This is a genomic window from Thermoplasmata archaeon, from assembly GCA_038874435.1.
Lineage (GTDB): Archaea > Thermoplasmatota > Thermoplasmata > Lutacidiplasmatales > SKW197 > SKW197.
This window is the reverse complement of record JAVZCK010000003.1, coordinates 1-115,343: the sequence shown is the minus strand read 5'-3', so window position 1 is coordinate 115,343 and position 115,343 is coordinate 1. Positions and strand designations below refer to the sequence as shown.

Below are 115,343 nucleotides of genomic sequence, written 5' to 3'. Positions count from 1 at the left end.
GAAAAAGATGAGAAGCTTGAGGAACTACGAGCAAAAGTGCTCTCTGAAAAGGCGGAGCTGGCTGAGGTATGGAAGAGGTTGCAGGAGGAGATGCAGAAACTTGCTGATGCAGATGCAGAGATTAAGAAGAGAGTTGACGAAGCCCTAAGAAAGGAGAAAAATGAACTGGCTAAGAAGGAGAGGGAGCTCACAAAGAAGGAGGAAGAACTTGCAGAAAAAGAGGAGCAACTGGAAAAGGAGATAAAGAAAAAAATAGCGGAGGAAATGGAGAGTTTGAAGGAACGGGAAAAACAGATTGAGCTTCTTGAAATGAAGTTGAAGAAGCAGGAAAAGGAGGGAATGGCTTCTGTTGAAGCGATGCTACGGTCTGAACGAGAAAAAATTGCGAAGCGGGAAAAGGAACTGGAGGAAGCGAGTGCTCAATTGACTAACAGGGAAAAGGAACTTGAAAAAATTGAAAAGGAGATTAAACAGCGGGAAAAGCAGATTGCAAAGCGAGAGGCAGAAGTAGAGGCAATGATAGAAGATGTGAAGAGAAAAGAGAAGATGCTAGAAGAAAGGAGAGAATATGTGGAGAAGATGAAAAAGAGCATCGAGGAATTGCTTAAGTAGGACAGGGGAGATGGTGGAAACATGAAAGTCACTGTAAAATATTTTGCGGGGTTGCGAGATATTGCTGGAAAGGAAAACGAAAAAATTGAAGTAAAGGAAAAAATAAGGATTAGAGAACTTCTGGGTATAATTTACAAAAAGTACCCTGACATGAAACAGGCGGAGATAATTGTGGCTAAAAATAGAGCTTATGCTGATGAGAATGAGGTAGTAGAAGAGGGTGACGAAATTGCCCTTCTACCTCCAGTCAGTGGTGGTTGAATGGCAATTGTCAAGGTGAGTATCGGTAGAAAAAAATTTTCTCTGGAAAGGATTTTATCAAATGTGCCAGAAACAAGTGGTGCTTGTGTTGTATTCATTGGGGTGGTCAGGGGAAGAGACGACGGAAAAAAGGTGGACAAACTGGAGTACACTGCCTACGACAAAATGGCACGAAAGGAATTAAAGGAAATTTGCAATGCAGTCGCCAAAGAACAAAAAGTTGACGCGATCTATATCCATCACAGAATTGGAACCCTTAAACCAGGTGAACCTACACTCTATATAGTTGTCTTTGCTCCACATAGAAGTGAAGGGTTCGCAGCCTGCAGAGATGTGCTGGAATTAGTGAAACAGAAAGTTCCCATATGGAAAAAAGAGTTTGTTGAGGGCAAAAGCAAGTGGAAGTAATGCCTAAAATCGATAGGAAAGGTTAAATTCAGTGAGAGTATATCTGATGGTGCGGGAAACAGGTGGAAATATGGCGAAGCTCCTATTAACTGTAGTGTCAGTTTTTATTGCGAAACAGCATCAGGAAGATAAGGAGAATGAGAAAGCTGCAGAAGCAAAGGAGATGATGGAAAAATTGGAGGCTCAGGTAAACTCTGTCAGAGAAAAAGGGATAAAAAATATTGAAAAAATCGAAAAAATTTATTCCACAATCATTAAACTGTATGAGAAAGGTTCCTATGAAAAGGTGATGTCCGAGGGAAAAAAGCTTCTTAGCGTGGTGGAAAAACTTACCAGCAAAGAAGAAAAAGAAGAAAAGAAAGATAGAGAAATGCTGGAAAAAATTGCAAAGGAAAAGCTAGAAGAATGCAGAAAGAAATGGGAGGAAATTAAAGAGAGAGGGGTGAAAACCCATCCCAAGGTTGAGGAAATGCTCTCTGAGATTGAGAACAATATAAGTTTCGAGAAGTATGCAGAAGCAGAGCGGCTTGCTGATAAACTTCTAAAGATAGAAAGTATTCTAATGGAAGAGTATGAGAAGGCCGTGAATTTCGTAAATGAAATTTCAAAGTTACTTGAAGAACAGGAAGTGTTGAGAACAGTATTTGATGGGGAAATGGCTGGTGTAAAATCGCTTATTGCAGAGGGAAATTACAGGGATGCAGTTAAACGGTGCACAGAAATCATAGACAGAGTCAGGGCTGCAAAGTATTACCTCACTGCTGTTGAAAGTGAAGAGAAAAAAATAGAAGCAACAGCAGAACTTTATTATGAGAGAAGGGAAGAAGTGCCATACTTAGATGCGAGAAAAAACATCGCAATCCTTACTGAGAGCGGTAGATATGAGGAGGCACTTGCACTCGCATCTGCATATTCATTCATGCTCCAGTCCTACCTTACCGAGGGAAGCCAGGCACTCGTAGAATTTGACAACCTTTTCGGAAATAGTGAAAACTATGTCCAAAGTGCAGCCGTTTATTACAAAACCCAGGTTGCATATGTACAGGAAAAAATGGAGGAGGGAAAGAAATTTGATATAAATACAAGTGATGCAGAAAACTTACTAGTTGATGCCGAGAAGTTCTGGGAAGAGCGAAAGTACGGTGAAGCTCTGGATAACATTTTGCTTGCAAAGAGCTACATTTACAGCGCTACGGAAAACAAACTGAATAGCATAATCTCAAATGTAGAATCATTTTTATCTAGCGAAACTGCAATCCCTCAAGAAGTCGTGGAAAAATTCAGGGCAAGAGTCGAAGAGGCAAAGAAACTCGTAGAAAGGAAAAAGTATAGTGAAGCGAATGCAATTCTCACAGAGATTAAGGACAATTTTGTGAAGATTAGGGACGAGGTTCTTACTTCAATGAAGACTGTACTTGAAAAGAAAATTGAAGATGCTGAAAAGTATGGGATAGAAGTGCCTGGAGTGAAACGCTTAGTGTCCATTGCAGAGAAAGAGATTGCAAAGGAAAATTTTGCAACAGCGGTTTCACATTACAAAAATGCAATCGATGGAATTAATGCTGTGGTGATTGTAGAAGTTGAGAAGAAACTAGCAGATGCCGAAAAACTTGCTGCTTACCTCAGCGAGTTGCCAGAAAGCAAATTCGTTGCAAAATTAGAAGACATCAAACGCAGAAAAGATTCAAGCGACGCTTTTGAGTTACTCCACGAAACTCTGGACCTCGAAAAGGTCTTTGCTGAGGACATGAACATTGTTATAGAAAAAAAACTTAGCTCGTTTAGTCGGTTGGTAAACTTCAAGGCAATGCTCAATTTGGAGTTTCAGATTCCAAAAATAAACTGCACAGGGTATTCCGATGCAGAGGACTGTATCAAGGAGATTGAGCATTTCCTCAAAGATACGAACGAAAAGTTGCGAATGGCATTTGAGAAAATAGTAGAAGAAGGAAACAGAAAAATCGACATGGCAATACCTGAGATGGACCTATCAGTTGAAAAAGAACAGTTCAAAGAGGTAATGAAAGCAATTAGTGACTCAAAATGGGAACAGGCAATGGAGTATTATAATCAGTTCAGCAAGAATCTGGAAAAGAGTGTTATTGATTTTGTCAAAAAGAGAGTGCGAGAAAATCTGCGCCCGATAAACACAGCTGCCCAGGAGATGGGCTTAAGGGGATTGTCATCTAAGGAAATTGGAGCCCTAATAAAGAATGTTACACTTGAAAATGCAAAGGAAATTTACACATCTATAACTGAAATTGAGGGAAATATTGAAAAAGAAATAATCACGCTCTTAAACGAGAAACTTTCTAAAATTAATGCAAGTGTGGAGATTGCAGAAAGTATTGGATTTAATGTGGGGGAGATAAAGAGCCAGATTGAGTGGGTGAAGGGTGCGATTCAGGAAAAAAAATACGGTGAGGCAAATCTTAAAATTGAAGAGATAAAAAAGGTGATGGCTACCTCACTCACGGACTTTGTGAGCAAAGAACTTGCTAACTTGAAAAATCTGATCAACTCTGCAATCGATAAAAAAATAGATGTAGGAGAAGTGCAAACATATGTAAATGATGCTGAGAGTTTACTGCGACGAAACAATGTGGTAAAAGCCCATGAAAAAATTGTCTTTGCAAATAACCTAATCATTAAAGTAGTATTTGCAGACGCATCAGTCAAGATGGAGAACACACTGCATAAGTGCATTGCTACGATGAAAACACTAGGAATGGAGTGTAAGGATGTTGAGGAAGAAATCAATGTTCTAGATTCACTCAAGTCCGAAGGAAAATCTTTTGAAATAGTGGAAACGCTCTATAAGTTGATTGAGGAGGTGACCGACCGCCTGGCATCTCAGTGGTTGAATTTGTACAAAGTCACAGAGGCACGTGTCCTTTCTATGGAAAGATTTGGACTTGGGTATGGCTACAGGGAAAGATTGGAAAATGCAAGGATGCTCGCTAGCACAAACAGAATGTATGAAGCTTTGATAGAAATCGTAAACATGCTGGCTGAAACAGATGAACGCACACGTGAAGAGGCACACAAGATATTAGAAAAACTCTCTTTCCTATCAGAAACAGGTGGCAAATACGGAATTGATGTGACATTTGACGCTACAGCATTAGAAAATATAAAAAGACTCATCGAAGGAAAAAGGTATTTCGAAGCAATAGAATCTTCCTATCCTGTTTACAGAAATTACGTGAGAATTTTTGAAAAATATCTTTCAGATATGCTAACTGGAATCCATGAAGGGTTAAAAACGCTCAGGAGTTTCAATATAGATACCACGCCTTATGCTGAGCGAGTAGACATATACCAGAGTTACATGAGTGCTAATGACTGGAAAAATGGCCTTGAATATGGTACAGAACTTCGCAACGATATCCAGAATGCAATAAAGAAGGAAGTTGAAGAGCTTATTGAAGAAACCAATGAGAAACTTAAAGTGCTAGAGAAACAGGGCGAAGATATTTCCAAAATAAGGTTTATGGTTGATGTTGCATCTGAAAAGTTAAAACAGGGAGACATACAGAAAGCAATGAGTGCAACACTCTCTGCGAGGGAAGGCACTGAAAAAGCGCTTGGTGAAAAAGTTGGGACTTTAATAGAATACTGGGAGAAAATAATCTCTGCACTTGAGAAGTATAATCCTCAACCAGACCTCATAGAAAAACTTGCAACACTCAGAGAAAGAGCGAGAGTGAATCTTGTTTCTGCACTCGAAACCGACCTGGAATTGCGAAAGATACTGAAAGAGAAAATGGTTGCAAAAAATCGCGAAAATGAAAAGATACTGGAGAACGCAAAAAAGGAGTTTGTCAATCTCAAGATGGACTGGGGAAAGATGGAAAACCACCTAAGAATGTTATCTGCCAAGGAAAATTTTGAGGTAATAGATATACAAAACATTATGACATTTGGTGAAAATTTGAATCAGGAATTGAAGATAAAACTTGCAAAAACAATAGTGGAATTTGAAAGTCAATTGTCGTTGATTGGAGATGCTAGAAAAAGGGAAGAGATCAAAGACACAATTACAAAATCAAAGGAAATTCTCAATGCAGGAAGAATAGAGGAGGCAAATAAAGAACTAGGGAAAATCGCGACAGATGTGAGAAATGTTATCGAGGAAAACATAGATGCTAAGACGAGTGATGCAGTTAAAATCATCGCTGCATTGAAAGCCCTAGGTCTAAATTTCCATATTTATGAAAATCGCTACTTAGATGCAAAAGAGCATTTAACAAGGGAAGAGTATTCAAGAGTAATAGAAATTCTCGACAATGTTATTGAGCAAGGAAACAAGGAAATCCAAGAGCACATGATGACAATAGAAAAAGAAATTACTGATGCTATTGAGATAATGAAAAAGCTAGAAATAGACCCAACTGAAATAAATCAAAAACATGAGGTCATAAAGGAAAATGCCGCCAATAGAGATTTTGAGACAGTAGCAAAAGTCCACCAAGAATTGAAAGCGAAAATTACGAAAACGATGGAAGAAAATCTTCTTTCTGCAATCAACCAGTGTGACTTACTAATTGAGTTTGCAGTCGGTATTGGAATTGATGTCTCCCATCCAAAGGAGTTGTTGAATAAAGGTAAAATCAGGTTTGCTTCTAAAATGTATGTCCAGGCAAAGAACCTGATAACAAAAGCACTCTCTACTACAGAGGATACAGTGAGAAGATACATAGCAAATGAGATCAACATGATTGCACCCCAGATTGAGATGCTTGCACTATTGGGAATTCCTGCTGAAGAGCATCGAAACATGCTCGAGGAAGCGAAACGAAAGCTGGATGTGAAAGATTACATGGGTGCTCAATCAATTTCTGTGAAACTTAAAAAGCAAGTGGAAGATATTCTTGAAGAGAACAGTTCTAAGTTACTGGGTGAGATCAGAGCGTGTATCGAAAAAGGCACCCAGATCGGTGCTGACACAACTCTATTTGAAAGAATGTATCTTACCGCTCAGGCATTCATTAATGGAAGAAACTATGAAGGACTTGTGAGTCTTGCCAAGGATGCAAAAAATAAATTTATTGAAGTTGCAAACGAAGTTTTCAAAACCCACATTGAAACATTCGGAAGATGGTTAGACATCCTTGCCCTTCATGGAATAAGCAACGATAACTATGTTGAAATAAAAAACATGGCTATGAATACATTTGAAGCTGGAAATACTACAGAAGCAGCAAAAATCATAAAAAATGCTCTGAACGATATGGAGATTACTGTAAGAGATAATATCCTTAAAACAAAGGAAGATATTGACGCAAAAACTCATTTCCTCAAAAGATATGGTGTTCAGGTGTCGCCTATCGAAGTTGCTGTAAAAAATATTATTGGTGATATCGAAAAGAGAGATTACATTGAGGCAAGAAATCACATTGAACAGGCAAACAAGGCCATCTCTCAGGTTGCAGAGACCAAGGCCAGAGAATTACTCTCTTCGCTGAAAGAATACACTGAGAGATTAAAAAAGTCAGGTGTTCCCGTGATTGATAGAAGCAGTGAAATCCAGATACTCATAACCGCTGGAAAGCATTTCGAGGCCATCACGAGATTTGAGGAAATTCTTACAGAAGTAAACAATAATTACTCCAAACACATTCTTGAAGTGGTTGAAGAAACTGAGAGTTACATAAACACTTCAGGAAAACTTCTTGCTTCAACCGAAAATTTTATTGATACTTTAAATCAGGTTAGGTATCTAGTTAACACAAATGCCTATGACGATGCCCACAAAATAGCCATTCAAGTGAGACAGCATGTCACATCCCAGATAGAAGGAAAGATTAACGGAACAATCAACGAAGGACTTGGATATATAGAGAGATTCAAGACACTTGGTCCAGAAATACTATCGGCAGCTATTGTATTGAACAATGCCTCTCTCTCCCTTTCTCAGAAAAAATACAATGAAGCATACAATCTTGCTTTAGAAGCAATAAATAAAATAATGACTAGTGTGCGCGAATATACAACACATGAGATAGAGGACTACAAGAGCTTTATTGCTGACTGCGAACGGATTGGAATCGATGTGACCAAGTTTAGAGAAGGTGTTGTGCGTGCGGAGAGATTGTTGAAAGATAACAGGGTTGTGGAAACGTATTACACGATAAAAGAAACAAAGAAACTTGGCGACGAAAGCATGTCTACATATCTTGCCTCAAGAGTAAATGACACAATCGCAAAAATAGATGAGGCAGAACGCTTAGGTGTAGATACGGTAAAAGTTATCCAGTTGAAAAATAGGGTAGTTGCCGTACAGAAATCACCCAATGTACTAGATGCTCTTAGGGAGCTAAAAAATATAGAGCAGGACACAACAAACGCTGCTGAGGAAAAAGTTAAAGAGGTTTATGAAGGGATTAATGAAATCTACTCTTACTTCACGAATGTAGGACTTGAGCTTTCTGAAGCTAGAAGATTACTTACAACAGGTTCACAGAATATTGCTTCAAAGAATCTCGTAGAAGCGATGGCTGTCCTGATTGAGTGCGAAAGTTTAGTAGTTGAGAGCGTTGAAAAACACATTAATTCAGAACTTGCAAAATGGCAGAAATTCCTTGTATTTTTGATGAAAGTTATACCGGAATTCTCTTCACTGGTAGAGCAAATCAAAAAAGTTCAGGACCTTCTTGTCGTAAAGGAGTACAAAAAGGCACATGCTACCCTAAATGAGCTGAGCAACGCAATTCTGAAAAATGTAAATGAGAAACTCCTACCAGCAATCGATGCAAAGCTGAGAGATGTAGGAGATGTGAGAAAAATCGGAGTTGACACCGCAAAAGTGGAGGTCATGATGAGAGACGCAAGGGATGCTTTCAGCGCAGGGGAATATCTCAAAGGAAAGGACATATTTGAAAATGCTTCCATCCAATTTGATTCTCTTCTTGCTGCTCACTCTAACAATGAGATTGAAATTCTTTCCAAGAATCTAGAAGTTGCACGAATGCTAGGAATGGACACAACTCAGTATACTTCCATCTTGCCGCAGCTCAAAAGTATGATAAGTAGTGGGAGGTATAAAGAGGCTTTGTTCCAGATTTCCTCACTTCAGAATGAACTTTATGGAAAGTTGAAATCTGTGATTGAGAAGAACATTGCAAAATGCATCGAAGAAATAGAAGCAGCTTCAGAGTTGAACATAGATTTCAGTGAAGTCAATGCCCTACTAGAATCCGCAGCAATGAAGATGAAGTATATGGATATGATGTCTGCATATCAGATGGTCACAAAAGCGAAGGAACTTATTCCCCAAATTGTAAGAAGCCAGATTGCAAAAGAGATTGAAATGCAGCTTGAGAGAGGTAGTCGGTTACGAGAAAGAGGCATTGATATTTCTAAACATGAACATCTTCTCCATAAAGCAAAGGACAGATTAGACGCTGGGAAATACTCTGAAGCTAAATTCCTAGTGGTAAGATATATGAATAGTATTCTTCCAGTTCTAGAAGAAAACTTTGACAAGAGCATTGACTACTTAAGGGCGACAATAAATACTGCAAAAGAGATAGGAATAAAGGTGGAAGGAGAAGATGTGCTCTGGACTGAGATAAAGAGCCACATCGCTTCTGGTGATTATATAGGCGCCAATGAGCTCATAGAAGTTTACCAGAGTAATCTTATCGAGCGAATTGAGAATACTATAAAAGCAGAATTGCAAAAATTCTCGACCCTTCTTGAAATTGCCACTGCCTACAAATGTCCCGTGAGTACCATTTCTGAAGCATATGCACGCATTCAGATGGAATTTCAGAATAAGAAGTATGTGAATACGCTCAAGCAATCAAAGGAAAACATTGAATATCTTGAAGAGATATTGAAAGAGCGCGCTAGTATCGAATTTAAAAATTTAGAAGGAGAAATCAAGGAATATGCAAGCCACAATGTGGATACAAGTGTTGCAGAAAAAGTTCTGGAAGAGGCAAAAAAACGGCTTGCTGAAAAGAACTACTCGCTTGCATTTGAATCCATAACCCATGCTAGACATAACCTAGAGCAGAATGCAATTGAATTTGAAAAGAAAATTATAGATGATGTCCAGCGTCTTGTAGAGAACGCTGCAGAAATGAGAATAAACATTGACCAAGGGATTGTAATTTTCAACAATGGGAGAGAACTTTACAACACTGGGAAACTCCTTGAAGCTCTGAATCCACTCGTCACAGCCCGTGAGAAGATAACCCAGACGATAAAAACTGAACTTCGTAGTAGAATCGAAACAATGCAATCCACACTTGAACTTGGAAGAGAGATGAAAATTGATATATCTGAGATTGAAAGAAATCTCCAGAGCGCACAGAAGTCACTCCTGATAAACAGCTTTGATGAAACACACAAGTTTATAACTGCAGCCACCTCAAAATTCGTCACAATTGCCACTGCAACCCTTGGCACAGAGATTTCAAAGGTAGAGGCAATAATCAATGTTGGTGAGGCCATAGGATGTAATCTATCCCTCAACAGAAAAGAGATATTGAAAGCGAAAGAAATGGTGGTAAATAAAGAATTCGCAGGTGCGAAAAACCACATTGATGACCTCTCTGCAAAAACAAAGAAAACTGTTTCAGCTAGGGTATTGGAAGAAATTAACGGTGCTAGGGCAATCTTGAATCTAGCTAAGCGGTTTGGCTTAGAGGTGGGAAAGCAGGAGGAAGTGCTCAAAAGTGCTGAAGACCTTGTAAGAAAAGAGAGGTACCAGGAGGCATATAATCATGCAATTGAAACAAAGGCATATCTTGTGAATAGCGTGGTCAAATTCCTTAACGCTGAGATATCTACAGTAAATGGACTTCTGAATGTCTCTGTTTCAATTGGGGTCCCTGAGCTTTCTCGTGCAAGAGAAAACATAGATGAGGGTTTGAGGAAACTTCATGAAATGGACTTTGAAGGTGCGTACGCTAAACTCGATGCTGCGCGAACTCACATTATCACGAACGCAACAGAATACCTGAATGCACTTCTGAAAGATGCTGAAAACATTCTAGCAGATGCAAAGGCAATTGAAGCGGTTGTGAGTGAGGAACTCTATGCCGAAATTGAGACCGCAAAGACGCACATAAATCAACAGCGTTTTAGAGAGGCAAGGGATATTGCTCTTGGTGTTTATGAAAAAGGTTTGAACATTGCAAGAGAGAAATTACAAGAGAGGATTAACACGCTTAATTCGCTACTAGAACTAACAAAGAACTTTGGGATTCCAGTTGAAACTGCTCCTGAAACGATGAAAACGATTGCAGAACTTACATCTACAAAAAACTTCAAAGGTGCAAACAAGAAATGTCTTGAATTGACGAAGAAGGTAAGCGATTTACTCCAGAACTATTGTGAAACCCAGATTCTCAACACCGCAAAGCTAGTGGACCTTGGAGAATCGATTGGAATTAAGATGCTAGAGTTAAAACGCTCAGTTGAAGGCACATGGGGACTTCTGAGAAACAAGCAATACCTTGAGGTTGTGAAGCTCACAAATGATGTACAGTCAAAGATTCATGGAATGCTTGACAGATTTGTGACGGACGAAGTCCAGAGAATCCAGAACGATATAAAGTACGCAGAAAGCATCGGTGCAAATGCTGCCAAAGTGAAAGAATTACTAGAGAGTGCACAAATAAAACATAGAGAAAAGGATTATACAGCTGCCCACCGTACCCTGCAAGACACGGAGGCAGCACTTGGAAAGGTACTTGTCCGTCATATCAGTGATTCAATGAGTGTTGCACGGCTCACATACGATATTGGTTTGAGAATTGGTGTAGATCTAGCAGACATCAACGAAAAGTTCAAGGAGATTGAGAATCTTACGAATGAGAAGAAGTTCAAGGATGCATATTTCACGGTTGTGGAAACAAGAAAGAATATAATCTTAAGAATTGAGAATTATATGAATGATGCCTTAAACGAAGTAAATCAGAAGATTGATACTGCAAGTGAACTGGGAGTGGACGTGACCAATGCTAGGGCGATGTTTGAAATTGCGAAGAACACAATCCGTGGAAAGGACTATCTAGAGGCGAAGAAGATTCTAGGAAAGATAGAGGAAAATGTGGATACACTTTGCAGAAATAACCTACTCGAGGAATATGATAGAATAATGAAAGCAGTCGAGGAATTTAGGGCAAAAAATGTGGATGTAAGCGATGTCGTTTCTGGGCTTGAGAGAGTTAAGTCCAGAATAGACAAAAAGCTGTATGTAGAGGCTAAGCTTGCTCTTGAAACCGTAAGAGCAAAGATGAGAACTATAGAACGCATTGTGAAACTTGGGGTCTGAATTTGAATTGAAAGATTATATATAGTAGGATGCTTTTTTCGTTCATATGTTCCCTGTAATACCGGCAAGCGTGCTTCTGATAATTCTGATACTCATTGTAATATTTGCAATCTACAAGATAATAAAATTCATAATAACGCTAATTATTATTGCTGCAGTATTCCTCCTGCTCTGGTACTTTGGTTTTCTCTCGTATCTTGGAATCTAGATGGATTTTCCTACCTTCTTTCTCTCCGTAATCAATCTGTCCTTTTCTTTCTTAGCTCGTTTTTCGAGTTCACGCATGCAAGTATCTATGCACTCAAGAATGTCCCAACTGGAATGCCTGGCGTAAAACACGCCTCTAGGCGTTGTCAATCTCGCTGCAGTAGTATAATGCTTCACTTCCCCTGTTTTGTGTATCACGCTGACATGTACATTCAACATCCTTGGAGTAATAAATCTCCCTATTCTCTTTAGACCTTTACTCACAATATGGTCAAATGCATCCATTGTGTCGTGGTCTTCCTCGAGCCCAGTAATTTGTACATATGTGCTTGGCCTAGAAATCGAACTTGCAACATATTCCACTACATCCGCAGCAGTAAGGATTCCGACTGGCTTTGAATTTTCTGTGACAAGTACACTTGAAATCCTGTTCTTTTTCATGAGCTGAATTGCCTCTCTGAGATTACTTTCTGGGTCTACCGTAATTGGTGGATTCATTATACTTTTTACTTCTATTGTAGTTGCTGGTGCCTGTTTTAACCAGTCCCTTTTTCCCTTCTGCCTATCCCTACTAAGGGCACTGGCGATGTCTTTCAACCCGATTACACCCACTGCTTTTCCCTTTTTATCCACCACGGGAATATTTGTCTCGTCTAAGCTCTTTATTAGTTGTCTTGCTCTATCCAGTGTATCACTTTCTGAAATACAAATTGGCTCTTGGGACATAATATTTGAAACCGGAAGTTCAGCGTAATTTTTCATTTCAGACACCGCAGCCACAAGGTCTCTTCTGGACACAATTCCCTTTAGGGTATTGCCCTCTACCACAAGAATGGCTCTGTGCCCTGTGGTATGCATCATCTCTGCCACTTCCTCGATACTAGCATCTGGAGAAACCTTAGGTGCGGGCAGCATTATAGATTCTACCTTGGTCGTCATGGGCCACTGGCGTCTCTTTATGAATTCCTCATAGGTAACCACTCCTACTGGCTTACTCTTTCTCATCACGGGCAACACATGAACGTTGTATTTTTTCATGGTACCCAGTGCGGCTTCAAGCGTAGCATCTTTCTCAACTGTAATCACCTTCGTGGTCATTATATCCTTTGCTTTCAGAACTTCTTTTGACTTCTGCGGCATAGTAATCTCCAATGTGGTGGAACAACTCAGGTAATTAAAAACTTTCGTTTTGGTTACCTTGAGTTAGGAACAGTGTTCCAACACATGCAGTGCATTTAAATACCCCTACACTGTTATGGGTGTGGGATGAGAAAATATGAGAGGCATGCTTCCAAAAGAAATAAGAAACTTTTTTCGCCAGAACTCAGGAAGGTCTTTGCTAATAAAGGGAGCACCCGGGAGCGGTAAGACTACACTGGCTCTTCAAATCCTTGAGGAAACTGTTGATATCAACAGAGGTTTTTACATTTCGACGAGAGTTTCTGACGAAGCAATCTTTTCCCAGTTTAAGTGGCTGAAGGAAAAGGAGTGGAGGGACCGACTGATTGATATCACAAAGGACTTTCTAAGAGAGATTGTTCCAGAGAAGCGTGAGATCCCAGAGAAAAAAGTAGTCAAGGCAAAAGAGATTCTCAGCACGCTAACTGGAGAAACCGAGAAAAGGGGAGTAGAATATCGAACTAAACTTTTGAGTTTGATTCAGGAAGTAGAGGTGCCAGAAATCGAAAATCTATATGATCGCATTCAATCACATCTTCCAAGTAGATGTATGGTCGTGATAGATAGCATTGATGGGCTGGGTGAGAAGTATGGAATTCCGTATCTGAAAATTGTTGAAGCCCTGCAGAAGGACCTTGTAGAGCAAACAGATGTGAACCTCGTGGTCGTTGTTGAAAGCGAAGGTCAGACCCCAATAGATTATCTGGTTGACGGGATTATCTCCCTAGGGATGGAGAGATATGGAATGTCACAAATAAGAGAAATGAGTGTGCAGAAGATGCGTGGCGTAAAAATCGAGAAGCCATACTATCTTTTTACACTTCTAGATGGGAGATTCCATACTCTAGAAGAAGGCGATAAAAAAGAAAAAGCTCATAAATGGACACCAATTATGCACACAGTTGAGAAATATTCTACAGGGATGAAAGAAGTGGACCATTTCATCGATGAGATACTTCCAGGTGAAATAATTTTCATTGAAGGAGAACCCACAGTTCCTGAGACCAGCATGGTTCCGTTTATCCTCTCACCTGTTGCTAATTTCCTTTCTCAAGGACATGGGGTTATGCTCATACCTCCCGTATCAATGACATTGAAACACTTATCACCAGTAATCCAGGCCGCTAACGAGAATGTTTCAAATCTAAGAGTTTTTCTCAAAGTTCATGAAAGTTCCTCAGAAAAACATGTTGTTAGGTTACCTTACAAAAACAGTATGGAGGACTATCAGATTTGGCTCGAAAATTATAATGAACTTCTTAAACAATCAAAGAAGCCATTTCTTCTTGCAGTTGGTCTTGATACACAAGAATCCGCTTATAGAAAGGAGGAGCTGATGGAGGTACTGATGCAAGTGGTAGAGCACGCGAGGACCAAACACGACATACTATTGCTTGCTACCAAACTGAAGGGGGCATTGAACACACCTGCATCTGCAATCTGCAAAACTCATCTGCGACTCCAAGAACGTAATGGCCTCGCATTCCTTACAGGCCAAAAGAAGAGAACTGGTACATACTGGGTCCGAAGAGTTCCAAGAGAATATGTTGATGATATAGAGTTACTCCCAATCCTTTGAGTTCGCTGGTAAAAATTTTATATTCAGATAACTTTGGAGTTCTAATGCTCATTATGAGACAGTTCAAAAACAGTGATGTAGATAGAATCCAGGAGATTGCATTAAACTCGCTCAGGGAAATTTATGACCCTTCTCTCTATTACTCAATTGCGGCCAGTTGGCCAGAAGGGTTCATTGTGGTTGAAAATAATGGTTTTGTAATTGGTTTTATAGCAGGTACAATTGTATCGCCAGAAGAAACGAGGGTTTTGATGTTTGCGGTCTCAGAAGGATATCGAGATAGAGGTATAGGCACGATGCTGTTTACTGAGTTTATCCGAAGATCAGCAATGATTGGTGCTAGAAGAATTTCACTAGAGGTGCGTGTTTCAAACAGGAGAGCAATCGATTTCTACACTAGATTTTCTTTCGTAATCGTGGGTTTACTACCAGTTTACTATTCCGATGGAGAGGATGGCTACAAAATGATTAAGGTTCTCTGACAAATCTGTTGTTTATCCATTCTACCAATGGAAGCGCAGCACCAAGATACATCAACAAGCCAGCACATATGAACCCGCCAAGAAAGACCCTCATGAATTCATCAATATGGGTAACGAAATCTGTGAAGACAAAACCGTAGGCAATCCCATTGACTGAGATAAACAATGTGAAAAATACAAGTATCAGACCATACATGCCCACACCTAATGTTTTTACTCCTAAATGCCCCTGTTGCCTTCTTGTGAAGTACCCGTAGAGAGTGACTGAGACAAATAAAAGCAATCCTGGCACGAAGAAAGAAATTAAAATGGCTTTCAACACATCACTCGTTTCATTGAATACGGAAAACGAAAAATCCATCCCAATCATAAAGAAAATTGAGAAATAGACGGATAGAATAGCTCCCGCAAGTAGTGTTGGTACCAATAACTCCCTTATATTAAGGTGTTCTCTTCGAAACATCATGAATACAAACCATACAGAGAGGAGTAAACCTAAAAATGAAAACAGACCAACGTTCATCTGCTGATCAATAATCCGACTCTCTCTCGACATCTCAATCATTGAATTGTATTCTTCAACCCCCTTGTTTGAAAGTGCCTCTGCGTTAGTAAAATTTCCTACGAGAATTTCAGCGTATGCATTCTCCATATAACTTGAATTTAATTGGATTTCAGCACCTGTCGAATTAAGATATGCTTTTGAGAAAAAATACCGCTGCTTCAGCAAAAGATAGGCATAAACTGCCCTATTTTCCTGGCTCTGATCGAGGCATTCGAAAAGTATCCTACCCTGAGCTGATGAAGGAATTTTCAACCCTAGGAGATTTGAAATTGTTGGACATATATCTATCTGGTCAATCTCTCCACGCACCTTTCTTATCCCCTTCCCATAAAACACTGCAAAGGATTTCCTAGAAGATGCCTCCTCACCACCATGCCCTCCAACATCCCTATGCCCATGGTCAGATGTAACAATCAACGTTGTAGTGTTCCAATCGAGCATCCCAGCAATCTCTTTTATGTAACTATCAATCTCCCTAGCACGCGAGAGATATCCCTCTGATGCACCCCCATACAAATGACCCGCAACATCAACACTTAGAAAGTGAATAAGAGTCAAAGAGGGAGGGTTTCGTAAAATTCGCAACGCTGCATTTTTCACCTCGAGGTCAGCAGCAACGAAATCGCCAGTGCCCTCAATTTTTTCTCCACCAGTAATGTTGTCCCCCAACAGCAACCACCAATCCGGGCAACCTATCAGTGAATTTCCGACTCCCATCTCATAAGTTACTGAAAACAAATTCTCGGTACGGAGTGCGACATCACCCCAATTCAGAATCTTCCCTGTAACTTCTGGTCTTGCTCCTGTAAGTAATGCACTCCACCCAGGGTATGAGAGGGATGGAATGTTTGTCCAAGAAACAAGGTCGCTGCCATTCTCTCGAAGAGTATTTAGAAAGCTCATTTTGCAGGATATGTCGTATCTCAGTCCATCTACTACCACAAACACAACCTTTTCAGTAATTGGGCTTCCATGTTCCATAGTATCATTTTTATAGGACGACAGAGGCGATTTATATCCCTGGATGGAGAGCCCAGTCCAAACTGAAAGCAGAATGAAAAGACACCCAGTTGAAAACGCAACTATTGAAAGAAAAAGTGAGGTTTTTTTCATTTTTACCACTACTTTTCCTCTTTTTCATGCCACTCTTTAGGAGGTTCTTTGAACTTCGGTTTGGCATCAGTTCTCCATTCTTCTTTTTTCTTTTTTTCCTTTTCGTGCACTTCTGTTTCCCCGTCACCTTTCTTTGTCATGTAGAAAAAGTAGTAGGTAAGAAGTAAAACGACGATAATTATAATTATTATTCCAGCTACCAGCCACATATTCCCTTGAGTTGGTTCCTCCGGAACTTCCATTACGAAGCTAATCTCCGCTGTATCGTTCATAATTGCTGACTGTGTTTCTGGTGATGGTCTCAAATCCTGATAAACTACTTTTACAGTATACCAACCCTGGAATACATCTGAGTTCGTGCCGTTCACGCATGTAATTCGTTCCGAATACAATAAGAAAATTACATGACCAGTTGTATTTGTTTCACCCCTTGCAACCTCATTTTTCCCAGTAGAATCTATCACGATTACAGTGGCACCAGCAATTGGAGTTTCATTTTTGTTAGTAACACATACCGTAAGCCACCTGTAGATTCGCACACTTGCATTTTCTTGTACAATAATGTTCTGGGCTTCAAACTTGTCCTTATCAACTTCCCTAGAAGGATACCATCCATAAATCTCAATCGTTGCGCTGCCTGTCGCTTTTAGAAGCGGAATTGTGCTATTTACCAAGAGAACGGTAGAATTACCACCGAATGTGAGACCTTTGTCAAATGTGCAGTTTGACATCTGGAAGGAGAGCGCTTCCGTGAGCGTGCTGAGCTCTCCCTCATTTCCCCTTATCTTGGCATTCTTAAGAACGACTTCGGATGCATGCACCGTTAGATTGGTAGCATTATATCCCTCAATTACAAATTTGTTGAGATGAGAGATGGTCAATTTCGTCATTTTTGTAGAAAACAAACTTTTAGCTGTAAAGTTTCCGCAGTTATCGATTGTGGCTAAATCTATGTTAACATCGTCAAGGGATACATTTTGGACATTTTTCAGGACCATATTTGAAATTGATTTATCTGATAGAGTATTAGATGCAGTAAAAGTATCAATCGTAGATATCTCGAAATTGGTAATCTGGGAGTCCTCTGCATTGAATTGGAAACAAGTAGAGATATTAAAATCCCCAAATTCAGCTGACCTTAAAATTACTTGATTAACACGGTCTACATAAAGGCCATAAATCTGGGCATTTCTCACCGAGATTGTATCACAGGAGATAGAATAATTTCCGTAGAGCTGTAGCTTACCAGAATCATTTATCACAACTTTCGCATTTTCCTTTATAATTAAAGTAGCATTCTCTGAAACATTCAGCACACCGCCGTTTAGAATGAGAGTAGAGTTCCCTTCGAAAATCATGGTCACATTGTTTCTGAGGTCTAGTGAACCAGTTGTGTTGATCTGGAAAAATGCATTATCCTTCACATCTATCAAAAGATACGAATCATCATCCATTCGCGCAGAGATATTGTGGTTTATGTAAGCTCCCGCGGATTCTTCCAGAGACATGCTGAAGTTTATTGGAATTTTCGATTGGGAAGTATATAGTTCGTGGTCTTTAAATATAACCGTGCTCTGTGTCCCTATGCCATGTTCTGCAAGGGCAATTGGAGCTAATGCTACTATTATTATAAACCCCGCGATGAGGGGAACGGGAATAACTCTATCTTTTATCATTTTATCACACCTGCCCTGACTGCTTTGGCTGTAATAAAGGTTGCAATATATTAACCTTTTGATTTCAACAAAGATGCCTTCTGGCTCGCGTTTATTTGAAAGACAATTAACATCTAGTTTACTTTGACGCATAAGCTTCCTAAATCTTTTTATATCCTTCCATCTATCTCTTCATCATGGACAAGGCCCGCTGGTTAGCTCTTACTTTCATTCTTGTGATTACATTTGTGATGTTAGGAAACTACGATGTCGTGTGTGGAGAAGAAAATCTGAATGTATTTAACCGCTCTTCACTCTCAGTAGATGCTCATTACCCAGACGCATCCAATTTTGAGTTCGTAATTGTAAATAACAACACAATGAATTACTATATTGTGAACATATCTTCCAGTGTCACGGATGCCACCTTTTCATCATCCGAAAATCATTTCGTAGTAGAGCCAAAAAGCGTTAAAGAAGTAAAGGTGGAAATAAAGCCATATAAAAGAGTTTCAAAAAAGAACTTTAATATAACTTTTGAGATTAGGAACGCTGTAAATCTCAGCCAAGTTCAAATTTTTGAGTTTAATGTTGAGATAAATTATGTCGGCGTAGTTTCCACAGAAAAGGTGCTTGGAGTCCTTGAAAATTTTCTACCCTATCCATTTAACAATGTATATGGCGTTTTCATTCTAGATGTAATTCTGTGGAGTATCCTTATAATATTTCTCTACTATGTTACAGAAACTATCATCGCGCGGTTAGTAAAATATACCAAAACAGACCTGGACGACAGAATACTAGCAATAGTAAGAAAACCATTGCTTGTTTTCTTCGTGACCTATGCAATTGTATCGTCAACTGAAATTCTCGACATGCCTGATATATTCTACTTTTATCTTTACAATTTTTACTGGTCGGTGGTAATTTTACTTTTCGGTTACATGGCTTATCGGCTCTGGAAAGATGTGGTAATTTACTTCTTCAGTAAGGTAGCTCAAAAAACAGAAACTGAAATTGATGACATCCTCGTGCCTGTATTTGACAAAGTGGGAGGAACCGTAATCGTGGTCTTAATTCTGATCTATTTTGTAAACAAGGTATTCTCTGTAGATGTGACGCTACTTGTCGCTAGTATGGGTGTACTTGGTCTAATCATCGGTTTTGCAGCTCAGGATTCACTCTCCAACTTTTTCTCCGGTGTTCTTCTTCTACTGGACAGACCATTTGTTGAAGGAGACATTGTGATTCTTGGAGATAGTGATAAGTGGTATAGAGTAGAAAGGATCGGGCTGAGAAGCACAAGATTCTATTCAATATTTGAGGATGTTACTGTAGTAATTCCAAACAATAAACTTTCTTCTGAAAGAATAGTGAATGTGGTAGAGCCGGGAGAAACCCTAAGAGGTAGAGTAGATTTCTCTGTTTCATATGGTTCAGACCCAAAGAAAGTCCTTAAAGTAGCAGAAGAAGTAGCCCTTGCTCATCCAGATGTGCTCAAAGAGAAGGATAAGGCCCCTGTAGTAAGATTCAGAGATTTTGGAGATTCTTCTTTAAACTTTGCAATCTTTTTTGTAGTTAGAGATTACAATCTAAAATACAAAGTGGAATCTGAAATTCGCACGAATTTGTTTGAGAGATTCAAGAAAGAGGGAATAGAGATTCCATTCCCACAACTAGATGTCCACATAAAGGATGGAAAGGGTGGTTAAGTTGCTGAGAACACCGGTGCTTGTGGTAAATTATAAAATTTACGATGTGAGCTTCGGACAGAAAGCGCTCGAGTTGACTAAAGTATTGGAAAAAGTGTCTCTAGAGTATGGTGTTGAAATTGGAGCTGCTGTAACATTACCTGATATAAGGTTAATCGCTCCCCAGACAAAAATTCCTGTTTTAAGTCAACATGCAGATGCAATTGATTTTGGTAGCCATACTGGTTTCACACACCTTGAAAACCTGAAGGATGCTGGAGCGGTGGGTACTCTCATAAATCACTCTGAGCACAGATTGAAGCTTGCAGATATAGAATTTCTAGTCGAAAAATGCAGGAAGCTTGGCTTAATCTCGATTGTATGCACAAACAATGTAGCAACTAGTTGTGCTGCAGCTGCCCTTGAGCCCGACTTTGTGGCTGTTGAACCACCTGAACTGATTGGGGGAGATATTGCGGTCTCTACAGCTAAACCAGAGGTGATTTCAGGCACTGTAGATAAAGTGAAACGAGTTTCCAGCAAAGTGAAGGTGCTCTGCGGAGCTGGCGTGAAAACAGGGAAGGATGTGGCAAAAGCAATTGAACTCGGTTCTGAGGGCATTCTCCTAGCAAGTGGAATAGTGAAAGCAAAGGATTGGGAGAAAGCGACTAGAGACATCGTATCTGGAATGTTAAGATGAAACTGAAGGATTTCGATTTTGAGCTTCCAAAAGAACTCATCGCACAGGAGCCCGTAGAACCGAGGGATAGTGCAAGGTTGCTCTGTGTCTGGAAAAAATCAGGTAAGATTGAACACAGGATTTTTCGCGACCTGGTAGAATATTTCGAAAGCGGGGATGTGCTAGTTCTCAACGACACAAAAGTGATCCCTGCAACAGTTACAGCAATGAAAAGCACTGGTGGTAAAGTAAAACTTCTTTTTCTGAGAAAGGTTAGAGAGGATGCATGGGAAGTGCTTGCATCTGGAAAACTCAAAGGCGAACAGTTCGTGCTGAGTGCTGGTGAACGTAAAATGGAACTTATAAAGGATGGCAATCGATGGATATGCATCGCTCCTGAGATCAATGCAATATTAAGAGAACATGGGAAAATGCCTCTTCCTCCTTACATTAAAAAGGAAATTAAACAACCAGACGATTATCAGACCGTCTATGCCAAAAAAGAGGGTTCAATTGCTGCACCCACTGCGGGACTGCACTTCACAGAAGGACTTTTGGAGCAGTTAAAAAGATTAGGGGTGAAAATTGTTTTTCTCACACTGCATGTTGGGTATGGCACATTCCACATTCCACAAAGTGAAGAAGTTGAAGAGCATAAAATGGAAGAGGAGTGGTATGAAATTCCCAGAAAAGTTGCCTCCGAGATAAATTTAGCAAGTCAAAAAAATAAAAAAGTTTGCTGTGTCGGCACCACAACTATGCGTGCCCTCGAGAGTGCCTCCAGAAATGGAGTAGTTTATGAATCCTCTGGGGAAACAAACTTATTTATTTATCCGGGCTACAAATTCCAGAGTCCAGTAAATGCATTCATTACGAACTTTCATCTTCCAAAATCTACACCAATACTCCTGACTTCAGCAATCCTTGGAAGAGAGAAATTAATGGAAGTTTACAGAATTGCAATAGAGCAAAGATACAGATTTTTCAGCTTCGGAGATGCCATGGCTGTGTGGGAAATCTAATTTGAATCGACCGTTATGTTTATCTATGCATAACGATTTTGGTTCTATGTGATTGAAAAAAAGGCAAAGATTGCAGTCATCATGTCTTGTGTATTCATCTGTATCACATCCATTATAGCATTCTGGCAGATAAACAGCAGTAATGCAAAACTGATACTCGCAACCACAACCTCTCTTTATGATTCTGGTCTACTCTCAGAAATTCTTCCCGAGTTTGAAGAGGCACATGATGCAAAGGTGTATGTGATTGCGGTAGGCACTGGGCAAGCACTAGAATATGGAAAGCGCGGAGATGCAGATGTGCTTCTAGTTCATGCTCCAGAGTTAGAGAAAGAGTATATAGATGCTGGCTTTGGAACAGAACGTAGGGAACTTTTCCAGAACTACTTTGTGCTCATAGGTCCGAAAACCAACCCTGCGGGGATTTCTAGCATTCACAATATCACCCAGGCATTCGAGAAGATTTACAGTTCTAGTTCAAAATTTGTATCAAGGGGTGACTTATCTGGCACCCATCTTCGTGAACGACAAATCTGGCAACAACTAGGAATCTCTTTAGATGACCTAAAAACCAAGTCATGGTATTTAAATGGTAGTGGAAGTATGAGTACTGCGCTTATGCTTGCGAACGAAAAGGGTGCGTATGTTCTATGCGATCCAGCAACCTGGGCATTTTTGAAACCGAAACTTGGAAATCTAGAAAAATTTGAAATTCAGAAAAACGCTGACCTTGTTAATATTTATTCCTTACTCATTACAAAATCGGGTTCAGAAAAGAATGGTGCACTGATAAAAAAATTTGAAACCTGGCTCCAAAGCCCAGAAACCCTTTCAAAGATTGAAAATTATACGATAAATTCTGAGCAACTATTTTGGACAAGGTGGTAAAAAATGTGGGAAAGTGTTTGGGGAGACACGCTTCGTTCCATCCTCGTTTCTGGTTGTGCTACTCTCCTTGCCTCTGCAGGTGGCATTCCTCTTGGTGTGTATTTAGGAATTAAAAAGATCCGTGGAAAATCCGCACTTAAAACTGTGATCTACACCTTTTACGGTTTTCCACCAGTAGTTATGGGTTTGCTTGTGTATCTCCTACTCTCTTCCTCTGGACCACTTGGCTTCCTCCACATGCTCTTCACACTTCCCGCAATGATTTTAGCGGAGTTTTTGCTTGCATTTCCATTGATTTTAGGTATAACAATGATGACAGTGGCTTCAATACCTGTTGAAATATCTGATGCAATCAATGTGCTTGGCGGTAGCAAATGGCAGAACCTCTATTTGCACTTGCGAGAGGCAAGAAATGGAATTCTAGCTGCAGTAATGGTAGGATTTGGTTCAGCAATAAGTGAAGTTGGTGCAGCAATGATTGTCGGAGGAAATATTGAGGGCTACACAAGTGTACTCACCACATCTGTAATGGTCTCGACTAGAACTGGAAATTTTGAGCTTGCCATCTGGCTTTCGCTCGTACTCCTACTTGTCTGTCTTACAATTTATGCGATACTTGCAAAGCTGGAGGGAGACAGATGATTCTTGATTGCAAAAGGGTCTCCAAAAAGTATGAGGAAAAACTAGTGCTTTCATCAATCTCACTATGTCTAAAGAAAGGAGAGATTCTCTCTGTAATTGGTCCCAGCGGCTCGGGTAAAACTACATTAGTAAGGATTCTCGCCACACTTGAAAAGCCAGATACAGGAGAAGTAAGACTATTGGAAAAGGTTATCAAATCCGAAAACGATTTGTATGCTGTACGAAAAAATATAGGATATGTGCAGCAGAAGCCAGTTTTGCTAACAGGCACAGTTTACGATAATATCGCAATACCTCTGTTAATCAGAAATTTTGAAAAGGAAGAGATTAAAAAAAAGGTCTTTGACGTGGCAAAAATGCTGGGCATAACTGATATCCTGAATAAGAATGTGCGAAAAATTTCTGGGGGTGAAGCCCAACGGGTGGCCTTTGCAAGGGCTGTTATCGGAGAGCCACAAATTCTTTTCCTTGATGAATTCACTGCTAATCTGGACTACAAAAATGTAGCTCTGCTGGAACAACAAGTGAGAGAGTTTGTCAAACGTGGCGGGAGTGTACTGATGGTTTCCCATAATCTCTTGCAAGTAAGACGACTAGCAAATAGAGTAGCAATTCTCATCGATGGAAAAATCGAAGAGCAGGGAGATACAAAAAAGGTTATTGAAAACCCAGAGACGGAACTAGCAAAACAATTTGTTTCTGGAGAGATGCCATGGTAGGCCTTTTGGAAAAACTTAAGTCACACAAATTATAGTAGGATTAGATAACAGAGGCCATGACAGTTTTCGGCAGGAGAGAAAAAAATAAATCTCAGGGTTACATTTGGAAACAAAATGAATGTGAATAGGATGGTTGCAATTGGAAAAAAGCAAAAAAAGTTTATAACAGTGGCAATCTTTCTCATCATTATACTTTCATTGTTAATCACTGTAGGAATTTATCAATATTCAAAACTGACAAAAGAGGGCAATTTAACAGCATTAGAAGCGAAAAAAATAGGAGAGCCAGAAGTGAAAAAATTATTCCCTCATTCCATTCTTACGAAGATTGCTGCAGATAAGTCCACTGGAGGCAAGGGCAAGTTTGATGTGTGGTTTCTATATTTTGTTGATAGAGAAATTAACTCTACAGTGAGATGTGAGGTGAAGCGTGACGCCAAAATCTCTATCTCCACAAGCCCATTTGCAATAGAGAATATAACGCCCCTGTCTGGAGCCAATATAGACAGTGATGAAGCATATAACATTGCAATGGAAGACGTTACAATCAGAAAATGGTTGGTAGATCATCCAGATTCAGAAATTTATTCATTTTCTCTTATCATGAGCGACACAGATTCACACATTCCAAGTTCTCAACCAATTCCTGTCTATGTAATTGAGTTGTGGTATTGGGTAATAACAGAACATCCTCCATGCATAGTATACATCAGTGCCATTAATGGGAGTATCCTGTTGAAATCTTCAGATTTTAATTACGACAGGGTCCCAATAATTCCAGACATCTATATTGAAATTCTCTACTCAATATTCTTCTATTCTACGCTCTGCTGTGCGTGGCCTCTGATAGTTATAATTATCGCAATTACAGTAATTAAATCTCTAAAAATTAATAAACTTTATTAATATTATTATGTATAAGAAAAATGATGCATCGCCAGATATTCGAGAATATGCTCTAATCATCTATTGCTAACTTTTTTATCCCTGATTGCTATATTGTTTATTGGGAAATCCCATGGGAAAGAAAATTGTGTTGTTTGGTGAGGACACAACAGAGGAAAAGGCAGAGGAGAAACAAGAAGTGCCAGAGGCAGCAAAAGTACTCATAGAAGATATCTACTTGATTCACAGGGGTTCCGGGAAGCTAATCCAAAGAAAAACTTGGAGGGTTGAAGGAGAAACTGACCCGGACATGGTTGCGGGAATGTTTGAGGCCGTCCTCAACTTTATTACTGACTCCTTTGCGAGGGGCACCGACACCAATTTCAGCAGATTTGATATAAAGGGTTACACAGTCCTTCTATGCACTGGTAAATTTGTGAATCTCGCAGTGGTGCTTTCAATCGCAAATGATTATTTAATATCAGAAGAAACGCTCGGTAATCTACGAGAATTGCTGGAGATGTACACATCTGATATTGAAAAAATGTATGCTAAAGTGCTTGAAAACTGGGATGGTGAAATAGACACTGTAAAGGACACCAGAATCTTGCTTGAGGAATTGAGCATAAAAATGAACAACCTGCTTTCTCCTAAAACCAGAAAAATGGAAATAGGTGACAGAATATTCCAAGAGGCAATTTTTGAACTTCAGCGCAAGGCAGACCTTGCCCTAAAGAAAAGAAAGTACAGCAGTGCCCTTTCAATGTTGAACAAATCTATCTCAATGGGATATGCTCCACCTGAAATTCTGTTTAAAAAGGCAAAAGCCCTGTTTCACTGCAGAAGATATGCAGAGACCCTAGAAGCTCTCAACACGGTAGAGCCCAGCATGGGCAAGACAGAGGACTTCTGTATATTGAAAGTGAAGACACTCTACAAGCTTGGAAAAAAATCTGAAGCAATCTCAGCACTCAATGCTTACCTCGGGGAAAGGCCAGAAAGTAAGAAAGTCCTGAAACTGAAAAAAGAAATTACTGGTGAGTAAATGCTTCTCCTCCACATCTGCTGTGCTCCCTGCTTTACCTATGTGCGAAAAGTACTCAGGGAAAAGAACATTGAGTTTACAGGGTACTTTTACAATCCCAACATCAATCCTCTAGAAGAATTTTTGTTGAGGGCTGAAACTTTGAAAAAATTTGCTTCTCAGATGGGAGATAAAGTAATTTTTAATTTCAGCTATCCCTACAGGGACTACATTGCCAGATTCCTTGCCCTTGAGAATGAGGGGAAGATTAGATGCAGTGCCTGTTATGAAGGAAGATTGAGAACAGCTGCAAAATTTGCGAAAAAACATGATTACAGAGCGTTTAGCACCACTCTATTACTCTCGCCTTATCAAAAACATGAGTTGCTAGTTGAGACTGGAAAACGAATTGCAGACGAAGAGGGCTTAGACTTTTACTATGAGGATTTTCGCCCCGGCTTTAAGGAAAGCATCGAGCTTGCTAAGAACTATAATTTATATCGCCAGAACTACTGCGGGTGCATTTTCAGCGAGTATGAAAGACATGAGAAAAAGCTGAAGAGGTTAGAGAATGCTCCCTGATTTGAGTCGCGATTTTCCAGTTTTGAAGAGAAAAATTAACGGAAAGAGAATAATCTACCTGGATAGTGCTTGCATGGCTCTGAAACCAAAGCAGGTAATCGAGGCATTGTTGAACTATTATCAAAATTTTCCTGCTTGTGGTGGAAGAAGTGTACATACACTTTCCTTGGAGGTCGGAGCACTCGTGGAAGAATCAAGAAAGAAAATTGCTAATTTTTTAGGTGTCACTCCAGAGGAAATAGTTTTCACAAAAAATGCCACCGAGGGAATAAACCTTATTGCCCATGCCCTCGAGCTTAGAAAGGGAGATGTAGTTCTCACTACGGACAAGGAGCACAATTCAAATCTTGTGCCATGGCTCACGTTGAAAAAGAGGAAAGGCATAAAGCATATGGTGGTCAAAAGTAAGCCAGACAATACATTTGACCTGGATGCCTATTCTGAAGTGCTAGACAAACAAAATGTCAAGCTTGTAAGTTCTGTGCACACTTCAAATCTGGATGGTGTGACAACTCCTGCAGAAAAGATTGTAGCAGAGGCCCATAAACATGGTGCATTAGTGCTGCTCGACGCCGCCCAGAGTGCTCCACACAGGGAACTCAACCTCAAGAGAATTGGTGCGGATTTTGCAGTTTGTTCTCTCCATAAGATGCTTGGCCCAACTGGTGTAGGTGTGCTTTATGTGAATTCAAGGCAGTTTGAAAAACTCGAACCCTTTATTACAGGTGGAGAAACGGTTGCGAACACCACATACAACAACGTTGAGTTTCTGCCTCCTCCAGCTAGATTCGAGGCGGGACTGCAGAACTATGCTGGGATTATAGGAAGTGGGGCTGCAATTGATTACCTTAATAAGATTGGAATGAGAAAAATCGAAAAACATGAGATTGAGTTGAACAAAATTGTGAGTGATGAACTCTTAAAATTGAAGGAAATCTCTGTGATTGGCCCTGAATCTGCAGAATTGAGAGGTGGTATCTTTTCATTTAACATCAGGGGCTGGTATCCACATGATGTGGGGATTTTACTGGATGAGGTTGAGAACATCATGGTGAGAACCGGAAAATTATGCGTTCATTCTTGGTTTAATGCAAGAAAAATTGATGGTTGCATCAGAGCTTCGTTTTACCTCTATAATACAGAGGAAGATGCAAAGAAGTTCGTTGAGTGTGTAAGTGAAATTGCCAGAAAGTAAGTTATTCCTATTTTTCTATTTTATATCTTAAGAAGGCCCCAATTCCCCCAACTGCACTGAATCTCCTACCTGCCTCATGCTCTGGACTTACTGCTACAATTTTGCATCTCGTTGCTTGGGCATCCTTTAAAATCTTTTCAAATTCCTTTTTACGAAGTAAGGTTGTAATAATTAGCAGCACTTCCGCAGCACCAATTTCCACAGCATAGCCAACTTCGTTGACACCATATGCTACATTACCGTTTTTCGCAATCTCTGCAAAAAATTTTTCCACATACTCTGTTTCCAACTTAACCTTTGCCTCACTCAATCCCTTTATGTTTACTTCCTTCTTCAAAACCTCATTTATGCCAGCAATCCCTGCATTTGAGGCATTGAGCACCGTGGTTCTTGCTCCCAAATCTCTTGCTTTCTCCTTTAAAAACGCATAAAATTCTTCTTTCCAGAATCCAGGCCCTAAAAGCGCTATTACCGTGCTTGGCTCTACAACTCTACTCAGGGCTTCAAGCACTTCCTCGTAAAAACTCCCTTTCTCTTGTTCCTTTTTTCCTTCGTAATCCTTACCGGAAATCTGCGAACCAATCTCTGCAATTGGTCTGATGCCTCGTTCAGTAAGTGTAGCAATTAGCGCACTCGCATCATCCATGGCCACAAAAACAACCTCAACACGCTTGGCACTCAGTGCCTCCTGCAGAAGCTTTTTAGTTCCCTCACTCCACTCTTTTTTAACAATTAAAATGTCTTTGCCTGGCTCAACATTTATTGTGTGGTGACTCCCGAGTCCCTGCTCGCCTGTTTCAATTATACCTGTAACACGCAGAACATCACCGAACTCCTTCAATTCTACATTTTTCACGCGAATGCCAAGCACAACTGGCTTTTTCTCTCCACTCTCTGCTCTTAACGCATCGTCCCTTACTTCCATCCTCCTGAAGGTCAGTCCTTTAACAAAATCCTCCTCTTCAATGATTTGAGAAAGATACCAGAGGTCATCTTCTGTTTCTGGTATTAGTTTTATTGCCCCTTCCTTCAGGTTTTGCGATAACACTTTCAAAAACATCACCAAACATGAAGTTCTTGTTTCTTCCTAGCACGGAAAGGTATTCATTCTCTCTAAGCTTGTTCATTTCACTAAACTGGAAATAACCATAATTTACGATGCTAACTGCGTGCCTCCTGTAGGTTCTTGCGCTGATTGAAACACTCGTCTCAAAAATCTCATCTGGTTGAGTGTATGGAACCAGCAAAAATGCGTTACTACCATCCGAAATTACAAAAATAGCTGGTAACTGTGTATCCTGAAGAAACTCCTCCATCCTTTCTTTATGTGAGAACTCCAAATGATAGAACGCAAGTCCAGTGTAGCCCAGCATCTCTAAATCCACATTTACAGAATGCACGCAGTATCCATTGGTTCTCAGAAAGCTTAACTTTCGCTTTATAACCCTCAAACTTGTTCCCAGTTTTTTGCTCAATGTATTTTCATCCATTGCTGGATTACCTACAAGTTGATATAGAATTTTGCGAGATAGAATGTCCAATCCTTTATGCCGAGTGCTTCCTTGCTCTGATGTACCTGTATCCCGATTTCCAGTAATTCTACTAATTGCATGCTGATAGTCAAAAAATCTTAGGAATTCCGTAAATTCGTGGGCGAAAATGACTAGCTTCAAGTGCTCTTGTGATACCTTGAGCCCAAGGCAGAGCTTTTCATAAATGCGAACCAGTTCGCTATAGTTCTGTGCGAACCCAATTGCAAGAAAATACTCTGAAGAGCAATAAACATGGGTGCAGCCATCCAATGCACCTTGAGACGGGATTTCCTTCACAGGCAGTGTGGAATACGCCACAAAGATTAACTCCCAGCCCAGTAATCCGTAATTTGGGAAAACTACCGATTCTAGAACCTTCGAGAGTTTTCGCCGAATTTTTTTTGCTTCGTTTTCTCGAATGTGAAGATAATGTGCAAGCAATCTATCGTCAACCCCGGGTATCTTAGCAAGGTATTCAACTGCCCTCATCTCAAGTTTTGAAAATTTATAGGCAGGCATATGGCCCGAGAGAATAAATCAAAATATTTAAGGTTGTTGAACCAATACGAGCTCAAACACTTTTTTTATATTCTCCCAGTCACCCTTCCCAGCATAAACACCAAAAACCAGCTTAATTTCTTCTCTTGGCTTCAGCTCCAATTCGTAATAGGGCGAAAACGCAATACCCTCACTTACCATCTCCTTTATAACCTTCTTGATTTTACCTGGTGCCCAGGCAGCTCCGCAAACAATCTCATTCTGGTGGTCATAACAGCATGCCCAAGAAACGCCTTCTCCATCTTCACCATTGCACACTTCCTGCTCTATAATTTTACCAGCAAAATCAAAAATGTAGCGGTGGTCCTTTGTGATGCTGCGCTCCACAGAATCAGTTGGCAGAGTGAAACAGAATTCTTCCCTGAAACTGAATTTTTGTTTCTTCCTAGTTAAGTTTTTTAACGCCACCCTTACATACAAGACTTCATCCTTTAAAGTGTACTCCTTCTCTATTCCCAATCCCTCATGGTTCCTCACAAATTTTACTGTGCCTGCATCAGAGCAAACAATTTCCGCCTCCTCCAGCAGAGCATTCATATTTATCCAGTCCGTGCAGCAATTCCTCTTTTTCCTCTTGAATATGCCCTCATCTGGCATATATTGTTTCTCCTCTTCAAATGCATCAAAGAATCCAGTGTTAACAATGTTCCAGCCCTCTGCAAGATCCCACTCATAGATCCTACCACTTGCATCGATGTAGATTCTCTGGCTCATTGTAGAAAATAATACTTCTCTGGCACCATCTCCATTTCTATCCTTAACCTCAACGGCTTCTCTCCACACTTCTCTATCGAAGAGAATTAGATTTCTATAGATGAGTTGTCTATGATATGTCATCCTTCTTGCGTACCAGTAGGGGTCGTTGCACTCAGCTCGCAAGATGTAGTCATTGATTGGTAGGTTTGTCTCAATTGCCTCCTGGAGACGTGCATACATGTCTCTGACGAGTGGGTGTTTTGTCCAGTTGTGTATGCTCCCGAAACACCATTTCTCCATTTCCACATAAGTGACTGACGGAAAGTTTGCTTTCCCACTTGTACCAACTTCGGCAATGTAATCCTCAAGCCACACTGGTCTGACTTTTTTATCCTTCTCTAGCACTGCGAGAAACTCGTCCAGCCACTCACAGGCATTCTCTGTGTGCGGCCACTCGCCCATCTTCTCTCCATCGTCGCCGAATGTAATTACTGCCTTTCCATCTGTTTTTTTCTCAACACCATGAATGTAATCAACAACCTTTTTTACTGGTTCCCACGGCACAAGATACCTCATTTCTTTATCAATCAGAAACACATTCACATTCTTCTTGTTGTGTTCCGCCTGATGAACGTAGTATTTTGCAGTTTCTGGTAGTTCTGGATTACCACGTTGGAGCACATGGTCGTCTATCAATACATTTTCTACTCCTGCATCCGCCCACACTTCTGCCTCCCATGGTTCCCACGCGCGCTCTGGCACCCATGCTGACTTTGGTTCCTGCCCAAAAATTCGTCTAAGGGTTTCCGTGTTCTTTCTAATGTGAGCAATTGCATGAGCACTTGGAATCAAGGGAATCAGAGGTTGGTAATAACCCGTCGTAATAAGCCGTAACTGCCCTCTCGCTATTCCTGCTCTCACCCTTTCAATCGTCTCAGGATGATATTTCTCAAGATTCTCGAGCAATGATCCAGTTATGTTTAAGTTAAATTTTATGGTAGGATGCTTTCCATAGGTATCCAGTAGTTTGTTGTACGCTTTCTCAGTGGCTACATCTATCCATCGCTTCTCCTGCGTTACTGGTTGATGCAAATGCCATACCTGTACTAGATAAACAGCCATGTTTCCACAATACTGAATTACAATGTGGGAATAAAAAATTTTGGTTTTATAGGTTCATTTCTGATGCTACTTCAATTCCATTTTCACCTATGAGAAATGGATGGGTTGCTGTATCGTGCCTTGTGTGTCTCATCTTCACAACCGTAATTGTCCTCCTGTACTCGCCCTCAAATTTCTCCAGTCCCATAGCAATGATAGAATCTCCAATGAACGTCTCTATCCCTGATTTCGTGTCCTCACCACTCCTCACAAGGGATTCTGACACTATCACAGAGGTCACACCTTTTGCTCTCAAAAACCGCATGAACCTGAAAATCTCCGCACGAAGTTGTTCACTTGTTTTGTAGTAAATTGCCACACCATTCAGAGAATCTAGCACCACTCGCTTTATTCCAGCTGCTCCTATAAAATTTGTAAGAAAGTTTTTGATTGTGTCAAAATTTATCATTTCCCGCTTTTCCATTTCTTCCAAACCGGCTTCGTTTCCTTCCTTAAGCTGTCCAAGGTCAATGATAAACACTCTTTTCTCCTCAATGAGACGATCAATTGGAAAGCCAAAGATCCTAGCTGTTTTTATCAAACTGTCTGCTGATTCCTCCACTGTGAAATATACACCGTTCTCATTGTACCTTTCGGCACCATTGATTATGAAGTGGAGAGCAAACAAACTTTTTGCCGCACCTGCAGGCCCGGAAATTATGTTGATACTGCCTTCTGGAAAACCTCCACTTATGAGTTCGTCAAATCCCTGAATGCCAGTTTGGACTCGGTTCATTTAAATTTCACGCTCCAGTTAGAATACAGTGTATTCTCCTCTGTAAATCTTTTCAGTCATCCTACTGATGTTCTTCAGCTTCTCGTCAGCAATGTTCCTCGCTTCCTTCTCCACACTTGCAAACTTCTTAGCATCTTTCATAACTAGAGAAACAGTAGCAATCTGGGGCTCGTCAATTGGCTTTCCTATCTGCGAGAGAATTCGCACATATGCGTCTGCCACTGTGTCTTGATTCGCCTTCACAATCTCCTTCGCAATGTCTGTGGCAAGAAGGTTGTAGAGCTTTCCAACATGAGTAACAGGATTCTTGCCTGCGCTCGCTTCTAAGCTCATAAACCTACATGGAGTGATTAAACCATTTGCTCTATTACCCCTACCCACAGAGCCGTCATCACCATTTTCCATTGAAAGCCCTGTCACTGTTAAGTAGAAAATGTTTTCATCGTAGTTATCTGCAGTATTAACTGAGATGTTCACCTCACGTTTTGTAAATCTTGAGGCGTATTTCTTCAGTACTTCGCGCAGCTCTGCTATCGTGTTGATGTAATGCTCCTTGTTTGGGATTTCAGAATCAACCATTGCCACAGCAACAGTCACATTGATTTTGTCTCCTTGTCGGTAACTCATTACCTTTATGTCTTCTCCTATCTCTGGCATCGTCCGTTTTAACTTACCATTCATGTATTTCTCAATCTCCAGTGTTATCTTCTCAGTTTCGCTGAGGGGTGCAAAACCAACACCAAAAGACGTATCATTTGCAAGCTGTCGTTGTGTATCATAAACTGCACGAAGGTCAACAGAGCCCTTTCCAATCCTGCAATCGAATGTGATATCTGCTTCAACATCCAAATGCCTGCACACTTTCTTTAGATACTCCGCTGCCGCCTTTATTGCCACTGTGCGATAGGGCAGTCGTTCCCCATTCACTTCCGTCGTTGCCCGACCGACTAAGAGAATGTAAACTGGCTCCAGAATTACACCACCACCGAATTTAGGCGCGCTTTGACCTCCTACCACCTCACATTCATCCGTATTATGATGAAGGATTCTGCCATACCTCTCTATATACATTTTGCAGAGGGCTCGGCTTACACTCTCTGCAATTCCATCTGCAATACTGTCTGGATGTCCTAAACCTTTTCGTTCTACAATCTCAAATTCCTGCTGCTCTATCGGAAGAAGTTCTGACTTGTTTACCAGGATGTTTCTTGCCATTGCGTTCACCAAAATCTATGAAAATAAATTGGTAGTTAAAGTTTTGGGTAGTAATCCTGCTGCGGGAAAAAGCAGCGTAAACACTTAACCTTATATTCCATGAATGCTTATCTATCCATGTGAAACAAGATGGAGAATAGCTTTGAGCTCCAGCCCTATGAGACCCTCCTTGGAAATGTGAAGATGCACCGCATCGCATTGCTGAAACTCTTTGTCAGCACCGGCATTGCAATCATAATGGTCATTCTCTTCGTTTTTGCCTCTGGTCTGATGCTTAAGGACATAAGACACGATGCCACTGCATTGTTGCAACTTGAAATCATGACGATTATCACACTGTGCCTGGGTCTTACTGTCTATTTTCTCTCCTTCTCCTTTTTGAAAAAGTACTTTGCGCTGAGGATTTTTGGTTACCTCTGGGTGATTGTGCTGTCTTTTGTTGTAGCCACCTGTGCTGTTGCAGCACTTTATGAGGAGTTTCTTCGCTCATTTCCAGAGCCCTGGTGGTCTGAAATTCTCGGCTCCCAATTCAAGCTCTCCTCAATTTTCTTCGTTATTTTGCTCATGATTTTAAGCAGCATTCTGTACAAAATCTCGCATCTTGTAAGCCCTGACCACAAACTTCCCCTTGTTACCGCTTCGATAACAATGGCACTGGTTTCCCTCATCACACTCCTACCCTCACTTGAATTTATCTATAGCTCTGACACAAGGAACAAGGCATTCCTTATTCTCACTGGCTTAACAATCGCCCATGCTGCAATTTCCGTCTTTTATCTTGCCTATGGGGGAAAAATGCGTGCTCTAATCACAAACCAGAGAGTGATCATAGAAGAGACATTTCTCACCACAAAATACACAGAACAGCCCTATGACCAGATTCTGAAAGTGATGTATTCTCAATCCTGGCTTGGAAGAAAATACAACTTCGGAAACATTGTGATTGAGACAGGGAAATGGGCAAAGGTGGAGGGAAGAACCTTGCTTCTGAAGAACACCGTGGTGCTTCCTGCTGTAGAAAATCCTCTGCTTGTGAAAAACACGCTCATTGCATTGGCAAATGCCAGGGCTGCAATGTCCGCTGCATTCCAGCATGTGCAACAGAAAACCGAGGCAAAGCCGCAGGCAACTGCTGTGTTTCGTGAAGTGGAAAAAAAGCCACCTGTCTTCTGAGGAGGAGAAAAATGCTCCAAATTCTGGTCGCAGTCATTCTGTTTTCCTCATCCTGTCTCCAGAGCCCACTTTTGCATTCTTCATCAGTAACTGCACCAACTGGCGAAGACATAAGAATTGGCCTCTGGATAGACATGTATAACTTCACAGAATTCAGAATAGTCTGTTCCATGGAAATGAGAGCAATTAACCTTCATGAATTGAATCCGTCTCTGCCTGAAAAATACCTCCTTGCAGATGACATAAGGGAAAACCTCTCACTCGGGTTATTTTCAGTTGCTGAGATTGAAAAAGCCTACATAAACGAATTTGTAGAAAATTTAACTGGCTATTTATCAGACAGGTTTGGAACAAACTACACTGTTTCCAAGGAATGGGACAAGGTATCGCTAAAAGCGCCTTCCGCACCGCCTGTTGAGGAACCCCCTTTGGTCTACTACATCAACTATACTCTGAAGGTCTGGCTCGGATATGGAATTGACGAGGAACTCATTCTTGGAATTCTGAACGATGGAGCAGTTTATCATAGGGTCTTTACTCCAATGCCAACGAAATATCCTTCCACACTAAACCTCACGCTGCCGAGAGGTGCAGCAATTCCCAATTTCCCATTCTCCACGAATGGAAGCTGGAATGGACGGAATTACTATGTGTGGAATGGAAACACTGAAGTAAAGCTAGGAATTACTGGTTCTGCAGGTAAAACTTACAGGCAGAGCAATGTAAATGTTTCAGTGGTGATAGATATGCACACTCTCGCAAATGTGGCTGGAAACGAGTACCTCTACACCTCAATCAACATCTCTGCAGATGTGCATGTGCTGGCCATTCCAGATGAAGTGAAAAAAGAACTTCCAGAAAGCATTGAGATGTCCTTCATTGGTGCAGATGCCATTCGACTCATAATTGCAAAGAATGTGGTAAACCTGACTTACATCTACGATACACTCAATGCGACCCTTCAAGCGGGGAAGGAAAAACTGGCTGTAATGTTCAACAACCGTGTGGACTTTTGGGCACAGCCAATAGAGAACCTTACATGGGCGGGAAATTGCTATGCTATGGATGAAAATCCACCTGTGCATCTTTCGGTTAAAGGTAACAGCACGCTTGATTTCGGAGAATATGTGAAAAATTATCGCCAGAGTTTAGCTCTCACCTACACCTATTCCCTGACTCTACTGGCAATTGAAGGGTTCAACATCACCTACACCGTGATTTTTCCGAAAAACATAGAAATTGTGCAGGTAGAATGCAATGCTCCACATGAGAAGCATTATGTAAATGGAAGAGATGCGGTGAGCGTGCATATCACAAATTCAAGCGAGATGCTGAAGATTCTCATCAGAATAAGTTTTGAAATTGATTTTGAGCGAGTGTATCCTTTCATTGTTTTACTGGCAATTTTCATCGGTGTCTGGATTGCAGTTTCAATAATGGCTTATCAAAAGAAGAGGGTGTCAAGATGAAAGGAAAATTTATCACAATAGAGGGAATTGATGGCACTGGCAAAAGCACACTGATTCCGGCCCTCAAGTCATTTATTGAGGAGCTTGGCTTGGAAGTTACTGTGACCACAGAACCAACTGATACCTGGCTTGGAAAGAATGTGAAGCGTGGCTTTACTGAAGAGATTTCTCCTTTTACTGAAACATTTCTCTTTCTTGCAGATAGATGTGAGCATACAAAGTGGGTAAGGGAAGAAGTGAGAAAGGGAAAAATTGTGCTCTGCGACAGGTATGCTGACTCCACTTATGCTTACCAGGGTGCTGCACTTGAAAACATAATTGAAAAGCCAATGGATTGGTTAATTGAAATTAGCAGGCATGTGGTGATAGAGCCAGACCTCACAATTTTGCTCGTGGCAAAGCCAGAAACAGTGATTCAAAGAATTGCACCCAGAGGAGAGTGGACCAAATTCGAACGCCTTGAGTATCTAAGAAAGGTGAACGAGAATTATCTGAACCTTGCAAAAAAGTTTGAAAGAATAAGAGTGGTGGATGCAGAACAGAGCCCTGCAGCAGTGCTGGAAACTGCAAAAACTCTAGTTCATAAATGTGTTGGAGGTGAAAAAAATGAGTGAGTTCAAAACCATCCATGACTGTGTTCATAGCGAGGGGAGTGCCTCCCCCTACGGTACCCCCTCTCCATTTAAAACCATCCATGACTGTGTTCATAGAAGCATAAGGCTGGATGGTGTGAGAAAAGAACTGCTGGAACTTCCAGAACTCCAGCGCCTTGCCAACATCAAACAACTTGGCCTGGCCTACCTTGTCTTTCCAGGTGCTAACCACACTCGACTGGAGCACTCTATTGGCACTTCGTATGTGGCAGAGCGAATCGCTAAAGCAATTGGTTTGCCAGATGAAGAAATAAAACTTGTGAGTGTTGCTGCGATGCTCCACGATGTCGGGCATGGACCATTTTCACACACGCTTGAAGGTGTGCTTTACCGCTCCAAAGGTGTAGAACACATGGATATCACAAAGGGAATCATCACTGGGGATTACGATGTTATTGGTGATGAAAGAAGAAAGATACTGGGGGAAGAGAGAAAAATTCCTGATGTGCTTGAAAAATACGGTTTGAAACCAGAGGATGTAGCAGAGCTTGTGAAGGAAACGAGGCATGTGTTCAACTGGGAATTGATGAGTTATAGCAAAGAAAAAAACAAGTATCTCAAGCAATTAATTCATGGTCCTTTTGATGCCGACCAGGTGGATTATCTTTTGAGGGATGCCTATTATACTGGTGTAGCCCATGGTACTATTGATTTTGACAGGTTGCTGAACACTGTTGCCTTGGAAAACGGAGAACTCTGCTTTCACAGGAAGGGAATCACAGCGATAGAGGGAATGCTGGTAGCAAGGGCATTGATGTATTCCTCTGTTTACTTCCACAAAACAGTGAGGATTGCAGAGACAATGCTTGCCAGGAGTGTTGAAGATCTTGAGAAAATTGAGGAAAACATCCAGAACTTTGTGGATGCAGAGTTGATGGAGTATCTGATGCGGAAAAATGAGAGAACAAGGAATACAATGGTCTCAATAAGATACAGAAAACTTTTCAAAAAGGTTTATTCGAGAAATGCAAGGGAGCTGGATGATGCAGAACGGGAGATTCTCTACGAAATCAGCAAGGACTGGCGAAAGCGAAAAGAGGCAGAGGAACGAATTGCGAGAATGAGCAATGCAGGAAATGGAAATGTAATCATTGATATTCCAATCCCAGAACTCCTGCTGTCAGAACCAAGAATTGACAAGACAGAGGTGAAAGTGGTTGCAGAGAACGGTGCAACAATGCTTTCTAAACTCAGCCCACTCGCCGAGGCATTGAGAATAAGGAATGTGGTGGATTGGGTCGTGATGGTCTCCTGCCATCCGAAATACCGCAAAGATGTGGAAAAGGTTGTTGAACGCGGATTATTCGGGTAAATTAATATAGTTCTTAAAGATAAAGAGGTTTGTGAGAGCTATGAGCGAGAGAGGTAAAGCAAGCAGATTGGGAATTAAGAAGCATAGCGAAATGCCTGCATTTTTTCTGTTCGCTGTGTTGCTTTTGGGTGGGATTGTTGGGATGGCCGAGAAGGTCAGCATTGTTGGTGTTCCCGAAACGCAGGAAGAGGCGAAAATGCGGGGCATATCTCATCCACCTATCCACATAAACGGAAATGCAGATTTTGCAAACCAGGCAGCAAGTGAGGGCTGGGCAGGAAATGGCACAGCAGAAAATCCGTACATAATTGAGGAGTATGAGATAGATGCCAATGAAGGTAGTTATTGCATCTGGATAAGGAATACAGATGTATATTTTGTGATAAGGAATTGTGTGCTGTGGAATGCAACTGGTTTTTCAGCACCATATGGATGTGGAATAGTTCTGGCCAATGTGATGAATGGCATTATTGAAAACAACACTGTAAGAGAGTTTTCATACAAGGGGATATATCTGGATTCTTCGGAAAAGATTGTAATCACATCCAACAATGTGTCAGTCTCAAGGGGCACCTATGGCATTGACTTCTGGAAGTCGCACAACAGCACTATCTCATGGAATAATATTTCCACAGGTCAGTGTGGTATCTCTCTTTATTCCAATTCAAGCAACAACATAATTGCTTTCAACGAAATTTCTTATTCGGAAGATGGCATATATCTGGCGGAAGCAATAAACACGACTTTATTCAATAATAAGATGATAAACTGCGGGATTGTATTTGGTGGAAGTGATATTGCAAACTGGAATACTCATGAGATTGACATGACAAACACCGTTAATGGAAAAGCGATATATTATTACAAAAATCTGGATGATGGCACTATGCCTTTGGAGGCTGGCCAGATAATTCTTGCTAATTGCACAAATCTCACTGTGGCCCACTTGAATATTACGAATGCAACCGCAGGCATTCAACTTTGTTTTTGTAGAAACTGCACAATAATGGAAAACAATTTATCTGGCCACGCTGAAGGAGGAATCCTCCTGATACACTCTAATAGCAATACAATAATAAGGAATAATGTGTACGAGAACGGCTATGGTGGAATTCTTCTATCGTTCTCTACAGATAACAATCTGACCGAGAATATTATCTCAAATTCCACTATGTGGTGCGGGATTGATTTATATTTCTCAACAAACAATAGCATAACCAATAACGATGTTTCAAACAATTCCAATTACGGAATTTCTGTGGAGTTTTCTTCATTCAACATCATCGCATCCAATCTGTTTTACGGCAATGTAAAATACGCTGTGCGCATCGCCTACAGTTCCACATCCAACTCCATCTACCACAACACCTTCATAGCCAACGGAGCTACCGCCCTACGATACCTGAGCCAAGGGGTATCTAACGACACCCCGAACGGTGCAAAGGGTGTTAACGGGAACTCTCAGGCCTACGATAGCGTTGGCGGCAACTACTGGTATGATACCACAACCAATGAAGGCAATTACTGGAGCAACTGGGATGGTAATGGCTGGGGTACACCAGATGCCTACCCAATAGATGGAAATGCTGGTGCAAGCGACTGGTATCCACTTGGGAGTCCAGTGAGCGAATTTTCCGAGATTACTCTGTGGGTATTTGCCGCAATCATTCTCCTGTGCCTCCGTCGGTTCAGAAGAAAGTAATTCTCTTTCTATTTTTCCCTTTTTCTCTCTCAACCACGCTTTTCACTGCCTCCAATGCATTTCTTCCATGAACTGAGTTCGGGTGTTTTTTGATGTGTTCTTCAAGCAATTGGATTGAGCTTCGTTCAGCAACTCCAAGCATCGCAAGTGAGTGAAGCGCAAAAGCAGCCATTTCGGCTAAATTCTCATCTTCCTCCTGAAGACACTGGTTGAGCAAGGGAATTGTTGAAGCATCACCAAACCTTAGCTCACATGCAATCCAGCCAATCCTCATGCAGGCATCTGCCTTCATACTTCCCTCACTGTTTCTGAGCCATCTTCCTAGGGTTTCAATCACCTCTGTCATATCCCCTATCTTAAGACGAATCGCAAGAGCAGCAAGAGCCACAATTGCATTTCCCCGCACTAGCGGGTTCCTGTCTACCAGGCATTTTCGCAATGGGAGCATAGAGGTGCCGCTTCCAATTCCAATCACAGCTAACCTTCCCAATGCATAGGCAGAAGTGGCTCTCACATGTTCTGAACTGTCATAGAGACATTTAGTGAGGAGGGGCACAGAGGAGGCATCGCCTACCTTATAAACAGCCAATCTGGCAAGTGCGTCTGCTGCAGCGAGCCGCACCTCCCAGCCCTGATGTGATAGCATCACATTTATTCCATTGATATCTTTTTTCTTCTCCATTTCCATAAGTGCAGCCCGCAGATGCTCATCCACTATCTCTCCTCCTCCCTTTTTTTCTTGTCTCCTTCCTTATCTTCAGCCCTAAGTAGAACAGAACCATTGCAGGAAGAAGTGTGAGCACACTGCAGATTGTGAGCGAGAAAAATCCTGCCTCCCAGAATTCAAAGTTAAATGCATACTGTGCGCTCAGGTTCAGAACCATGCCCGACACCCAGAGAGTAAAGAGGAGTGCACCCGCACCAATAAACACCACTGCCTTATTTTCCTGACTTATCAGCGGAATCCTCTTCATTTGCAAGCTTGGCAACCGCTATCACCTTCTCTCCTTCATCAAGCCGCATCACCCTGGCACCCATCGTGTTTCTCCCTTGTTTCGGAATTTCAGAGACCCTAGTTCTTATCACCTTTGAGGCATGGCTCGTCACAATTATTTCATCAGTTTCCTTAACACCCAGCACACGAACAACTCTGCCATTTCGCTCGTTTGTCACTATGGTGATTACACCCTTTCCTCCCCGCCTCGTTTTCCTGTAGTCCTCAAGCGGCGTCCTCTTCCCAAAGCCATTCTCAGTGATTGAGAGTATGTCCTCACCTGGCTCAACTGTAGCCATGCTCACCACATAATCACCTTCGTTCAAACGGATACCAATAACTCCATATGTGGCTCTGCCAGTTGCTCTCACATCGCTCTCGTTAAAGCGAACTGCGAGCCCATCAGCTGTAGCCAGAATCACTTCCTGATTACCTTCAGAAATTCTCACATCTATCAACTCATCGTTTTCCTCAAGATTGAGAGCAATGATTCCACTGCTTCTTATGTTTGCATACTCCTGCAAGAGCGTTTTCTTTATCAGCCCTTTCTTCGTTGCAAAAACCAGGTAATGGGCATCATCAAATTCTCGCACACCGACTGCTGTAAGCACCCTCTCTCCCTGCTCAAGTTTGGGCAGCAGATTCACAATTGCCTTTCCTTTTGCGTAACGCTCGCCCTGGGGAATCTCATACGCTTTCAACTCATACACTTTGCCCTTCGTGGTGAAGAACAGAATGTTGTCATGGGTCATCGCATGAATTATTCTGGTTATGTAGTCCTCCTCCTTCGTCTCCATTCCAATCAAGCCCTTACCACCTCTTCTTTGCATTCTATAGGAATCAACTGGCATCCGCTTTATGTAGCCTGTATTTGTGAACAGAATCACAGTGGGCTCATCGGGGATGAGGTCTTCTACTGTCACTTCTCTTGTGGAAACCTCAATCTGGGTTCTTCTTTCATCACCATACTTTTCTTTGAGTTCAAGCAGTTCCTTCTTAATCACAGCCAAAATTTTTTCACGAGAAGAAAGCAAATCTTTGAGTTCTGTAATTTTTTGATTAAGCATGGCAAGCTCATTCCGAACTCCTTCCACTTCCATCCCTGTGAGTTTCTGCAACCGCATGTCCAGAATGGCTTTTGCCTGCTCCTCACTAAGCAAAAATCTTGCCATGAGCGTTTTCTTTGCATCTTCGACTGTTCTCGCCTTTCGGATTATCCTGATTGTCTCGTCAATATTTTCAAGGGCAATAATCAAGCCATTCAAGATGTGGGCTCTTTCCTCCGCCTTTCGCAGCTCATACTGGCTCCGTTTAGTCACCACATCCACTCTGTGCTCCACAAAATAGTGTATTAGTTCCTTGAGATTGAGAAGCTTTGGCACATTGTTCACAAGGGCTAAATTTATTATCCCGAACGAAAGTTCCATCTGGGTGTGGACAAACAGTTGATTAAGCACGATCTCCTCCATTGCATCCTTCCTCAGCTCAATCACTACCCTCATTCCCTCCCGGTCTGACTCATCTCTTAAATCCACAATCCCGTCAATTTTCCTATCCTTAACAAGCTCCGCAATCTTCTCCAGCATCTGGGCTTTGTTCACAGTGTATGGAATTTCTGTGACGATTATTGCCTTCTTTCCTCTCACCTCCTCAATTTTTGTCTTTGCCCTTATTGTGATGATGCCTTTGCCAGTCGTGTATGCTTCCCTGATTCCCGCGGTCCCGTAAATTATGCCTCCCGTGGGAAAATCAGGCCCTTTTATAATTTCCATCAGCTCCTCAATTGTAACCTCTGGCTTCTCAATGTACTTCACAATTCCATCCACAACCTCTGAAAGGTTATGTGGAGGAATGTTCGTAGCCATTCCCACAGCAATACCTGAAGAGCCATTTATAAGCAAATTTGGAAGTTTTGAAGGCAAAACAACTGGCTCTTTCAAGCTTGCATCAAAATTATCAACCCAGGGCACTGTTTCCTTATCTATGTCTTCCAGCAATTCTCCAGCAATCTTTGAAAGGCGTGCTTCAGTATAACGCATTGCTGCAGGTACATCGCCATCAACGCTTCCAAAATTACCCTGGCCATCGATTAGCATGTAACGCATTGAGAAGTCCTGTGCCATTCTTACAAGAGCATCGTAGATTGCGCTTTCGCCGTGAGGATGATACTTGCCCAGCACATCACCAACAGTTCTTGCGGATTTTTTGTAGGGTTTGTCATGCGTTGTGCCTGACTCATACATTGCATAGAGAATTCTGCGTTGCACTGGCTTCAATCCATCCTTTACATCGGGCAGAGCTCTTCCCACAATAACGCTCATTGCATAATCAATGTAGGACTTCTTCATCTCCTGCTCTACAGCCCTCTCAATCACCTGTTTTGCTGCTTCCTTTACCGCGGCCCCTGCTTCCTCACCCATCTAGTTTACCCCCTAAATATCCAGATTCGTTACCTCTTTGGCATGTTCTTCAATATACTTTCTTCTTGGCTCTACTTCCTCGCCCATCAAAACCGTGAATAACTGGTCTGCTTCAACCGCATCCTCGATTGTCACTTTAACCAGTGTCCTTTTATCAGGGTTCATTGTGGTCTCCCAGAGCTGCTGAGGTGTCATCTCACCCAGACCCTTATAACGCTGCACCACTGCATTTCCTCCAATTTTAGCTAGGATTTCGTCTCTCTCTTTATCGCTGTAGGCATAGTATTCTTCCTTTCCTTTCTTTATTTTGTAAAGTGGGGGCTGGGCAATGTAAACATGCCCGTTTTCTATGAGTTGCTTCATGTGGCGGAAGAAGAAGGTGAGCAAGAGTGTGCGAATGTGGGAGCCATCCACATCTGCATCTGTCATTATTATTATTTTGTGATAGCGGAGCTTTGAAATGTCAAAATCGGAATTTATGTGGGTGCCAATTGCTGTAATAAGCGTGCAAATCTCCTCGTTCTGGTAAATTTTTTCTGCTCTTGCCTTCTCCACATTCAGGATTTTACCTCTCAGGGGCAAAATTGCCTGAAATTCCCTGTTCCTGCCTTGCTTTGCGGAGCCACCTGCTGACTCTCCTTCCACTATGAACAGTTCACATTTTGCAGGTTCTTCATTTGAGCAATCCGCAAGTTTGCCTGGCAGTGTTGATGTCTCAAGCAACCCCTTTCTCCTTGTCAATTCTCTTGCCTTTCTCGCAGCTTCTCTAGCCAGCGCTGCCTGGATTGTCTTCTCTACAATTGATTTTGCTTCGTTTGGATGCTCCTCAAAATACTCCTTCAGCTTGTCGTAAAGCACACTTTCCACAATACCCTTAACCTCACTGTTGCCCAGCTTTGCTTTCGTCTGTCCCTCAAACTGTGGCTCCATCACCTTAACACTTATTACTGCAGTCAGACCCTCTCGCACATCTTCGCCTGTGAGCGTGAAATCGCCTTTAAGCATTTCGTTACTCTTTGCATAGTCGTTGATCACTCTCGTGAGAGCAGAACGAAAGCCAACGACATGGGTGCCTCCATCCACCGTAGAAATGTTGTTCACAAACGAGAGCAGATTTTCTACATAAGTATCATTATACTGGAGTGCAATCTCCACCTCTGTTGTATCCCTGTAACCACTTATGTAGATGGGCGGTTTGTGTAGTACATTCTTGTTCGTATTCAGGAATTCCACGAAAGAGATTATGCCTCCTTCATATCTGAACTCGTTTGTTTTGCCTGTTCGCTTGTCTTCAAGAAGGATTCGCACCCCTTTGTTGAGGAAGGCAAGGTCTCTCAAACGCCTGGCAATCACATCGTAATCAAATTCTGTAGTTTCAAAGATTTCCTTGTCTGGCTTGAAAGTGACAATTGTGCCTGTATTTTGTGCCTCTCCAATTGTTTTCAGGCCAGTCACTGGTACGCCTCTCTCATACCTCTGGAAATAAATCTTACCATCTCTTTTTACCTTTACCTCAAGCCATTCCGAGAGTGCGTTGACCACATGCACACCTACACCATGCAAGCCACCAGAGACCTTGTATGTGGTTCTGTCAAATTTGCTGCCTGCATGCAACACGGTCATTGCGATTTCCACGGCTGGCTTTCCATACTTTGGATGAATGTCAACTGGAATCCCACGGCCATTGTCCTCCACAGTCACACTTCCATCCTCGTTTATTGTTACATAAATTTCTGTGCAGAAACCTGCCATTGCCTCATCTATGCTGTTGTCTACAACCTCGTTCACGAGATGGTGAAGTCCACGGCTGTCCGTGCTGCCTATGTACATACCTGGCCGTTTTCTGACTGCCGTGAGACCTTCCAGAACTTGGATGCTTGACGCATCATATCTAACTGCATTTTCTGCCACGGTTACCACCATCTCAAATCTATTTGGAACCAATTTTCCAAATACTCTGTGGGTATATATAGGTTCAGATTAGAGGTTTAGAATTGCTGGCTAAACTAATACTTCCTCACTTCCCTTCTCCTTTTCTTCCATACCACAAACGCAGCGATTGCTCCAGCAACCGCAATGCCCGCAGCAATCCCAAATACCAGGTTTGTTGGCTCTTGCCTTACTTCAAATTCCAGCACTGTTCTCACGGTGATGCTTGCATTCACATACCCTGCTTTCTTCGCTACAATCTCTACCTCCACCTCAAATCCTGGCTCACCCTGGCTAAAACTAAGTTCAAAACAAACCTTTCCCTGCCCATCTGTGGTTTTTTCCACAACTATCCCATACCTGTCTATTCGCAACTCCACCGTTGCATTGGGAATTCCAACACCGTTCTCCGCATCCAGAACTTGCACGCAAGATTTCCATTTTCCTTCCTTTACATTTCCATCTGCCTCCAACACTATACTCATATGTCTCTCCTTCGGGGCTGGCAACAGAGTGATTCTAGTACTGTTGCTAACTACACTGTAGTTCGCACAAAAAACTGTGGCTTTGAGCACTCCTTCCTCTCTGTTTATCACGGTTCCTGCAACAAATGTAGTTGTGAAAATACCGCTCTCATTTGTATAACCCTCTGTTTTCTCTAACATGCCAGTAAGATTTACCATGCTTAAGACAACATATGCGTTAGCCATTGGCTCATGCGTTCCATTCCGCTCAACATAAACCGTAATTGTGGTGTTCTCTCCATTGCCCAATACTCCTTTACCTGCTACAAGACTCACATTCAATCTGGTTGTAGTTGCTTGCACCACTCCACTCTGTGCTCCGCTCCCCTTCTCGTTCACTGCTGCAATTCTGTAATAGTATGTGGTGTTCTCTGCCACATCCATATCCACAAACTCTGTAACATTTCCTACTCTCACATAATCCGCTTGCCAGTTCGGAAAAGTGCTTCGAGATATCTCATACCCAGTTATGGGCAAGCCGCCACTTTCTCCAGGTGGTTGCCATCGCAACACTATCTTATTCTCATATCCAATTGCGAAAACATTCTCAGGCACACCAGGATACTCACCAGGTGTCGCATTAACGATGTTCGATTTTCTGCTCTCGCCATTGCTGTTCATGGCTGTAACATAATAGTAGTAGGTGATACCATTGCTCACATTTCTATCCGTGTAGTTTAGGGCTGAGGAGTTCCCGATGTGCTCCCAGGCCTCTGGCTCCGTTGCCCTGTAGATGTTGTAGTGGGTTATGTCTGAGGCACCAGAATAAAATGGCTCTTTCCAGTCAAGATACACGAAGCCATTGCTTGCAGAGGCATTCAGTTCAAGTGGTGCTGTTGGCTCACCACGGGGAATGTATGTGAGCGGATAATAGTCCTTTGCTCCTGCATCGCCTCCAATCTCATAAGGCAAGTCAACAATCCCATCATGGTTGTTGTCTGGGCTCTGCCAGTCACTCCAGTAGTTGCCTTCGCATGAAATTGACCAATCTATTTCTTTCCCATTGTATTGGGCACTTTGGTGAACATTTCCCCAAAAGGCGTTAAGTGCCACAGTTATTTTATATGTTCCATACGACCTGAAATCTTCTAATTCAATTCCATATTCTCTATTTGAAGTTATTCTGTTATTGAAAATGCAGAGACGGGAACAGTTAACGATTTTTAGTCCATAACTGTTATTATTCAGCGTATTTCCCCAGATGATTCTTTCTAGTGGATTTTCTGAGAATGGCCATGAAAGGTTCTCAATTTGGATACCACATCCACTGTTATTTTCAATGACGTTGCTCCATATCCTCAACTTGTATGGAGTAAGTGCACCACCTTCTAAAAATGGCAGATATACCCCACAACCGCCATTACCACTTATTCTGTTATTGCCTATCTCGGAAAAACCTGTTGGTAGGGACATGTTCTCAGAAATTTGCACTCCATGGCCTGTGTTGTTTGAGATTTCATTTCCAATTACAGTGGCGCCATAATAAACAAATACCCCCTTTCCATTATTGCATACAATTCTGTTGTGATATACTTCTCCTCCACCTAACCACAGCCCAGTTCCATCATTATACGCTATTGTGTTATTTTCTATTTTTCCTCCATCTACGGAGATACCATGACTATTCTCAACGACGGTGTTATTGGCTATATATACCTCCCCTGTTTCTTCAGTAAAATTTCTATGTTTTTTATCTCTTCCATCCGCAGACACTGTGATACTTATCCCCACAGAACAATTTGAGATTGTGCAATCCACAACATTTACTCTTTGGTCTATTCCAACATCAATATAAATTCCTGTGTGTTGTCTGTTTCCTATGATTGTTACATTTGCTAGCATGAAATGTTTTGAAACATTATAGATTGCGACACCAGTAGTGTTATTGGCATAAATCAGCCAATTCGCAATCACATATGGGGCTTCTCTACTTCCATTCCCATCAATTACCCCATTCTCGGGTGTAAAATCGTCATCCGAGTTTATTTCAATTGGTACATGTAGAAATTTTATAACCGCACTACCCTTGGAAGGGAAAGAGATGGATGTAAAAGAAATTGGTAAAAGTAGCATCAAAAATATAAAGACCGATAGAGAGAATATGCTTGACTTCATGTGTCTCCCCGCAATAGGTTTAGAGGATATGGGGAATTGTCTAAGGTTACACCAAGGGCTTTGGCACCAACTGCCCATGTGCCATCTATGTATGGAAATGGAAGGTCTGGAAATGTTCCGCTGCCATCCCATTTTTCAAGTACATCGTGCAACATTGGTTGTTGACAGTAGTCTCCTGTAATCCTATCAATGAGGTCTGGGTTGTACCGATTTATTCCGTAATCATTGTCGCATATGAGGTAATATGCCCAATTCCATGCTTCTGCAAGTGAAACGCAGTTGTCTTTATCGGTGGTATTTTCTGAGTTTACTGGGAAGCCGTTTGTTGCGTTAGTCACTACTGTTCCATTTCCTCTCAAACCTGAGATAAGATAGTAGAAAAAGGTAGTATAGTTTGTATCAGACGGTGCATACCATGATTGCCCGTAAGAGGTAGGCTCACCGTTATCATTATAACCACCTTCGTTAATTGTAGAAGTAACAATTATTGTGCGACCCCTCATTGTCTGGTTCCAATTAAGAATTGGATCGCGAAAATCTTTGCTGTAACAACTTCCGATAAGAATAACCAATCTTTTGAATGGATTTGCAATTCTTCCGATGTAGTTTGGTCCCATGAATTCTGATGACCACTCCCAGTATGCATTTGGGTCAGTAATATTATCTTCTGGGGTATTTGGGTTCAGTAGCCTAAATGCTCGTGTATAATTATCTGGATATGGGTCCAGCGAGCCATGGGATGTAACTGCAATAACTATCAAAGCGTTCGGTTTGCCTTGAATTGCATTATTTATTTGAGAGAAATTATTTTGAATGGACGAGGGCGTTGCAGGGCCATCGATAATTGCACCATTCCAGTTAGTGGCATTTTGGTGTGTTCCATTGTAATAGAGAAAGTAAATATCGCTATCAGTAAATCCTTTGCTTTTCAGGGTAATGTATGTGAGATATGCATCATTCCAGAAGCTCCATTTCGGTGCACCTGTTCCAGTATACTGATTCCTTCCCCAGCCCCCAATTATCAGGGCAATTCTCTTGTCATACACCTCTGGATTATGCACCTTTGCATCCTTCGTCGCAATCCCTCCATACTGGTAATCAAATGCTCGGATTCTTATATTTGTGAAATTCCCAACCGGCAAATTAGTGATTGTATATTGATAAGAGTAACTGAAACCAAGATATCCGCTGCTTCCAGGCCATTGTGTGGGTGCTGTTTTATTCCATGTGGAGTTCCAGTACACAATTGCATCTCCATCCGTTGAACCTCCCCAGCTAACCGTAAAATTTACCACCCTTCTGTTGTCATTATATGGCTGGTTCCAGTCATTTGTAAATGTTGCGGCTGTAATTTGCGGGTAATTTGATGCCAGAATTCCCAAATTGCCACTCCCACCCTGACTTACATCCAATGTTCCATAATATGCCTCAGTCATTCTTTCCAGCACCTCTCTTGCCATGCCATCAATAATGTAATTATCAAACCATGCATAAACATTTCTGTTGTATTCCTCCAGGGCTTTCCCTCTCTCGCCATTCTCTGCAAATTTTATCGCAATGCTTAGATGTTCCAGAAGAGACCCTTTTGCATTTTCAGATGCAAATACACTTGATTCCTGTGCCTCGATATATTCCTTGATTTCTATCAAGGCTTGCAGGCTTTCACTCTGGCTTTCTTCCCCACTCCCAACAACGCTCAGCCCTCCCAACAACAAAAACACTATGCTCATGCACACAAATCCCTTTATCATATATTATCACCTCAAAAATGGTAATATTATAGAGATATTTATAGTTTTTTTTACCTATTTATTTGGTATCTCGTATAATAGTTGTCCGACACCTTCCCAACTCTCAGTATCTCCTTATCCCCTTCATTCTCCTCTTCCAGAAATAAACCAGTAAGAAGCTCTCCCAAACCTAAAACAACCCAAATGTGAAATTCCTATATATGAGGAGATAAGCAAGCACATAGCTTGCAATTGCCCCAGTGTTCAGAAATGGGAGACCTGCCTGGGGCTTGCCCTTACTCACAAAGTACATCAAGAAAAGGAAGGATACATAGATTCCAACAATCACACAAATGGCTGTAAGTAGGTTTGCTGGAATGCCAAATCTTGTCGGATAATCAGGAAGAAACACATAACTGCTAACTGCAAGAACTGCAGGAATAACCACATCTCCAACACCCATGAACATTGCCTCTCGCTCCTCGCTTTCAATCTGTTTCAGAATTCCTTCTTGCTTCATAAAGGAGTAGTTTGACTTCTGGGGCACTACGAGAAGCACTGGAAGTTTCATTTTTGTAACAGAATCTGCAAGCGTAATCATGTGCTTTGTTCTGTACACCGAGATTGCATCGTAAATTGCCAGGGCAAGCAAGATGATGAAAGTGGGAAGGATTCCCAGCGAGATGCCAAGAATTGCAGCAATGCCCGCTGCACTCACAAGCCCTATGCCGTTAATCACATACCATTCGGGATACCATAAAAGAAACGCAATGCAAATAATTGTGAGATAGGAGGCAATTGAAAACGGAAAATCAATTACGCTATCCCCCTCGTAATAAGCAAAGGGTATTCCAAACCAGAGTAATGGATATACCACAAATAAGAAAGAAACAGAGATTGCAAAGAGGAGCAGATAACGGAGCATCTTTTCAAGTCCGATCTTGACAAGCAGGAGAATTATTGCAGTAATCCCGAGTAGCATAATTATGTAAAAGATCGGATTGACTGGATTGTTCGGGTCTGCAAACGCCTGCATTCCGAGTGCCCTGTAAAACGGAGAAAGAAAAATTGCAACAATTTGAGGTACAACAAGAAAAATACTCAGCCAGATGAATGATTTGCTTCGCATGCTGATTTACACACGGGTGGCAAAAACCACAGTTCCTGCAATCTTTGTCACTCTAGCCCGCACGATTTCGCCTGGCGATTTTGCCCCATAAATGTAAATGATGTAGGGCGGAATTCTAGCCACTCCGTCACCCTTCTTTCCCATCTCCTCAATCTTAAATTCGTATAGTTCTCCCTGCTTCAACTCAAACTTTTCCTGCTTTGGCTTGGCACTCTTGCCAGTGGTGACAGGTGCCCTTGCACCGCATGCCTCACATTCCAGCATCCAGATTCTATCCTCTTTCACAAGCTTAGTGTCTGGCCTGCCACATTCAGAGCAAATAACATAGGTGTTTACATAATTTTCAATTCTCTCATTCAGCATTTGGGGCGAGATTTTTGACTTGAAAATCACCCTTTTCTCTTTTATCTCTCCTGGCGTGCCAAGTTCCCTCAGAAGATAGGCAAGGAAATGCTCTGGTGTTCTTCGTATTACCTCAACAATTTCAAAAAAGTTTCTGAAGATTGTGTTTTTGCCTTCAACCATCACATCTGCCTTTGGGACCACGAAACGCTCGCCTGTGCCCTTCGTCTGGGGCATGTTCTTATAGGCACGCTCAAGCAATGCTTCATATTCCTCTTCAGTCATGATATTACCTCTTCCATCCATATTGTAGGAAGTTTTAAAGGTTACGGTGAACATAACACTTATGAAATAGGTAAAACAACAGCTTACTTTCTGAATTTCATCTTAAACAGATACTTCAAGTTCTTCGTACCATCCTTCCAGGAACTCAGCTTCACCTCACCCTTTCTAACGCGATATTCTATTGGAATTTCAATGCATCTGTTACACTTTCTAAATGCCTCAATCTTAATTTCCTCAGAAAAGGGCATCCCATCACTCTCAACTTTCAACTTCTTCAGAATTGCCTTCTTAAAAATCCACATTCCAGATTGGGAATCTCTTATTTTCACACCAAACAGAAGATTGCAGGTTAATGTAAGAATTTTATTTCCTATGCGGTGTTTGAAAGACATCACTCCTGGCTTTAAGGTGCTCAACCTGTCGCATGTGATAAAGTCAAGGTCCTCTTTGATGAGAAAGTCAACAAACTCGGGGATTTTTTCAGCAGGATATGTGGAATCGCCATCAAGTGTGGCAATTATTTCTCCAGTTGCTTTTTCAAATCCAGTTTTGTAAGCCCTTCCATAACCCCTTCTAGGTTCATCAATGACAATCGCACCCTTCTCCTTTGCAATCTCCCTTGTTCTATCCTTTGAATTAGTATCTACTATAAGAATTTCATATTCCAGTGGATTTTTCACAAAGAGGGAGACATTGGCTGCTGCAAAGGCATCCTTAATTGTCTGGATTACGCCGCCAATCGACGCCTCCTCGTTCATTGTGGGAATGATCACAGAGACCTTCATGGTTTTCCAAAAACCCTTCAGCATGATAAACATTTTCTTTCATCCAAATTCCATCCTCCACATCGCTTATATACCTTTTCCATTTTCTATCACACCATGCGAGATTATCCAATAAAGCCAGGTAACTACAAGAACATTGAAGGCGAGAAACTACTATCCCTTGTAAAGGAGATTTTCGGAAATGCCACACAAGAGGGAAACCTGATAAAAGCCAGTTATGGTGCTTTGAAGGAACTACGGGTGTTTGCAAAGGACAAAAAGACACTTGCTGTTGAAACACTGATGGATAAAAATGTGCCTAACGAGGTCGCAGAAGACACAGTTAAAAAATACAACCTGTTTCTTGAAAGAGCAACTGGCTATACTGCAAAGGAGAGAGTGAAAAAACTCCAGAAGGAAGTTGCAAAAGACACTGAGTAAAAACAAAAAATAGAAAAAAAGTTTTGAGATGCTAAGCTACTGCTTTCACTGATTCGGGTTCAGAGAATTCCACAATGTCTTCCTCGCTCAGCCCCAGATACTCCTTCGCCTCGTCCTCCATTTCCTCGAGCTGGTAAATGAGGGGCTGGAGCTCTGTGGTATCTTCACCAAGTTCACTGAGTTCTCGTACCAGAAGCTTAGCATCGCTTATCGTATGGCTTTTCATCCAATCCTTCACGGATTTTGGGATTGAATTCAGAACCCTTCCGTTAATGTGTTTCTGGTTCATTTTCCCACCCCTTTGTCTGCTTTTTGTCTGCTAATTAAGATATAGCGTCGGACATATATAAGACTTTCGGTGAGAGATTTTTACACACCATGAGGAGGAAGCTGGGAATAACCATTATATATCCTCCTGTAATTCTATTTTTGGTGAGGCAAATGCACCTACGAAAAGCGATTATAGTGGTATCATGCTGTGTACTTATTTTGGGAACAATTTTGACCGTATCCTGTAATTCTGTAGCTGAGAAATTTACGGTTCGCACACCCATCCGTATCAACGGAGACAATGGTTTCACTACCACCAATGGCGTGGTTGCTGGTAATGGCTCAGAGACAAACCCTTACATCATTGAGGGCTGGGAAATTGACGGCTCTGGCTATGGTTTTGGAATTTACATCGGAAACACAACTGCGTATTTCATCATAAGGAACTGCTATCTTCATCATGCCTCTGGGAATTCTGGTGATTTTACGAAAAACTCAGGCATCTTTCTCTACAATGTAATCAACGGAAAAATTGAGAGTAACACAATCTCAAGCAATGGGATTGGCATTTATGCTGTCTTCTCAAGTGGATGCACAATTACTGGCAACACAATAATCCAGTGCACTGACACAGGACTTCAGATTTATCTCACAGACACATTTACCGTGAGTGCAAACACAATTTCAAACAACCCATGTGGTGTACTACTCGACGCTTCCACCGGCTGCACCCTCACTGGAAACACATTCTCCAATGATGGGGTTGTAATCAGAGGAGAGAGCTTAGAGTACTGGAATTCGCACACAATTTCCACAACCAACACTGTGAATGGAAAGGCACTATATTATTACAAAAACACGAATGGCATCACTGTGCCTTCTGCAGGACAGATAATTCTTGCAAACTGCACCGGGTTTTCTGTCAAGAACCTTGTGATTTCTGGTACCACAACTGCCCTCCTTGCAGGTTTCACCTCCTCCACGAAAATTGAGAGCTGCAATTTTTCAGGCAATTATTATGGAATTGAATTCTATTCTTGTGATGGAAACACCATAAACACCACAACCACTAGCCAGAATGGCATTTCTGGAATTGCATTCACAAATTCAAACTGGAACAGGTTGAACACCCTCACTGCTGACACAAATCAGGGTACTGGCATCCTTCTCACAAACTCAAACAATAACACACTGCATGGAATAAAAACTAATGGGAACCAGAACACTGGAATTAAACTGGATGCAAGTAATAGCAATTACATTATTAACAGCCAGGGGAGCCAGAACGGAGAAGATGGAATTCAGTGTGTTTACTCGCAATGGAATGTAATCTCTGGCTGCAACGCAAATGGCAACGCAAGGTATGGCATTGCTCTCACAAACTCAGATGAGAACAGTGTAGCAGGTTGTAATGTCTCTGACAACACTGCTGGCATCCGTCTCTACAGAGCAAATTCCAATAAAATTTCTGGCAACACGGCAATGAACTGCAATGCTGGAATCAACCTCAACTACTCCTGCGATTCCAACCAGATTTTTGGCAACAACTTGCTCAGCAACAACCATGGGCTCTTTCTGTTATATTCAAATGGCAATAACATTTCAGCCAACACACTCAAAAACAACAACATCGGTGTGCAGGTGCAATCCTCAAACACGAATCTGATAACTGCTAACGACTTTTCGTTCAACTTAATATTTGGCGTGAACATCACCTCAAGTTCAACTGGCAACCGCATCCATACAAACAACTTTATTTCCAATGGCAACATCAACAAACAGAGTGCAGACAATGGCACCGCAAATTACTGGAATACAAGCATTGCAGGAAACTTCTGGGATGACTGGACTTCGCCTGATGCCAACCATGATGGAATTGTGGATAACCCGTACACAATAAACGGGAGCGCACTTGCAAAGGACTACTATCCCCTTGCTGCAAAGGCACCTGCAATTCAAATAGTGCATACACCACCTGGTACAGCATATCTCAATCAGCCCATCATCATCGTTGCTGAAATAAAGAGCATCTACAATCTCACAGATGCGAAGCTTTACTATCGCCCAGTGGGCAGCAGCACCTGGTATGCCCTTACAATGACGCGCACCTCTGGAAACGCAACAGATGGTATTTACCAGGCAACAATTCCAGCGCAAAGTGCTTCTGGCACAGTAGATTATTATATTACCGCAACAGATGAAAAGAGCGGTGTTGCCCAGACACCAGTGTATTCAGTGCAGGTAACCTCACCAACACCAGAACTGACTAGCATTCTGGTTTTACTGCTGTGTGCTGCAATCCTGCTGTTCCGCAAAAAATCAGAATTCTAATTCCCCACAGAGACCAACAATCTCTCTGTAAAGAGTCATCACTCGCTCCGCAGCACTATGCAATCCCTTTTCCTCCAGCTTCTTTACTTCCTCCTCAATTCCTGCAATTCTATCATGGGCAATAAGCTTATCTGCGAGGCACACAATCTTCTCCTCCAGTGTTTCTGGAACAAGAGGCTCATTTCCAAGCCCTAATTTAATTGCTTCCTCCCTGGTGATGCCACCACCCACATGCCTCTCAATAATTCTCACAATCCTTTCATCAAGCCCGAACCTCCTTGCAATTTCTCCGCCTTTCACACCATGGGCAACACCATGGGTGATTGCTCGCCCAATGTCATGGAGAATCGCACCTGCAACCAAGAGTTCGATGTTGACTGGCTGCTTGCATTTGCTCGCAATTTTTAAAGCCACTTCCTTCACAAATAAAGTGTGGGCAATCACTTCCTGCGAGCATCCCGCCTTTCTGAGAATTTCAAGGCATGCCTTCTCGTCCGGAATTGTTTCACTCGACAATTTCCACAGTCCCCTTCGCCCCATCTAGTTTCAGCTGCGCACCATCACTAATTTTAGAAATGTCCACAGAATCCACTGCAGGGATTCCCGCAAGGATTACACCAGTTGCAACAATGGTCTCCATCTTCTGGTTTATTATTGCAAGAGGGGCTTTGTCATACTTTTTCAATCCGTAAATCACATACGAGCCAACTGTTGAACCCTTGCCGTTTGGAAACACAAGGACTTTACCTGCTACACATTTGCCCTCAAGCTCATGACCCTTCTCAATCACAATTCCTGTCTTCGGGTCAACACCACCATAAAAGCTGAGCGGCGTTTTTGAAACTATCGCAGTGCCTTCAACAATTCCCGGGCTTATGCCCCTTCCTTGCAACATCATTCCAGCACCCTCCTGATTAAGCTTTCTGTATCTCCGAAAATTACCTTTGCTTTGCAGAAGCCAGGCAGATAATTCGCTGCCTTTCCTGAATTCACAGCAATTGTTTTGAAACCCATTTCTTCAACAGGAGCAACAACAGTGCATGTATCCGCCACAATTTTTCCACCAGCAGCTCTGATTTTCTCATCATAGCCCATTCTTATCGCCAATTCTTTCACTCCTCTAGAGGTACAAACCCACAGCGGTTTCTTCAGTCGCTTGCCCTCGACAAGCATCGCAACAGTCCTTATCTCATTCAGCGAGGAATGGGGACAACCGAGAATAACGATGTCTGGCTCTTCGCCAGAATTTAAATTTTGGTAGGTTTCTTTCAACTCTTTCTCACCAAATGAAATTTTCTCAAGTCCTTCTGGAGAATAATTTTTTGCCTCTGGTGTCAAGCCATCAACATGGTATAGAGCAACTGCCCCTGAAGCAGCCATTGCAGCACCCAAAGCTTTCAGCGCATCCACACTTGGATGTGTTATGCCTGTAAAATACGGCACTCTGTCTTTCACAATTTTGCCCACAAAATAGCCCAGTGCCCCAAAATCCGCATCTGTTTTCAATTCCACATTCACAACCACATGCATATCTGGCTTTCTGTTCTCATCAAGATGAAAACCATAGTTTGGTGTTCTGCCCAGAATTGCAGCTGCAAGTGCAGAGGGCCCACCTTCCCTGTTGGTTCTTGCACCAATGACTGAATTTGCAAATGAAACCGCAGATGATTCAGACCAGGCAACATGCTCTTTAAACCTCGGTAGATTCCCGCTCAGATAGGGCGTGCAGGTAGCCGAAATTACAATTCCCATTTTTCTGAAGGCATCAATAATTCTCAACTGCTTCCCAACGAAATGCTCTGGAAAACCAAGCTCCTTCCAACTTTCTATGTCCATTCCTGCAGGATTAAGAAATGTGAGCACAGATACCTTTGCACCTTTACCAGCAATGTCCTCGAGAAATTCCAGTCCAGGATCTCCAATTGACTTGTAGGAAACTCCTGCCACCTGTGCTGAAGCAATTGGAATCATCTTATCTGCATTGTAGATTTCACCAAGGCGAACGAGCAAGCGAAGCATCCGCTCTGCTACTTCTCCATGTTCTCCAGCCAAAATTCGCTCTTCTTCTTTGGTTAAAAACACAGTTACCACTCTCCTGACGAAAAAAAAGGTTTGAGTTTGACTGGCTTAATCTGTAACTATCTCAAAGTTCCCATGCTCAAAAATCAGCGGGAAATAACCTCTTCTGTGATTTGTTCTTCGCATCTTCATTATACTCAGGAACAGGTTCACTGCGTTCATTTCCCTGCGCAAATCCAGATGGATTATGCCATCTGCAAGAAAGTCCTCACCATAGCTCATTGAGCCACCTGTTTCCTCATGTATCAGGAAAGTTGTTACCTTGAGGTCACGCAGCCATTCAAACAACTGGAAGAGTTCATCTCTTGGCTCCTTGAATTTTGCCAGCATTTCAAGCACAGGCAGCGAGTCAATCACGAGCAAATCAAAATTGAAGTTGCTCTTCAGATTGAGAATGTACATTCTAAATATCTCAATCCATGCTTGCTGTGTCAGCTGGGTCATCTTTTTTCGCAGCAATCCGAGGTCAAGCACACTCAGGTTTGAATCCACACCAGGAGGTGCAAATCCCATGCCACCCATGTTCTCAATCAAACTTGAGGCACTCTGTTCCAGGCTCACATAAAGTGCTTTCCTCCCTGCCTCCTCCACATTTTTGTAGATTATGGAGTAGGCAATTGAGGATTTCATTGTGCCCGGCTTTCCGAGCAAAAGCACTACACTACCCTCGGGAATGCCGCCATCCATTATTTCGTCCAGTCCCCTTACAAATGTCTTCACTCTTGGTATCATGGTAATCCCGCTTCATATATAGGATGGTAGTATATATATTCTTTGAGAGTTAGACGCCATGCTCTTATCAGTTTACTCATTTATCAATTTTTAGACCCTCCCGTATCCATTTCACCTCTTCCTCAAAGCCCTTAACCATGGGAAGCAAGGCCTCAATCCTCTCCCTTATACTTGTTTTTGCCTCAACACTGGCCTCAAAATATTTTGTAGCGAGCACAGCACACTCAAGAATGGGAATAAACTTTTCCCTTGTAATCACACCTCTCATCTTACCGAACCTCTGAATTTCGCTCGCCTCAATCAAAAGACATCCTGTTTTTCCAACCCAGTCCTCAACAATCTCAAACTTTCTCTGCTCAACATTTGCAATCACACTGAATGTTTCTTTGAGATAAGGCACACCTTCCCAGAAAAGGAATTTACTCTCCTCCAGTTCCTGCACATTATTGTTATGCCCCACCAATGCACATCTGATTAAAAGGGCAAGCTGCTCTGGCGATACAAAGTTTATTGAAAATTTTTGATTTTTAATAAGATTAGCATAGGTGTTAGAATTCTCAAAAACCCTCAGGTGGTAGTGTTCCTCCTCTTTCCAGACACCAATTGCAGCAGCGTTTATGTGCGAATTTCTCGTAACAACAACTGTCTCAATTACCTTCATCTGGCTTTATCTCCTTTACCTGTTTTTCCTCCTCAATCAAATACTTAATTCTGTTCTCAACTCTTGTCAGTTCTTCCCTGCATTCGCTCAGAAGTTTTGTGCCCTCCTCAAAGTAAGCCAGCATCTCATCTAGCGACACTTCCCTTTTCTGTATCTTTGCGATTATCTCCTCTACACGCTTCAATTTTTCTTCAAAATTTTTTCCAGTTTCCATTGTTCCACCTCTTTTCCAAGCACAACCGCATCCACAACTGCATCAATGAAATGAATTCTAACATGTTCATCAATCCCGAGTTCTGTACCACGCACAACAATCTTGCCCTCCTTTGTGATGTAAGCATACCCCTGCCTCAAAATCTCCTCAGGGTTCAGGGAGACAAGCAATGCCTCCGCCTTCTCCACCTGCATTTTTCTGTGCTGGAGGTAATCCCCCACAGCATTTTTCAGTCCCTGAGAAAGCATCCCCACTCTCATTCCATAAACCTGCACAACTCTGTGAAACTCCTCCTTTGAAATTTTAGAGGCAAGTAAATCAAGGGATACATGCAACTCTTGCAGGCAGGACTGGACTTCACTCACAAGTTCTTTTCTAGCTTCCTCAACTTCCTCGCAGGCCTTTTTCCACTGTTCGTAAATGAACTTACCAGCATACGAAGGCGTTGGAAACTCTCTGTCTGCAGCCATATCCGCCAGTGTTCTATCTGTTTCATGCCCGATACCAGTTACCACAGGCACCCTTGAATTCCTTATCGCTCTCACCACAATTTCCTCGTTGAATGCCCACAAGTCCTCAATACTTCCACCACCTCTTGCCAGCACAATCACATCCACATTGAGTGTGTTCAGAAGTTCAATCGAACGCACAATGCTCTCCTTTGCTCCCTCTCCCTGCACCAGCGTATTAATAATGTAAATCTCAAGTCCCCTTGCATCCTGGAGTGCGTGAAGAATATCATGCACAACCGCCCCTTTCAGAGAAGTCGCAATTCCCACCTTGAAAATGTATCTTGGGATTTTTTTCTTTACTTCTGGTGCAAAAAGGCCTTCAGTTCTTAAACGCTCCTTGAGGCGTTCCAGCTTCAGATAAACCTCGCCAACGCCTCCAACAAAAAAATTGTCCGCAATCAAGTTCAATTTTCCCTCTCGCTGATAAAACTCAAGGTTCCCATGGACAACTACACTTACTCCATTTTTCAGCTGAGAAACTGATTCTGGTGGATTGAACATCACCACATGAATTATTGAAAACTCATCTTTAATATCAAAGTAAACCTGGGTGCCACGGATACGGAAATTGCTTACCTCCCCTCTCACATAGACATCCAGAAAACTTTTCTCTGCCTTAATGTGGTTTCTTATTTTGGAGGCAAGTTCTGTAACTGAATATATCTTTATTTCCTCAGCTGTTTGCATTCGCACCCCTCATTTTGACTTTTGTCCCATTGCTGGTTTGCATCACTTCATACACAGTATCTGCAGCCCCTTCCAGTTCCTGCTCATGGGAAACCACAAAAATCTGGCCATCTCCATAGCTCTCCTTGATTCTGCCAAGCAACTCTCGCAGAGAGTTTATCTGCTCACTGGAGAATCCGTCAGTGGGCTCGTCTAGAATAAGCAATGCATTCTCCCCAAAGAAATCCCTTGTGAGCACCTTATTCAGTGCAAGGCGGTAAGCAAGCGAAAGAGCTGTGCCCTCGCCACCACTCAAATTTTCAAATGGGCGTGTGTAACCATCTCCCACCATGATTTCTGGTGTGAAATCCTCGTCAAGCGTGATTTCCATCTCGGAGTTTTCAACCAATTGCTGGAAGAAAGTTCTGAGTTCTGCCTCAATCCTGTACTTTGCCTCTCTAAGCACATTTTTCTCAATCTCCTCGTAACATTTTATCAATTTTTCAAGCCAGCCCAGATACCCACTCATCTTTTCTATCCTGCCTCTGATAGCCCGCAACTCCTCCACTTCTTTTTCAATCTCTGCAATTCTCTTTCTTTTCTCCTCAACCTGTTTCCGTATCTCAGCAATCTTTGCCTCCTTTCCTTTCAGCTCGCCAAACTTTTCATTCAGCATTTGCTGGGTTTTTCCATGTTCCTGCTCATCATATCCAATTTCCGCCAGCTCCTTCTCAAGCTCAATTAGATGCTGGCTAACCAGCAGAGAATTCTTTTCCATCTCCTCTATGCTCCCTCTGAGTTTTTCCAGCTGCTTTTCTCCTTCCTCAAGCACCACAACCAGCTTCTTCCATTTCTCCTCATACTGGTTAAGTTCAGAAAGCTTTTTTTCATTCTCGGCATAGCGCTGTGGGTCAAACCCGATAGATTCAACCTCTCTCCTTAACCCTTCTATCTCTCCTTCAACACATTCGCGCCTCTTTTTCTTATCCACCAATTCCTTTCTCTTTTGCTCAATCTCCCTAAGCATCTGGAGAAGCTTCTCCCTTTCCTTCACCAGTTTCCGCTTCTCCTTAATCTGGCTCTCCAGAAAAACCTGTCTTGCATTCACTTTCTTTACCATATTCTCCTTTTCGCTCATCGCTTTCCTTTTCTCCCCCACTTTTTCCTCAATCTCATTTACAATCCGCTCGATATGCTCTTTTGTGAGTGGCTGTTTGCACTTTGGACACGCCTGCATTTTTGTAAGCCCAGTCATCTCTTTTTTTTCTTTCTCAGCTGTCTCAATCTCTTCCTTCAGCATTCCAATTTCAGTTCTCAACCTCGAAATCTTTGCTGTATTCTCCTCCTTCTCTGCCTCAAGCTTCTCCAACTCAATTTCTAGATTCCCATACTCCTCAATCTTCTTTTCTAATTCCTCAGAACCTGCAACAACAGTTTCCAGATTGGAAATCTGCTCTTTCAATGCCTCCAGCTTACCCAACCGTTCTCCAATCTGCACCTCAATTCTATCCACCCTCTTCTTTTTCTCTTTCTCCTTTTCAATGGATTTAGCAATCTGGAGATAGTTCTCGTGAATTGGCTGCAGCACTTCAACCTGTCTTCTTCCCTCCTCAAGTTCCTTCCCCAGCTTCTCAATATCCCTCTTGGCTCTTTCAATTTCCCGTCCAATCTGGTCTCTCCTAGCAACTAAACCACTTTTTTCCTTCTCCAAACCTTCCTTCTTTCTCCGCAATTCCTCAAAGTTTTTCAGCTTTCCCCTCAACTCCGCAACTTCATGCTTTAAAACTTCAATTTCCTGCTCAATCTTTCCTGCTTCACTCATCATCGTTTCCAGTTGAACACTTTCAACATTCAGTTCTTGCTCCCTTCGCTCGATTTCAACAAAATTCTCCCCCAATCTCGCCATTCCGACCTCTATCTCCCTCTCCAGCATTTTCCTTACCTCATTCGCATTCACTCTTGCCATCCCATAAACCTCACAGCCAAAAAGCTGGGAAATGGTTTTCTTCTTTGCTTCTCTCTCCTGTTTCAAATTGGCGAGAATTTCCTTCATTTGCTCTTGCGGGACATAGAGCGCAAATTCATACATCTTTGAAAATGCCTTTTTTTCTACTCTCCCTCTAGGACTCACTATTTTCAGGATTAGCTCATCCGCTTCAGTTGGTGAGAGTTCTTGCCTGCTGTGCTCATCTTCAATTACAACTTTCTCCTGCTCAATTCCCTCAACCACCTCTCCCTTTTTCCTGCCAGTCTTCCTCCGCAATCTCCTTGCTATTGTGTATTCTTTGCCATTTGCAACAAAGGTCAATTTGACAGAACCTTCTCTTGCACCTTCCCTCAAAAGTTGTGTGTAGTCAAGGCCACGGCTCTTGCCAAACAACGCAAATTTCACAGCCATCAGAATTGTGCTTTTTCCAGCCCCAATGTCGCCCTGAAGAAAATTGAGTCCGTTAGGAAACTCTATCTCCTCCTGAACATAGCTCCTTATGTTTTCAAGCAGAATCTTTCTTATCTGCACTTACTCACCTCCCAGCCCTAGTTCTTTCCAGACCTCACTCTTGATTCTTCCAAAATAATCCTTATCACTTTCACCCTCAAGTTTCTCAGCACCAAGAATGTGTAAGAACTTTAGCGCTTGCCTCGCTGCCTCCTTATCCTGAAAAACTTCTTCTGCCACCTTCCATTCAATCTCCGCAACACTCTCTCCATGGACTACATGCTCAATCTCATCTATTGGCTCTCTAAGCCCTTCTCTGTTTACAAGCACATCAATTGCTCCCCTTTCGATACCAGCTTTCGCAATTGCTTCAAATGGAATCTGTGAGCGTTTGCCCTCAGAAAGCTTTCCCTCCACCTTCAAATACACAATTGTGTTGCTCAATTCCTTCTTCTCAATCCAGTTTTTAAGTTGCTCCTCCACCTCGCCAGGAGTCGTGGTTCCGAAAGAAAATTGAGCAAACATTATGTCGGGAATTTCACCTGGATGCCCAGTGAGTTCTGCAAGAGAATAAACATCCACAAATGTAAGATTTTCTTCACCAATTTTGTCGTCAAAGTCCAGAAGATAGATGCCAGGCAATCTCTCAGTGTTTTCTTCAAGGTCTTTCGTGCTTGAGCCGAAAAGAGCACCAGGATATACTATTGGTCCATACCCCTTTACAAGGTTCACACTTCTCCTGTGCACATGCCCACATGCATAGTAATCAAAGTTTTTAGGAATTAGAGAAAGAGGAACGCCTTCATCTTCCCGCAAAAAATCTGGGCGATACTCTGCAACTGCGGAATGCAAGAGAAAAATCCTTGGTTTCGGGATTTTTTCAAGTGCCTCAAAATCCAGTGCTGCTAGATACGCCGCCTCAATCTCTCGCTTTCGTCCATGCACGCCAACAATCGCAACACCAGTTTTATCAATCACTGGCTGAAGTTGGATTTTTTCATTCTCCCCATATTCCATTCTCTCCACAGAAGTGATTCTCTTTGCAGCAGCAAGCACATCCACGGAAGAGCTGTGCGTCGGACTGGCATCATGGGAACCATAAACCACATAAACCCTTATCCCGTGCTCATCCGCATCCGTCAGAATTGATGCAGCCTCCTTTTGCACCTCTATTTTCACCACATTTCCATGGAAGAGGTCACCAGCAATTAAAATGAAATCCACATCGTATTCTTTGCAGAACTCCACAACCATTTTCAGAAGTTTTGCAGGTGCATCTCTCAATGCCTCATGCTGGGCTTTGAATGCCCCGAGGTGGACATCCGCAAGATGGACAAACCTTATCTTTTTTTTGGCTGGAATTTTTACCTGGTTATCTCTCAGGTTTTTCGTGCTTCTTTCGATAATCTGGTTTGTATTCTGAGATTCCGTCTTTTTCTCAGATGCTTCTTCCCGCACATAGTCCAACAAACTCATGGTTAAAAGGATGCTTGAGGAGTATTTAAAGATAGAAGGGAGGGGTGAGTGAAAGTGCTCGACTTTACTTCTTCCCTGTAAGATGAGCCATAAATGATAGTCCTCAAGTGCAGGTGCCAATTGGAGTTCGTTTGCATCCCATCTATACCTTCCCAATCTCCGCTCTCGCCTTCTCCTCCCATTCCTTGTTCCCAATCTTCTCAAAGAAAGCCAGTGCTTTGTCCAGCAACCCCTTGTCCTTCCGAAGCTTCGCGAGTTCAAACAAAGCCTTGTAGTAATCTATATCCAGTTTGCCAATACTTTCGTAAATCTCAACTGCCTTTGCTAGGGCTTCGTTCCCCTCAGTCACATTACCCTCTGCAGCAAGAAGTTTACCTGATACAGCAAGGAAAACACCTTCCAGTTCTTTCAAACCGAGCTCGCTAACAATTCCCTTTGCCTCCTCCAGAGTTTTTCTGCAGCTCTCAAAATCTTTTAATGCAAGAAAACACTCCACCATCGCCAGCATCCCCTTGCACAATGTTGATTTATCCCCAATTTTTCCAGCAAGCTCAATGCCTTTTGTGTGATACTCTAGTGCCTTATCGTACTCTCCCTCGTCGTAATAGAGAAGTCCTATGGTGTTGTAAGAAATCGCAATCCCCCTTAGATTTCCGATTTTCTCCATCAATTCCAGGCTCTTTGTGTAAAATACTAGTGCATTCTCGTATTCTCCTTTCTCGTGATAGATAAGGCCTATATTGTTATAGGAACTTGCAATTCCCCTCACGTCACCAATTTTCTCTCTCAATTCCATACTCTTTGTGTAAAAACACAGTGCCTTCTCGTATTCTCCTTTGTCCTGATAGAGAATTCCAATGTTGTTGTAGGAAGTTGCAATGCCCCACACATCCCCGATTTTCTCCATCAATTCTTGGCTCTTTGTGTAGAACCACAGTGCCTTCTCATAGTCGCCCTTGTCGTGATAGAGAACTCCCATGCCATTGTAAGTTCCTGCTAGTTCACGCAAATCCCCTCTTCTCTCACGTATTGTCAGGGCTTTTGAATAAAACTCCATTGCTTTTTCGTACTCTCCGAGATACCAGTAACATGTTCCAATTCTATGGATTGTACTTGCCATCTCTTTCTCTACATTTGCCTTTTCAAACACTTCATAGGCTTTCTCCTGCCACTCTATTGCCTTTTCGTACTCCCCTTTTCGCTCGTAAACCAAGCCTTTTACACCCCATACCCTTGCAAGTTCAATCCTTCCTTTTTCTACACCAGTAAGCAGTTGCTCCCCTCGCTCTACTTCAGCCATTGCTTTCTCGTATTCTCCTTTTTGAATGTAAATCTCGCACCGCTTTCTGGAGATTACTCCCGCCTCAACAGGTTTTTCTGTTATCAGCTCTGCTATCCAAATTTTAAGAACAACCAATGCCTCATCATAGTTTCCAGTCAGCTCTAGCACCTCTCCAAGCTCCTCCAGCACCTGCATCCTCAGTTCTTTGTAGCCAGCTTCATCTCCCATTGCTTCTAGCACTGCCTTGTAGAACTTGATTGCATCTTCATTTGCAAATCTTTCCTTTGCAAGTTTCCCTGCAGGCAGTCCATACTCTATCACTTTCTCCCGATTTCCCGCCTTGCTGTAGTGGTAAACAATGTCCCCTGCCACCTCCGCCTTCCCTTCCCTGTATTCCTCCTCAAGCATTTTCCCGGCAATCTCATGATAGAGGGTTTTTAGCTCCTCGCCAAGCTCTGCATAAAGCACTTCTCGAATTTTTGCATGCTCAAAGCGGTATTTTTCTCTCAGTGCCTTGATTAACTTGTGAATCCTCTCTATGTTCAGAAGTAATTTCACAACCCGCACACGGTTCATCTCTGTAATTCTGGCAAGAATATTTGAGGTGAATTCCTCACCAAGCACACTTGCTGCATCCAGCAATTCTCTCTCCTCCCTTGCCAGTCGCTGCAAGCGTCTAAGCACGACCTCGTAGATTCTCTTCGGAATCTGCATTGTTGCTAAGTTGTAATGCCACTCGCCCCTGTCAAAATACAGTTGTTTCTCCTCGTATAGGTTCTTCAGAATTTCAATCACAAAAAAGGTGTTGCCCTCTGTCTCGGTGTAAATCTTTTCTGTGAATTCTGGGTTTATTTCAGTGCCGAGAACTCTGCAGATGAGCGTATGGCATCCTTCCTTGTCCAGCCGTTTCAACTCAATCTTCTCGAGCAACTCTTCCTTCTCCATTTTCTCCATTGCCTCAACGAGCTGGTGAACCTTACCATCATACCTTGTCACAATTTCCTCGCTTCTGTATGCCCCAAGAACGAGCACCGCATTTTTCCTCGTGTTTCTTGCTATATAGTGCAGCATTGCTAAACTTGAGGGGTCGCTCCATTGCAAATCATCAATGAATATCAGCACTGGCTTCTGCTTAGATATTCGCTGCAATCCTCTTGTTACATTCTCAAGCAAATTTGCCTGCCTTATCCTTACATCATCTTCAGCATAATCAATGCCCTCGTACTTTCCTGTGAGAAACAATCCCTTGAGCCGCTCTTCAATCCCAGCAATCTGTGTCCCTTGGCTGCTTGAAATTGCACTAGCAAACTCCTTCTCAATTCTCTCCAGCAACTCCCGCATCTCTGAAATCAGATACTCGTTCTCTCTACCTGTGGTTACTGCAACAAGGTTCAGCAACTTGCCAGGTACATTCGTGATGAAAAAATTCCCATAACCCATGTGGCCAATCTCCTCTCTCGCTTCTTTTTTCTGCATCTGGGAAACAGAGTCCTTCACAAAGGTTTCAACTGCTGTCACCATCCCCATGAAAATGTCAGCATCAAGGGCTTCAAGCCTTTCATGTTTGGCCACAATCACACCGCCCTTGTTCACAGCATAGAGTGCCTCAAGTCTTAGCGGTTTTGTTTCTGTGAGCAGATGGTCCAGCCCTGCATCTCTCAGCACCGCGGAAATAGGTGTGTAGGGTGCCAGGGACTCAAGAAAGCATTGGCCTCTGAACACCTGGAAGCCCTGTTTTTCAGCAACAGAAATCAATTCCTCAACGAGCCGTGTCTTGCCCACTCCACTCTCGCCAGCAATAAAAATGGTTGAGCCAGTTTTCTGCCCTGCCTTCTCAAGCTTCTGCTTCAGAAACGCAAACTCTTGATCCCTTGCAACAAATTCTGGTGGTAAATGTAGCATGGACACTCATCTCACTATATTGAAATTAGATATTTATCAATTTGCATGCTTATGCTCCAATCTCAAGTTAATTCCGACTAAATTGTATTTGTTCCACAAACCACTACCTTGCGAATAATTTGGAAAACTTCCTTGAGGTTACGATTATCCCACCACCAATTGCAGCACAGAGCAGCAGCAACTCAAATCCAGGTGTGGTCTTTGCCTCCGCTTTCTTCTTAACCGAGATTGTTACGGATTTCTCAGCATCAGCGTAGCCCGTCTTCGTTGCCTTTGCCTTCAGCGTCACCATCGTATCTTTTTCCACATTAGAGTTTGCAGTGAAGGAAAAAGTGGCACGGCCAGCATCATCTGTGGTCTTTGCAACATTGTCTATTGTCCCGAGTAGAGGCAACAATTCAAGCGTCACATTTGCACCAGAAATGGGCTGGCTGTTCTCGTCTTGTACCGTCACAGTGATTGCAATGGTTTCTCCTGCCTTCAGCTCTGCACTGCTCACCTCAATGCTCACGCTCATTGTGTGAAGAGAAGTTCCAGCCGGATAAACTGTGATGGATTTTTGAACATTTGCTGGATTATACCCGCTAGCACTCACATCTGCAAGGATTTTGCCTGTTGTATTCTCAGAAACATCTCCTGCGGTAAATTTCGTTGTGAACTCTCCATTACTGTTTGTGTAGCCGCTCTGCTGTTCGAATGTTCCTGGCACATCCACAGTACTCAAACTCACATATGCATTTGCCACTGGTTCTCCACTCGTAGCATTTTCCACCAGAATCGTGACCATGGAGAAATTCCCTGCAATTATTTGGGTCTGGGAAAGAGAGATACTCACAGTTAAGTTGTAGAGTTGTTGTGCACCACCTGATGGTGTCGCACTCACCTCTGTGCTTTTCGGACCTTCACCCACTGAATTTATTGCACTCACCGCAAAGTAATAGGTCTGTCCATTTGTTAACCCCGTGACTGTGTATGTTAACACATTTCCCACATTCTGGCTGTTTGTGTAAGAACCACTTGTTGTACCCCAGTAAACTTTGTAGGCAGTGATTGGAGAGCCGCCATCGTTCGAGGGTTGTTGCCAGGTGAGAGTAACTTGCTGGTCTCCAGCGGTTGCAAGAAGATTTGTGGGTGCTGAAGGAGTGCCAGAAGTAGAGAAGATTGTGAGAGAGACCTCGGCACTGCCGGGCTTGTAGCCACTGGCACTTACACTTGCAGTAATTTTTCCTGTGCTGCCTGGTGCACCACTATCTGCTGTGAAATTTGCAACAAAGATTCCGTTACCGTCTGTGTAACCAGTTTGTTTGTCGAAACTTCCAGCCAGATTTGCACTTCCAAGCGTCACCTCTGCTCCAGCCAGCACTGCCTGGGTGCTTGCATCTTTCACGCTAACCATTACCGTGGTTGTTCCACCAGGATTAATCTGGGTTTGTGAGAGTGAGATACTCACATTCATAACAAGCTCTCCAACAATGCAGATATATGTGGGTGTTCGCATTGATGAACTTGAAACACTGGCCGTGATATAGTATTTCAGATAACCTGTGCCACTCTGTGCTGGGATTGTGGCTTCGTAGATGCCGTCGGTTGACACAAGGTTCATCTGGATGCTGAGATACTGGCTACCTTGGAGAGGAAGATACTTCAATTCCACACCTGAAACAGGCGAAACTGTATGAAGCAGAGCATCCACCTTGATCTCTGAATTTTCTTCAACATACTTAATTGGTGTGTGGTATATCCAGATGAAGTTGTGCTGGCTCATTAGCGGAAATTCGTCTTTCACACCAGCAACGCCATCCAACTGGTATGGAGCATCCACTACAAAGTTGTTATCCGCATCAGGAGAATGCCAATCATTCCAGTAATTGCCGTAATTGTCAGGGCACCAGGAGTTTCCGCCTGTGCTGTCATAAGCTTGAGTATGGTTTGCATCATAACTTGCAGTTGCTCCATTGTTCCCTATGAAATCATTATGATGAATTTCATTTGAAGTTGAGCCAAAAGTGATGTAAACTCCATACTGGGTATTACTCACAATCTGGTTCTCTGCGATTTGCGAATCCTGTGTCTCCATAAAATGAATTCCGTTTTCACCATTTTGAGCAATGTAACACTGATGGATTGCGAGGGCAGTAGAACCATCTGCGAATAAGCCATGCTTTCCATTTGCAGTGATTGTGCAGTTCATTATATCTATATTCGTAGATTTGTAAGCAGATATTCCACACAATTTGTTTTCACTGAATTTTGATGTAGTGATTTTAACATCGCTGGAAAAGCCAATTTGCAGGCCAATGGATGCATTTTTGATTGTAATGCTGTTGATGTTTATTGCAGTGCTGTTTGCAATAATTAGCTGGCCATAATCCGCATTCAGTGTTTGCCCGCTCTGGGATTTTATGTAAATTGCTGGTTTTCCGTTAACAAGGTTATTATCAATTGAATGGGCAACCCAGTAATTTACTGCATCTCCATTAATCTGGATATCATTCTTGGTGAGTGTATTGCTCTGGACAGTTGTGTTCAGGGTATTCTGGAGCAAAATTCCCGCCTCTCCATTATCTGCCACATTGTTTCCTGCCACAACCACATTATCAGAATTTGCAACCATGATGCCATTCTGGGCATTGTTGTAAAGATGATTTCCAGAGAGGTGCACAAGCGTTGAGCTCCTTACCCAGATACCATTGTATTTATTTGCGTAAATTGTGCAGTTTTCCACTGTTCCATTGCTCACAAAGTTGAGGGCAATGCCGCAGCCATAGGGAGAAATCACGCACTTCGTAGCATTGTAAACAGTGCAATTCACAATCCTGAAATAAACATTGGTAAATTCTATGTAAATTCCAAATGCACCACCCTGGGCATCAATTTCAAGGTCTGAAATGATGTATGGGTCTGCTGCTGTGCCACTGCCAGCACTCACACCATTGGAGGCGTTAAATTCGGTATTGTCTGAAATGTGGATGGGTGGATGCAATGTCAAATCCCTCACAGAACTATAGCCATCGCCAGAAGCCCTGACAATCCCGAAAACCAGCAGGATTGTGATGAAAGCCAACAATGCTTTTTTCATCTCAATCACCGATGCTGAAATGGGCTCATGGGAAATAAAGGTATCGGTGGAAACTGGTGCTTATGTAGTTAAAACAATTTTTGCATCTAATGCGACCGGCTCAGAATCACAAATTATGAAAGGATTTATTTCTAGCTGGGCAACATCGTCGCCCTTTTCATCAAATAATTTCTGGATTCCATTGACTGCTTTTTCAATTGCTACATAGTCATAGTGGATGCCCCTAAAGCCCTTAAAAACAGCTGAAATTTTTGTAGAATTAACCATTCTTACAATCTCTTTTTTGGTAAGTGGAAGCTTGCTGAAAGCAATGTCCCCATAAATTTCAGTTAAAAAACCACCCGCACCGAAGCAAACCACAAGCTCAAAGTTTTCATCCTTTTTTACACCTAGAATAAACTCAACGGCATGCGGAATGTATTCTTCTATGAGGATTGCTCTCTGCGGAAATTTATGCCAGAAATTCATTATTACTACCCCAAGTTCATCTTTTGTGAGGTCTACATGAACTGCCCCCACTTCACTCTTATGTTTTATTTCTCCATCTAAAACTTTTGCTACAAATCGCTTTCCGCGAGGAAGTGAGGACAATATCTCAGAAAAATCAGAGGGCGGCACAATCCAGTATTCTGGTCTCTTTATTCCATAACTCTCAAGAAGGCGTTTTATTTCATGTTCGTTTCCCGACATCCCCCCATGCCCCCTTAAAGTGCCAGTCCACATATGTGCCCATTGCATTTACCGCACGCGCAACACTAGGATAGACAGGAATGTTCATCTGAGCAAATTTTTTTATCAAGCCCATTTGCAAACCCGGACATTTTACATACCCAAAAGCTGGAAGCTTATATTTACTGCATACCTCAGCAATCCCCGATACAATATCTGCATTCAACCGTTCGTTTGGTGTGATGCCAAATAACAGAATGTCAGAGCAACCTTCTGCAGCTAACATTTCAATTACTGACAGATAATGTTCATTTGTGCTCTCTGAAGTTAAATCCACAGGATTGTTCGGAGAAATATAGGATGGAAGAAGAGCACTCAATTTTTTCTTCAAACTCATTGAAAGCTCCGTGACCTCTATGTTTTCGGACCATCTTTCTTCTATGAGGTCAGCTGCGAGTATTCCATTTCCACCACCATTGGTGACAATCATAACCCTTCTGCCGATAGGTGGATATGGACAAATAAATGCCCGACTATAGTCGAGAAGCTCCACCTCATCTGATGCAAGAATCAGGTTCAATTGCTCCGTCACATCTTTAAAAATTCTATAGTTTCCACCCATCCTACCAGTGTGCAGCATCGCAGCCTTTGAGCCCTTATTGCCTCGCCCGCCTTTCAACAGAACGATGGGCTTTGGATACTCCTTGCATGTTCTAAAAAATTCTACGCCATTCGCAAGGTTTTCAAGGTAAAGGGCGACTACCCTAGTTTTTTGTAAATTGCACAAATCACGAATATTGCTCCCGCAATAAACACAATCATTCCACTTGTAGCAACTCCAACCAGTGCTGAAGTTATAATTCCCGTAATTACACTCACTATTGCAATTGCTACACTTGCAACCATCGTTCTCCTGAATGAAAGATTAAGCTGCAGGGCAGAAAGAGCTGGTATCACAACGAGGGCTGAGACCAAAATTACGCCCACAATCTTTATTGAAATCACGATTGTGATTGCTACTAGAACATCAAAAACAAGGTTGAATGTTGTCACTGGGATGCCTGAAAGTTTCGCAAAATTCTCGTCGAAACATAGAGCCACAATTTCTTTATAGAAAACGAGCATGAAGATTATAATGGTTAAACCGAGCAAACCGATGACCATAAGGTCCATGGCATTGATTGTGAGAATAGAGCCAAAAAGATATGAGAAGAGGTCTACACTGAAACCACCACTTAAACTGATAAGCACTAAGCCAGTTGCAAAACCAAGTGCAAGAAACACTGCAATTGATGCATCTGAAGGCGCAATCCCATGTCTTCTCATGTAGGAGATTGCCAGCACAGTTAGTATGGAAACAAGTAATGCAGTCAGGAGTGGAAGAAGCCCAAGGAAAAGCCCGATTGCAATGCCTCCAAACGAAGCATGTGCCAGGCCATCACCTAACATTGACTGTTTTTTGAGAACTATGAAAACTCCAACCATAGCACAAGCACTCCCTGCAAGAATCCCTCCTAGAACTGCAAACTGGAAAAATTGGTAGGAAAATAAGCTGGCAAGTACTGAAAAATCACTCATTTCCAAAGACACCCCTACACTCATGCCTGTGAAACACAAAGTGGAAATGCTCTCCATACACCTGTCTTAAAACTTTTTCTGGGTCCATTCTCTCATCTATGTGGCATGAATAAGTGCGCTGATTTACACAGATCACTCTCGACATCCTGCAGAACACCACAGAGAGGTCATGGGAGACCGAAATTATTGTCGTGCCTTTTTTCAGGTTTAAATCACTGAGCAATTTGTAAAATTTTTCTTGAACGCTGGGATCAACACCTGCAACTGGCTCATCAAGGAATAGAACTTCTGGTTCTCTCGCAATCGCCCTTGCAATGAAAGCGCGCTGCTTCTGCCCTCCTGAAAGCTTACCAATTCGTTTGTCTGCAAGGTGAGAAATTTCAAGAAACTCCATTGCCTCCTTAACTTTGTTCCAGTCCTCTCTACCTAGCTTCCTCCCCATATTTGTTCTTCCAATTCTACCCTGGGCTACAAGTTCCTTTACAGTTAGTGGAAACATCTCATCAAAATTTGTAGCATGCTGGGGCACATACGCAATCCTCTCCCATTCATCAAAATCATCAACTGATTTTCCAAAAATTCGGATTTGTCCTTTCGTTTTTGGCAGGAGACCAAGCACTGCCTCCACAAGCGTAGTTTTACCGCCACCGTTCGGGCCAACAATTCCAACATACTCCCCTCTAGAAATTGTAAACGAAGCATCAGTTATCACTGTAGTTGCACCGCGCCGCACTTCCAAATTTTCCACTTCAATCACTACATCCTTCCTCAATCCACTACCTCCAAGCCAGTTCTCAGGTTTTTCAGATTCTCATACATTATCTGAAAATAGTCCAAATTTGCATGTTCCCCTGTTCTTCCATGTACTGCATCCAAAACAAGGATTCCCGCACCCGTCTGATTTGCAAGGGTTTGCATGTATCTATCTGAATAACCTGGCTCTACAAACACATAGTGAAGTTGAAGTGTATTTATCAGGTCTACAAGCTTAGCCAGTTCAGTTGGGGATGGTTCTCGGTCAGCAGTGATACCAATTGCTGCATGAACATTAAACCCATATCTCTTACCCATGTAGTTGAAGGCAAGATGAGAGCAAATTATGGCATTTTTTGTCCTGTTTTTAAGTCCATTGGTAAAATCTGAGTGAAGTTTGTCTAGTTTCTTGAGAAGTGTTTCTGCGTTTGTCTGATAGAAATGAGCATTTTCTGGATCCGCAGCTTTGAAACCTTCAAGGATGTTTCTTACTTGAATTTTCGCTAACAATGGGTCAAGCCAAATGTGAGGGTCATAAATTCCATGCCCATGCTCTTCCTCTTCCTCACCTTCTGTCACTTCGAATGGAAAAACGGTGAAATAAATTTCGTTCTGGTTACTCGCGTTGAAAACCATTTCATAAATCCCAGGGTCTAGATGGAAAATATGGACAAAGCTGAGTGAGTAGCTTGCGAGAAGAGTATAGTTTAGAGATAGTGCAGGAGAAAGCACAGTTGTATTTCTCAGTTCAAAGCTAAAAGTTTTATTGAAAGCAAGAAGAATTTTTGATTCATGTGATATATTTAGCTGCAGAGTAACTATGTTCTGGTTTAGGTGAAGAGAGTATGCAGTGGTGTTGCTTGGTTGTATCGGCATGCTCTGCGGAAAAGATATCTGTGTGCAATTTTGTGCGAGTAGGTTTGTAGCCGATTCAAGGACTTCCTGAAGATGTGGCGAGAGTTGAATAGGGATGTTCTGGCTTGTGTCAACAATTACTGGTTTATTTTTTACTGCACCAAGAAAATCCTCCACCCAGGGCTCGAGTCCTGCACCATTGTAAACGAAAATTTTTGCCTTCTCCACCTTCAACATGTCTGAAATTGCCGGCTGCCATGAATGAACCTCTGCATTGTCAGGGATAAGCATGCTTACCTCTACTCTTTCTTTCCCTATTTCGGATGCAAAGAAGTAGAGTGGATAAAATGTGACCACTACCTGCAGATTTTCCGAGCTTTTCTGGTAGGTGGTAATAATAGTTCCCGCTATGATAAGAGAAGCCACTGCAACGGATATCACTCCTAGAAATATTTTCTGCCGCCTATTCATTGCTTCACTTATGGGATGGATATAGCAGCATAGCATTAATTTTTTGGTATTGGCGTATAGAGGGATACCATAAGCAAAAATAGCTTGGCAACCCATAACCCTAAATATCTCCTTTTTCCTTATTATCTTTGGACGCCGTCGAAGGGTCCCTCCATGAGTTATGGTGTGTCATCAATCAATGAGTTGAGGACAACCCCGGTGTCTGACACCCTCGAATGGGTCAGGGTAAGGAGCACTGGCATTGCCAGCGATGAAATTCCCTGTTACTTTCGAGGGACATTTACTATGGGATTAACCAGTTAATTTCATTGGGACAAATCACTACATCCACTGAATCTGGAGTGAAAAAACAGTTATATATTTTGTGCCTTTCCACTTCCTGTGGAAACAAAAAAATTTCCTCCAATTTTTGCGGACAGAGAAAAGGAAATTGCCATTCTCAGAAAAGCAATGAATGATTGCAAGGAAGGAAGAGGAAGCACTATTTTAATTACTGGCGAAGCAGGAATTGGAAAAACACGGCTTGCTGAAGAGTTTACGGAGATTTGTGCACAAGAGGACTTTGTTGTACTTTACTCGAGCTGTGTTGGAAACAACGAACCCGCTTATTTGCCAGTGCTTTCAGCCCTTGAAAAATATGCCAAAAAAGTTTCAGAGCAAACAGAAACATACATTCCAATCGGACTTGCGGGCTTTCAGAGTTTTGAGGTGGAGGAGAGAAATCCAAATGGGCTTTCAAAAGAGCGAACAAGAGCCCTTGAGCATCTGTTTAAGCAGTTTCTTGAAATTTCAAAAAGGCAACCAGTGCTTTTTGTCATTGATGACCTGCATTATGCTGACTCTGCAACTCTTGCATTCTTTCACTATCTTGCAAGAAACATAAAGAAGGAGAGAATCATTGCCCTTGCTGCTTATGTGGAGGATTATGCTAGTGGAGACACTTCGCTTGCCAAAACACTGAAAAATATGAATATTGAACGCCTGTACACTCTTTTGAAACCGGAGAGTTTGGGTAAAGAAGAGATACAGTTGATTGTCGAGCAATTGGGATTTGAAGAATCTGAGGAAATAGCAAAGTACATTCACGAAAGAACTTCAGGGCATTTGTTTTTTACAGTTGAATTTCTGGCTGCAATGAAGAGTATGGGAGTTAAGGACATAGAAAACATAAAAAAGATGGCCTTGCCTCCAAGCATTAAGGAAATCGTAAAGTTCCGTATCTCAAAACTGAGTGAAAAATCAAGGAAGGTTTTGGTTACCGGAGCAATCCTGGGAAGGGTTTTTGAGTACAGGGTATTGAAAGAGCTCGTGGACATAGCCGAGGAAGAACTCTTGGATTGTATAGATGAACTGATTCTCCAACACTTTCTTTTTGAGACAGATGAGGTTGAGGAGGGCTATAGATTTGCAAGCAACACTTCTCATGAAGTTGTCTATGGAGAGTTAAGTGCTTCACGAAAAAGAATCATGCACCAGAAGGCGGGTGAAGTGATAGAGAAGTATCATGGTGGCGATGAAAAATTCTGGAGTGCACTAGCATATCATTACAGGGCGTGCCACAATAAAGATAAATTTGTGGAGTACGCCGTGAAAGCAGGGAAAAGTGCTGCAAAAAGATTTGCAAATGATGAGGCAATCGAGTTTCTGCAGGGTGCCATAGAAGTACTAGGTGATGCTCCAGAAGAAGCTTCCCAGAAAGTCGAACTCCTCTGGGACCTTGCAGAGGTTCTTGAGATTGCTGGCAGGTATGACGATGCACTTGAAACTCTTAAAATTAGAATTACACACCTAACCCCAGAACAACCTGTAGAGATAGGTAAGAGTTACAGGAGCAGATGTGAGATTTACATCCAGAAAGGAGATTACGACAATGCACTGGAAGAAGTGGAGAAGGCAGAGCAAGTTCTTTCTGGCGTGGTAGGTGGAGAACTTGAGCTTGCAAGAGCCTGGAGTGAAAAAGGGGTTGTATATACCCGCAAGGGTGAATACAAGAAAGCAATTGAACTGGAGGAGAAGGCAAATGCTGTGTTCGAGCGTTTGAATGCGGAGTGGGAGCAAGGAAACGCAGTTCATAGAATTGGAACATGTTACTGGTATCTCGGAGAGTTTGACAAAGCCCTTGAGATGTACAGGAGGGCACTCGAATTTCGTGAAAAAACTGGTGATTTGCGTGGGATGGCTGGGGCATACAACAACATAGGGAATGTCTTGGGCGATAAAGGAGATTACGAGAAGGCACTGGAATTCTTGAGAAAAAGCTTGGAATTGTACAGAAAAATAGGCGACCTTTCTGGCATCGCCAGAACATATAACAACATTGGAGTTACTTGCCAAGACAAAGGGGACTATGAGAAGGCACTGGAGTTTTTGACGAAAAGCTTGGAATTGAAGGAAAAATTAGGGGACCTCTCAGGGATTTCAACTTCGTGCAACAACATTGGACTTCTTTACCATCACAAGGGTAACTACGAGAAGGCACTGGAGTTCTATAGAAGAAGCATAGAATTGTTTGAGAAAATCGGAGAGGTCTGGGGCACATCCTCAACATATTTTAACATTGGAGCTATCTATGTTGTGAAAGGCGACTATGAGAAGGCACTGGACCTGTTCACAAAAAGCTTGGAATTGAAAGAAAAAATCTGGGATGTGGATGGGATTGGATGGGCATACTATGGACTCGGTGAAGTTTACCGGAATAAGGAAGAATACGAAAAGGCACTTGAGTTTTACAAAAAAAGCTGCGAGATACGAAAAGAAATTGGGGAAAAAGGAGAGATGTGCAAGAGTTTGCTTGGTGTCGTAGAGTGTTATTTAGGATTGAATGATACCATTGCCAGTAAAAAGTACCTTGAAGAGGCAAGAACAATACTGGATGAGATTTCAATGAAAGAACATGAGGCCCTGTTTTACCAGATTTTGGGCGAACTGCTTGTTGCGGAAGGAGAGGCAGCAAAAGCAGAGGTAGAACTGAAAAAGTCAATTGAAATTTACGAAAGAACTGGAATCTTAGATATGGAGTATCATAAAACATTATTCGAGCTCGGAAAAATAAGAAAAGACAAGGCGTTGCTTGAGAAGGCACTGGCATTTTTTGAAAAAATTGGGAATAAGAACTGGGTGGAAAGGGTTAGGAAAGAAATTGAGACATTGTAATCAAATTGAGAGCATCACATTGTGCTCCCCTCCTCTGGCCACAACCTGATACGCCGGCTCAGTAAATGGAAGTTTCAGAACAATCAGTTCAGCTCTTGTGCCCCTCTCAAAAAACTCCTTCTTGCCAAGGAAAAATTTCCTTGGGGTGTCTATCGCCATTCTCAAAATCCTTTCTGGCTCTATGTATCCCTTCAGCCTGCACTTGTAAAGAAATTCCATTTCCCTAAAAATGCTTGGAACATTGAACATTGCATTGTCAGTACCGAGCATGAGCTCAACACCCTCATCCAGCATTTTTCTGACATCAGGGAAACTTCCAAACAGGAGATTACTTCTTGGACAAACCACAACTGACACATTTTTTTCAGCACAGGCAGCAAAGTCATCTGGCTCAGCTCTGCACATATGCACAATGAAGTCAGGCTTCAGGGAAAGTACCTTTTCAATGTCCTCCCTTATCCGCTCGGAAGCATGCAATGCAAACATTTTGCCTTTCTCCTTGGCCATTGAACTTAGGGTTGCAAGATAACTGTAATCCCAGTCAGAAATTGAACTCATTGCAAACCCATCGCATTCCGTAAGCAAGGTTGAGATTTCCTTTCTGGCGGAATTATCAGGTCTTCCTAAAATTTTGGCTTGAATTTTAAGCCCCTTAATTGCCTTTCTCAGATTGGCCACACCTTCGACTCCTTCCTCCCTGAAATCCACGAAACAAGCGGTGGTTTTTCCCATCTCTTCTGCACACTTCCGCATCGCTGCGATTTTTTCAGTGCGGGTCTTCTCTCTTAACATCCTAAATTTCAGCCCATTAGGGGGCGCAACTAGTGCCTCCAGTGTCCCTTTTGGCTCCTGCTCCACAATTGCATCCCCTATGTGTGTATGGGCATTCACAAACTTTGGAATCACGACGCCTGTGTAATCCTCAGATGGAGATGAGCCAGTGTTCACCTCCACAATCTCATTCTCCTTCATCTTAATGTAACCTCTGAAAAATTTCCCATTACCTTCGTAAATCATTCCACCAATGCACAGCGTTTTTCTCCTTCTTCCTGCAGTCATTTGTGGTTGACAAACAACCACAACATAAAAATATTTCCCCCTTTATTGCCCAGCATGGAAAATCCCGATTATGATGTGGTGATTATCGGTGGCGGACCCGCAGGGCTGACGCTCGGTAAAGCACTTGGAAAAAAACACAGGGTTCTGGTTGTTGAGGAACATGAGAAAATTGGAAAGCCGTTGCAGTGTGCAGGGCTTGTTTCTTCCCGAGTTCTGGAACTTACAAAACTCTGGGATTGTGTAGTGGCAAAGTTTAATGGGGCAACACTCTATTCTCCATCATGGAAGGATTTCCGTTTCTCTGCAAATACAATCAAGGCCTATGCAATAGACAGGGAAAAATTTGACGAAAAACTTGGTGAGAGGTATAGACGATATGGAGAACTTTCGCTCAATACCAAACTCATAGGTGCAAAGGTAAATGAGGGAAAGGTTGAAGTGGTTTTGAGGAACAAACATGGAGAGAAAAAGCTCACAGCAAAGGTGGTTGTGGGCGCCGATGGTGTTGTGAGTACCACACGAAAGTTATTCAAATTCAATGAACCAGAGGAATACATTGCCACCTATGGCGCAGAAGTGAAGAACTTTGGAGTAAAAGAGGTCGAGATTTACACTGGAAGAAACTTTGCACCCGGGTTTTTCGGCTGGGCGGTTCCATGCGGCGACTATGTGCGGCTGGGCATTGGTTCTGCAGAGGGGCATCCCAAACGCTACTTCGACGCACTCGTTGAAGAAATCCAGAAAAGAAGAAATGTGAAAATTGAGAAAGTTAGAACAATAACTGGAGCGATTCCACTTGGGCTCTATGATGAATTTGTAAAGGATAATGTTGTGCTTGTGGGTGATGCCGCCTGCCATGTCAAACCTATTAGCGGTGGTGGACTCTACCTCGGAATTTCTGCTGCCTTAATTTGTGCAGATGTGCTTGAGCGTGCACTCCTGGAGAATAACTTCTCCAAAAAGAGAATGGGAGAGTATCCACGGCGTTTCCTCCAGACCTTCAAGAAAGAAATTAAGTTTGGAATGAGAGCCAGGAAAGTGCTGAGAAACATCTCTGACGAGACAGTTGAAACTGCAGTTGAAATTTTGTGCTCATGTGCGGAAGCAAAAAATGTGATTGCGAAGTATGGCGACATTGACTACCCATCACTTCTTCTTAAGCCGCTTCTTAAACATTGCCCGAAACTGGTTAAACTTGCCCTTCCATCTATAAGTGATATGCTGTAGCCATGGAAACATCCCCTTGGTTTCATTGAGATAAAACATCACAGTAAGGCAGGCAAAGAAAATTGTGAGGCCAACAAGGAAGAAGAAAAGCACGAGGTTGGGTCCTGAAGAGACAGTGAATGATGTGTCTGGCAAAATCCCGTCCACGCCTAGTTTTGAAATGTTCACGCCTCCATGGTAGTTCATGTCATAGTCGGAGACATTGGTTGTTGCCTCCTTCCATTCTTCATTTGTAAAACAGCCCCTGGATTTGAGAATGTGCTGGTTTCCGTTTGGGTCATAGAAGGTGAGTATAAACCTAACAAAATAGGTTCCTTCTGGTGTCTCCCTTGCAGTGGAGATTCCAAACACGGTGTTGTACTGGTTGTAGGGCTGTCCAGCATAAACTCTCCACTCACTCCATTCCTGCCTTATTATCTGGTTTCCAGTGATTCTGAATTTTGGTGGATTTGAAATACCATCACTAAGTTTCTTGCCAGTTTCAATTGTCGCATAAAAATAAATTTCTGCAACGAGGACAATGTTATACACAGGTGTGGAATAATAATTCCTTATTGTAAAGTTGAGAATCCCATTTTCACCAGGTTTTATCACTGGCGTGGTGAAATTACCAAAAAGCTTGTTTACCTTGCCAGGTGCTGTGTAGTCCTCACCGTAAGCAATCTGGCTCGTCTGAAAGGAAATTATGGCAACAGAAAGAAGTAAAGTGGCTATGAACAACACTCTTAGCCGATGCATTGTGGCGTGATTAGGGAAGGAGTATTTTAATCCTTTTCCTAACGGTTTGGTTTGTTTCTCCCCTTCAGATGGAATTTTATATAAGAACTGCTTACCCCGAAATGAAAGAAGGTGGTTTAATGGAAAAACTCAAGATAGCCATACCTCTTGGCTCTACATGCTCAGGCTGCGATGTGGCAATTCTTGATACAAACGAAAAAATTCTGGAGCTTGCTGAAAACGCTGAGATTGTGTTCTGGCCCACTGCAATGGATTTCAAACTCGAGGATTTTGAAAAGTTTGGAAGCAAGGAAGTTGATATAAGCATCTTTCATGGGCCAATAAGAACTTCTGAACATCTGCATGTTGCAAAGCTGGCAAGGGAGAAATCCAAGCTGGTTGTTGCCTTTGGTGCCTGCGCCTGCTTTGGAGGTGTTTTCGGGCTGATTAATCTCTTCAACAAGGAGGAGATGTTTGAAGAAGTTTATAAAAATACTGTGACAACGGAGAATCCAGATGGTACAAAACCTCAGGAAAAAATTGTGCTGGATGGAATGGAACTTACAATGCCCGAATGGTTTGATAGTTCAAGACCGCTCAACGCTGTTATTGATGTGGACTATTATTTGCCAGGTTGTCCACCATCTCCAACACTAATCTCTCAACTCATTGATATTGCAATTGCTTATAGAAAGACTGGTGAGTTGCCAAAGAAGGGCACGGTAATTGGAAGCCAGAAATCGCTATGTGATGAATGCCCGAGAAAGCGAGATAACAAGGCAATATTTGACATTTACAGGGTGCATGAAAAAACGCCTGAACCAGAAAAATGTTTGCTTGAGCAGGGCATAATTTGTCTTGGACCGGCAACCAGAGGTGGCTGTGGAGTGCAATGCATCACTGCAAACATGCCCTGCAGGGGATGTATGGGCCCATTGCCCAATGTTACTGACCAGGGCGCTAAAATGCTCTCTGCTCTTGCCTCAATCGTAGGCGTTGGTAAGGAGAAAGAACTGGGTGAAGCTAATCTGCAGAAAATCCTTGATAAAATTGTGGACCCAGTAGGAACATTCTACCGCTATACACTACCCTCCGGTATTGTTAATAGAAATATAAAGAAGCAAGGGGGTGACTAAATGAAGTCAAAGAAAATCACAATTGAACCCATAACAAGGCTTGAAGGCGAGGCAAAAATCTCAATCTTTCTGAATGAGAAGGGAAATGTGGAGAATGCTTTCTTCCAGGTTGTTGAACTTCGTGGTTTTGAAAAATTCTGTCAGGGGAGGCCAGTTGAGGAAATGCCCAGAATTGTGCCAATGATTTGCGGTGTTTGCCCTGGCCCTCATCACATTGCCTCTGGTAAAGCAGTTGATGCTGTGTTCAACGCAGAGGTGCCGGAAACGGCGAAGAAGCTGCGAGAGCTTTATCTCTGTGCTCATACCGCCCACAGCCACATTCTTCATTTCTATGCGCTTGCCGCTCCTGATTTTGTTGTCGGTCCTGATGCACCGAAGGAGAAAAGAAACATCCTTGGCCTGATTGAAAAGGTTGGACTGGATGCAGGAAAGATTGTGATTAAATATCGTGCCCATGCCCAGAAAATCCAGCAGATGCTTTCTGGTAGGGCGACACATTCTGTCTTTGCAATTCCAGGTGGTGTTTCCAAGCCCCTTGATGAAACCGAGCGAATTCAGATTGAAGAAATGGGTAAGGAAATGGTGGAATATGGGAAAAAGTCGCTGGAGATTTTTGAGAATGTGGTGCTGAAGAACAAGGACTATGTGGACTTGATAATGGGCGATGTTTACAAGCTTAAAACCAATTTTCAAGGTCTCGTAGACAAAGATGGAAAGGTTGCGTTTTACGATGGCATTTTCCGTGCGATAGATACCAAGGGAAATGAGATAGTCAAGTATGATGGCAAAGAATACTATAAGCATCTGGGTGAACATGTGGAACCATGGTCATCTTTGAAATTTACCTATCTGAAGGCGATTGGCTGGAAGGGGTTTGTGGATGGGGATGGAACAGGGATTTACCGCGTAGGGCCACTGGCAAGAATAAATGTTGCAAATGGCTTTACAACGCCTCTGGCAAATGAAGAATACAAGAAATTCTTCGAGGTCTTCAAAACAAGGCCAGTGCAGAACACACTTGCATATCACTGGGCGAGATTGATTGAAACCCTCTATGTGAGCGAAAGGATTCTGGAACTTGCATCAGACAAGAGCATTACTGCAAAGGATGTTAGAGGCAAACTCGGAAAGCCAGGTGAAGGAGTTGGGTTTGTGGAAGCCCCAAGAGGTTCGCTCTTCCACCATTACTGGGCTGATGAAAATGGAATAATTAAGAAGGTTAACTTGCTTGTGGCAACAGGTCATAACAACGCAAGTATGAATTTGGGCATCGCAAGAACTGCGAAAGCCCTAATAAAGAACGGAGAGGTAAGTGATAAACTGCTGAACATGGTGGAGATGAACTTCCGAGCTTACGACCCCTGCCTTGCCTGTGCAACTCACACATTGCCTGGCACACTGCCAATAACAATCACAATCTACGATAGCCAGGGAAAAGTTTTGAGGGAGATGGGCAATCTCCCCTAGTTTGTATTGCTCCTATCTTGCGTTCCCTTCTGTTTCTTTCTCTCTTTGAGCAGCATATAGCTAAGGAGAATGATTACTAAGAGAAGCACTGTGATAATAGCAACCACCGCAGCAAGGTTTGTGGCATAGAAAGGTGGTGGAATTGATAGGAGAGCGACTGTGTAATCCCTGTCTTCGTGAATGTCAAGCTCTATTTTATAGTGGTCCTCCACAGGCGTGAATTCTTCTGTACCTCTGTAGCCTACATAAAGGGAGTAGTTGCCAGATGGCACTCTAAGAATGCACTTCCCGTCAATATCAGTAGTGTTTAGACCAAAAATTGTGTCACCTGTGTAGAGTGTGCACACTGCACCAGAAAGAGCCTTTCCATTTGCATCACATACAAAGAGAGAAAGATAATAAACACTGCAGTTGAGCGCTGTTACATTCGTTAGAATGTCCTTAACTACATGGTTATCTGAATAAACCAACACTCCATGCCAGTAAACCTGTATCTTAGCAGTAATAAGTGGTAATCTGAGAGTAACATTCCCATTTGGATCTGTAAATCCATAGTCAATCACAAAACCAGTCGCATCGTCCATTGCAATTACTTGCGCCTGAGACAACCCAATTCCATGGTTGTCGGAAGCAATAAATTTCACATTAAATACCTCTGCGACCAGTGTGTAGGGTGGTGGAGAGTTGTGGTCTATCCGCAAAAGAGTACGCCCGACTTCCAAACCTTTCCACATTATTCTAACAGAATAGTTTCCAATCGGCATCTGGGCAAGCAAAGGGTTGTTAAGAATCATTCCTGCCATATCTGTTTTAAGCTCAATAATCTCTGCATTTAGCTTGGTAAGAAATACCAGAGCATTTTCTAGAGGTGTTCCATCTCCCGTCAAAACCTTCAGATCTACTCTGTAGACCTTGCAATAAATCACAATCGTACCTGAGAAATTTTCTGGTATCTCTGTAGAATTTGTTGCCACAAGTTGTGATTCAAAATAAACGAGGATTGTGTAGTTGCTTGGAAAGAGGAATAGGGTAGTATTCCCTTGCTCATCCGTTTGGTTTTGTGCTACAGGTTTTGATGTGTAGATTGCAACTATAGTAGCATTTTTCAACGGCTTGCTATTAGCATCAAGACAGGTGAAATTCACATTAACAGGAAATCCACCGATGAAGAAATATGTCACACCAGTATCTGGGTATGGACCATAATCAAATTGCTGGAGATGCGTGTACCAGTAATACCCATTTAAGTCCAACGCCCAGACAATTATCTGATATTTTCCAGATGATAAAGATGAATAGTTGAAACTGTAGGCATAAACAGAGAGAAAACTTTTATTGTTTCCGCTTACTCTTTCCATTGTGCAATTGTTCAACCAAGGAATCACATTCCCAGCCGCATCCTTCACAGTGATTGTCACATAGTATATGTCATACCCGCCATAGGGGTCTGTTATGTTCGCCTCAACAATAATCGTGGTATTGTTTGATAGTGGACTGAACCAGTTTGTTGGATGTCTTTCTGCATCATAGGTGGTTATTACCTCGACACGGATTGACTGGCAAGTTTGTATAATAATTCTAGAATCATAGTTGCCTGTGCCAAACCAAAGAAAATAGTAGTTACTGGCACCGCCGCTGAGCGAGATTCTTGCCCTCAGAGAATGGCCTTTTTCAACTGTCCAGTTTATGTCTGTAATTGTGACACCGTAGGCAGCACGATTAGTGGTGAGAACCAAGGCAACCTGGGCACTGCCAATCTGCGTGCTTGTCTCTGTTCCATCTGCAGCAATGTAGGACACATCGTACAGTGTGACCGCAAAATTTCCATTGAAGTTGTTGCTCGTTGCGCTCATGTTCATGTAGAAAATTACTGATACATTACCAGTTATCGTGATGTTGTCTGCAAGCTGGGGATAAAGGTAGAAGTCGACAACAACACTGCCCCATCTTGCTATGCTTTCCTGCTTGCTCCCCAGAATGGTGTTATAAATATAGGTTGTGGAATAGTCAAACACATACTGGCTTACAGTTTCATTGTGGAAGTAAAAGGTCATGTTTTTCAACTCACCATATCCCGCTGGCGTTATAATAGAACTTCCCATACTCCCAGGGAGAGCGGGAACAACTAGCATTCCAACCACAAACCAAAGTAGCACATTCATTATTGTTATTGTTTTCATTTTGAGCACCTCCTACATTAGATTTCTGCGATTTTATTAAGTAATTTTTGGTGCAAAAACCGAACTGTTTGGTACAAAAACAGAACTAACTTAAGGATTTTGTAGTGTCCTTCTGCTCAATGTCCAATCAGAAAGTTTTAAAACCATCCGTGTTATCCTAAGAGGCGGTGTAACTCATGGACATGAAAATAAATCTAATCTCAAAAGAGAAGCAGAGCATTAGATTCGAAATTCTAGGTGTAGATGAGACAATTGTGATGCCGCTCATAGAAGAGATTCTTAATGACCCACATGTAGAAGAGGCAAGAGCAATAAGACCCCACCCTTACATTTCAAACTACGAAATATATGTGAAGGTAAAGGATATAAAGGAGAGTAAGCCCCAGACAATAATAAAGAAGGCGGCGAAAAACCTGGAGACAAAATTTTCTGAACTGCACGATTCAATTAAGGATGCGAAAATCTAAGGGCATGTGAATGTATCTACATGTAGGATACCATTTGCACGGTTATCAGCCAGGCGATGTAATTCTGCTAGAGGATAACTCCCCTTTTGAACCAATCAGATACATAGAAAGAAAATCTCCACTTACTCTAGAAGTTGCTGGGAATGTGGTTTATGGAAATAACTGGACTGATGCAGTTCTTAACGGGTACCGATTATTTCCAGAAGCATTCAATAAACTCGGTGGAAAAGATGAAAAGGTGGTTTCGGTAGACATTGAGCCCTTCACCCTCGTGTGTTATGCAAATAAATTTGGAATTGCTGCATTACTCGAGTTGCTTTCGATTTTCAACAAAAATGTGGATTTCGTGGCTACGCCACCATTCCATCCTCCACTTTCGCTCATGCATAGGTTTGATCAAACGATAGTTGCGAGAGCAATGTGGGACCTCACCCTCACCGTTTTTGAAAAATACAGAAAGGAAACAGACGGAGTTCAACCCTATGGGGTCTGGCTCCCTGAAAACCTCTACACACTCGAGACCGCACACATAGTAACTGAGAGCTTTGCTTCGCTTTTCTATCATCACCCGCATCTCAGAGGAAAAAAACCGAAGTTATTTTTTATTCTGGACAAACGCCAGTTTATTGAGCCAAAGTTTGAGCACTATCTCTACTCACTCAATTACATAGAAGTGGCAGATACAAAGGTGTTCGTGTTCGGAAGAAATCCAGAAATAAGTGATGTATTCGCATTCAGTAGGACAGATACTACAACAGATGAATTTGTGAAAGATATGATTAGCAAAATTAAGATGAAAAGGGACGAAATCAAAGAAACAGAACAAATTCCATATCTTATTACCCTTTCTAGCGACCTGGAAAGTTTAGTTTCGAATGGAAAACAGATTGAGAAGTTCAGAACATTGATGCCCTCACTCAAACATGAGGGTATTACTCCTACAGCAATATCTGAATATATTCGCCTCAAACTGAATAACGGACTTAAAAGATGGGAAGGAGAAGGTGAGACAAGGGATTTTTATGCAAAGATCAAGGAAAATTCCAGTTGGTCAGATTATGCGGACACGCTGATTGATGGAAAAACCTCGGACACACGATGGATTGGAATGAGAAGGGCAGATGGCAAGGTGATCTCAAGACGTGTGGGAAAATACAAAATAAGCCAGATCTGGAAGCAAGGATATAACCAGTTTCTTTACATAATCACCAGAGCAGTACGAAACAAGGCCTTTGAGATAATCTCTTCTGAGACGGGCGTAAAAAACCAGGATTTGATCAGTAACTTTCTTGTTCTTTATAATCGCATCTATTTCAGGCCTATATATCTAGCTGCAGGTGTTGACAAATCCAATTTAAGATATGAAGAGATTGCTGCCCAAACAATTGGCTTATCTGGAAATCACGAAAGAATCGCAAGGGCTGCAAGGGCCTACTACAACGTTCTAGCTGCAAATCGCTCATGCTCTAGGTTCTGGGACATAATTGATACACGTGTGACATTCCAGAGCACCGTATATGCAGCCCATGCTATAATTGAGCTCATGAAATTATGCTGGGACGCAGAACAAGAAAGGGAGAAACTGTTCAATCTTTTTACGCTAGAATTTCTTAATTTCAGATCAAATTTTGGAAAGTTCGGACTTGGCTCCCTTTATGGGGCAGAGGGTTGGGAAGTTACTGAACCTTCCTGGCTCGCTGCGACACAGAGTATGATTCCAGATTTAACACCATATGATGTAGTTCGACGAGCTGGGCTTTTCACCGCAATGCATGCATTACCACAAGAATTGCTTTGTAGAATTAGATACGAAAAAGAGTTTGTGCGCGCCGATACTGCTCACATCCCTGGTGAAATGCACGGGAAGTGGGAGAACCCCAAATACTGTGAACACAGGAGTTGATGGCCCCAATAAATCGACCCTTTTATAACTGCGTAATGCTCCTACTAGCTCTTTTCACCCTCTCATTATCAGGGTCATTCTGCATGGCAATTTTCATGTATTTTTTTGCTTCCTCAAAATTTCCCAACTCATGCAAAGACATTGCATGCTCTGCAATCAATTCTGCTGGTGGATTTTCACGTTTAGATATGTAGTTCTCAACCAAGCTTACCGCTTCCTTTGCCTTACCACTTTTTCGAAGGATTTCTGCAAGTGCGGTTACGAAATTTGGATTGTCTGCATCTTTCTCAACGGCACTTCGAAGCAATTCTTCTGCCTTCCCGTATTTTTTCATAGTCCCATAGATAACAGCGGCAAAATAGCATACATTTTCATCGTCTCCCTTGACCTTTAACACGAAGCTCAAAAATCGAATTGCTTCCTCAAATTTCTTTCTATGAGCAAGTTCAGCTGCATATCTAAGATAGTCCTTCAACGACTTCTTTCTTTCTGGTAGTTTTGAAAAAATTTCTGTAAAGTATATGGAAACCGCGTTTGCCTGGGAAAAACATGCCGCAGCCTCACTTTCCAAGCCGAGCTTCATAAGAGCAAGGCCTTTACCATACAATGCATCCTTGTTCTCAGGCTGGAAAGCAAGGGCATACTCAAAGCATTCTATGCTGGACAATGGCACATCTAGAAAATAGAGCAGCAAACCCTTTATGACCCACGCCTCTGCATTCTCACGCTCTTTCTCAAGAAGGGCATCTATGGATTCAACTGCTTCAAGCCAATAGCCCGCCATCGCCGCAGTAATCGTAGCTTTGATGTATGTTTCTGGTCTTTTTGAATGTTCTGCAGCTTTTCTATAGGCAGTACTAGCATCTCCGTAATTCCCTGTAGCTTCAAGTGCGTTGGCAAGAATCAGAAGTGCATCAAGATTATCTGGCTCTTGCTCAAGAACTTTTTTAGCGAGTTTAACAGCAGGTTCCCACTTCTTTTCCAAAAAGGCCTTTCTCGCTTGTTCAACTGTTTCTGTAATCTCCACCGTTCCTTTAAATTCTGTAGAGGGCTCTGGAAATATTGTGTTAGCAAATTTCTGATATTCCTCCAGTGTAGAAAAAATTCTAAGGCGAAGAAGGTTAAGCACCGTGGTTTTTCTTGAAGCACTAGGTACTGGTTTTGGCTCAATTTCGATCTTTCCATGTCTCATTCGTTCTATCAAGGCACCTCTACCAATCCAGGCATCACTGAATGTGGGTTTAAGCATAATTGCTGTATCTACTTCTTCAATGCTCTTTACATACTCGCCCATCTCCATGTATATCTTGCTCATCTGATAATGTGCCTCGGCAGAATTTGGGTTCTGTTTAAGGAGCGTGTTAATAAGTGCTATTGCTTCCTCAAATCGTTTGGCTCTGGTAAGCACATTTGCTGCATTTAAATATGCGGTCTCATAGTTTTTATCAAGCTCAATTGCCTTCTTGTAATAATCTAATGCCTCTTCAATTCTCCCCATGTTGAAGAGCACATTGCCCATGTTGTTGTATAGTCCTGCGGTTTTCTGGATACTTTCTGCCCTATGAAAATGTTCCAACGCAGTGCTATGTCTCCCGAGTTTAGTAGCTGCGATGCCTGCACCAATCAAAATCTCCATGCTGCTAGGAAAATCATTTGACGCACTAGAAAAGAGCCGATAGGCATTTTCATTCAACCCCATTCTCAGAAGAGTCATTCCTTTCCTCACGATCAGGTACTCATTTTTTGGGTCAAGTTTTAAGCCAGTTTCATAATGCTCTATTGCCTCATCAAACTTGCCTGAAACATACTTCGCATCTCCAAGAATGATTGCACTATCCAACTCTCGGCCATAGCTTGTTATGAGAATGTGCTGGAAGACCCCAAGAAGCGAAATGAGGGCTCCACCGAAAAGGACTATGCTGTCACGTACGGAAAAGGTGATGTTCTCATACCAGTGTTTTGAAACCGCAAAGATGAGTAGAATGTTCCCGATTACCCATAGCATCAGAACAGCAGTGTGCTTGTTCTCAAATTCTGTGAGTTTGGCTACTAGGTAAGCACCTGCAGCAAGCAGGATGACACCCATAAAAAAGAATGCACTGTGAGGAAAGATAAGGACATCGGTACCGAAGCTGTGGAACAGGGCTTCAGCAGACAAAAGACAGAGTCCGCTGACGAAAACAATGTTTGCGGGTGCAGCAATCCCACGCAGTGAGAGGGCTTTCCTTAGGGCAAGAAGGGTGAACAGAAAGGCGAGAATGCAGAGCAAAAGCATTGTGAGAGCATAGCCAAAGAAGATTGTTGTGAAAAAATCACGGAAAAGGTAGTAAGTAAGGAGCGAAACCAAAATTGTGAGCTGAAACACGAGGGCAGTGCTGTTTAGCCATTCTTTCTTTGTGAAAAAGTGTCCGATAACATTCTGCCAGACCACAACCACAGAATTACGACTGCGTAGATAAAGGTGTCGGAAAAGGAAAAAAGGGTGTTGGAAAAAGATTTAGAGTTTGCGTTTTCTAACTACAAAAACTAAGGCGACTATACCAACAAATATGGGATAGAACACGCTCATTCTATGGTAATCTAATTCAGAGATGTACGTGTTTGGAGAAACACCACTTGGCAGTCCGTTTGCATAATATGCACTTGTAAAGGTTTGAGACCCTGAACCTGTTGGATTACCCTCTGGAAATGAATTCCAAACATTGCCTGCTTCTTCCCATTGTGCGAAAACCATGATTTTAATTTGGGAAGACGATGTAGCATCTATATCGCTCAAAGGAATGGCGATCTCAGTGTTCTTGTTTCCACTCCAGCCAATGAAATTGCTGCCACTATAGGTGGTCCCACTCCATTGGGTTGTGTACGCATCTAACCCATTGTTACCCGGGGCTCCATTTTCAACCCAGAACACGAAATCAGCTTCAAATGGCAGTGTGTGTGTCAGATACCAATCCTTACTTGTGGTTGTGCCTCCTGTCTTAGTGTCCAAATAGATAAACAAATCTCCTTCTGAAGTCCAGTCTGTTCCAGTCCATCCAATATAAATATTATTCTCATCCCAAGTAATATATAGGTTCTTACCGTTTCTTGTTGCGATAAGTTCATCAGATTCCCAGTCACTCATATCCCCGTTTACATTGATTGTGTTGTATGTTGTTCTCCCATGACCATTCATTCTGAATATCACACTTGTCGTGTCCTCCCCAATCCAGTCGCTCATTGTCACTGTGTATGTGGTAATCTGTCCATCTGCAAATGGTATGCCAAGCTCAAGTTCCCCTGCTGCACAAGCAACTGTCAAGCTTGCTGTTAAGCCCGTGCTCTCTGTCCAAACCATTGCCTGTATATCTTTCTCCAACACCTTCTTGCTAAGAACTACACCATCTTTACCCACAACTTGGATCGAATACTCCTTCCCCACTGCACTCACTGTAAAGTTGATGTAAAGGTAATCGTAAATGTCCACCTCTTCAATTGGTGTAGGTGTGCCACTCTGACCTCCACCTGCTACTCCTCGATACACCTGTGTCAACCCTGCCATTATTTTATCACCATAGACCTTTGCATAGAAGTACACATTGTTTGTGTCGTTCGTGTACTTTGTTGCATTTATGTCTATGTTTGAATTCGCTGGTAGAGTCGTTGGAATCATAGCCACATCTCCCGCAGGGTCATCATCTCCCTGAATTCCTGCCCAATCTCCAAATGCTCCATCGATTATTATTCCTGTGGGTGCACCAACATACACCACTTTACTTTCCCCATAAACCTTTACAGTGCCTTCAACTGTGGCACCAGCAACCTTCAATCCAATTGAATTGTTAGCAATTCCACTCACATCTGCAACGACCTTAAAAGTAAGGTCTCCAGTCGTACCCACTGCACGATTCAGCGTGGCTGTTGTCTCTATTGCTCCATCACTGAAGCTCGCAGTGCCAAGCTCCGCATTGTTTGCATCAACCACTCTCACATTTAGCACTCCGTTGTAGCCACCTGCCCTTTTCAGCGTCAATGTCTTCAGCTCAACATCTTTCCCATATGCTCTTGCATTAACTGTAAGAAGCGTGGTGCTGGCATCTGGCTGTACTATCTCGTCCGCAATGCCAACCTGTGTGAGTGCCACACCTTTCATTTCTTTGTTGAATGGTATGATACTCTTCCCCGTCTTGCCATCCGCATGCTGTGCTAGAATGTAAACTGTCGGCTCAGCATTTCCAATATCGCTCTTCTTTATCCTACCTTCAAGTGTTCCAATACTTGCCTTTGCTTCAATTGAACCCTTTGGTGCCCATTTCCAGCTTGTGCCATCGCCCTGATATTCGGAAAGCGATGTAGAAACCACATTTCCCTCACTACCAGAAATCTCAACCTTGTACTTTGCATTTATTCCATCAAATCTATAGCCAGCTTGTCCTGTATCTAGAAACAGCACAACGGTGTCCCTTTGATTCCCACTGCTCTCAAACACTGCACGAGGGCTTTGCACTTCCAGATAGAAATACACATACTTTTCATCTACATCGATCGCATACTTCGTTATTGGCACATCCATTCCAGTTGGCACCTGCTCTATTGATGCCTTACCAGCCCAATCATCTAGATTTCCATCTATCTTTCGCTGCTCTGAAGGTCCAAGTAAAATCATTATTGGAGGGATGAGTAGAACTATGAAGACGAGAATTGCAAGTCCTGCTTTCATGTTTGTGCCGTTGGTACCCCTATTTCTACCGTTAGTTCTTCTCTGTCCATTACCATTAGTCATACCAGAACCATTTGTAAGCCCGTTTACAGCGCCTACCCTTCTAGACCCGCGCTCACCATTTCTATGGTTCATTTGCCCATTATTTGCGCTCATCAATACTGCCATATCATTTTCCTCCTGTAAATTGTGCTCTCATAAAGGTTAGATATATATAAAACTATCATGCATGCAGACACTAGTGCGGAATACCATAAGTAATCTAATGATTAGCATGTTCCATCTATAACCCTTTCCCAGTCCTTCATAAGAACTTCTGGTGTTCTGTTCGTGAGGAAGAACTCTCGTCCATTTCTTGAAAGGTTCTCCAGCATTTCTGAGCTGCATTGCCGTATCTTTTCTGGATAATCCTCCCTATCTGCCAAAATAACTAAGTTTATAGGGATCCCTAATCCTCTGAATGCAAGGGGAGTACATACAACTGGCAGTCCGTACGCCATATACTCAATTATCTTTCCACAAATCCCACTCCCATGAAATATTGGTGCAATTGCAATTCCACATTTTTCTAGAATTGTTTGTTTAACTGTTTTTGGAACAAAGCCATGGACTTGCACATTTTTTCTTGGCTTCTTTATGTGTTTTCCTGCCTCCCCAATCAAATGAAATTGATACTCCGGCATTTCTACTGCAAGAACATTATTAATGAACTCAACTGCCTCAATGTTTGCAAAGTAAGTGCTCCCCATAAATACAATATTTTTCGGATCTGCATATTTTCTTGTGTAATTTTTATCAGGTATGTCAACCGCAAATGTAAAATTTACCAATATTTTTGTTGGATTTGTTTTATAGAACCGTACGAATTCTTCTGCATCTACAGGAGATAACGCAAAAATATACCTCGCCCTATTGACCATATTTCTTTCGATATCATATATATTTTCAAGAAGGTATTTTTTAGTAAAAAAATCAGTATATACCTGTCGTTTTAAAAAATATTCTAGATTGTGTGCATTATATATTATGAGTTTATTTTCTGAAATATATGGTAAAACTCCGGCATGCCAACATCCTTCAAACACAACGACATCAGACTCTTCTATTTTTCTCAATGCAATTTTCCTGAATATGGCTCTTTTTTTCGCACTAACACTTAAAAAGTAGTCAAGTGTAGGTTTTTTGAAAAGTTTATATGTAATTGCACCAATAAAAAGCGAGAAATAATCAGGTATTTCAACAATAGTAACATGCTTTGCAATTTTTATGGTTCTACTCTCGGTAATCATGCCACCAAAGGATATAACTTCCACACTGTATTTTCTTCCCAGTTCTTTTGCTAGATTGTGCACATGAAGTGCAAATCCAATTTTAGGATTAGCTGTTAAGTCCTTTGTGATTATGCACACCTTTTTCATACTAATGCTCAGATAAATCACTTGTTCCTAATAAATGTTTGGCACTGCATAAAAGTTAAATATTGGAAGGGTATAATATTGTACAACATTTAATGGAGTTGAGATTATGAAGAACTTGGCAATGTTCGTGCTTGTATTCATGGTTGCAGTGTCTACAATCCCTTTTAAAGGGCTATGTTCTGCAGATTTCAAAACTGAAGACATCGTGGGCATCTGGGATTTCAATGAAGCATCTTCGTCTATTGTACATGATCTGAGTGGAAATAATAACAACGGAACAATATCAGGGGCCACATGGACGGAGGGAGTTTTTGGAAGTGCTCTCGAATTCGACGGAACTGATGACATTGTGAGTGTGCCGAAGAGTGCCTCTCTGTCAATTACCTCTCAAATTACTCTCGAATGTTGGATTAAACCGGTTATCCCATATTACTCTTACTATCCTTCTATTATTACTTCTCAATATGACTGGGACAGACCTGAACTGGTTGGTGGTTCGCCCGGGAGTAAGCACTACACGTTTGAAGGCGAATTGGCTAATGGTAATCGTTTTAGTATTGCTGGTCCTGATCTCCAAAACGGCGTTTGGTACCATATCGTAGGCACATATGATGGCCTTTCGGCAAAGCTCTATATTAACGGTTCACTTGTTGGCATTCATAATGTCACTGGTGTATTGAAAACCCCAACAGGGGACCTTAGATTTGGAGATAGAGATTCCGGATACATGCACGCATATCCCGGCATCATCGACGAAGTGGCGATTTATTCCCGTGCATTGAACGGAAGTGAAATAATGGAGCATTATCTTGCTAAGTTTCCCTCAGCACCCCAAAATCTAAGCGCAACAATTGAAGGCAGTGCAATTCGGCTTTCATGGGAAGTCCCAGCCAACCTTCTTGGAAGCAAAGTGCTTAACTATAAAGTTTACAGAGGCACAGTATCTGGTGGAGAGACACTTCTTACTACAATAGGGAATACAACTACATATCTAGATACAAATGTACTGCCAGAAGAAGTGTATTACTATCGTGTTTCTGCAGTGAATGTGCTGGGTGAAGGTGCCCTCTCAGATGAAGTGTCTATAGCGCTGGTGAAGCCAAGTGAACCCCAAAATCTCAGTGGCTACTGTTACAACTCCAAGGTATATCTAAACTGGCAAGCACCGATAACAGGTGCTGTCACGAACTACAGAATCTACAGAGGCTCCTCTTCTGGAAACGAAAGCTTATATGCAGAAATAGGCAATGTTCTCTCTTTTGTAGACACAAATGTATCCCTAAGTAACACCTACTTCTACAAAGTCACCGCCATAAACCCGCAAGGAGAGAGTAACTTTTCAAATGAAATAAATGTGACAGTTAAGCCCCCCCAACCACCCACAAAACCCCTTAACCTCCGGATAACTGCTACATATGCCAAAGTATCCCTCGTTTGGGATCCACCAGCAGATGATGGAGGCACTCCGATCACAAACTACAAAATTTACAAGGGCAACACATCTGGGAACGAAACTTTGCTTGCCACTATTGCAAACATAACGCACTATACAGATAACACGGTAGCCATCTGGACTGAGTATTTCTATCAGGTTTCAGCAATAAATTCTGCTGGTGAAGGTGTCCGCTCTGATGAACTTAAAGTTCTGGTTACTGGCCCCACACCCCCATCTGAACCGCAGAATCTCCTTGTGACGCAGCAAAATGGTTCTCTCGTGCTAACATGGTTGCCTCCACTTAACGATGGTGGCAGTGCAATTACAAACTATAGGATTTACAGGAGCACAGCATCTGGTGCAGAAACCCCATTTGCAGTGATAGGCAACATAACAACTTACACAGATACAAATGTAACAGCTGGCACAACATACTACTATCAGGTCTCAGCAATAAATGCAATTGGAGAAGGAAACAAATCGAATGAGGCAAACGCAACTGCAGCAACCACACCAGCACCACCAAAGAATTTAACTGGGTACTTTGACGCAGCAGGAAGTGTGGTGAGAATTGCCTGGCAACCTCCTTCAGATACAGGCGGAATTCAAATATCTGGCTACAAGGTTTATCGTGGGCTTGTAAGTGGAGCTGAGACATATCTAGACAGCGTAAGTGCCCTTGCTTATGTAGATGCAACTGTGCAGTTCGGTAGAACATACTATTATGTGGTGAGGGCCTATAACACAGTGGGCGAAAGCCCTGCCTCCAACGAAATTTCTGTGCTTACTGGCTATCTTCCCTCCCAGCCCCGTTTCCTGACTGCATCAGTTCTGGATAAGAATGTTACTCTTACCTGGGTGATGCCGTTAGATACTGGCTATTTCCCAATCACAAACTACAGAATTTACAGAGGCACTGAACCAGGTAATCTTTCTCTGATTGCAGTCAATGCTAACATAACCTCCTACACCGACACGCTCTCAACTGGTGGAACTTATTACTATGCTGTAAGTGCTGTGAATGCAGTGGGAGAAGGTGCAAAATCCGATGTTGTGAGTGCAAGTGTGATTGGTGCACCAGGTAAGGTAAGAAATCTCACTGCTGAAGGAAAAGCTGGAAAAATAGTGCTTAGCTGGGAGGCCCCACTGAGTGATGGTGGAAGCCAAATAACTAATTATAAAGTTTATAGGGGCATGAGTCCAGATAACCTCTCGCTTCTTGCCACACTAGGAGTCCAGTATTCGTACACAGACACAAACATTATCTCTGGCACAGATTACTTCTATGCGGTGAGTGCGGTAAATGGTTATGGAGAAGGACTTCTTTCCGATGTGGTGAGTGCAAAAGCGATTGGTGTGCCAGGCAAAGCCCAGTATTTGGAAGCAGTTGCAGGCAATGGAACTGTGAATTTAAGCTGGTATCCTCCATTGAGCGATGGTGGGAGCCAGATAATCAAATACAACATTTACAGGGGTCTAAATGAGACCAACCTGACGAAGATTGCAGAGGTCAATACTACAACATACATGGACAAAAATCTGAAGAACGGTGTCAGATACTACTATGCAGTGAGTGCTGAAAATGCTGCTGGAGAAAGCGAGAAGGCAATTGTGAGTGCGGTGCCTTTCACAGTGCCAGGCAAGGTGCTGAATCTTCGTGTGGTGAGCAAATTGCTCTGGATAACGCTAGAATGGAGCAAGCCCACAGACGATGGCGGTTCAAACATCACTGCATACAGAATTTACAGATGGGTGGATGGTGAAAACGAGACCTTGCTTGAGGAAGTGAGTGCTGGCAACACAACATACATTGACATTAGTGTGGAGCCGGGAAAGAGTTATCACTACAGGGTCTCTGCAGTAAATGGAGCAGGAGAAGGTGAAAAATCAAATGAAATCACGGCAACAGTTGAGACAAGCGAAGCAATCGTCAACACCTGCATTCTTGGTATTCTGCTGGTTGTGATTGCTGGAATTGTAGTCGTGGTCCTTCTTATCTACTTCCTATTCCTCAGAAAGAAAAAGAAACAATCTTAATCTCTAAAACCACTGGGACGCCGAGGGGGAGATTTGAACTCCCGAGGGTACAAGACCCACAAGCTTGCTGGCCAGTGTCTCCAGGCTTGCGCCGTCCCGGGCTGGGCCACCTCGGCATGCCATTTCTGCATAAGAGTTATTGGCCCCATAACCACAGTAGATATTTAATTTTAGCTTTAAACCTTCGCAACAATTTTAATTATATCCCCATCTCTTAGCACATAGTCGGAGCCAAGCACCATCTTTGTTCTGGCGTTAATCGCTCTTATGAAATTTTTCCCAAGGTCAGTATGCACTTTGTAAGCTAAATCTCTTGCAGTGCTCTCCTTGGGCATTAGAAATGCATCAGGAAGCACCCTTCCTTCCTTATCCCTGAAATGATTTTCATCCTCAACTGGATATACCACAATTCTGTCCAGTAACTTGAATACGGCAGTTTCAATGCACTTCTGCACACCTGTACCTCCAAATTTTTTTAGTGCAATGCTGATTTTTTCAAGTCCCTTTTTCTGGGCTTCATTCAAGCTTTCCGGCTTCAAAATCTCAAATTCCATATCACCAGGCGTGTATCTTATCACTCCCGCCTTCGCAGCCCTTCGTAATGCCAACTCATAGTCCGCCATAGTAGGAATAACAATGTAATCTTTTAAAGAGAGAAGTTTTTTCAGATGTTCCTCTGGAGCTATGTCCGCCTTATTTGCAGCAATGATTATTGGCTTCGAAATTTTAATCAGAACTTTTGAAAATGCAACAAATTCCTCTTCCCTCCACTTGCTGGGCTTTGAAACATCGACTGGTGCTGTATGCAGGGCAGCAATGATGTGTTTCTGGGTTATTCCGAGACCTGCAAGTTTCTCTGAAAGCATGTCTTCCAGCTTTCCACCAGAAATTTCAATTCCTCTTGCCCTCCTCTCCCAGTCCTTCATCAGAATTCCAGCAAGCCAGTAATAAATTTCCTTTTCCAGAAATTGCACATCCTCTATAGGGTTATGCTCACCTACATTGCAGAGGTTCCCATCGCATGTTGTGGAACCACTGGCATCAACTATATGTATCAGACAATCTGCCTGTCGAAGGTCATCCAGGAACTTGTTTCCCAGCCCCTTGCCCTTGTGGGCATCAGGGACAAGCCCAGCAACATCAATCATTTTTACTGGCACAAGCCGTGTGCCATCCACGCAGAGCGAATTTTTAGGATTGCACTGAACATTGAGCTCAACATGGGGGCATTTGGCACGCACATACGCAACCCCCATGTTTGGCTCGATTGTGGTGAAAGGGTAGCTTGCAATCTGTGCACTTGCAAGTGTGGCCGCAGCAAAGAATGTGCTCTTCCCGACATTGGGCTTACCCACTATTCCGAGCTCCACCCATACTCCCCCTTATCCTGCTTTTTATGTCGTCTGTGAGTTCAATTGCAATTGTGTACTGGCCCCGCTCATACGCACTTTTCGCTGACCTCAGTTTCTCGTAGCACTCCCTTTTCACATCGTATTTGACATTACTGGCTTCAATAATTTTCTCAGTAAATTTAAGGGCATTGTAGGCCTTATCTTTAGTGTACGATTCCGTTTCTACTGGTTCTTTTCTTCTTCCCAGCATAATTTTAGTGAGCCAAAACAGGAGCAAGAGCACAAAAGCCAGTACGACCATCACCGTGAGGATGAGGAATGTAGTATCTGTCATCAGGAAGAGAATGCAAAAAATGAATAAATACTTTGTGTTTCATATCATCTGACTGAATTCGTATTAGATGTTTGTTACTAAACTATACTTACTATTAAATAAAATACAAAAATAATAAAATAATTTAAAGATTATTAAAAAATTTACAATCTTGGCTGGTTTTGTTGGGAAGAGCTCGGAGGCTGGCGTTGGATATTCTGTGCAGATTGTGAGTTTTGGGTTTGTTGCTGGCTCTGTGCATTTTGTGTTGGATACTGCTCCCGCTTGAAAGTTGTTGTTGTAAGACGTCTATAAAGCAATACAAAGAACAGAATTGTAAGTACCAGTGTGATAATGACAAGAATGAGCAGTATCAAGTCCATTGCCCTTAAGCCACCGATATTGAGGTCCGCGGCAGATGGCTCTTTGACAATTGACACTGTGCTCCAACTGTAAAATGTCCCAGAATATGTAGAATTCACTTGGCATGTAACTAAAAGCATGTATGTCCCTCTTTCAAGATTTGAAGGTATTGTGTAAGCAATTGTTCCACTCATTTCCTTTGTTTCAATTATCTTTGCATCGGATTGGGTTGAGTATATGCTCACAGAAATTTTGATTGATTGAGGTAGCGGTGAGTTATCTCGTGGCCTCAGTGTGTATGTGAGATATATTGTTTCCCCTGGCTTGTAAACATTTGTGGTGTACGCAGAAGGAGAAATAGAGACCGTAAATTCATAGCCGGAATATCTAGTAATTGTAAGGTAATCCGTAGCAGCAAATCCATCTTCTTGAGCTACAATTGTGATTGTATACTGGTCAGCAGGCCTTTGAGGTATCTGGATTTCAAAGCTTCCGTTTCCTACGCGTTTGTTTTCTATGGTTTTACCCTGGTTATCTGTCAGAGTTACAAAACATTCTGGATTTTTCATCATGTTAGAGAGAATTTCATAGGAGAAGTAGAGAGTTTCACCAGGCAGGTACATTGTTCTATCAGCAGAGAGCAGGATGGTGGCGTAGTCAACACTCACTCCCTTGGTAATCTGGGTAGAGTTCCCCAGATTATCTGCAATCCGTACATAGTACCATAGAGTGCCGTAGAAGTTAGCAGGAGGTGTGTATGTGTAATCTGGAGAATTTGATGTGCTCATTGCCATGAGGTTTGTTCCAGCTGCATCCCTATATACACAATAGACATACGAAAAATTGCCGGAACTTCCGTCCTTGTATGTTGCTGTCACATGAAGGGAGATATTGTCCCCAGTAAGATAACTCTGTTTGTTAAATTCTAGCACTGCAAGAATTCCCTGGGTAACCGATCTCGTAACTGTGAGAACTACAGATTTTGAAACCATTGCATCCTCTTTAGATGCAGTGATGTTAAACTCCAGAATTGTACCTTCTGGCATTGTCTCTGGTATCTGCCAGTTGTAAGTCATGTATCCACTATAGTCAGTAACAAAATTCTTTGTAATGATTGTTTCATCGCCCTTCTTTATACTTAATTTAATGCTAACCTCTGGAAGATTACCCATATCTGTTCCTGTAGTGCTTCTTGCTACATAGGTTTTTAAACTGATTGTGATAATCTCTCCAGCTTGGGCAAAATTACCATTGAAAGGTGAGTAAATATAAACTCCGAGATTACCACAATAAATTGAGGTTGTGTCCATATCCCATCTATCTGGCTCAGTGGCCGTAGCAGAATCGTTGTAATAAGTTACAATGTTATAATAACCGAGGTCCGCAGCATTACCAAGGCTAAACGAAAACTCACCAATTGATTTTCTAAATGTGCTGGGCTGTTGTAGTGTGGTGCCAGATGGAGTGAGCACATACCATGTTCCAAAGAGGTCGTCAGCAACAGGCGTGGAATTCTTAAGATAGAGAACTGCATATTTAATTACCACAACCTCGCCTGGAATGTAAACGTTTCTTTGTGAGGCTGCGTAAATTTCGTACAGTTTGACATCGTACCTTATTCTATCTATACGTGTGGTTCCATTGTAAAGTTCTACGCTGTATCTCGTGCCGTCTGGCCTCGGAGAATCCGGTGCATTTTCAGGTATTGTGTAGTTCAAAAAGTAATTCCCATTTGCATCCACCGTAAGGTTTCTTTCATATTTCAGAGTGGTTCCAAGCATGATTTTTAGTGTGTAATTCCCAAACGGCGTGCAATCATGGATTGAAATGTGGAGGGTCTCTCCAGGTACAAATGTTAGCGATTTCGTGTAAATACTCTGCTGGAGAGTGAGACGCCCACTTACCACACCTCCACCAGTAACAGAGAATGTCTTGAATCCTAGCATATTTGAGGTGTTCGTATCAAGCACATAGATGTAGCCAGTACCATTTGCATGGGATGGAATCTCTATGTTCTGGTTCCATGTATGAGATACTCGAATTCCTGTATCTGCAAAAATTTCTATGTAACTTGTAGAATTTATTACATAGATATAGACATCAATGTAATTATCATTTGGATTCGTATCACTGTCGGTGCCGACCACGGTAAGATGCATTATCTCACCTGCAAAATAACTACTCTTGTCCGTTGTAATCGCTACGCTTGAAAAACCACTCCCAGACACTGTGTTTGTGGGCACTGATATCACTGCACAAACTAACATGACCATACATACTACCATAGATTTTTTCATTGTCTCACAGCATGGTATAATCCATTAGAAATATATAAACATTGTTTATCTCATTCTCCCAATTACACACTTCTTCTCTGCTTTTTCACAATCTCAATTGCATCGCTAACAATCTTTTGATGATCTGAGGCGAGAGGGGGTAACTTTTCAAGCTCAAAAATTTTTACAGCTGCAGCATCATCGCCTGCTCTTGCATTTTCGAGCCGTGGTGTATCAAGAAGATAAGCAACAGTGATTATGTGTCCTCTTGGGTCTCGATTTGGTGCAGAGTAAATACCTACAATCCCTAAAATTTTGGCCTGGAGACCTGTTTCCTCCTGAACTTCTCTCAAAACCGTCTGTTCAACCGTTTCACCATACTCTACAAAACCACCAGGCAATGCATACATTCCTTTCCAGGGCTCATTCTTTCTCCGGATAAGCAAAATTTTGTCATGCTTAATAAGCACTCCATCCGCGGTTAGCAAGGGCTTGCGCTGATGCTTGTATTTTGCATAATTTTTTATTGTGCTATTCTCACGTTCGAACATTTCGAGCATCTCCTTGCCACTTGGCGTAAGCCACGCAGCACCTCCTCTTTTTCCTCCTCTTTCTCTCACCACAACTTTTTCGCCACATGCATCCTCTATTTTTCTGACAACACCCCAAAGATACCTGTAGGACATTCCAAGTTTTGCTGAGGCCTTAGAAAGAGAGCCAGTTTCTGCAATGGCTCTGAGAATGGTATATCTTCCTTCACTGAGAATAAATTTCTCACCTCTCTTCAAATAAACCTTAACATCTGTCGTGTACATTTTCACATCTCCTCTAACGCGTCAATCCCTAGCAATCTCAGACCCTTAGCAAGCACACATTTGGTTGCATACACCAGAGCGATTCTAGTTTCCCGCTCTTCACCAGCATTTAGGACAGGTACATATCTATAAAATGTATTGAATGTTTCAGCTAGCTTATGAAGGTACTGTGGAATAAGGTAAACTTTTCTCTGCTCTCCTGCAATCTCTACAACATCTGGGAACTTCGCTAACACCTTAATCAATGCAATCTCTTCTGGAGTGTGGAGGTGCTCAACGTTGTATGAAATCTTACTGACATCAACATTTCCATTTCTGAGAATGCTTGCTGCTCTCGCATGAGCATACTGGACAAAAGGTGCGGAATTGCCCTCAAAATTGAGCGCTTCCTCCCATCTAAAGACAATTTGTTTCTCTGGCTGAATTTTCACAATGTTAAACCTAATCGCACCAATCGCTACTGAGACCGCCACCTTCTCCACATCTACCTTATTTTCTCTTCCTCTCTTAAGAATCTCCTCTCTTGCTTTAGCAATCGCCTCATCAATCAGGTCGTCAAGATATACAACCCTACCCGCTCTTGTGGACATTTTCCCCTCCGGCAAAGACACAAACGAATAAAATAAAACCTCTGGCTTTTTCTCAAAGCCAATCTCACCTAAAGATATTGCAACCATTCTAGCCTGAAGCTTATGGTCTTCGCCTAAAATATTGATTGCCACATCGCATCTTGATAATTTATTTATATGGTAGGCAATATCTCTTGTCGTATAAAGAGAGGTGCCATCACTTCTTGTAAAGAAAAACTTACTGTCTTTGCCGTGAAAACCGAAGGATGCAAGGTCTATGAAATAAGCGCCGTTTTCACATCCTGCATGCTCCGATTTTTTCAACTTTTCCATGACTTCGTAAACGCTACCGTCAAGCAGAAATTCTGACTCATACACAAAGTTATCTATGTGGATGTTACATTGCGCCAATGTAGAAATTATACCCTTCATGCATTGCTCTGCAATTCTTCGCTGAGAGGCAATCACTTCTCTATTGCCATGTTCTATCTGTCTAATTGTTTCCTCAATTTCTCGCCTTGCCTGCTCATCTTTCTCAAACATTTCGTTTCCTTTCCTATAGAGTTCAACAAACACGTGGTCCTCTTTTTCTCTTGATGACTTCACCGCTTCAACTCCATATTTCTTGTATGCCCAAGCAAGAATGGCTAGCTGTCTTCCCATATCATCTACATAATACTCGGTTTTAACATTGTAGCCGAGAGCACGGAGAATTCTAGCCAGTGTATCACCAATTATTGGGTTTCTGCCTCTGCCTACATGCAAAGGTCCTGTGGGATTTGCACTTGTGTGTTCCACGATTATACTGCCTTTTTTGTTCCCATTTCCATATTCCTCCCTTTCCTCCAGCACCATTTCCAGCACAATTCTTGTAAGCTCATTCTGATTTACATAAAAGTTGAGATAACCGCCTTTTGCCTCCACATTTTTAAACATTGGGTTACTGCTAAATCGGGTCGCAAATTCTTTAGCTATTTCTTCCGGAGATCTACTGAGTTTTTTGCTAAACTGGAAGCATTTCACACAAAAATCTCCGTATCCCTCTGGGGGCTCGTCTATTTGGATGTGCATGTCATGTCCTATGACTGCACCTATCACCCTAGCAATTTCTCCTCTGAACAGTTGTAGCGGATTCATCAACCTATAAAAGGTCTCGTGGAAATAAAGGTTTGGGATTCCATCATGTCCACAGATAAAGGGGGCACGCTTTTGAAGTGAATTAACTATAATTAGTAGTTAATCAACAAAACACTTATATATTTCCTTTCCATATTGTTAACTATATTGGGGTGTTAAAAATGGAGCCGAAGAAAAGAAAAGGCAGAATGGTAGCGGGTGTGGCGAGTGCAGTGATAGCCATGCTGATTATCAGCATGTTGTTCACAATCGTGAGTGTAAGGATGGGAAGTGCAGATGATGTGGAAACAGACCTTGCGATTAATTCCACTTTGAGCGGAAATTTAAGCGGGGCTGGAAAGAAGGACTATTACAAAATTGTTGTAAACAGCGGGAGCAAGCTGATTGTGAAAACTGATGGACCAAATGGTGGGAGCATTGATTTTGACCTCTACATTCAGAAAGACGCAAAGCCAACAACCTCAAGTTATCTTGCAAGGGGTTATACAAGCTCAAGTGATGAACAGGTGAGCGTAAACAATCCATATGGAACATACTACGCAATGGTTTATTCCTACAAGGGCTCTGGAAGTTACACTATCACTGCAACTGTAGAAGGATGCAGTGGTGGTGAAAACGCGGGCAATAACAATAGCGATGTAATTGAACTTACCAGTGGAATGGGAAAAACTAGCAATCTAGATGCAGCAAATCCTAAATCTTACTACAAAATTACTGTTAGCTCAGGCACAGGGCTGAGAATCCTATTAACTGGTCCTGCGAACGCAGATTTCGACCTGTTCGTGAAGAAAGGTCAGAAACCCACTAGAAGCGCATACGATTACAAGAGTAATGGAAAAACTTCAAATGAAAATATTGCAATAAGTAATCCTTCTGGCACTTACTACATCCTGGTTGAAAGATATTCTGGTTCTGGCAGCTACTCACTTACCGCTTACATTAGTGTGAATACTCCAAAACAACTGCCTGTTGTTGAGAAATATCTGCGGGAGCGAACTGCTGCCTACTCAGACCTCTATTGGAACAATTACAACCCAGATTATGCAGATTATTCAGGGCAAGGTGGAGACTGCGCAAATTTCGGCAGCCAGTCCCAAATCTCTGGCGGTTTAAGTATATGGAAAGGTACTGACGGAAAAGGTCATGGGGTCATTGGCGCCGACCCTCATGGTACTATTCCCTTTGTGGACAACCTTCACACACATTTGATTAAACAGGAAAATGTAAAATTTTCCTACATCGTAAAAGGCCAGGATGGAAAATGGAATGGCACAATCCCAAGCTACATGACTGTTGGAGATATCATTTTAATCGGAGATGCAGATGGAGACCACTGGATTCACACACTCACCATTGTGGAAGGTAGCGGTGCAAATGCAAAGGTAAACGCCCATACGAACAACAGATACCACTATCCATGGGACTACTACATGAGTTTCTTCACCAGATATAACTTCTATCATATAGAGCCACAAGGTACTACTACTCCAAAATACATCAAAATTGTCACCTCAAGTTTGAATGTTCGCTCAGGGCCTTCTACGGCATTTCCGAAAATAGGGACTGTCTATTCAGGTCAGATTTATATCGCTACAGAGACTGTTATATTTAATGGAGAGACATGGTATAAAATATGGTATGATGAAAGGCCTGGCTGGGTGATTTCTTCTTCCTTATCGGTAATAAGCAGTGCTAGTTACTATATCGTTTCTGGAAAATACGCTAAAGTTTATGCTGCACCCACAACATCCTCTGAGGTAGTTGATACTGCCCTCATCGGACAATTGTTTGGAGTTAAGGATTTGGTCCTCATAGGTAATGAAAAATGGGCAGGGATTTACTTTAGAGGTGGAGAGTTCTGGGTCATACTCCAATAGAAACCTATTATTCTTCTTCCACCTTTTGTTGCGTAACCATTTTTTCTCTATCTATGTGCACATATGAGATGTATAGCTTTCAGAAGTGCACAAAGAGGCACACCACTATATATGCCTGTCAAACAACCATCCATTTACAGTTCTGAAGTCGCAATGTAAGGGCCTTGTACTCCTCTTGCTCCTTCTAATCCATTACTGTCTTCTTTGAAACTTTTATCGCACTTACCACACTCATGCAAGGAAAACGATTAGAAACACAGCTACAAGAAATCCCACAAAAACAAAAATTAAAAATTAAAAAATTTGGGGAAAGAGGTTTTTAGTGTTCTTTTCTCCTGGTGTATACCAGAATTCCAGCAACCAGTGCAATCGCTGCAATCACACCGACAATCTCAAAGCCAGGTGTTGTTGTTGCTTTTGGAGTTACTTTGAGATTAACTGCACTGTTCGGATAGTCCACACCTGCAACCTTCGGTGTAATCTTCACTGTTGTTTCCGATGTGAAGTCCTCTGTCAGTGTGATTGTAACCTCTGCCTTGCCATCCTGGTCAGTTGTTGCTGTGTTTGCACTAAGGCCTGGCTTGTCAAAGGTTACTGTCACCTGGACACCAGACACACCAGCTCCACCTGTCTTCACATAGATTGTTGCCTTCACAGTGTTGTCCTTCTTGCCTTCTATCTCTGTCGGATTCAAGGACATTGTCACTTCGTATGCAGCTGCGACACCCTTTATTGTGAGTGTAGCTGCAGCACCCGTGTATTCAACTGCATCTATTGTTGCCTTTGGCTCTAGCGTTACTGGTGTGTCTGTCTGGAAGTCCGCACCAAGAGTTATTGTGAACTTGGCTTCACCATTGCTATCTGTCGTGGCTGTTGCTGGACTTATCTGGATGTTTGTGCTTGGGGTTGCTGTAAGTGTTACACTTATGCCCGACATTGCAGTTGTGCCGTTCAGCACTTTCACCGTGGCATTCACTGCTGCATCCTTCTTGCCATCAATCTGATTAGCTTCAAGCGTCACTGTAATTGCATATGGCACATACTTTACTGTGAGTGTGTCTGCAGCACTTTCGTATGTCTTGCTACCGATTGTAGCAACAGCCTTCACACTGACTGTAACATCCGCAGATACTGTCTGAGTTACTGTTATCTTTATTGTAGCTTTGCCATCTGCACCAGTGGTCTTGCCTGTCTCGGCACTCAACCCAGTGCTTGGATTGAGTACAAGCGAGACACCTACATTTGACATCGGTGCAGTGCCGTTCAGCACTGTAACCGTTGCTGTTACTTCCGCACCAGTGATTCCTGCTACTTCCGTCTTAGAGAGCTGGAGATCAACATTTATGTTTTCTCCTGCCTGTACCCCGAGAGTGCCGGTGCCGGTTGCAGTAAGTGTGCTATATGTGGCATGAGCTGTAATTGTATATGTTGTGTCGGATGTTATTGCAGATACAACAGAGACCGTGAATGTGGCAACACCGTTGCTATTGGTTGTTGCACTGGTTGGTGAAACCTCAAGTGATGTAGTTGCTGGCGTGATGTCCAAGGATACCGTTACGCCTTCAATTGGGGTTCCACCAGAGGTAACCGTTACCTTTACAGTTGTGCTCTGGCCGACATTTCCAGTGATTGAGGATGGGTTTACATCAACTGCAGCACTCATTGATGTTACACCAGAAACTGTAGTTGGAGCATAGCCATAACCTGCATATGTGCCACTTGCTACAATTGCTACAAACTTGAAGTCTGTATCTAGAGTGACGAGAGAATCTACCTTCAAAGTGAAGGTGGCTTTACCGTCTGTTCCGGTGTCAACTGGGTCTGTCTCTACTACACTCAAGCCATTACCTGAGGGAGTAACATAACCATAAACACTTGCACCAGCAAGTGGATTGCCTCCACTGGTAACTGTCACATTCACTTCCTTTGTCTTTCCAGGCAGACCTTCAAGAGTGCCAATGGTATCTACAGCAATGTTGACTTCACTACCACCCTGTGCAAGCACCACGAAATTGTGGGCATAGATTGTCTTTGCACCACCTGCAGGCCAGACAGTGTACTTCAGTTCCACTGGTGTAGAAGCTGTGAAGTTACCTGTCACCTGCAATCCAAGAGAAACAGTGCCGTTTGCATCCGTGTTTGCTCTTACATTTACAATCTTAAGGTTATCTGGCGGTGTAAGTGTCTGTAACTCAACCTGTGCACCAGAGAGCGGTGTTGTGAACTGCTTTACTGTCACATTGAATTTGAATATGTTGTCCTTTGTCCCATCAACAACCAACGGGCTTGTGACCTCTACATTCAACCCTGCCATTGAAATTGTGAAGTATGTGTTCGCATTTGCATAGTTTGTGCCATCTGTAGCATTCACAATGGCCTTGAACACAGTATCCATTGGATAGTTATCCTTGCAGATTACGATAAACTCTGCTTTGCCATTTGCATCGGTGGTCTTCTGTGTTGCATCAAGTCCAATGTATGTTGGGTCTGGTGTTGGTTCAAGTTTCATCTGCACATTTACATTTGGATATGCAGTACCATCTGCCTTGACCGCACTCACTGTGAGCTTCAGTGTAGCATTCTTTGTACCAGGCATTGATGCTGGGAATGCCTTCACATCTACTCTGAGTGGCGGCTGCACCACTGGATGGTGAATTTCCATCAGTGTCCAACCGTTGCCGATACCGCCTGGCTTCTCATGATACCCAACCCATTCAGAAGTATCTGCAACTTCAAGCACCTGTCTGTAATAGAGGACATTTGTAGGCAGGTGCTGTGCAATCATACCCTGGCATTCCTTCACAAGGGCAACTCTGGTTGCAGGGTCCATTTCGCTCATCACTTGAGCTGAGATATTATCGTAGTATTCGTTTCTGTAACCAGATGGGTTGTTACCGCCATCACCGATACCTGGGTTATACCAGTCATACTTTGAATTGAAGAAGTCATACACCCAACCTGGATCCAAGCTCAATCTCCAGCCAAGTATGAACATTTCAAAGTTTCTGTACACAAATACCTCGTCCACAATCTGGCCAAAGCTTGTTGGCACTGACTCAGCTTTTATACCCGCCAATTTCATTGCCTCTGCAATCTTCTTGCCTGATTCTGCTCTGATTGGGTCATAGTCAGCTGGCGGTGTGAGAATATCAATCTGTCCATTGTTGTTCGGTCCATCCATTGTCCTGCCCTTGTAGTCCTCTCTCCAGCCATCACTGTTCACATCCTTGTAGTTTGCATCATCCAGGATGGACTTTGCAGTGTCGACACTAAATGGATACTGGGGCAATGTATCATTATACCAGTATGTGTAAGATGGTGGCACAATCGAGTCACCTTTTGTACCGAAGCCCTGGAGCAACCTTGTCACAATGTACTCCTTGTCAATGCAGTGAGATACGGCTTTCCTGAATGGCAAGCCAGCATCCTGGCCACCCTGTGGATTTGGATAAGTTATGGGGGAGTTCTCGTCATCTCTTGCCTGATAACCAGTTCCTGTATCATAGCCCTCAAATGGCAGAATCATGTTGAACATGAGGTAGTAGTATCCTCTATCTGCATTTGCGAATACTTTTGCACCTGGTATTTGTGAGACCACAGGTACCCAGCCAGGGTCAATGCTCCACCAGATGTAATCAATGACACCCTGCTTCAGTGCTGTGACCATTGCATCCATGTTCTTGTAGATAATAAACTGGATTGCATCCACAAAAGGCACCTTGTAAGTGTTTCCATCTTCAAGGGTTGCCTCCCAGAAATAGTCGGGATTTCTCTCGATTCTTGCCTCAACACCAGCCTTCCAGTATTTGAATTTGAATGGCCCAGAACCAATCACATTTGCCTCTCCAGTGGTTGGGTTCAGGTCCATGTTCCAGCTTGTCTTATCAGACCAGTGGTTTCTCCAGATATGCTTCGGCAACAGTGGAATTCCCATCACATCAAGCAGAACTGTTGGATTTGTGCGCCATAACCTGAATTTCACTGCGTAATCATTAACTTTCTGCACGCCAACAAAGTATGTCTCGTTCATGTCTGTATAACTTCCACCTAAGGGTGTCCAATCTACAGATTCCAGAGAGGACACATATCTACCCACATCGTGAAGGAAGTTGTAGCTGAAGACAACATCGTCTGCAGTCAATGGCTGTCCGTCATGCCATTTTACGCCCTGGCGTATTGTGACCGTCCAGTTCAAATGGTCTGGTGTATCTTCAGTCCAGCTTTCCGCGGTCCATGGAATTGGTTCTTCTGTGGCTTTTGTGGTCCCACCCAACGTGTCATAAACAAACCCAATCACATTCCAGGACCACACATCGTTTACCACACATGGGTTCAGTCCTTTCAAATCGCTCTGGAACCCTATCTTGAACACACCACCATAGGGTGGCGCCTTTGCTGTCGGAGCGCTTTTCTCAGGTGCCTTTGCGGATACCGCACCTGAGAAGGGTGTAGCAATCATCACTAGCACTAGCACAAGGGCTAATGCTGAAGTCACTACCCATCTTTTGTCCTTATTCTTCATTTTTTCTCCTCCTTACTTCGTTTCCTTGTAAGTTTCGCTATTGCGGTATATCAAGTTGTGCTATATATATTTTTGCATCTGTCGACTATATTCTGGAGAATGTAATGCCCTCCTGATTTTGATAATGGCCAGACCTTTCTCCATATAGCTTATCAGGGTTTGAATTCAACTTCACAAACACTAGTTGAACTATCTTCGCATCAGGGGAAAGCGAAATTGTTTCTTTACTCCCATTATAGAATCCAAGGGTAAGAGTTCCGCGAAATCCTGCATCTACCAAACCAAATGCACCGAAGATTCCTTTCCTTGCCAAAGATGTCTTTATCCACAGCATCCCGACAATATCCTCAGGCATCGAAACTTTTTCCTTTGTGGAGACCATGAACCTCGTATGGGGTGGCACTGCCACACTCGCACTGATTATTTTCTCATTCATTCCTTCTACCCATACTTCATGGGCACATAGGTCAATCCCATTAGGTGTAAGATTTGTCTCTACGAACGGCTCTATCTTTAATGACTGTCTTTTCAGATATTCCTTTATTTCACCGTCTGAAAGTACACACACGCTCTCACCTCACACATCTTCGCTTTCCCTTTTTGAAAGATAATATATGTCTTTATGAAGTATATAACCATTCTTCTGGAAGAGGTTGAGTGATGCAGTATTCCAGTCTTCTATAAGCACACAGATAATTTTCAAGCCCCTTGCTCTTAACCTCTTTTCCATCTCTGAGATTAACTTTGATGCTATTCCCTGTCGTTGAAATTTCTTCTTAACAGCAATTCTGTTTATCCAGCCCTTCCTACCATCTTCGGTACCGAGGCAGACACCTACAAGCTCTGAGTCGATAAAAACACCAATAAAAAGTTCTGGTGCTCTTTTCATCTGCTTAACAATTTCCTCAAATGAATCCCTACCTGAGGGCTTAAATGGCAATCCTGCATCTTTCCATACCTCTAAAATCTGGCTGTAGTGCTCTGGCTTTAACTCTGAAATTTCAAGCATGAGGAACAGAATAATGAGGATGATAATAATCTATCTGCTAATTAATCAATGAATTCATACTCTACTTCCCCATACTTTTGCATGGCCTCCTGGAGCCCCTTTAGGAACACATAGAGCATTTCTTTAGTTAGGACACACACAACATTCAAGCCCAGGACTGCCGACTCTACACATCCTTCCGGCACACAAAACCGAATATCTACATTTCTATTAGCACTTCCAAGAAAAGCGATTGCTCTAAGGCCGTAGCCAGCATAAACATCCCCCTCTGGCAATTGCACTTTTCTCATAGTTGTAGCTCCCTCCCTATCCAGAACTACGATCCTTATCTTCCCCCTCTTTATCGTTACGATTCCACTCAGACCGTGCACTCTCACAATTCCTCCAGGTTCGGCATCCTCATAAGCCATCCCCTTTGCCTCTCCAATTCTCTTACTTGCATGCAGCAAACCATCTTTCATATAGAGATAGACGCTTTCTCCCTCCTTTATAAAATCATCCGCAATTGCATCTGTGCTCAGAACAAGATTTAGGTTGGAGACAATCCCACTTATCTCTTTATGGAGACCTGCAAAGGTCTGATGAAGAAATTCCACTCCTTCCTTTGTAACTGCGCCTCCTTCTATAAGTCCCAACTCTTCAAGCTCCTTTAAATAATTAGCAACACCTTGGGGACTTATTCCCAATTTTTTTCCTATTTTTTTCAATGTGAAATTTCGTTCCTGAAGTACTTCATAGAGGACCAATGCCTGGGTAATTTTCTTCCCCTCTCGCAACTCATACATGTTCCTCAAAATCCCTCACCCTATTTAGAAATTTTGAACTGCGAGCTCACTTTATCCTCATCTACATTTAGGCAAAGAGCTACATTTTTTGCTGTTAGAATCCCTTCATCCCCAAAAAGGTATCTTCTACCTTTATGATTACCTCCCAAAAAAAGCACATGGGTTGCAAATTTTGCTAAATTAATATCATGGAACACCGCTATCACAATTTTTCCATTGTTACACAACTCCTTCAAAATCTCAATCGTAACAAATTGGCTTTCAAGATCTAAATGGCTTGTTGGTTCATCAAGTAACAGTACCTTCGCATCTTGGGCGAGAACTTTGGCTATCATTACTTTCTGAGTTTCGCCGGCACTAATTTCTGTTATCAACCGGTTCCTGAGATGCCAGATGCCCACCTTCTTCATTGCTCTCTCAACTATCTCAAAATCCTCTTGCTGCCAAGAAAACAGTTTCGCATAAGGCACTCTTCCAAGACATACCACTTCGTGTACTTTGAATGGAACGAGATTTATATTCTGCTCCACAACACCAACAATTTTTGCAATCTCAGAGCGAGCCAAGGTCTTGAGTGAAATTCCATCATAATCTACATTCCCAGTGTATTCAATTATTCCAGAAATAGCATGCAACAGTGTAGTTTTGCCAGCCCCATTCTTCCCAAGTACAGCAAGAAAATTACCCGGGTCGAGCGAGAAGCTGAGATTCTCTATCACTGCATTTCCCTTATAACCTGCAGACAAATTCTCAACCCTCAACATAACCTCCGCCTCCTCACTAGCAAATAAAGGAAGAAGGGCACACCAAGAATTGCCGTAATTATTCCAACTGGAATCTCCTCGCCATAGACAATGGTCCTTGCCAATGTGTCCGCCCAGAGCAAGAGTATAGCCCCTAACAACCCAGAAAACAAAAGCAAATTCTTATGGTCAGCACCACCAATCATTCTTGCAATATGCGGCACGACTAAGCCCACGAAGCCTATTATCCCAGTAAACGAAACAGCAAATGAGACACAAAGAGAAACTACCATAATAAGAATAAATCTAGTTCTGCCAACATCTACCCCAACACTCGTCGCAAACCCATCACCTAACGCCATTGCATTCAACTGTCTCCAGAATAACATCATTCCTGTAGCACAAGCAAGAGCTACAAAAACAACTGCGAGAGCATAAACGAGATTTGCCTGCCAAAACCCACCCATAGTCCAAAATAGGATGTTAGCTATGTTCTTGCTGAAATATGCATAAATTAAATAGGATGTAACTGCTGAAAAAAGTGCAGTAATTGCAATACCTGCCAAAATCAGTGTAGATGGCTGAATGCTTCCACCAACTCCAGCAATTCTATAAACAGTAAGTATCGTAGCTATCGCAAACAAAAACGAAAGTAACTGGTTTGAAAAAGGGTAGTTCGGGAAAAGTAACAAGGAAACCATTACTCCAAAAACACTTCCTGCAGAAATTCCCAGAATGTATGGCTCTGCTAAAGGGTTCTGGAAAATGCTCTGCACGACGGCTCCACTTGTACTAAGCGCAATACCAGTGCCTATGGCAAGGATTACTCTTGCAGCGCGTATATTTACAACTATGGCTTTTGTAACTACATCACTTAAACCACAAAGTGCCTTTACTACATCTAGAAACGGAATTTGGACTGCACCCATTGAAATTGCCAAAATCGCAGAAAAGAGAAGGAAGAGAAAAAGAAGTAGGAAATAAATAATTTTACGCAAAATTCCCACCAAAAATTTCTGGGTGAATAAGCTTTGCAACTAATTCAAGCCCATCAACGATTCTCGGGCCCGCTCTTGAGATAATATTATCGTCAATTGAATACACTTTTCCCTGCTTTACAGCATCTATGTTCTGCCAGTTTTGTCTCTGCATAATTTTTTCAGGCGTATCTATATTCATCGAAGATGTAATAATTATTTCTGGGTTCGCATACAAAATGAACTCTTCCGTAAGAACTGGGTAGTCCTTTGAAGTATTTGCTGCAATGTTCTTGCCACCAGCCATCCTTATCAAGTCATTTATAAACGAACCTGGACCCGCAGAAATGTATGGGGAGTTCCAGCACTCGTAGTAAACCTTAGGTCTCTGACTCTCGTCAAGGTCTTTTGTGGCATTTACTACAGCATCAATCCTTTGGCGAAGCTGGTTTACATAGTTTTCTGCTTTGTCTCGTTTTCCACAAATTGTACCAATAAGCAAAATCTCATTCAGTACATCCTCTATTGTCTGTGGCCTCATTGTGACTACTGGGATACCAAGTTCTGAAAGGCGCTCGATTCCTACCCTTTGCCCATAGTAGGCAAAAACCACATCTGGTTTCAGAGAATAAATCAACTCCACATTAAGGCCTACGAAATCACCAACCTTCGTGAGATTTTTTGCCTGCTCTGGATAATCTGAGTAATTGTCCACACCCACTATAAGGTTACCAGCACCCACTGCAAATAAAATCTCCGTATTACTAGGTGCCGTGCTCACCACCCGAGTTACAGGTTGAGGGACTTTAACAACTCTACCCATATCGTCCACAACAGTAAGCACATCCACTTTCTCTCTTCCAATTATCAGCTCATTTGTAACCAGCACTGCATACCCTACGGAAGCAACACACAAAATTGCAAGGACTGTTACAATTCCAATAATCTTGAAATTCTTTTTCGGATTTCCTTTCTGCTGGGGCATTTTTTCACCTGCCTCTTTTTCAACTAAACTTGAAGAAAATCAAGTAATATTTAAATATTGCGAATATGCCAGTATCTCCGAAGAAGTTGGAAAAGCTAGATACTCACTACTACCCAAAAAACCATTAGAAAGGGAATTGATGTGGACATACTACCGGGAAACCTACTGATTTTTTCCCGGCCTACACCCCTATGGC

84 protein-coding genes and 1 tRNA gene (1 of these 85 running past the window's edge) are annotated in these 115,343 nt (G+C 42.3%); 32 read left to right on the top strand and 53 right to left on the bottom strand.

Annotation, left to right across the window (positions count from 1 at the left end):
- The 5 genes from QXD64_02130 to QXD64_02110 all read left to right on the top strand — a co-directional run.
- Nucleotides 1–612: the 3' end of a hypothetical protein gene (locus tag QXD64_02130; GenBank protein MEM3396113.1), read on the top strand. The gene continues 2,067 nt to the left of window position 1, outside the view; 612 of the gene's 2,679 nt are visible here — the last part of the coding sequence; its start codon lies off the left edge, out of view; it ends in the stop codon at nt 610–612.
- A 21-nt stretch (nt 613–633) separates the two neighbouring features.
- Nucleotides 634–873: a molybdopterin converting factor subunit 1 gene (gene moaD, locus QXD64_02125; GenBank protein MEM3396112.1), complete on the top strand. Its 240-nt coding sequence runs from the start codon at nt 634–636 to the stop codon at nt 871–873.
- On the top strand, nt 874–1,281 hold the full coding sequence (locus QXD64_02120) for a molybdenum cofactor biosynthesis protein MoaE (protein MEM3396111.1): 408 nt from the start codon (nt 874–876) through the stop codon (nt 1,279–1,281).
- A 70-nt stretch (nt 1,282–1,351) separates the two neighbouring features.
- Nucleotides 1,352–11,572, top strand: coding sequence for a hypothetical protein (locus QXD64_02115; protein ID MEM3396110.1), 10,221 nt, complete (start codon nt 1,352–1,354; stop codon nt 11,570–11,572).
- 46 nt (nt 11,573–11,618) lie between these two features.
- Nucleotides 11,619–11,780 carry a hypothetical protein gene (locus tag QXD64_02110; protein ID MEM3396109.1) on the top strand — a complete coding sequence of 54 codons (162 nt, stop codon included), beginning with the start codon at nt 11,619–11,621 and terminating at the stop codon, nt 11,778–11,780.
- On the opposite strand, the gene QXD64_02105 is transcribed toward QXD64_02110, so the two are convergent.
- The gene (locus tag QXD64_02105; GenBank protein ID MEM3396108.1) at nt 11,777–12,919 is read right to left on the bottom strand and encodes a CBS domain-containing protein; all 1,143 of its coding nucleotides are present in this window, start codon (nt 12,917–12,919) and stop codon (nt 11,777–11,779) included. The two genes, QXD64_02110 and QXD64_02105, sit on opposite strands and share 4 nt — an antisense overlap.
- A 136-nt stretch (nt 12,920–13,055) precedes the next feature.
- On the opposite strand from QXD64_02105, the gene gvpD reads away from it, so the two are divergent.
- On the top strand, nt 13,056–14,537 hold the full coding sequence (gene gvpD, locus QXD64_02100; GenBank protein MEM3396107.1) for a gas vesicle protein GvpD P-loop domain-containing protein: 1,482 nt from the start codon (nt 13,056–13,058) through the stop codon (nt 14,535–14,537).
- Nucleotides 14,538–14,590: 53 nt separating this feature from the next.
- Nucleotides 14,591–15,019, top strand: a complete 429-nt coding sequence (locus QXD64_02095; GenBank protein MEM3396106.1) for a GNAT family N-acetyltransferase — start codon at nt 14,591–14,593, stop codon at nt 15,017–15,019.
- On the opposite strand, the gene QXD64_02090 is transcribed toward QXD64_02095, so the two are convergent.
- Entirely contained in the window at nt 15,006–16,697 is a 1,692-nt protein-coding gene (locus QXD64_02090) for an alkaline phosphatase family protein (GenBank protein ID MEM3396105.1), read from the bottom strand. The two genes, QXD64_02095 and QXD64_02090, sit on opposite strands and share 14 nt — an antisense overlap.
- Nucleotides 16,698–16,705: 8 nt before the next feature.
- A complete protein-coding gene (locus QXD64_02085; protein MEM3396104.1) occupies nt 16,706–18,373 on the bottom strand; it encodes a hypothetical protein in 1,668 nt (555 codons plus the stop codon).
- Nucleotides 18,374–18,549: 176 nt separating this feature from the next.
- Between QXD64_02085 and QXD64_02080 the strand changes: the two genes are divergently transcribed.
- From QXD64_02080 to QXD64_02035, 10 genes are all read left to right on the top strand, one after another.
- Entirely contained in the window at nt 18,550–20,064 is a 1,515-nt protein-coding gene (locus tag QXD64_02080; GenBank protein MEM3396103.1) for a mechanosensitive ion channel, read from the top strand.
- Nucleotides 20,048–20,743 (top strand): triose-phosphate isomerase, encoded by a 696-nt coding sequence (tpiA, locus tag QXD64_02075; GenBank protein MEM3396102.1) that lies wholly within the window; start codon nt 20,048–20,050, stop codon nt 20,741–20,743. Before QXD64_02080 ends, tpiA begins: the two co-directional genes overlap by 17 nt.
- Nucleotides 20,740–21,744: a tRNA preQ1(34) S-adenosylmethionine ribosyltransferase-isomerase QueA gene (gene queA / locus QXD64_02070; protein MEM3396101.1), complete on the top strand. Its 1,005-nt coding sequence runs from the start codon at nt 20,740–20,742 to the stop codon at nt 21,742–21,744. Before tpiA ends, queA begins: the two co-directional genes overlap by 4 nt.
- Before the next feature lie 48 nt (nt 21,745–21,792).
- Nucleotides 21,793–22,632 (top strand): substrate-binding domain-containing protein, encoded by an 840-nt coding sequence (locus QXD64_02065; protein MEM3396100.1) that lies wholly within the window; start codon nt 21,793–21,795, stop codon nt 22,630–22,632.
- A 3-nt stretch (nt 22,633–22,635) separates the two neighbouring features.
- Nucleotides 22,636–23,274, top strand: coding sequence for an ABC transporter permease (locus tag QXD64_02060; protein ID MEM3396099.1), 639 nt, complete (start codon nt 22,636–22,638; stop codon nt 23,272–23,274).
- Nucleotides 23,271–23,993 (top strand): ABC transporter ATP-binding protein, encoded by a 723-nt coding sequence (locus tag QXD64_02055; protein MEM3396098.1) that lies wholly within the window; start codon nt 23,271–23,273, stop codon nt 23,991–23,993. Before QXD64_02060 ends, QXD64_02055 begins: the two co-directional genes overlap by 4 nt.
- Before the next feature lie 114 nt (nt 23,994–24,107).
- Nucleotides 24,108–24,899: a hypothetical protein gene (locus QXD64_02050; GenBank protein MEM3396097.1), complete on the top strand. Its 792-nt coding sequence runs from the start codon at nt 24,108–24,110 to the stop codon at nt 24,897–24,899.
- A gap of 112 nt (nt 24,900–25,011) precedes the next feature.
- Nucleotides 25,012–25,923 (top strand): hypothetical protein, encoded by a 912-nt coding sequence (locus QXD64_02045; GenBank protein ID MEM3396096.1) that lies wholly within the window; start codon nt 25,012–25,014, stop codon nt 25,921–25,923.
- Nucleotides 25,924–26,484 carry an epoxyqueuosine reductase QueH gene (locus QXD64_02040; GenBank protein ID MEM3396095.1) on the top strand — a complete coding sequence of 187 codons (561 nt, stop codon included), beginning with the start codon at nt 25,924–25,926 and terminating at the stop codon, nt 26,482–26,484.
- Nucleotides 26,474–27,679: an aminotransferase class V-fold PLP-dependent enzyme gene (locus tag QXD64_02035; protein ID MEM3396094.1), complete on the top strand. Its 1,206-nt coding sequence runs from the start codon at nt 26,474–26,476 to the stop codon at nt 27,677–27,679. The genes QXD64_02040 and QXD64_02035 overlap by 11 nt, the downstream gene beginning before the upstream one ends.
- 7 nt (nt 27,680–27,686) lie before the next feature.
- Here the strand turns inward: QXD64_02035 and QXD64_02030 are convergent, their stop codons facing one another.
- From QXD64_02030 to QXD64_02010, 5 genes are read right to left on the bottom strand one after another with little or no spacing between them, the layout of a single operon-like run.
- Entirely contained in the window at nt 27,687–28,727 is a 1,041-nt protein-coding gene (locus QXD64_02030) for an mRNA surveillance protein pelota (GenBank protein ID MEM3396093.1), read from the bottom strand.
- Nucleotides 28,669–29,730, bottom strand: a complete 1,062-nt coding sequence (locus QXD64_02025) for a hypothetical protein (GenBank protein MEM3396092.1) — start codon at nt 29,728–29,730, stop codon at nt 28,669–28,671. Before QXD64_02025 ends, QXD64_02030 begins: the two co-directional genes overlap by 59 nt.
- A 27-nt stretch (nt 29,731–29,757) precedes the next feature.
- Nucleotides 29,758–31,587 (bottom strand): hypothetical protein, encoded by a 1,830-nt coding sequence (locus tag QXD64_02020; GenBank protein MEM3396091.1) that lies wholly within the window; start codon nt 31,585–31,587, stop codon nt 29,758–29,760.
- 46 nt (nt 31,588–31,633) lie between these two features.
- A complete protein-coding gene (locus tag QXD64_02015) occupies nt 31,634–32,362 on the bottom strand; it encodes an ATPase domain-containing protein (GenBank protein MEM3396090.1) in 729 nt (242 codons plus the stop codon).
- An 18-nt stretch (nt 32,363–32,380) separates the two neighbouring features.
- Complete coding sequence (locus QXD64_02010) at nt 32,381–33,577, bottom strand: methionine adenosyltransferase (GenBank protein ID MEM3396089.1); 1,197 nt, start codon at nt 33,575–33,577, stop codon at nt 32,381–32,383.
- Nucleotides 33,578–33,706: 129 nt separating this feature from the next.
- Here QXD64_02010 and QXD64_02005 point away from each other — a divergent pair, with 129 nt between their 5' ends.
- From QXD64_02005 to QXD64_01985, 5 genes are read left to right on the top strand one after another with little or no spacing between them, the layout of a single operon-like run.
- Complete coding sequence (locus QXD64_02005) at nt 33,707–34,750, top strand: PH domain-containing protein (GenBank protein MEM3396088.1); 1,044 nt, start codon at nt 33,707–33,709, stop codon at nt 34,748–34,750.
- An 11-nt stretch (nt 34,751–34,761) separates the two neighbouring features.
- On the top strand, nt 34,762–36,219 hold the full coding sequence (locus QXD64_02000; protein ID MEM3396087.1) for a hypothetical protein: 1,458 nt from the start codon (nt 34,762–34,764) through the stop codon (nt 36,217–36,219).
- The gene (tmk, locus tag QXD64_01995) at nt 36,216–36,833 is read left to right on the top strand and encodes a dTMP kinase (protein MEM3396086.1); all 618 of its coding nucleotides are present in this window, start codon (nt 36,216–36,218) and stop codon (nt 36,831–36,833) included. Before QXD64_02000 ends, tmk begins: the two co-directional genes overlap by 4 nt.
- Nucleotides 36,826–38,184: an HD domain-containing protein gene (locus QXD64_01990; GenBank protein ID MEM3396085.1), complete on the top strand. Its 1,359-nt coding sequence runs from the start codon at nt 36,826–36,828 to the stop codon at nt 38,182–38,184. Before tmk ends, QXD64_01990 begins: the two co-directional genes overlap by 8 nt.
- A gap of 40 nt (nt 38,185–38,224) precedes the next feature.
- Complete coding sequence (locus tag QXD64_01985; GenBank protein ID MEM3396084.1) at nt 38,225–39,886, top strand: right-handed parallel beta-helix repeat-containing protein; 1,662 nt, start codon at nt 38,225–38,227, stop codon at nt 39,884–39,886.
- Here the strand turns inward: QXD64_01985 and QXD64_01980 are convergent.
- From QXD64_01980 to QXD64_01940, 9 genes are all read right to left on the bottom strand, one after another.
- A complete protein-coding gene (locus tag QXD64_01980) occupies nt 39,873–40,601 on the bottom strand; it encodes a HEAT repeat domain-containing protein (GenBank protein MEM3396083.1) in 729 nt (242 codons plus the stop codon). The genes QXD64_01985 and QXD64_01980 overlap by 14 nt on opposite strands.
- On the bottom strand, nt 40,594–40,860 hold the full coding sequence (locus QXD64_01975; protein MEM3396082.1) for a hypothetical protein: 267 nt from the start codon (nt 40,858–40,860) through the stop codon (nt 40,594–40,596). The genes QXD64_01980 and QXD64_01975 overlap by 8 nt, the downstream gene beginning before the upstream one ends.
- Nucleotides 40,826–43,300, bottom strand: a complete 2,475-nt coding sequence (gene gyrA, locus QXD64_01970) for a DNA gyrase subunit A (GenBank protein MEM3396081.1) — start codon at nt 43,298–43,300, stop codon at nt 40,826–40,828. The genes QXD64_01975 and gyrA overlap by 35 nt, the downstream gene beginning before the upstream one ends.
- A gap of 12 nt (nt 43,301–43,312) precedes the next feature.
- Nucleotides 43,313–45,211: a DNA topoisomerase (ATP-hydrolyzing) subunit B gene (gene gyrB, locus QXD64_01965; protein MEM3396080.1), complete on the bottom strand. Its 1,899-nt coding sequence runs from the start codon at nt 45,209–45,211 to the stop codon at nt 43,313–43,315.
- A 95-nt stretch (nt 45,212–45,306) separates the two neighbouring features.
- Entirely contained in the window at nt 45,307–47,826 is a 2,520-nt protein-coding gene (locus tag QXD64_01960; protein MEM3396079.1) for a NosD domain-containing protein, read from the bottom strand.
- A 38-nt stretch (nt 47,827–47,864) separates the two neighbouring features.
- Nucleotides 47,865–49,619 carry a hypothetical protein gene (locus tag QXD64_01955; GenBank protein MEM3396078.1) on the bottom strand — a complete coding sequence of 585 codons (1,755 nt, stop codon included), beginning with the start codon at nt 49,617–49,619 and terminating at the stop codon, nt 47,865–47,867.
- Between the two features lie 169 nt (nt 49,620–49,788).
- Nucleotides 49,789–50,727, bottom strand: coding sequence for a presenilin family intramembrane aspartyl protease PSH (locus QXD64_01950; protein ID MEM3396077.1), 939 nt, complete (start codon nt 50,725–50,727; stop codon nt 49,789–49,791).
- A gap of 6 nt (nt 50,728–50,733) precedes the next feature.
- The gene (locus tag QXD64_01945; GenBank protein ID MEM3396076.1) at nt 50,734–51,354 is read right to left on the bottom strand and encodes a translation initiation factor IF-2 subunit beta; all 621 of its coding nucleotides are present in this window, start codon (nt 51,352–51,354) and stop codon (nt 50,734–50,736) included.
- Between the two features lie 83 nt (nt 51,355–51,437).
- Nucleotides 51,438–52,139 carry a glycosyltransferase family 2 protein gene (locus QXD64_01940; GenBank protein MEM3396075.1) on the bottom strand — a complete coding sequence of 234 codons (702 nt, stop codon included), beginning with the start codon at nt 52,137–52,139 and terminating at the stop codon, nt 51,438–51,440.
- Nucleotides 52,140–52,235: 96 nt separating this feature from the next.
- Here QXD64_01940 and QXD64_01935 point away from each other — a divergent pair, with 96 nt between their 5' ends.
- On the top strand, nt 52,236–52,559 hold the full coding sequence (locus QXD64_01935; GenBank protein MEM3396074.1) for a DUF5611 family protein: 324 nt from the start codon (nt 52,236–52,238) through the stop codon (nt 52,557–52,559).
- A 31-nt stretch (nt 52,560–52,590) separates the two neighbouring features.
- Here the strand turns inward: QXD64_01935 and QXD64_01930 are convergent, their stop codons facing one another.
- The gene (locus QXD64_01930; protein MEM3396073.1) at nt 52,591–52,848 is read right to left on the bottom strand and encodes a hypothetical protein; all 258 of its coding nucleotides are present in this window, start codon (nt 52,846–52,848) and stop codon (nt 52,591–52,593) included.
- Nucleotides 52,849–53,000: 152 nt separating this feature from the next.
- Between QXD64_01930 and QXD64_01925 the strand changes: the two genes are divergently transcribed.
- A complete protein-coding gene (locus QXD64_01925; GenBank protein ID MEM3396072.1) occupies nt 53,001–55,160 on the top strand; it encodes a NosD domain-containing protein in 2,160 nt (719 codons plus the stop codon).
- On the opposite strand, the gene QXD64_01920 is transcribed toward QXD64_01925, so the two are convergent.
- From QXD64_01920 to QXD64_01845, 16 genes are all read right to left on the bottom strand, one after another.
- Nucleotides 55,149–55,676 carry an HDIG domain-containing protein gene (locus QXD64_01920; protein ID MEM3396071.1) on the bottom strand — a complete coding sequence of 176 codons (528 nt, stop codon included), beginning with the start codon at nt 55,674–55,676 and terminating at the stop codon, nt 55,149–55,151. The two genes, QXD64_01925 and QXD64_01920, sit on opposite strands and share 12 nt — an antisense overlap.
- On the bottom strand, nt 55,666–56,058 hold the full coding sequence (locus tag QXD64_01915) for a DUF126 domain-containing protein (protein MEM3396070.1): 393 nt from the start codon (nt 56,056–56,058) through the stop codon (nt 55,666–55,668). Before QXD64_01915 ends, QXD64_01920 begins: the two co-directional genes overlap by 11 nt.
- Nucleotides 56,055–57,242, bottom strand: a complete 1,188-nt coding sequence (locus tag QXD64_01910) for an aconitase X catalytic domain-containing protein (GenBank protein ID MEM3396069.1) — start codon at nt 57,240–57,242, stop codon at nt 56,055–56,057. The genes QXD64_01915 and QXD64_01910 overlap by 4 nt, the downstream gene beginning before the upstream one ends.
- 45 nt (nt 57,243–57,287) lie before the next feature.
- Nucleotides 57,288–57,971, bottom strand: a complete 684-nt coding sequence (locus QXD64_01905; GenBank protein ID MEM3396068.1) for an ATPase domain-containing protein — start codon at nt 57,969–57,971, stop codon at nt 57,288–57,290.
- 76 nt (nt 57,972–58,047) lie between these two features.
- Entirely contained in the window at nt 58,048–58,632 is a 585-nt protein-coding gene (locus QXD64_01900; GenBank protein ID MEM3396067.1) for a DUF447 family protein, read from the bottom strand.
- Nucleotides 58,619–58,846: an exodeoxyribonuclease VII small subunit gene (gene xseB / locus QXD64_01895; GenBank protein MEM3396066.1), complete on the bottom strand. Its 228-nt coding sequence runs from the start codon at nt 58,844–58,846 to the stop codon at nt 58,619–58,621. Before xseB ends, QXD64_01900 begins: the two co-directional genes overlap by 14 nt.
- A complete protein-coding gene (gene xseA, locus QXD64_01890) occupies nt 58,813–60,045 on the bottom strand; it encodes an exodeoxyribonuclease VII large subunit (protein MEM3396065.1) in 1,233 nt (410 codons plus the stop codon). The genes xseB and xseA overlap by 34 nt, the downstream gene beginning before the upstream one ends.
- Complete coding sequence (locus tag QXD64_01885) at nt 60,032–62,542, bottom strand: SMC family ATPase (protein ID MEM3396064.1); 2,511 nt, start codon at nt 62,540–62,542, stop codon at nt 60,032–60,034. The genes xseA and QXD64_01885 overlap by 14 nt, the downstream gene beginning before the upstream one ends.
- Nucleotides 62,543–63,937: a DNA repair exonuclease gene (locus tag QXD64_01880; GenBank protein ID MEM3396063.1), complete on the bottom strand. Its 1,395-nt coding sequence runs from the start codon at nt 63,935–63,937 to the stop codon at nt 62,543–62,545. It lies immediately after the preceding gene.
- A 142-nt stretch (nt 63,938–64,079) separates the two neighbouring features.
- Nucleotides 64,080–67,121, bottom strand: coding sequence for a tetratricopeptide repeat protein (locus tag QXD64_01875; GenBank protein MEM3396062.1), 3,042 nt, complete (start codon nt 67,119–67,121; stop codon nt 64,080–64,082).
- Between the two features lie 103 nt (nt 67,122–67,224).
- Nucleotides 67,225–70,200, bottom strand: a complete 2,976-nt coding sequence (locus QXD64_01870; GenBank protein ID MEM3396061.1) for a NosD domain-containing protein — start codon at nt 70,198–70,200, stop codon at nt 67,225–67,227.
- Between the two features lie 60 nt (nt 70,201–70,260).
- Nucleotides 70,261–70,890, bottom strand: a complete 630-nt coding sequence (locus tag QXD64_01865; protein MEM3396060.1) for an acetate--CoA ligase family protein — start codon at nt 70,888–70,890, stop codon at nt 70,261–70,263.
- On the bottom strand, nt 70,871–71,656 hold the full coding sequence (locus QXD64_01860; GenBank protein MEM3396059.1) for a hypothetical protein: 786 nt from the start codon (nt 71,654–71,656) through the stop codon (nt 70,871–70,873). The genes QXD64_01865 and QXD64_01860 overlap by 20 nt, the downstream gene beginning before the upstream one ends.
- Nucleotides 71,629–72,447: a metal ABC transporter permease gene (locus QXD64_01855; GenBank protein ID MEM3396058.1), complete on the bottom strand. Its 819-nt coding sequence runs from the start codon at nt 72,445–72,447 to the stop codon at nt 71,629–71,631. Before QXD64_01855 ends, QXD64_01860 begins: the two co-directional genes overlap by 28 nt.
- Nucleotides 72,440–73,219, bottom strand: coding sequence for a metal ABC transporter ATP-binding protein (locus QXD64_01850; GenBank protein MEM3396057.1), 780 nt, complete (start codon nt 73,217–73,219; stop codon nt 72,440–72,442). The genes QXD64_01855 and QXD64_01850 overlap by 8 nt, the downstream gene beginning before the upstream one ends.
- Entirely contained in the window at nt 73,216–74,526 is a 1,311-nt protein-coding gene (locus QXD64_01845) for a metal ABC transporter substrate-binding protein (GenBank protein ID MEM3396056.1), read from the bottom strand. Before QXD64_01845 ends, QXD64_01850 begins: the two co-directional genes overlap by 4 nt.
- A 381-nt stretch (nt 74,527–74,907) precedes the next feature.
- Between QXD64_01845 and QXD64_01840 the strand changes: the two genes are divergently transcribed.
- Nucleotides 74,908–77,679 carry a tetratricopeptide repeat protein gene (locus tag QXD64_01840; GenBank protein MEM3396055.1) on the top strand — a complete coding sequence of 924 codons (2,772 nt, stop codon included), beginning with the start codon at nt 74,908–74,910 and terminating at the stop codon, nt 77,677–77,679.
- On the opposite strand, the gene QXD64_01835 is transcribed toward QXD64_01840, so the two are convergent.
- On the bottom strand, nt 77,680–78,738 hold the full coding sequence (locus QXD64_01835) for an amidohydrolase family protein (GenBank protein MEM3396054.1): 1,059 nt from the start codon (nt 78,736–78,738) through the stop codon (nt 77,680–77,682). It lies immediately after the preceding gene.
- Nucleotides 78,739–78,792: 54 nt separating this feature from the next.
- Between QXD64_01835 and QXD64_01830 the strand changes: the two genes are divergently transcribed.
- Nucleotides 78,793–79,965, top strand: a complete 1,173-nt coding sequence (locus QXD64_01830) for an NAD(P)/FAD-dependent oxidoreductase (GenBank protein ID MEM3396053.1) — start codon at nt 78,793–78,795, stop codon at nt 79,963–79,965.
- Here QXD64_01830 and QXD64_01825 read toward each other — a convergent pair.
- Entirely contained in the window at nt 79,885–80,703 is an 819-nt protein-coding gene (locus tag QXD64_01825) for a hypothetical protein (protein ID MEM3396052.1), read from the bottom strand. The two genes, QXD64_01830 and QXD64_01825, sit on opposite strands and share 81 nt — an antisense overlap.
- Before the next feature lie 119 nt (nt 80,704–80,822).
- On the opposite strand from QXD64_01825, the gene QXD64_01820 reads away from it, so the two are divergent.
- Both QXD64_01820 and QXD64_01815 read left to right on the top strand, forming a co-directional pair.
- Nucleotides 80,823–81,818, top strand: a complete 996-nt coding sequence (locus QXD64_01820; GenBank protein MEM3396051.1) for an oxidoreductase — start codon at nt 80,823–80,825, stop codon at nt 81,816–81,818.
- Nucleotides 81,819–83,285 carry a Ni/Fe hydrogenase subunit alpha gene (locus QXD64_01815; protein MEM3396050.1) on the top strand — a complete coding sequence of 489 codons (1,467 nt, stop codon included), beginning with the start codon at nt 81,819–81,821 and terminating at the stop codon, nt 83,283–83,285.
- Here the strand turns inward: QXD64_01815 and QXD64_01810 are convergent.
- Nucleotides 83,282–85,465 carry a hypothetical protein gene (locus QXD64_01810; GenBank protein MEM3396049.1) on the bottom strand — a complete coding sequence of 728 codons (2,184 nt, stop codon included), beginning with the start codon at nt 85,463–85,465 and terminating at the stop codon, nt 83,282–83,284. The two genes, QXD64_01815 and QXD64_01810, sit on opposite strands and share 4 nt — an antisense overlap.
- A 176-nt stretch (nt 85,466–85,641) precedes the next feature.
- On the opposite strand from QXD64_01810, the gene QXD64_01805 reads away from it, so the two are divergent.
- A complete protein-coding gene (locus QXD64_01805) occupies nt 85,642–85,932 on the top strand; it encodes an RpoL/Rpb11 RNA polymerase subunit family protein (GenBank protein MEM3396048.1) in 291 nt (96 codons plus the stop codon).
- 10 nt (nt 85,933–85,942) lie between these two features.
- Complete coding sequence (locus tag QXD64_01800; GenBank protein ID MEM3396047.1) at nt 85,943–87,835, top strand: hypothetical protein; 1,893 nt, start codon at nt 85,943–85,945, stop codon at nt 87,833–87,835.
- 22 nt (nt 87,836–87,857) lie between these two features.
- On the opposite strand, the gene QXD64_01795 is transcribed toward QXD64_01800, so the two are convergent.
- From QXD64_01795 to QXD64_01785, 3 genes are all read right to left on the bottom strand, one after another.
- Nucleotides 87,858–90,266 carry a tetratricopeptide repeat protein gene (locus tag QXD64_01795; GenBank protein ID MEM3396046.1) on the bottom strand — a complete coding sequence of 803 codons (2,409 nt, stop codon included), beginning with the start codon at nt 90,264–90,266 and terminating at the stop codon, nt 87,858–87,860.
- 66 nt (nt 90,267–90,332) lie between these two features.
- Entirely contained in the window at nt 90,333–92,702 is a 2,370-nt protein-coding gene (locus QXD64_01790; protein ID MEM3396045.1) for a hypothetical protein, read from the bottom strand.
- Nucleotides 92,703–92,803: 101 nt separating this feature from the next.
- Nucleotides 92,804–93,952, bottom strand: a complete 1,149-nt coding sequence (locus QXD64_01785; protein MEM3396044.1) for a glycosyltransferase family 4 protein — start codon at nt 93,950–93,952, stop codon at nt 92,804–92,806.
- A 106-nt stretch (nt 93,953–94,058) separates the two neighbouring features.
- Here QXD64_01785 and QXD64_01780 point away from each other — a divergent pair, with 106 nt between their 5' ends.
- Nucleotides 94,059–97,424 (top strand): fibronectin type III domain-containing protein, encoded by a 3,366-nt coding sequence (locus tag QXD64_01780; GenBank protein ID MEM3396043.1) that lies wholly within the window; start codon nt 94,059–94,061, stop codon nt 97,422–97,424.
- A gap of 18 nt (nt 97,425–97,442) precedes the next feature.
- Here the strand turns inward: QXD64_01780 and QXD64_01775 are convergent.
- The 6 genes from QXD64_01775 to argS all read right to left on the bottom strand — a co-directional run bounded on the left by QXD64_01775 (nt 97,443) and on the right by argS (nt 104,249).
- A tRNA-Ser gene (locus QXD64_01775) sits at nt 97,443–97,540 on the bottom strand.
- Nucleotides 97,541–97,600: 60 nt separating this feature from the next.
- Nucleotides 97,601–98,794: a redox-regulated ATPase YchF gene (locus QXD64_01770; GenBank protein MEM3396042.1), complete on the bottom strand. Its 1,194-nt coding sequence runs from the start codon at nt 98,792–98,794 to the stop codon at nt 97,601–97,603.
- Nucleotides 98,772–99,110, bottom strand: a complete 339-nt coding sequence (locus QXD64_01765) for a hypothetical protein (protein MEM3396041.1) — start codon at nt 99,108–99,110, stop codon at nt 98,772–98,774. The genes QXD64_01770 and QXD64_01765 overlap by 23 nt, the downstream gene beginning before the upstream one ends.
- A 143-nt stretch (nt 99,111–99,253) precedes the next feature.
- Nucleotides 99,254–101,749 (bottom strand): hypothetical protein, encoded by a 2,496-nt coding sequence (locus QXD64_01760; protein MEM3396040.1) that lies wholly within the window; start codon nt 101,747–101,749, stop codon nt 99,254–99,256.
- Between the two features lie 62 nt (nt 101,750–101,811).
- Nucleotides 101,812–102,543, bottom strand: a complete 732-nt coding sequence (locus QXD64_01755; GenBank protein ID MEM3396039.1) for an NUDIX domain-containing protein — start codon at nt 102,541–102,543, stop codon at nt 101,812–101,814.
- A gap of 2 nt (nt 102,544–102,545) precedes the next feature.
- Nucleotides 102,546–104,249, bottom strand: coding sequence for an arginine--tRNA ligase (gene argS / locus QXD64_01750; protein MEM3396038.1), 1,704 nt, complete (start codon nt 104,247–104,249; stop codon nt 102,546–102,548).
- A 161-nt stretch (nt 104,250–104,410) separates the two neighbouring features.
- Here argS and QXD64_01745 point away from each other — a divergent pair, with 161 nt between their 5' ends.
- A complete protein-coding gene (locus QXD64_01745) occupies nt 104,411–106,126 on the top strand; it encodes a pre-peptidase C-terminal domain-containing protein (GenBank protein ID MEM3396037.1) in 1,716 nt (571 codons plus the stop codon).
- 319 nt (nt 106,127–106,445) lie between these two features.
- Here QXD64_01745 and QXD64_01740 read toward each other — a convergent pair whose 3' ends face one another.
- The 7 genes from QXD64_01740 to QXD64_01710 all read right to left on the bottom strand — a co-directional run bounded on the left by QXD64_01740 (nt 106,446) and on the right by QXD64_01710 (nt 115,147).
- Nucleotides 106,446–110,648: an ABC transporter substrate-binding protein gene (locus QXD64_01740; GenBank protein MEM3396036.1), complete on the bottom strand. Its 4,203-nt coding sequence runs from the start codon at nt 110,646–110,648 to the stop codon at nt 106,446–106,448.
- An 85-nt stretch (nt 110,649–110,733) separates the two neighbouring features.
- Nucleotides 110,734–111,216: a dCTP deaminase gene (gene dcd, locus QXD64_01735; GenBank protein ID MEM3396035.1), complete on the bottom strand. Its 483-nt coding sequence runs from the start codon at nt 111,214–111,216 to the stop codon at nt 110,734–110,736.
- A gap of 9 nt (nt 111,217–111,225) precedes the next feature.
- Entirely contained in the window at nt 111,226–111,657 is a 432-nt protein-coding gene (locus tag QXD64_01730; protein ID MEM3396034.1) for a GNAT family N-acetyltransferase, read from the bottom strand.
- 41 nt (nt 111,658–111,698) lie between these two features.
- Nucleotides 111,699–112,442, bottom strand: a complete 744-nt coding sequence (locus QXD64_01725; protein MEM3396033.1) for a winged helix-turn-helix transcriptional regulator — start codon at nt 112,440–112,442, stop codon at nt 111,699–111,701.
- Nucleotides 112,443–112,462: 20 nt separating this feature from the next.
- Nucleotides 112,463–113,206: an ABC transporter ATP-binding protein gene (locus tag QXD64_01720; protein ID MEM3396032.1), complete on the bottom strand. Its 744-nt coding sequence runs from the start codon at nt 113,204–113,206 to the stop codon at nt 112,463–112,465.
- Nucleotides 113,200–114,192 (bottom strand): iron ABC transporter permease, encoded by a 993-nt coding sequence (locus tag QXD64_01715; GenBank protein ID MEM3396031.1) that lies wholly within the window; start codon nt 114,190–114,192, stop codon nt 113,200–113,202. The genes QXD64_01720 and QXD64_01715 overlap by 7 nt, the downstream gene beginning before the upstream one ends.
- Complete coding sequence (locus tag QXD64_01710; protein MEM3396030.1) at nt 114,176–115,147, bottom strand: cobalamin-binding protein; 972 nt, start codon at nt 115,145–115,147, stop codon at nt 114,176–114,178. The genes QXD64_01715 and QXD64_01710 overlap by 17 nt, the downstream gene beginning before the upstream one ends.
- Nucleotides 115,148–115,343 lie beyond the last annotated feature (196 nt).

Coding starts and splice junctions, on each gene's coding strand:
- QXD64_02110 (MEM3396109.1), top strand. CDS start 11,619: ATGTTCCCTGTAATACCGGCAAGCGTGCTTCTGATAATTCTGATACTC.
- QXD64_01790 (MEM3396045.1), bottom strand. CDS start 92,702: ATGGCAGTATTGATGAGCGCAAATAATGGGCAAATGAACCATAGAAAT.
- QXD64_01925 (MEM3396072.1), top strand. CDS start 53,001: ATGCACCTACGAAAAGCGATTATAGTGGTATCATGCTGTGTACTTATT.
- QXD64_02060 (MEM3396099.1), top strand. CDS start 22,636: ATGTGGGAAAGTGTTTGGGGAGACACGCTTCGTTCCATCCTCGTTTCT.
- QXD64_01870 (MEM3396061.1), bottom strand. CDS start 70,200: ATGAAAAAAGCATTGTTGGCTTTCATCACAATCCTGCTGGTTTTCGGG.
- QXD64_01940 (MEM3396075.1), bottom strand. CDS start 52,139: ATGAAGGTCTCTGTGATCATTCCCACAATGAACGAGGAGGCGTCGATT.
- QXD64_01990 (MEM3396085.1), top strand. CDS start 36,826: ATGAGTGAGTTCAAAACCATCCATGACTGTGTTCATAGCGAGGGGAGT.
- QXD64_02050 (MEM3396097.1), top strand. CDS start 24,108: ATGAATGTGAATAGGATGGTTGCAATTGGAAAAAAGCAAAAAAAGTTT.
- QXD64_02000 (MEM3396087.1), top strand. CDS start 34,762: ATGCTCCAAATTCTGGTCGCAGTCATTCTGTTTTCCTCATCCTGTCTC.
- QXD64_01975 (MEM3396082.1), bottom strand. CDS start 40,860: ATGAAGAGGATTCCGCTGATAAGTCAGGAAAATAAGGCAGTGGTGTTT.
- QXD64_02080 (MEM3396103.1), top strand. CDS start 18,550: ATGGACAAGGCCCGCTGGTTAGCTCTTACTTTCATTCTTGTGATTACA.
- QXD64_02020 (MEM3396091.1), bottom strand. CDS start 31,587: ATGGCTGTTTATCTAGTACAGGTATGGCATTTGCATCAACCAGTAACG.
- QXD64_01805 (MEM3396048.1), top strand. CDS start 85,642: ATGGACATGAAAATAAATCTAATCTCAAAAGAGAAGCAGAGCATTAGA.
- QXD64_02090 (MEM3396105.1), bottom strand. CDS start 16,697: ATGAAAAAAACCTCACTTTTTCTTTCAATAGTTGCGTTTTCAACTGGG.
- QXD64_01875 (MEM3396062.1), bottom strand. CDS start 67,121: ATGCTACATTTACCACCAGAATTTGTTGCAAGGGATCAAGAGTTTGCG.
- QXD64_01710 (MEM3396030.1), bottom strand. CDS start 115,147: ATGCCCCAGCAGAAAGGAAATCCGAAAAAGAATTTCAAGATTATTGGA.
- QXD64_01755 (MEM3396039.1), bottom strand. CDS start 102,543: ATGTACACGACAGATGTTAAGGTTTATTTGAAGAGAGGTGAGAAATTT.
- QXD64_02045 (MEM3396096.1), top strand. CDS start 25,012: ATGGGAAAGAAAATTGTGTTGTTTGGTGAGGACACAACAGAGGAAAAG.
- QXD64_01760 (MEM3396040.1), bottom strand. CDS start 101,749: ATGAAAAAATCTATGGTAGTATGTATGGTCATGTTAGTTTGTGCAGTG.
- xseB (MEM3396066.1), bottom strand. CDS start 58,846: ATGGAAACTGGAAAAAATTTTGAAGAAAAATTGAAGCGTGTAGAGGAG.
- QXD64_02040 (MEM3396095.1), top strand. CDS start 25,924: ATGCTTCTCCTCCACATCTGCTGTGCTCCCTGCTTTACCTATGTGCGA.
- QXD64_01780 (MEM3396043.1), top strand. CDS start 94,059: ATGAAGAACTTGGCAATGTTCGTGCTTGTATTCATGGTTGCAGTGTCT.
- argS (MEM3396038.1), bottom strand. CDS start 104,249: ATGAATCCGCTACAACTGTTCAGAGGAGAAATTGCTAGGGTGATAGGT.
- QXD64_01815 (MEM3396050.1), top strand. CDS start 81,819: ATGAAGTCAAAGAAAATCACAATTGAACCCATAACAAGGCTTGAAGGC.
- QXD64_01945 (MEM3396076.1), bottom strand. CDS start 51,354: ATGACTGAAGAGGAATATGAAGCATTGCTTGAGCGTGCCTATAAGAAC.
- QXD64_01810 (MEM3396049.1), bottom strand. CDS start 85,465: ATGAAAACAATAACAATAATGAATGTGCTACTTTGGTTTGTGGTTGGA.
- QXD64_01855 (MEM3396058.1), bottom strand. CDS start 72,447: ATGAGTGATTTTTCAGTACTTGCCAGCTTATTTTCCTACCAATTTTTC.
- gvpD (MEM3396107.1), top strand. CDS start 13,056: ATGAGAGGCATGCTTCCAAAAGAAATAAGAAACTTTTTTCGCCAGAAC.
- QXD64_01745 (MEM3396037.1), top strand. CDS start 104,411: ATGGAGCCGAAGAAAAGAAAAGGCAGAATGGTAGCGGGTGTGGCGAGT.
- QXD64_02025 (MEM3396092.1), bottom strand. CDS start 29,730: ATGCCTGCCTATAAATTTTCAAAACTTGAGATGAGGGCAGTTGAATAC.
- gyrA (MEM3396081.1), bottom strand. CDS start 43,300: ATGGGTGAGGAAGCAGGGGCCGCGGTAAAGGAAGCAGCAAAACAGGTG.
- QXD64_01900 (MEM3396067.1), bottom strand. CDS start 58,632: ATGAAGGTAATTGAGACAGTTGTTGTTACGAGAAATTCGCACATAAAC.
- QXD64_01935 (MEM3396074.1), top strand. CDS start 52,236: ATGCGAGATTATCCAATAAAGCCAGGTAACTACAAGAACATTGAAGGC.
- QXD64_01950 (MEM3396077.1), bottom strand. CDS start 50,727: ATGCGAAGCAAATCATTCATCTGGCTGAGTATTTTTCTTGTTGTACCT.
- QXD64_02105 (MEM3396108.1), bottom strand. CDS start 12,919: ATGCCGCAGAAGTCAAAAGAAGTTCTGAAAGCAAAGGATATAATGACC.
- QXD64_01955 (MEM3396078.1), bottom strand. CDS start 49,619: ATGATAAAGGGATTTGTGTGCATGAGCATAGTGTTTTTGTTGTTGGGA.
- QXD64_01785 (MEM3396044.1), bottom strand. CDS start 93,952: ATGAAAAAGGTGTGCATAATCACAAAGGACTTAACAGCTAATCCTAAA.
- QXD64_01740 (MEM3396036.1), bottom strand. CDS start 110,648: ATGAAGAATAAGGACAAAAGATGGGTAGTGACTTCAGCATTAGCCCTT.
- QXD64_01865 (MEM3396060.1), bottom strand. CDS start 70,890: ATGTCGGGAAACGAACATGAAATAAAACGCCTTCTTGAGAGTTATGGA.
- QXD64_01830 (MEM3396053.1), top strand. CDS start 78,793: ATGGAAAATCCCGATTATGATGTGGTGATTATCGGTGGCGGACCCGCA.
- QXD64_01985 (MEM3396084.1), top strand. CDS start 38,225: ATGAGCGAGAGAGGTAAAGCAAGCAGATTGGGAATTAAGAAGCATAGC.
- QXD64_01720 (MEM3396032.1), bottom strand. CDS start 113,206: ATGTTGAGGGTTGAGAATTTGTCTGCAGGTTATAAGGGAAATGCAGTG.
- QXD64_02005 (MEM3396088.1), top strand. CDS start 33,707: ATGGAGAATAGCTTTGAGCTCCAGCCCTATGAGACCCTCCTTGGAAAT.
- QXD64_01825 (MEM3396052.1), bottom strand. CDS start 80,703: ATGCATCGGCTAAGAGTGTTGTTCATAGCCACTTTACTTCTTTCTGTT.
- QXD64_01730 (MEM3396034.1), bottom strand. CDS start 111,657: ATGCTTGAAATTTCAGAGTTAAAGCCAGAGCACTACAGCCAGATTTTA.
- QXD64_02015 (MEM3396090.1), bottom strand. CDS start 32,362: ATGAACCGAGTCCAAACTGGCATTCAGGGATTTGACGAACTCATAAGT.
- moaD (MEM3396112.1), top strand. CDS start 634: ATGAAAGTCACTGTAAAATATTTTGCGGGGTTGCGAGATATTGCTGGA.
- QXD64_01725 (MEM3396033.1), bottom strand. CDS start 112,442: ATGTATGAGTTGCGAGAGGGGAAGAAAATTACCCAGGCATTGGTCCTC.
- QXD64_01960 (MEM3396079.1), bottom strand. CDS start 47,826: ATGCTACTTTTACCAATTTCTTTTACATCCATCTCTTTCCCTTCCAAG.
- QXD64_02055 (MEM3396098.1), top strand. CDS start 23,271: ATGATTCTTGATTGCAAAAGGGTCTCCAAAAAGTATGAGGAAAAACTA.
- QXD64_02085 (MEM3396104.1), bottom strand. CDS start 18,373: ATGATAAAAGATAGAGTTATTCCCGTTCCCCTCATCGCGGGGTTTATA.
- QXD64_02035 (MEM3396094.1), top strand. CDS start 26,474: ATGCTCCCTGATTTGAGTCGCGATTTTCCAGTTTTGAAGAGAAAAATT.
- QXD64_01915 (MEM3396070.1), bottom strand. CDS start 56,058: ATGATGTTGCAAGGAAGGGGCATAAGCCCGGGAATTGTTGAAGGCACT.
- tpiA (MEM3396102.1), top strand. CDS start 20,048: ATGGAAAGGGTGGTTAAGTTGCTGAGAACACCGGTGCTTGTGGTAAAT.
- QXD64_02095 (MEM3396106.1), top strand. CDS start 14,591: ATGAGACAGTTCAAAAACAGTGATGTAGATAGAATCCAGGAGATTGCA.
- QXD64_01765 (MEM3396041.1), bottom strand. CDS start 99,110: ATGACAGATACTACATTCCTCATCCTCACGGTGATGGTCGTACTGGCT.
- tmk (MEM3396086.1), top strand. CDS start 36,216: ATGAAAGGAAAATTTATCACAATAGAGGGAATTGATGGCACTGGCAAA.
- QXD64_02010 (MEM3396089.1), bottom strand. CDS start 33,577: ATGGCAAGAAACATCCTGGTAAACAAGTCAGAACTTCTTCCGATAGAG.
- QXD64_02115 (MEM3396110.1), top strand. CDS start 1,352: ATGGCGAAGCTCCTATTAACTGTAGTGTCAGTTTTTATTGCGAAACAG.
- QXD64_01820 (MEM3396051.1), top strand. CDS start 80,823: ATGGAAAAACTCAAGATAGCCATACCTCTTGGCTCTACATGCTCAGGC.
- QXD64_01835 (MEM3396054.1), bottom strand. CDS start 78,738: ATGACTGCAGGAAGAAGGAGAAAAACGCTGTGCATTGGTGGAATGATT.
- QXD64_01905 (MEM3396068.1), bottom strand. CDS start 57,971: ATGATACCAAGAGTGAAGACATTTGTAAGGGGACTGGACGAAATAATG.
- QXD64_01930 (MEM3396073.1), bottom strand. CDS start 52,848: ATGAACCAGAAACACATTAACGGAAGGGTTCTGAATTCAATCCCAAAA.
- QXD64_01880 (MEM3396063.1), bottom strand. CDS start 63,937: ATGAGTTTGTTGGACTATGTGCGGGAAGAAGCATCTGAGAAAAAGACG.
- QXD64_02120 (MEM3396111.1), top strand. CDS start 874: ATGGCAATTGTCAAGGTGAGTATCGGTAGAAAAAAATTTTCTCTGGAA.
- QXD64_01845 (MEM3396056.1), bottom strand. CDS start 74,526: ATGAATAGGCGGCAGAAAATATTTCTAGGAGTGATATCCGTTGCAGTG.
- QXD64_01800 (MEM3396047.1), top strand. CDS start 85,943: ATGTATCTACATGTAGGATACCATTTGCACGGTTATCAGCCAGGCGAT.
- xseA (MEM3396065.1), bottom strand. CDS start 60,045: ATGCAAACAGCTGAGGAAATAAAGATATATTCAGTTACAGAACTTGCC.
- queA (MEM3396101.1), top strand. CDS start 20,740: ATGAAACTGAAGGATTTCGATTTTGAGCTTCCAAAAGAACTCATCGCA.